Origin of the sequence: Lysobacter sp. cf310 (assembly GCF_900114355.1) — a bacterium.
Lineage (GTDB): Bacteria > Pseudomonadota > Gammaproteobacteria > Xanthomonadales > Xanthomonadaceae > Lysobacter.
Genome location: NZ_FOSS01000003.1, coordinates 183,215 through 297,075 on the forward strand (window position 1 = coordinate 183,215; position 113,861 = coordinate 297,075).

General features: G+C 65.6%; 110 protein-coding genes (1 of these 110 cut by a window edge). 39 read left to right on the forward strand and 71 right to left on the reverse strand.

Going from position 1 to position 113,861, the window contains the following annotated elements:
- The 8 genes from BMZ45_RS12150 to BMZ45_RS12180 all read right to left on the reverse strand — a co-directional run.
- Positions 1-257, reverse strand: a 257-nt coding sequence (locus tag BMZ45_RS12150; RefSeq protein WP_217643197.1) for a hypothetical protein, incomplete at its 3' end; no start/stop codon positions are given.
- Between the two features lie 32 nt (positions 258-289).
- Positions 290-418, reverse strand: a complete 129-nt coding sequence (locus BMZ45_RS22120) for a hypothetical protein (RefSeq protein WP_256374555.1) — start codon at positions 416-418, stop codon at positions 290-292.
- A complete protein-coding gene (locus BMZ45_RS12155) occupies positions 415-1,950 on the reverse strand; it encodes a hypothetical protein (RefSeq protein ID WP_254776622.1) in 1,536 nt (511 codons plus the stop codon). Before BMZ45_RS12155 ends, BMZ45_RS22120 begins: the two co-directional genes overlap by 4 nt.
- A 112-nt stretch (positions 1,951-2,062) precedes the next feature.
- On the reverse strand, positions 2,063-4,294 hold the full coding sequence (tssI, locus tag BMZ45_RS12160) for a type VI secretion system Vgr family protein (RefSeq protein ID WP_091637238.1): 2,232 nt from the start codon (positions 4,292-4,294) through the stop codon (positions 2,063-2,065).
- 212 nt (positions 4,295-4,506) lie between these two features.
- Positions 4,507-5,358: an OmpA family protein gene (locus BMZ45_RS12165; protein ID WP_254776623.1), complete on the reverse strand. Its 852-nt coding sequence runs from the start codon at positions 5,356-5,358 to the stop codon at positions 4,507-4,509.
- A gap of 37 nt (positions 5,359-5,395) precedes the next feature.
- Positions 5,396-6,409, reverse strand: a complete 1,014-nt coding sequence (gene tagF, locus BMZ45_RS12170; protein ID WP_254776624.1) for a type VI secretion system-associated protein TagF — start codon at positions 6,407-6,409, stop codon at positions 5,396-5,398.
- Between the two features lies 1 nt (position 6,410).
- Positions 6,411-10,208, reverse strand: a complete 3,798-nt coding sequence (gene tssM, locus BMZ45_RS12175) for a type VI secretion system membrane subunit TssM (protein WP_091636789.1) — start codon at positions 10,206-10,208, stop codon at positions 6,411-6,413.
- A 126-nt stretch (positions 10,209-10,334) separates the two neighbouring features.
- Positions 10,335-11,351 carry a hypothetical protein gene (locus tag BMZ45_RS12180; RefSeq protein WP_139215478.1) on the reverse strand — a complete coding sequence of 339 codons (1,017 nt, stop codon included), beginning with the start codon at positions 11,349-11,351 and terminating at the stop codon, positions 10,335-10,337.
- 33 nt (positions 11,352-11,384) lie between these two features.
- Between BMZ45_RS12180 and BMZ45_RS12185 the strand changes: the two genes are divergently transcribed.
- Entirely contained in the window at positions 11,385-12,371 is a 987-nt protein-coding gene (locus BMZ45_RS12185; protein WP_254776625.1) for a M15 family metallopeptidase, read from the forward strand.
- A 54-nt stretch (positions 12,372-12,425) separates the two neighbouring features.
- Here BMZ45_RS12185 and tssA read toward each other — a convergent pair whose 3' ends face one another.
- The 4 genes from tssA to tssJ all read right to left on the reverse strand — a co-directional run bounded on the left by tssA (position 12,426) and on the right by tssJ (position 16,512).
- Entirely contained in the window at positions 12,426-13,487 is a 1,062-nt protein-coding gene (tssA, locus tag BMZ45_RS12190; protein WP_091636795.1) for a type VI secretion system protein TssA, read from the reverse strand.
- Positions 13,488-13,589: 102 nt separating this feature from the next.
- A complete protein-coding gene (locus BMZ45_RS12195) occupies positions 13,590-14,375 on the reverse strand; it encodes a DotU family type IV/VI secretion system protein (RefSeq protein ID WP_091636797.1) in 786 nt (261 codons plus the stop codon).
- A 79-nt stretch (positions 14,376-14,454) separates the two neighbouring features.
- Entirely contained in the window at positions 14,455-15,789 is a 1,335-nt protein-coding gene (tssK, locus tag BMZ45_RS12200; protein ID WP_091636799.1) for a type VI secretion system baseplate subunit TssK, read from the reverse strand.
- A gap of 147 nt (positions 15,790-15,936) precedes the next feature.
- Positions 15,937-16,512 (reverse strand): type VI secretion system lipoprotein TssJ, encoded by a 576-nt coding sequence (tssJ, locus tag BMZ45_RS12205; protein ID WP_254776626.1) that lies wholly within the window; start codon positions 16,510-16,512, stop codon positions 15,937-15,939.
- A gap of 233 nt (positions 16,513-16,745) precedes the next feature.
- On the opposite strand from tssJ, the gene BMZ45_RS12210 reads away from it, so the two are divergent.
- From BMZ45_RS12210 to tssH, 8 genes are all read left to right on the forward strand, one after another.
- The gene (locus BMZ45_RS12210) at positions 16,746-17,342 is read left to right on the forward strand and encodes a tetratricopeptide repeat protein (RefSeq protein WP_254776627.1); all 597 of its coding nucleotides are present in this window, start codon (positions 16,746-16,748) and stop codon (positions 17,340-17,342) included.
- A 37-nt stretch (positions 17,343-17,379) separates the two neighbouring features.
- Positions 17,380-17,880, forward strand: coding sequence for a type VI secretion system contractile sheath small subunit (gene tssB, locus BMZ45_RS12215; RefSeq protein ID WP_091636803.1), 501 nt, complete (start codon positions 17,380-17,382; stop codon positions 17,878-17,880).
- Positions 17,881-17,885: 5 nt separating this feature from the next.
- Positions 17,886-19,376 carry a type VI secretion system contractile sheath large subunit gene (gene tssC, locus BMZ45_RS12220; RefSeq protein WP_091636805.1) on the forward strand — a complete coding sequence of 497 codons (1,491 nt, stop codon included), beginning with the start codon at positions 17,886-17,888 and terminating at the stop codon, positions 19,374-19,376.
- A 328-nt stretch (positions 19,377-19,704) separates the two neighbouring features.
- Complete coding sequence (locus tag BMZ45_RS12225; RefSeq protein ID WP_091637242.1) at positions 19,705-20,247, forward strand: Hcp family type VI secretion system effector; 543 nt, start codon at positions 19,705-19,707, stop codon at positions 20,245-20,247.
- A gap of 193 nt (positions 20,248-20,440) precedes the next feature.
- The gene (tssE, locus tag BMZ45_RS12230) at positions 20,441-20,929 is read left to right on the forward strand and encodes a type VI secretion system baseplate subunit TssE (RefSeq protein ID WP_091636807.1); all 489 of its coding nucleotides are present in this window, start codon (positions 20,441-20,443) and stop codon (positions 20,927-20,929) included.
- 103 nt (positions 20,930-21,032) lie between these two features.
- A complete protein-coding gene (tssF, locus tag BMZ45_RS12235) occupies positions 21,033-22,871 on the forward strand; it encodes a type VI secretion system baseplate subunit TssF (protein WP_091636809.1) in 1,839 nt (612 codons plus the stop codon).
- Positions 22,835-23,926 carry a type VI secretion system baseplate subunit TssG gene (gene tssG, locus BMZ45_RS12240; protein WP_091636811.1) on the forward strand — a complete coding sequence of 364 codons (1,092 nt, stop codon included), beginning with the start codon at positions 22,835-22,837 and terminating at the stop codon, positions 23,924-23,926. Before tssF ends, tssG begins: the two co-directional genes overlap by 37 nt.
- A 77-nt stretch (positions 23,927-24,003) precedes the next feature.
- Positions 24,004-26,805 (forward strand): type VI secretion system ATPase TssH, encoded by a 2,802-nt coding sequence (gene tssH, locus BMZ45_RS12245; RefSeq protein ID WP_091636813.1) that lies wholly within the window; start codon positions 24,004-24,006, stop codon positions 26,803-26,805.
- A gap of 171 nt (positions 26,806-26,976) precedes the next feature.
- On the opposite strand, the gene BMZ45_RS12250 is transcribed toward tssH, so the two are convergent.
- A complete protein-coding gene (locus tag BMZ45_RS12250; RefSeq protein ID WP_091636815.1) occupies positions 26,977-27,396 on the reverse strand; it encodes an H-NS histone family protein in 420 nt (139 codons plus the stop codon).
- A gap of 454 nt (positions 27,397-27,850) precedes the next feature.
- Here BMZ45_RS12250 and BMZ45_RS12255 point away from each other — a divergent pair, with 454 nt between their 5' ends.
- From BMZ45_RS12255 to BMZ45_RS12270, 4 genes are all read left to right on the forward strand, one after another.
- Positions 27,851-28,273, forward strand: a complete 423-nt coding sequence (locus BMZ45_RS12255) for a DUF4124 domain-containing protein (RefSeq protein WP_091636817.1) — start codon at positions 27,851-27,853, stop codon at positions 28,271-28,273.
- Positions 28,274-28,435: 162 nt separating this feature from the next.
- Entirely contained in the window at positions 28,436-29,461 is a 1,026-nt protein-coding gene (locus tag BMZ45_RS12260; protein ID WP_217643198.1) for an SIR2 family protein, read from the forward strand.
- Between the two features lies 1 nt (position 29,462).
- Positions 29,463-31,304: an ATP-binding protein gene (locus BMZ45_RS12265; protein WP_091636819.1), complete on the forward strand. Its 1,842-nt coding sequence runs from the start codon at positions 29,463-29,465 to the stop codon at positions 31,302-31,304.
- Positions 31,305-31,943: 639 nt separating this feature from the next.
- Positions 31,944-32,453 (forward strand): hypothetical protein, encoded by a 510-nt coding sequence (locus BMZ45_RS12270; protein ID WP_139215479.1) that lies wholly within the window; start codon positions 31,944-31,946, stop codon positions 32,451-32,453.
- Positions 32,454-32,583: 130 nt separating this feature from the next.
- On the opposite strand, the gene BMZ45_RS12275 is transcribed toward BMZ45_RS12270, so the two are convergent.
- Entirely contained in the window at positions 32,584-34,284 is a 1,701-nt protein-coding gene (locus tag BMZ45_RS12275) for a hypothetical protein (RefSeq protein WP_091636823.1), read from the reverse strand.
- A gap of 20 nt (positions 34,285-34,304) precedes the next feature.
- A complete protein-coding gene (locus BMZ45_RS12280) occupies positions 34,305-35,021 on the reverse strand; it encodes a hypothetical protein (RefSeq protein ID WP_139215480.1) in 717 nt (238 codons plus the stop codon).
- A gap of 426 nt (positions 35,022-35,447) precedes the next feature.
- On the opposite strand from BMZ45_RS12280, the gene BMZ45_RS12285 reads away from it, so the two are divergent.
- The 4 genes from BMZ45_RS12285 (at position 35,448) to BMZ45_RS12300 (ending at position 38,879) form a co-directional block, all read left to right on the forward strand.
- Positions 35,448-35,858, forward strand: a complete 411-nt coding sequence (locus BMZ45_RS12285; protein ID WP_091636827.1) for an SRPBCC family protein — start codon at positions 35,448-35,450, stop codon at positions 35,856-35,858.
- 381 nt (positions 35,859-36,239) lie between these two features.
- Positions 36,240-36,731, forward strand: coding sequence for a class I SAM-dependent methyltransferase (locus tag BMZ45_RS12290; RefSeq protein ID WP_254776628.1), 492 nt, complete (start codon positions 36,240-36,242; stop codon positions 36,729-36,731).
- Between the two features lie 49 nt (positions 36,732-36,780).
- A complete protein-coding gene (locus tag BMZ45_RS12295; RefSeq protein ID WP_091636831.1) occupies positions 36,781-37,455 on the forward strand; it encodes a response regulator in 675 nt (224 codons plus the stop codon).
- Positions 37,456-37,475: 20 nt separating this feature from the next.
- On the forward strand, positions 37,476-38,879 hold the full coding sequence (locus tag BMZ45_RS12300; RefSeq protein ID WP_217643199.1) for a sensor histidine kinase: 1,404 nt from the start codon (positions 37,476-37,478) through the stop codon (positions 38,877-38,879).
- A 74-nt stretch (positions 38,880-38,953) separates the two neighbouring features.
- On the opposite strand, the gene BMZ45_RS12305 is transcribed toward BMZ45_RS12300, so the two are convergent.
- The 7 genes from BMZ45_RS12305 to BMZ45_RS12335 form a co-directional block, all read right to left on the reverse strand.
- Positions 38,954-40,042, reverse strand: a complete 1,089-nt coding sequence (locus BMZ45_RS12305) for a S41 family peptidase (RefSeq protein ID WP_091636835.1) — start codon at positions 40,040-40,042, stop codon at positions 38,954-38,956.
- Positions 40,043-40,181: 139 nt separating this feature from the next.
- A complete protein-coding gene (gene lnt / locus BMZ45_RS12310) occupies positions 40,182-42,647 on the reverse strand; it encodes an apolipoprotein N-acyltransferase (protein ID WP_091636837.1) in 2,466 nt (821 codons plus the stop codon).
- Between the two features lie 22 nt (positions 42,648-42,669).
- Positions 42,670-43,344, reverse strand: coding sequence for a hypothetical protein (locus BMZ45_RS12315; RefSeq protein WP_091636839.1), 675 nt, complete (start codon positions 43,342-43,344; stop codon positions 42,670-42,672).
- A 23-nt stretch (positions 43,345-43,367) separates the two neighbouring features.
- Positions 43,368-44,456, reverse strand: coding sequence for a hypothetical protein (locus tag BMZ45_RS12320; RefSeq protein WP_091636840.1), 1,089 nt, complete (start codon positions 44,454-44,456; stop codon positions 43,368-43,370).
- Between the two features lie 238 nt (positions 44,457-44,694).
- Positions 44,695-45,585 carry a CPBP family intramembrane glutamic endopeptidase gene (locus BMZ45_RS12325; protein WP_091636843.1) on the reverse strand — a complete coding sequence of 297 codons (891 nt, stop codon included), beginning with the start codon at positions 45,583-45,585 and terminating at the stop codon, positions 44,695-44,697.
- Between the two features lie 290 nt (positions 45,586-45,875).
- Positions 45,876-46,682, reverse strand: coding sequence for an arginase family protein (locus BMZ45_RS12330; protein WP_091636845.1), 807 nt, complete (start codon positions 46,680-46,682; stop codon positions 45,876-45,878).
- 69 nt (positions 46,683-46,751) lie between these two features.
- Positions 46,752-47,168 (reverse strand): DUF4124 domain-containing protein, encoded by a 417-nt coding sequence (locus BMZ45_RS12335; protein WP_139215481.1) that lies wholly within the window; start codon positions 47,166-47,168, stop codon positions 46,752-46,754.
- Positions 47,169-47,337: 169 nt separating this feature from the next.
- On the opposite strand from BMZ45_RS12335, the gene BMZ45_RS12340 reads away from it, so the two are divergent.
- A complete protein-coding gene (locus BMZ45_RS12340) occupies positions 47,338-47,838 on the forward strand; it encodes a hypothetical protein (protein WP_091636849.1) in 501 nt (166 codons plus the stop codon).
- A 40-nt stretch (positions 47,839-47,878) separates the two neighbouring features.
- Here the strand turns inward: BMZ45_RS12340 and BMZ45_RS12345 are convergent, their stop codons facing one another.
- Positions 47,879-48,493 carry a hypothetical protein gene (locus BMZ45_RS12345; protein ID WP_091636851.1) on the reverse strand — a complete coding sequence of 205 codons (615 nt, stop codon included), beginning with the start codon at positions 48,491-48,493 and terminating at the stop codon, positions 47,879-47,881.
- Between the two features lie 232 nt (positions 48,494-48,725).
- Between BMZ45_RS12345 and BMZ45_RS12350 the strand changes: the two genes are divergently transcribed.
- Positions 48,726-49,643 carry a DUF2268 domain-containing putative Zn-dependent protease gene (locus BMZ45_RS12350; protein ID WP_091636853.1) on the forward strand — a complete coding sequence of 306 codons (918 nt, stop codon included), beginning with the start codon at positions 48,726-48,728 and terminating at the stop codon, positions 49,641-49,643.
- Between the two features lie 52 nt (positions 49,644-49,695).
- Here the strand turns inward: BMZ45_RS12350 and BMZ45_RS12355 are convergent, their stop codons facing one another.
- Together BMZ45_RS12355 and BMZ45_RS12360 are read right to left on the reverse strand one after the other, a co-directional pair.
- A complete protein-coding gene (locus BMZ45_RS12355; protein WP_091636855.1) occupies positions 49,696-50,364 on the reverse strand; it encodes a DUF4386 family protein in 669 nt (222 codons plus the stop codon).
- Positions 50,365-50,504: 140 nt separating this feature from the next.
- Entirely contained in the window at positions 50,505-50,900 is a 396-nt protein-coding gene (locus BMZ45_RS12360) for a type II toxin-antitoxin system PemK/MazF family toxin (protein WP_091636857.1), read from the reverse strand.
- A 295-nt stretch (positions 50,901-51,195) separates the two neighbouring features.
- Here BMZ45_RS12360 and BMZ45_RS12365 point away from each other — a divergent pair, with 295 nt between their 5' ends.
- Positions 51,196-52,212 (forward strand): transporter, encoded by a 1,017-nt coding sequence (locus BMZ45_RS12365; protein ID WP_091636859.1) that lies wholly within the window; start codon positions 51,196-51,198, stop codon positions 52,210-52,212.
- 13 nt (positions 52,213-52,225) lie between these two features.
- Here the strand turns inward: BMZ45_RS12365 and BMZ45_RS12370 are convergent, their stop codons facing one another.
- The 7 genes from BMZ45_RS12370 to BMZ45_RS12400 all read right to left on the reverse strand — a co-directional run bounded on the left by BMZ45_RS12370 (position 52,226) and on the right by BMZ45_RS12400 (position 56,619).
- Complete coding sequence (locus BMZ45_RS12370) at positions 52,226-52,957, reverse strand: M15 family metallopeptidase (protein ID WP_091636861.1); 732 nt, start codon at positions 52,955-52,957, stop codon at positions 52,226-52,228.
- 66 nt (positions 52,958-53,023) lie between these two features.
- Positions 53,024-53,626 (reverse strand): DUF3011 domain-containing protein, encoded by a 603-nt coding sequence (locus tag BMZ45_RS12375; RefSeq protein WP_139215482.1) that lies wholly within the window; start codon positions 53,624-53,626, stop codon positions 53,024-53,026.
- Between the two features lie 11 nt (positions 53,627-53,637).
- Positions 53,638-54,042 carry an EF-hand domain-containing protein gene (locus BMZ45_RS12380; protein ID WP_091636865.1) on the reverse strand — a complete coding sequence of 135 codons (405 nt, stop codon included), beginning with the start codon at positions 54,040-54,042 and terminating at the stop codon, positions 53,638-53,640.
- Positions 54,043-54,503: 461 nt separating this feature from the next.
- Entirely contained in the window at positions 54,504-54,920 is a 417-nt protein-coding gene (locus BMZ45_RS12385) for a DUF4124 domain-containing protein (RefSeq protein ID WP_091636867.1), read from the reverse strand.
- 348 nt (positions 54,921-55,268) lie between these two features.
- Positions 55,269-55,736 carry a nuclear transport factor 2 family protein gene (locus BMZ45_RS12390; RefSeq protein ID WP_091636869.1) on the reverse strand — a complete coding sequence of 156 codons (468 nt, stop codon included), beginning with the start codon at positions 55,734-55,736 and terminating at the stop codon, positions 55,269-55,271.
- 259 nt (positions 55,737-55,995) lie between these two features.
- Positions 55,996-56,202, reverse strand: a complete 207-nt coding sequence (locus tag BMZ45_RS12395; RefSeq protein ID WP_056174799.1) for a twin transmembrane helix small protein — start codon at positions 56,200-56,202, stop codon at positions 55,996-55,998.
- Between the two features lie 66 nt (positions 56,203-56,268).
- A complete protein-coding gene (locus tag BMZ45_RS12400) occupies positions 56,269-56,619 on the reverse strand; it encodes a hypothetical protein (RefSeq protein ID WP_254776629.1) in 351 nt (116 codons plus the stop codon).
- 127 nt (positions 56,620-56,746) lie between these two features.
- Here BMZ45_RS12400 and BMZ45_RS12405 point away from each other — a divergent pair, with 127 nt between their 5' ends.
- Positions 56,747-58,159: an aminotransferase-like domain-containing protein gene (locus BMZ45_RS12405; RefSeq protein ID WP_091636870.1), complete on the forward strand. Its 1,413-nt coding sequence runs from the start codon at positions 56,747-56,749 to the stop codon at positions 58,157-58,159.
- Between the two features lie 385 nt (positions 58,160-58,544).
- On the opposite strand, the gene BMZ45_RS12410 is transcribed toward BMZ45_RS12405, so the two are convergent.
- From BMZ45_RS12410 to BMZ45_RS12420, 3 genes are all read right to left on the reverse strand, one after another.
- The gene (locus BMZ45_RS12410) at positions 58,545-59,579 is read right to left on the reverse strand and encodes an NADP-dependent oxidoreductase (protein ID WP_091636871.1); all 1,035 of its coding nucleotides are present in this window, start codon (positions 59,577-59,579) and stop codon (positions 58,545-58,547) included.
- 145 nt (positions 59,580-59,724) lie between these two features.
- Entirely contained in the window at positions 59,725-60,330 is a 606-nt protein-coding gene (locus BMZ45_RS12415) for a TetR/AcrR family transcriptional regulator (protein ID WP_091636872.1), read from the reverse strand.
- A gap of 176 nt (positions 60,331-60,506) precedes the next feature.
- Positions 60,507-61,103 (reverse strand): NAD(P)H-dependent oxidoreductase, encoded by a 597-nt coding sequence (locus BMZ45_RS12420; RefSeq protein WP_091636873.1) that lies wholly within the window; start codon positions 61,101-61,103, stop codon positions 60,507-60,509.
- Positions 61,104-61,402: 299 nt separating this feature from the next.
- Between BMZ45_RS12420 and BMZ45_RS12425 the strand changes: the two genes are divergently transcribed.
- Positions 61,403-61,648, forward strand: coding sequence for a hypothetical protein (locus tag BMZ45_RS12425; protein WP_091636874.1), 246 nt, complete (start codon positions 61,403-61,405; stop codon positions 61,646-61,648).
- A 79-nt stretch (positions 61,649-61,727) separates the two neighbouring features.
- Here the strand turns inward: BMZ45_RS12425 and BMZ45_RS12430 are convergent, their stop codons facing one another.
- The 8 genes from BMZ45_RS12430 to BMZ45_RS12465 form a co-directional block, all read right to left on the reverse strand.
- Positions 61,728-62,303: a hypothetical protein gene (locus tag BMZ45_RS12430; protein ID WP_091636875.1), complete on the reverse strand. Its 576-nt coding sequence runs from the start codon at positions 62,301-62,303 to the stop codon at positions 61,728-61,730.
- A 139-nt stretch (positions 62,304-62,442) separates the two neighbouring features.
- Entirely contained in the window at positions 62,443-63,843 is a 1,401-nt protein-coding gene (locus BMZ45_RS12435; RefSeq protein WP_254776630.1) for an acetate kinase, read from the reverse strand.
- Positions 63,844-63,868: 25 nt separating this feature from the next.
- Entirely contained in the window at positions 63,869-64,411 is a 543-nt protein-coding gene (locus BMZ45_RS12440; RefSeq protein WP_091636876.1) for a hypothetical protein, read from the reverse strand.
- A 2-nt stretch (positions 64,412-64,413) separates the two neighbouring features.
- On the reverse strand, positions 64,414-65,124 hold the full coding sequence (locus BMZ45_RS12445; RefSeq protein ID WP_091636877.1) for a C39 family peptidase: 711 nt from the start codon (positions 65,122-65,124) through the stop codon (positions 64,414-64,416).
- Positions 65,125-65,134: 10 nt separating this feature from the next.
- Positions 65,135-65,584, reverse strand: coding sequence for a hypothetical protein (locus tag BMZ45_RS22005; RefSeq protein WP_139215483.1), 450 nt, complete (start codon positions 65,582-65,584; stop codon positions 65,135-65,137).
- A gap of 144 nt (positions 65,585-65,728) precedes the next feature.
- Complete coding sequence (locus tag BMZ45_RS12455) at positions 65,729-66,691, reverse strand: hypothetical protein (protein WP_217643200.1); 963 nt, start codon at positions 66,689-66,691, stop codon at positions 65,729-65,731.
- A 424-nt stretch (positions 66,692-67,115) separates the two neighbouring features.
- Positions 67,116-67,502, reverse strand: a complete 387-nt coding sequence (gene crcB / locus BMZ45_RS12460) for a fluoride efflux transporter CrcB (RefSeq protein ID WP_091636879.1) — start codon at positions 67,500-67,502, stop codon at positions 67,116-67,118.
- A 26-nt stretch (positions 67,503-67,528) separates the two neighbouring features.
- A complete protein-coding gene (locus tag BMZ45_RS12465) occupies positions 67,529-68,887 on the reverse strand; it encodes a replication-associated recombination protein A (protein ID WP_091636880.1) in 1,359 nt (452 codons plus the stop codon).
- A gap of 204 nt (positions 68,888-69,091) precedes the next feature.
- Between BMZ45_RS12465 and BMZ45_RS12470 the strand changes: the two genes are divergently transcribed.
- Positions 69,092-69,619 (forward strand): glycoside hydrolase family 108 protein, encoded by a 528-nt coding sequence (locus tag BMZ45_RS12470; protein ID WP_091636881.1) that lies wholly within the window; start codon positions 69,092-69,094, stop codon positions 69,617-69,619.
- Positions 69,620-69,732: 113 nt separating this feature from the next.
- Positions 69,733-70,215, forward strand: coding sequence for a GNAT family N-acetyltransferase (locus BMZ45_RS12475; RefSeq protein ID WP_091636882.1), 483 nt, complete (start codon positions 69,733-69,735; stop codon positions 70,213-70,215).
- Positions 70,216-70,270: 55 nt separating this feature from the next.
- Here BMZ45_RS12475 and lolA read toward each other — a convergent pair whose 3' ends face one another.
- From lolA to BMZ45_RS12490, 3 genes are all read right to left on the reverse strand, one after another.
- On the reverse strand, positions 70,271-70,918 hold the full coding sequence (lolA, locus tag BMZ45_RS12480) for an outer membrane lipoprotein chaperone LolA (RefSeq protein WP_091636883.1): 648 nt from the start codon (positions 70,916-70,918) through the stop codon (positions 70,271-70,273).
- A gap of 153 nt (positions 70,919-71,071) precedes the next feature.
- Positions 71,072-71,929 carry a hypothetical protein gene (locus BMZ45_RS12485; protein ID WP_139215484.1) on the reverse strand — a complete coding sequence of 286 codons (858 nt, stop codon included), beginning with the start codon at positions 71,927-71,929 and terminating at the stop codon, positions 71,072-71,074.
- A 126-nt stretch (positions 71,930-72,055) separates the two neighbouring features.
- Entirely contained in the window at positions 72,056-74,413 is a 2,358-nt protein-coding gene (locus tag BMZ45_RS12490; protein WP_175489052.1) for a DNA translocase FtsK, read from the reverse strand.
- A gap of 602 nt (positions 74,414-75,015) precedes the next feature.
- Between BMZ45_RS12490 and trxB the strand changes: the two genes are divergently transcribed.
- The 6 genes from trxB to infA all read left to right on the forward strand — a co-directional run bounded on the left by trxB (position 75,016) and on the right by infA (position 79,518).
- Positions 75,016-75,969 carry a thioredoxin-disulfide reductase gene (gene trxB / locus BMZ45_RS12495; RefSeq protein ID WP_056174823.1) on the forward strand — a complete coding sequence of 318 codons (954 nt, stop codon included), beginning with the start codon at positions 75,016-75,018 and terminating at the stop codon, positions 75,967-75,969.
- Positions 75,970-75,971: 2 nt separating this feature from the next.
- Positions 75,972-76,781, forward strand: a complete 810-nt coding sequence (locus BMZ45_RS12500) for a hypothetical protein (RefSeq protein ID WP_139215485.1) — start codon at positions 75,972-75,974, stop codon at positions 76,779-76,781.
- Complete coding sequence (locus BMZ45_RS12505) at positions 76,778-77,233, forward strand: GNAT family N-acetyltransferase (RefSeq protein WP_217643210.1); 456 nt, start codon at positions 76,778-76,780, stop codon at positions 77,231-77,233. The genes BMZ45_RS12500 and BMZ45_RS12505 overlap by 4 nt, the downstream gene beginning before the upstream one ends.
- Entirely contained in the window at positions 77,211-78,377 is a 1,167-nt protein-coding gene (locus tag BMZ45_RS12510) for a GNAT family N-acetyltransferase (protein ID WP_091636887.1), read from the forward strand. Before BMZ45_RS12505 ends, BMZ45_RS12510 begins: the two co-directional genes overlap by 23 nt.
- A 76-nt stretch (positions 78,378-78,453) precedes the next feature.
- Positions 78,454-79,212, forward strand: coding sequence for a leucyl/phenylalanyl-tRNA--protein transferase (gene aat / locus BMZ45_RS12515; RefSeq protein WP_091636888.1), 759 nt, complete (start codon positions 78,454-78,456; stop codon positions 79,210-79,212).
- Positions 79,213-79,299: 87 nt separating this feature from the next.
- A complete protein-coding gene (infA, locus tag BMZ45_RS12520; RefSeq protein WP_031372296.1) occupies positions 79,300-79,518 on the forward strand; it encodes a translation initiation factor IF-1 in 219 nt (72 codons plus the stop codon).
- A 227-nt stretch (positions 79,519-79,745) separates the two neighbouring features.
- Here the strand turns inward: infA and BMZ45_RS21240 are convergent, their stop codons facing one another.
- Positions 79,746-80,258: a hypothetical protein gene (locus BMZ45_RS21240; protein ID WP_139215486.1), complete on the reverse strand. Its 513-nt coding sequence runs from the start codon at positions 80,256-80,258 to the stop codon at positions 79,746-79,748.
- 78 nt (positions 80,259-80,336) lie between these two features.
- Between BMZ45_RS21240 and BMZ45_RS12525 the strand changes: the two genes are divergently transcribed.
- Positions 80,337-80,696 carry a DUF6491 family protein gene (locus BMZ45_RS12525; protein ID WP_091636889.1) on the forward strand — a complete coding sequence of 120 codons (360 nt, stop codon included), beginning with the start codon at positions 80,337-80,339 and terminating at the stop codon, positions 80,694-80,696.
- A 584-nt stretch (positions 80,697-81,280) separates the two neighbouring features.
- On the opposite strand, the gene clpA is transcribed toward BMZ45_RS12525, so the two are convergent.
- Both clpA and clpS read right to left on the reverse strand, forming a co-directional pair.
- Positions 81,281-83,563 carry an ATP-dependent Clp protease ATP-binding subunit ClpA gene (gene clpA, locus BMZ45_RS12530; RefSeq protein WP_091636890.1) on the reverse strand — a complete coding sequence of 761 codons (2,283 nt, stop codon included), beginning with the start codon at positions 83,561-83,563 and terminating at the stop codon, positions 81,281-81,283.
- Positions 83,564-83,651: 88 nt separating this feature from the next.
- Positions 83,652-83,972: an ATP-dependent Clp protease adapter ClpS gene (clpS, locus tag BMZ45_RS12535; RefSeq protein ID WP_056174837.1), complete on the reverse strand. Its 321-nt coding sequence runs from the start codon at positions 83,970-83,972 to the stop codon at positions 83,652-83,654.
- 107 nt (positions 83,973-84,079) lie between these two features.
- Between clpS and BMZ45_RS12540 the strand changes: the two genes are divergently transcribed.
- From BMZ45_RS12540 to hflD, 4 genes are read left to right on the forward strand one after another with little or no spacing between them, the layout of a single operon-like run.
- A complete protein-coding gene (locus BMZ45_RS12540) occupies positions 84,080-84,601 on the forward strand; it encodes a YbjN domain-containing protein (RefSeq protein WP_091636891.1) in 522 nt (173 codons plus the stop codon).
- The gene (locus tag BMZ45_RS12545; protein ID WP_091636892.1) at positions 84,601-85,080 is read left to right on the forward strand and encodes an NUDIX hydrolase; all 480 of its coding nucleotides are present in this window, start codon (positions 84,601-84,603) and stop codon (positions 85,078-85,080) included. Before BMZ45_RS12540 ends, BMZ45_RS12545 begins: the two co-directional genes overlap by 1 nt.
- A gap of 5 nt (positions 85,081-85,085) precedes the next feature.
- Positions 85,086-86,270, forward strand: coding sequence for a tRNA 2-thiouridine(34) synthase MnmA (gene mnmA, locus BMZ45_RS12550; protein WP_091636893.1), 1,185 nt, complete (start codon positions 85,086-85,088; stop codon positions 86,268-86,270).
- Positions 86,267-86,899 (forward strand): high frequency lysogenization protein HflD, encoded by a 633-nt coding sequence (gene hflD, locus BMZ45_RS12555; RefSeq protein WP_091636894.1) that lies wholly within the window; start codon positions 86,267-86,269, stop codon positions 86,897-86,899. Before mnmA ends, hflD begins: the two co-directional genes overlap by 4 nt.
- A gap of 76 nt (positions 86,900-86,975) precedes the next feature.
- Here hflD and BMZ45_RS22125 read toward each other — a convergent pair whose 3' ends face one another.
- From BMZ45_RS22125 to BMZ45_RS12610, 16 genes are all read right to left on the reverse strand, one after another.
- Positions 86,976-87,098, reverse strand: a complete 123-nt coding sequence (locus tag BMZ45_RS22125) for a hypothetical protein (RefSeq protein ID WP_256374556.1) — start codon at positions 87,096-87,098, stop codon at positions 86,976-86,978.
- 451 nt (positions 87,099-87,549) lie between these two features.
- Entirely contained in the window at positions 87,550-88,179 is a 630-nt protein-coding gene (locus BMZ45_RS12560) for an HAD family hydrolase (RefSeq protein WP_091636895.1), read from the reverse strand.
- 519 nt (positions 88,180-88,698) lie between these two features.
- On the reverse strand, positions 88,699-89,025 hold the full coding sequence (locus tag BMZ45_RS12565) for a nucleotide pyrophosphohydrolase (RefSeq protein WP_091636896.1): 327 nt from the start codon (positions 89,023-89,025) through the stop codon (positions 88,699-88,701).
- A gap of 296 nt (positions 89,026-89,321) precedes the next feature.
- A complete protein-coding gene (locus BMZ45_RS12570; protein WP_091637247.1) occupies positions 89,322-89,696 on the reverse strand; it encodes a VOC family protein in 375 nt (124 codons plus the stop codon).
- Positions 89,697-90,057: 361 nt separating this feature from the next.
- Complete coding sequence (locus BMZ45_RS21245; RefSeq protein WP_139215487.1) at positions 90,058-90,483, reverse strand: hypothetical protein; 426 nt, start codon at positions 90,481-90,483, stop codon at positions 90,058-90,060.
- Between the two features lie 58 nt (positions 90,484-90,541).
- Positions 90,542-90,958 carry a hypothetical protein gene (locus BMZ45_RS12575; RefSeq protein WP_091636897.1) on the reverse strand — a complete coding sequence of 139 codons (417 nt, stop codon included), beginning with the start codon at positions 90,956-90,958 and terminating at the stop codon, positions 90,542-90,544.
- Between the two features lie 898 nt (positions 90,959-91,856).
- Positions 91,857-92,306 carry a hypothetical protein gene (locus BMZ45_RS12585; RefSeq protein WP_091636899.1) on the reverse strand — a complete coding sequence of 150 codons (450 nt, stop codon included), beginning with the start codon at positions 92,304-92,306 and terminating at the stop codon, positions 91,857-91,859.
- Positions 92,307-92,378: 72 nt separating this feature from the next.
- The gene (locus BMZ45_RS12590) at positions 92,379-92,681 is read right to left on the reverse strand and encodes a DUF1330 domain-containing protein (RefSeq protein ID WP_175489053.1); all 303 of its coding nucleotides are present in this window, start codon (positions 92,679-92,681) and stop codon (positions 92,379-92,381) included.
- Between the two features lie 236 nt (positions 92,682-92,917).
- Positions 92,918-93,256, reverse strand: coding sequence for a hypothetical protein (locus BMZ45_RS12595; protein WP_139215488.1), 339 nt, complete (start codon positions 93,254-93,256; stop codon positions 92,918-92,920).
- A gap of 104 nt (positions 93,257-93,360) precedes the next feature.
- A complete protein-coding gene (locus BMZ45_RS21250) occupies positions 93,361-93,942 on the reverse strand; it encodes an NMCC_0638 family (lipo)protein (protein WP_139215489.1) in 582 nt (193 codons plus the stop codon).
- Positions 93,943-94,667: 725 nt separating this feature from the next.
- Entirely contained in the window at positions 94,668-95,177 is a 510-nt protein-coding gene (locus tag BMZ45_RS21255) for a 2'-5' RNA ligase family protein (RefSeq protein WP_343124206.1), read from the reverse strand.
- A gap of 52 nt (positions 95,178-95,229) precedes the next feature.
- A complete protein-coding gene (locus tag BMZ45_RS12605; RefSeq protein WP_091636903.1) occupies positions 95,230-95,526 on the reverse strand; it encodes a hypothetical protein in 297 nt (98 codons plus the stop codon).
- A 57-nt stretch (positions 95,527-95,583) separates the two neighbouring features.
- Positions 95,584-95,979: a hypothetical protein gene (locus BMZ45_RS21260; protein ID WP_139215491.1), complete on the reverse strand. Its 396-nt coding sequence runs from the start codon at positions 95,977-95,979 to the stop codon at positions 95,584-95,586.
- A gap of 58 nt (positions 95,980-96,037) precedes the next feature.
- Positions 96,038-96,313, reverse strand: a complete 276-nt coding sequence (locus tag BMZ45_RS21265; RefSeq protein ID WP_139215492.1) for a DUF7919 family protein — start codon at positions 96,311-96,313, stop codon at positions 96,038-96,040.
- Positions 96,314-96,967: 654 nt separating this feature from the next.
- Positions 96,968-97,288, reverse strand: a complete 321-nt coding sequence (locus BMZ45_RS21270) for a hypothetical protein (protein ID WP_139215493.1) — start codon at positions 97,286-97,288, stop codon at positions 96,968-96,970.
- Positions 97,289-97,342: 54 nt separating this feature from the next.
- Positions 97,343-97,714, reverse strand: coding sequence for a hypothetical protein (locus BMZ45_RS12610; protein ID WP_139215494.1), 372 nt, complete (start codon positions 97,712-97,714; stop codon positions 97,343-97,345).
- 103 nt (positions 97,715-97,817) lie between these two features.
- On the opposite strand from BMZ45_RS12610, the gene BMZ45_RS21275 reads away from it, so the two are divergent.
- Positions 97,818-98,015 carry a hypothetical protein gene (locus tag BMZ45_RS21275; protein ID WP_139215495.1) on the forward strand — a complete coding sequence of 66 codons (198 nt, stop codon included), beginning with the start codon at positions 97,818-97,820 and terminating at the stop codon, positions 98,013-98,015.
- A 201-nt stretch (positions 98,016-98,216) separates the two neighbouring features.
- Here the strand turns inward: BMZ45_RS21275 and BMZ45_RS12620 are convergent, their stop codons facing one another.
- The 4 genes from BMZ45_RS12620 to acnB form a co-directional block, all read right to left on the reverse strand.
- On the reverse strand, positions 98,217-98,885 hold the full coding sequence (locus BMZ45_RS12620; RefSeq protein WP_091636906.1) for a toxin-antitoxin system YwqK family antitoxin: 669 nt from the start codon (positions 98,883-98,885) through the stop codon (positions 98,217-98,219).
- Between the two features lie 70 nt (positions 98,886-98,955).
- A complete protein-coding gene (locus tag BMZ45_RS21280; protein WP_139215496.1) occupies positions 98,956-99,537 on the reverse strand; it encodes an NMCC_0638 family (lipo)protein in 582 nt (193 codons plus the stop codon).
- A 1,945-nt stretch (positions 99,538-101,482) separates the two neighbouring features.
- Positions 101,483-101,794, reverse strand: a complete 312-nt coding sequence (locus BMZ45_RS21285; RefSeq protein ID WP_139215497.1) for a hypothetical protein — start codon at positions 101,792-101,794, stop codon at positions 101,483-101,485.
- Between the two features lie 282 nt (positions 101,795-102,076).
- The gene (gene acnB, locus BMZ45_RS12640; RefSeq protein ID WP_056174895.1) at positions 102,077-104,674 is read right to left on the reverse strand and encodes a bifunctional aconitate hydratase 2/2-methylisocitrate dehydratase; all 2,598 of its coding nucleotides are present in this window, start codon (positions 104,672-104,674) and stop codon (positions 102,077-102,079) included.
- Between the two features lie 350 nt (positions 104,675-105,024).
- On the opposite strand from acnB, the gene acnA reads away from it, so the two are divergent.
- Positions 105,025-107,790: an aconitate hydratase AcnA gene (gene acnA, locus BMZ45_RS12645; RefSeq protein WP_091636909.1), complete on the forward strand. Its 2,766-nt coding sequence runs from the start codon at positions 105,025-105,027 to the stop codon at positions 107,788-107,790.
- Positions 107,791-108,407: 617 nt separating this feature from the next.
- On the opposite strand, the gene BMZ45_RS12650 is transcribed toward acnA, so the two are convergent.
- On the reverse strand, positions 108,408-108,878 hold the full coding sequence (locus tag BMZ45_RS12650; protein ID WP_254776631.1) for a nuclear transport factor 2 family protein: 471 nt from the start codon (positions 108,876-108,878) through the stop codon (positions 108,408-108,410).
- A gap of 185 nt (positions 108,879-109,063) precedes the next feature.
- On the opposite strand from BMZ45_RS12650, the gene BMZ45_RS12655 reads away from it, so the two are divergent.
- Together BMZ45_RS12655 and BMZ45_RS12660 are read left to right on the forward strand one after the other, a co-directional pair.
- Positions 109,064-110,737, forward strand: coding sequence for a long-chain fatty acid--CoA ligase (locus tag BMZ45_RS12655; protein ID WP_091636910.1), 1,674 nt, complete (start codon positions 109,064-109,066; stop codon positions 110,735-110,737).
- Positions 110,738-111,024: 287 nt separating this feature from the next.
- On the forward strand, positions 111,025-111,918 hold the full coding sequence (locus BMZ45_RS12660; protein ID WP_082576287.1) for a crotonase/enoyl-CoA hydratase family protein: 894 nt from the start codon (positions 111,025-111,027) through the stop codon (positions 111,916-111,918).
- Between the two features lie 51 nt (positions 111,919-111,969).
- Here BMZ45_RS12660 and BMZ45_RS12665 read toward each other — a convergent pair whose 3' ends face one another.
- On the reverse strand, positions 111,970-113,861 hold the 3' portion of the coding sequence (locus BMZ45_RS12665; protein WP_091636911.1) for a response regulator. The gene runs 274 nt beyond the window's last position; the window shows 1,892 of its 2,166 coding nt (coding positions 275-2,166); the start codon falls outside the window, past its right edge — the gene reads right to left on this strand; its stop codon occupies positions 111,970-111,972.

The window sequence follows — 113,861 nt, forward strand, 5'->3', positions numbered from 1 at the left end:
GTCGGCAGCTTGGGCAGAAAGGCCGGGTGGTAGGCGCCCATCGGGATGTGCAGGTTCAAGCCGCCGGTGCCGGCGGTGGCGCGCTTGATCCCGTTGACGTGGACGGTGCCGCCCAGGAAGGGCAGGTAGTCGAACGGGTCCAGCACGATGCCGATATGCGGCGTCGGCAGCGGCACCGGCAAGGGCACCGGTGGGAACACGTACATGTGGATGTCGATACCCAACTGCGGGTCGAAGTGCTTCGCGGCGGTGGTCATGACGGTCGCTCCTTCAACCTTCTGCGTCGTGCCTACAACGCGCTTTTCAATGCACGCAGAAACGCGCGCGCTTCGTTGCTGCTTTCGGGGCCCAGCCAATACACCAAGGCCATCGCCACCACGATGGCGACGAGCAGGATGGCGATGTTGCGCCGGCTCATGCCGCGCTCTCCGCCGGGACCGGCGGCGTAGCCGGATCGCGCGACGCGCCGGCATCGATGAGGTCGCCGGCATCGGGCAACACACCGAACGGCGGCGGCGAGCTCCATTCGGCCATGTCCTTGTCCAGCGGATGCTTCACATCCGGCAATCCGTTCCAGCCCGGATGGAGGAAATCGCGGCCCACGGCCACGACCTTGCGGAAGAACACGTCGCCGCGAGCGATCAGTGCCTCGCGCTCTTCGCACAGTTTCGCGAAGACCGATTCGAGCTTGGCCTCCAGCAGCAGATCGAGCCGGCTCAGTTCGCTCGACGATGGCGTCGGGCCCAAGCGGTCGGCCCGGGTTTCCATGTCCTTGTGCGTGTCGGCGACGGAGGCCTGATAGCGCGCGGCGGCACGTTCGAGCTTGTCCGCGAGCGAGGCGTCCTGCAGGCGCAGCAGATCCTGCAGCAACAGCGGGAACGTCGTCGTCGCGCGCTCGTCCGGCGACAGCGGTTTGGCCTCGCCGATCGCCTGCAAGCCGTGATCCAGCGCCATCTGACGCTTGCCGTCCTTGCCATGGCAGTACGCCGCCATGCGCAGCCCCTCGATCACGAACAGCACGTTGGGGATGCGCCGGGCCACCTCCGAGCCCAGCCTGTACGCCTGCGCGGCCTGACCGTTCTGCCCCGCGGCCAGCCATGCGCCGGCCTCGCCGAACCAGGTCTGCAGCAGCAGCGTGTCGCCGGCCGGATGCCCGGCGGCCTGCGCGCGCGCAGCGCATTCGCGCGCGAGGCGATAGCGTTTGATCGCCTCGCCGTGCTGCTTCTCCTTCAGATGCGCGCCGGCGGTCGCCATGTGCAGGACGACCTGTTGGTCGTGCCATTGCTGCGTCTCGCACCGTTTCATCGCCTTGTCGGCGCGCTGCGCGGTCTGCGCGGCGCTGCCTTTTTCCAGCGAGGTCATGACATCGGTCAGCGCCAGCCTATGCGCGACCTGGGGACCGCTCCCGCCCGACTGGGCGGCGGTCGCCCGGGCGATGTCGAACATGTCGACGGCCGCGTCGATCACCTGCGAGCGGCCCCTGTGGCGATCCACCAGGGCCTGCCAGCCGGGATGCTCCTGGGTATCGGCCATCGCGATGCGGACCCGCGCTTGCGGTTCGCGCGCCTCGGGCGCGGCAAGGGTGGCGTCCAGCCAGGCCTCGAACGCTTCCAGTGAGGTGACACGCTGCGGTTCCAACACCACGACCACATGCCGCCAATGGGCACGGTAGTGCTCGGCGAAGGAGCTCAGCAGGGCCATGAAGCCCGCGGCGGTGTCCGGGTACTCGCGCGCAGTCGGCGACCAGTCCGGCTCGATGCCCTGGTCCTTCAGCGCGTCGCGGTTTTCCTCGAACCCGGCCGCCAGGGTCTGCTTCAGGCCGCGGCTGTAGCCCCAACTGGTCTCGAACGGCACGTCCAGGCGCAGAAACGCGTCCGGTGTATTCCATTCGCCCGGGTGCTGCTGGGCTTCGAAAAACGCCGACAGCATGCGCTTGGCGTTGTCCGGCACGCGCCATACCGCCAGACGCAGCGCGGGATCCTCGCTGGCGTCCAGCCACAGATCGCGCAGCTGCTCCAGCCGCTTTTCGACGGGACTCTTGCTCATCAAGGGCTACTCGCGCTCAGTTCAGGTCGATCTTGGCGCCGTTCACCGTCACGCCGCCGGCGCTTATCTTCACCACCGAACCGTTGCTGGTGATGGTGATTTCGCCATTGTTGATCTCGATGCCCGAAGCGCCCACGCCCAGCTTCAGCACCGCGCCGGAGCCGATGCTCATTTCGCCGGTGGAGAAGGCCGAATGCGTGCCGGTGACGCCGTGTTCGAGATTGCCGTCCACGGTCACGGAGCGGGCGCCCTTGTTGAAGTCGTCGATGCTGCCATCGACCGAGCGGGCATAGGCGCCGACGACGTTGATGTTGCGGCCGCCCTGGATGTTCTCGGTGTGGCCCGCGGTGACGCTGCGGGTGGACACGCCGGTCACGCTCTCGCTCCAGGCACCGGTGCGGATGCTGGTGTAGGCGCCGGTCAGCGTGGTGGCGAACGGGCCGGTGATCGTCTCGGTGTAGCCCACCGCCGGAATGGTCAGCGTCTGGCCGTTCTCGAAGGTTTCGGTGACCGCGCCGGTGATCGTGGCCGTCTGCGTGCCCTTGACCGTACTGCTGCGATTGCCGGTGACCGCGTTGCTCTCGTTGCCCTTGACGGTCTTGCTGCGATCGGCGCCGACGCTTACCGATTGGTTGTTTGCGACATCGGTGGTCTGGTTGTTCTTGATGTTGTTGGCTTGGTCGTTCAACACCATCGTGCTCATGTTCTTCTGAGCATGCAGGTCCATGCTCTGCGAACCGGCGGTGTCGGTCATGGTGAGCGCGTTGTAGCCTTCGCCCTTGACCGTCTTGGATTTGATGCCGCTGACCTCGCCACCGTGCGGGCGCGGGTTGTCTTCGTTATAGACGCGTCCGACGATCAGCGGCCGGTCCGGATCGCCATCCAGGAAATCCACCACGACCTCCTGGCCGATGCGCGGCGCCGATACGCCGCCCATGCCTTCGCCGGCCCAGGGATTGGACACGCGCACCCAGCACGAGCTCTTGTCGTCGAACCCGCCCTGGCGATCCCAGTGGAACTGCACCTTCACCCGGCCGTACTTGTCCTCGTAGATTTCCTCGCCGGCCGGGCCGACCACGGTCGCGGTCTGCGGACCGGGCATCGGCTTTTGCAGGGTGATGCGCTGCGGACGGAACGGAATCTTGCGCCGCAGGCTGATCACGCGGCTGCGGTAGTTGACGCCCTTGGCGTCGCTGAGATCGTCGGGAAAGTCGTTCTCGGCCTCGTGATCCACGCCGACCACGAAGAAGCTGCGGTCGCCGGCGTCGGACTCGGTATGCTCGAAATGGCCGTCCAGCACGAAGTAGCAGCCCGCGGTCAGGTTGCGGTGGTCGCCGGCGCCCTGGAATACCTTGGTCGGCCAGGCCAGCTCCTGCGCGCGGATTTCCGCCAGGTCGTCGCCGGCGGTGGTCGAGTCGAAGCGCGCCGAGCCGCTGTAGGTGTAGCGCTCGAAGGTCGGCAACAGGCCGCGCGGAACCTCCAGCGGACGCTGCCCGGACAGCGCCTTGCTACCGGCCTTGGGGCTGTTCTTGAAATCGAAGGTCTTGTTCGATTCCACCGCCGCGGTGACGGTACGGCGCGCCTCCCACAGGTCCAGGCAACGCTCGTTGAGCAGGCCCTCGTCGCTGTGGAAGCGCACCGGCGCGCGGCACTCGATCTCGTTGCAGCGCGTGGAGTCGTCCAGCAGCATCATGCGATGCCCGTCCTGGGCATGCGTGAAGTGGTACCAGATGCCGGCGTCCTCGAGCAGCCGCGACACGAAGGCGAAATCGGATTCGTTGTACTGCACGCAATAGGCGAGCTTGCGGTACTTGCCGTCTTCCACCACGAATTTGTAGGCGGCGAAGTCCGCGTAGGCGCCGAAGACCTCCTCGACGATCTCCACGACGGTCTTGTCCTGGAAAATCCGGCAATTGCTGGTGTAGTCGAGGAAGGAGAACCAGGGAGACACCGTGGCCGAGTAATTGGTGAGGCCGTCGTCGGTGCCCAGGCGCGCGAACTCCTTCACGTAGCCGTGGAAGTGGCGATCGCCGTAGTCGGTCTTCAGGCTCAGCAGCAGCGGATGCCCGACCACTTCCTTCAGCTCGATGCGGGCGTCGGTGGAGATCAGCTCCACCTTGAGCTCGTACGGGTTGGAAACGGTCTCGGTCCCCTTCAACCTGCGCACGGCGAAGGGTTCCGGCTCTATCCCGCTCTTGACCCGCAGCAAGCGCGTGTCCTGATTGAGTTCGACCACCTTGCCAAACATTTCGCTGTATCCGTACACAGGTTCGTCCTCGTGGCTCTGGCGGCCCGATCCAGGCCGCCGTGTGTTACCGCATTGACTTCAAATGGGGGACTGCGTTGCCGGCCTAGCAAGTCGGACCGATGGTACCGGCGCGACCCGGTCATCTTCGTGAAGCGGCTTCCGCGCAGGGTCGGTCCAGTGCTCATGCGTGGGCGAGGGGCGGGGCGGCGGTCTCATAGCACGCGAAACTCGATCCGACGGTTGCGTGCGCGGCCCTCGACGGTGGCGTTGTCGGCGATGGGTTGATCCGGGCCCGCGCCCTGCGCGGTGACGGTGCTGGCATTGATACCGCGCGAGACCAGATAGGCCTTTACCGCGCTGGCGCGTGCGTAGCTCAGGGCGACGTTCTTCTCATGCCCGCCGGCGCTGTCGGTGTGGCCGACGACCTGCACCGGGCGATTGCCGACCTGGGACCAGGCGGCGACCAGTTCGTCGAGGATCGCGGCGCCGGCCGAGGTCAGGGTGGCGCTGCCGCTCTCGAACTCGACGATGCGGTTGGCCAGGGTGGCCTGAAGCACGTTGACCTTGGCCGCACGCAGGCGGTTGGTCACCTGGTAGGTGGAATTGAGCGAGGTCGACAGGTCGCTGGCCACCTGCTGCCGCACGGCTTCGTTGCCGACTTGCCCGCTGATGGTGACGGCGTTGCCGGCGATGCGCAGCTCGCCTTGCGAGACCTGCTGCAGGCTGGGACTGAGTACGTTGCCGACGTGCTCGCGCCAGTTGGGCGGGGCGATCAGCGAACCGTCGACTTCGATGCGATCGACCACGGCCGCCGCGCCGTACAGCGCCCGCAGCTTGTTCAGCACGACCTGCTTGGTGGCTTCGTCCGGAACCGCGCCGCTGGCGACGACGGGCTTGCTGGCCGCCGCCGGCGCAGGCGTGGCGACCACCGGCGAGGGCGTTTGCGCGAGCGCGCAGGCGCAGGCGAGCGCCAGGCCGGCGAACATCGCCGACATCGCGCCTGCGCGCACGCGGCGGTGGCCTTCGCCGCCACGCGGGCGCACGGCACCCGGCGACGGGGTCAAGGCAGAAGCCTGCTGCGATGGGAGTGGCATGCGCATATCATTTTCCCAGAAAGGTTTCGCCGAAACTTGTGCGCGCCGTGCGCATCGACAATTCGTCGCGCTCGAGGTAACTGACCAGGCGGGCGAGGGCGGCGTCCTCCTCGATGTAACTCTCGACCCATTCGGCATCGTCGACGCGGATGATGCGGTCGGCGGCGATCTGGGGATCGAGCGCGGCCTGCAAGGTGCGGCCGTCGGCGCCGTGAAACCCGACCACCAGGCGCGGACCCTCGGGCGCATGAGCGCCCTCTCGGCTGGCCTCTTTGATCAGGATGGCCAGTTCGACATCGGCATTGGTCAGGAAGCCGGCGATCAGGTCCAACCAGAACGCCGCCACCAGCGGGCGATACAGCGGGTCGCGCGGCAACGGCAGCGACAGCCCCTTGTCCACTTGCTCCAGGCCGCCCGACAGCAAGGGCTGCAAGAGCAGGCCCAACGCGGGCAGCGTCCACTTCAACGACAAGTGGGGATGCCCGGACTCGCGCAGCAGGGCCTGCAACGAAGCCACGTCCTGCAGATCGAGAAAATCGTGAAACGGCGCATCGTAGACGGCATGGTCGGCGACCATGCCGATGCGGCTTTCCGCCAGTTCGCGCAGCGGCTCGGCGGCATCGGCCGCGGCCAGCGCCTGCCGACTGAGGCGGGCGAGGGTGGACCACAGCCGCGACAGCGCCAGCGGGCTGCGCCCGATGAAGCCCAGCGGCTGGCTCAGCTCCAGCCGTGTGGCGGTGAGAAACGGGAAGCGGCGATCGGTGGCATCGCGGCTGGGCAGGAAGTGCCCGCCGATGCCGAGCCGGTTGCGCGAACCGATGAAGGCGAAGTGCATCGGCTGGGCCTCGTCGTAGAGCTGCTTCCAACCCGGATCCTGAGTCAGCAGTTCCACGCCCTGACCGGCCCAGCGATCGAGCAGCCCCATCAAGGGATGGCTTTCGGAGGTACGCACGAAATCGCCGCGAGTGGGCAACTTGCCGAAGTAGCTCACCGGCAGTGGGGTTTCCGCGACCATCGCCATGTCAGCGCGCCTCCCTGGCCACCGCGGGCGCGGTGGTCGCGCCGGCCGCGGTCGTGCCGGCCGGTATCGCCACGGGCGCGGACGGCGCGGGCACGGCGGTGGCGCCGGCGCCGGCCACCGTGGACGGCAATTGCAGCCCTTTGAATCCCACCGTCGTCGGCGCGGCCGCGCGGGTGGTGCTGATCACGCGCAATTCGAAAGCGACGCTGGCTTCGCTGTTGCCCAGCGTCAGACGGTAATGGTCCTTGCCCAGCGAGACCGGCTGGGCCGCGTCGAACAAACGCTTCATGCCGTTCTGGCCCGGCGAATTGAAGACCTCGACCGTGCGGCCGTCCATCGTGACCGCGCTGACCGTAACGCCCGGCGCGCCCGGCCCCGGCGTTTGGAAGGTCTTCCACGTGGGCGGCGTATTGCGGTAGCGCAGGCTGTCGCCGTCGACGATGACCGTGTACTCGCGACCGCTGGCGGGCAAGGGCATGACCTCGAAGATCGCGGTCGGGCCCGCGGCGGCGGCGCTGCCTTCTCCTGCCACCCAGCTGGCGAGGTTGCTGGTGAACTCCGGCCGCAGGGCGATGCCCATCTGCGCCCACTGCCGGGGCGAGATCGCGTTGCCGCGGCGCACGACCAGCGGACCCAGCGCGTCCTTGCTGAAGTTGGCGATCGCGCCGCTGGCGCCGAACACGGTGTTGATGTCGGCCTGGGCGGCCTCCACCGATGCTCCGGTGTTGAACGGGTACTTGCTGGCCAGAGTGGATTGGAACGGCGTATAGACCTGCTCGGTCCAGGCGCGGTTGATCTCGCCTTCGGCCGGGCGCACCAGCGCGGCGAACGCGGAGATCAAGGGCCGCATCAGCAAGGGACGCAGCGCCTCGCGCTGGGTTTCGCTGAGGCCCGAAACGATTTGCTCGTCCACCAGGGACGCGACCTCCGCCAGCTCGGAGTTCTGGTTCTCCAGCGTGTCCTGCATCAATTTGCGCGCACCCGGGCCGGGATCGCCTTCGGTCTTGATCGCGTTCAGGCGCGTATGCAGTTTGCCCAGCGCCGCGAAATACTCGTCGATCAGCGGCGGATTGTTGTCGCGAGGCGTCATCAGGCGGGCGAGCCCGCGGAACTCGGCGCCGATCGGCCCGGTGGGCACCGGCTCCTGCTTGCCGGTCGCCGGGTTGATCTGCATCGGAATGCCGGTGGTGTTGCGACGCATGATCACGCGGTTGAACCACTCGATCAGGCCCTTCTTGGCCAAGCCCTTGGCCGCCGCTTCGGCGCCGGGGTTGTCCCAGACGGTCTCGCGGTTCACCGCTTCCAGCAGCTTGCGCAAAGGCGAGTGGGCCGGATCGGCCAGCGAGCCGGTGCGGGTCGCGGCCTGGTCGAAGGTGCCGAACTCCGGCACGCTCACGCCGCGCATGAACTTGCGCCACTCCAGCGCGTACTGCGCCTTGTACATCGCCGCCAGTTCCTTGGCGATGTGCTCCGGGCTTCCGGCCAGGCTCAGATCGCTGGTCACCGTCTGCTCCAGCACCCAGTCGGTGCTGGACAGTTGCGAACTCGACGCTTCCTCGACCGCGTCCTCCACATACTGTTCCCAGGCGGTGCGCGAGAATGCGCCGGGTATGGCGTAACTGCCGGCGATGCCGCTGTTCTTCGCATCCTCGCCCAACAGGCTGTCGACCGTGATCGGCGGGAAACGCACTTGCGCGCGTTGCTTGATCTGCGCGAACACGCGCTCCACCGCCGGCGCGCCTTTCATCACCGGCCCCAGGGCGGCGCGGGCCTGTTCGACCAGGTTGAACTTGGGCTCCACCAGCGGCCAGTTCGGCTCGGCGCTCTCGGCGACGTAGAACGACATCAGCTTGGAGGCGACCTGGCTCATGCTCTCTCGCGGCACGTTGCCGCGGTTGGCCTCCAGCCAGCCGCGCCAGTAACGCGTCAGCTGATCGTTCAGATGCGCGGCCTCGATATGGCTGCGGCCGCTATCGCTGATCATCAGGTAGGTCTTGAGCGCGTTGTAGGCGTCGTCGAGATTGGCCGCCGACGGCTCCTGATAGAGACTCTCGCTGGCGATCACCGTGACCGCCTTGTCCTCGCCGACGCCGCCGACCGGGATGGGCTTGAGATCGCCGCGATGGGCGTGCACATCGGCCAGGAACCCCTCCAGCCGGGTCGCCACCGGCTGCAGCATGAGCTGGCGCATGCCGTTGAAGTACTCCTGGCGCAGCTTGGCCTCGATGCGCTCGCCCTGGTACAGGCCCAGGCCCAGCTGCAAGGGATGGTCCTCGCGGTAGGCCTTGAGCTGGGTCAGGCGATCCTGCAGGACCAACAAGGCGTCGATACGCGACTTCAGATCGGTCTTGCCCTTCTGCAGCGCAACCGCCTTGTCGAGGTCGGCCGCCACGTTGCTGACCAATTGCTTGTTGGCCGTATACGACACCGTCCAGCCGGTGAGCGCGATAGCCAGCAGCGCCACCGACGCGAAGAACGCCACGTAACGCAGCTTGACGGAGGTCGGGCTGGCATAGCGTCGCACCAACTGCCGATCGGCGAAGATCACCTTGCGGAACAGCCCGAGCACGAAGTGGCTCTTGTCGCCATGCGGATTCGGCTCGCCCGCGCCGACCCGCGGCCCCAGCGAGAACTGCTGCGCGATGCGCTCGGACGTGGGCTGCACCGCGACGCCGTCCTGCAGCGCGCTGGTGAAGTAGAAGCCGCGAAACACCGGCTTGAACTGGTAGGGGTTGTCTTCGAACAGCGTGGCGATGAAGGTGCGCAGCGCCGGCTTGATGCCGGCGAACTCCAGCGGCATCGTCAGCAACCCGGGCGGCAGTTCGCGGCCGCGGCGCAGGGCCATCTGGGCGACGCTCATTTCCTTCAGGCCTTCGCTGAGCTCGTCGAAGCGCGCATCGAAAGCGGTCAGCGCCTCGGCCTCGCCCTTGGGATCGTAGGGCAGGGTCGCGCCCCACACGCCTTCGCGCTCGCTGGGGTCCAGCCCCTGGAAGAATTCGGCGAAGCCGGAGATCAGGTCCGCTTTGGTGAACACCACGTACACCGGCGCGAACACCTCCAGACGCTCGGTCAGCTCCTGTACGCGCTGGCGCAGGTTCTTGGCGAGTTCGATGGCGAACTCGGGTTTGCTGGCGGACAGCTCGGCGATCGAGGCGGCGATGATGATGCCGTTGATCGGCGCACGCGGCCGATTCTTCTTGAGCAGGCCGAGGAAGGAGAACCATTCCTGGCGGTCTTCGGCGTTGACGGTGTAGCGGCCGGCCGTGTCCAGGACGATGCCTTCGGTGGTGAAGTACCAGTCGCAGTTGCGCGTGCCGCCCAGGCCGTGGATGACATTGCTGCGGTTGTCCTCGAACGGGAACCGCAGGCCGGAATTGAGGATGGCGGTGCTCTTGCCGGCGGCGGGATTGCCGATGATCACGTACCACGGCAGTTCGTAGAGCGCGGCTTCGCCCTTCATCACCCCGAGTTTGGAAGACTTGATGGCCTTGACGGCCTCGTTCATGCGCTCGCGCAGCACTTCGGTCTCGGCGCGGGCGGCGGGCTTGGCGGCGGCCACGGCCTGGTTCGCCTGGGTCGCGACGATGCGTTCCAAGCGCTGCTCGGCGCGATGGGCGCGGAAGCTCTTGACCGTCCACCACAGCAGCCACAGGAACAACAGGACGATGGCGCCGATCGCGAGCCAGCCGCCCCAGGATACGAGCCGTTCGTAGCCGAAAGCGGCAAGCGCCACGCCCAGTACCGCGACCAGGGCGATACGGATGCGGTAGTCCATCAACCAATAGCGGAGCTTGCTCATCATCAGGTTCGTCGTACTTCTGGCTCAGGTTGGATCGGGTGGGTTGGGTTCATTCGCGGGCGACGCGACGGTCGACGAGTACTGGGCCTACGACGCCTGCCTGGACCACGACGCGCGAAGGATCGTTCAATGCTTCATCGCACAGGCCGCGTTCTTTCCGCCGTAGTCGCGGCAGGCTTTGATACGGCAATCGATGCCCGCGGTGGTGTTGGCTTTGGGGCAACGGCGCAGATCGCGCTGCAGCTTTTCGGCGCTGGCCAGGGGCTCGCTTACGCCGATCGGCTCGATGCGCGCAGGCGAGTTTCCGGCGGGGCCGGCGGAAGGCCCGGACGCGCCGGCCGCGTCGACCTGCTCGATCAAGGCATCCAGGACCTCATGATCGGCGCCGGTTTGCGGGCGTATCACTTTCGACTCCGGCCGCGCGGTGGGTACGGCCGGCGCGGTGAGGACAGCGGGAGCGCCGGGCGAGCTGATCGGCGTCGCCTCCGCCGTCACGATGTTGCTCAGCAAAGAATTTCCCAACGCCGTTTCGTCGCCTTCGCTCCTGGCCTTGACGGCCAAGGGCGCGGCGGCCTTGGCGGGAGCGTGCGTGCGCGCGACGGCGATCGCGCTCGAACCTGTCGCGGGTGTCGCGCGCTTGGCCGTGGCCGCGCTGCGCTTGTCCGGCGCGTTCGCGTCGTTGAAGGGGTTGGCGCGTTTGGCCGGTCGCTGCGGGTTCGCGCTTTCGCCGAACGGATTGGGGCCGGGCGTCGCGGGAACCGATTTGCCGCCGAACGGATTGTCGGCATCGACGATGGCCGCGGTATCGGCGACCGCGGCGGCGGGAGCGGACGCCAGCGGATCGACGGCGGCGTCGGCCGAAGGAGACGATTGCGCGGACGGCGCAGGTGTCGACGACGCGATATCCGGACTGGCCGCGTCATCGAAAGCGTTCCAGGCGAACACGCCGCACAGCGCCAACACCGCGACAGCGAGCATCGCCAGCACCGGTCGTCGACGAAGATCGCGCGCGCTCGTCGTATGCGGCCGCCCCTGCTCAACGTCTGCTAGGATGCGGCCCGCAGCGGGCGCCTTGTCTGCTGCGCTCGCATCGCTGTTCGCCAATAGGCTGGGGCGATTCGGCTTGACCTTTTGCCGATCCAAGGCGGACTCCTTTCCTTATGACCTTGCACGGACATGTATGTCCGCTTGCATTCTAACGGCAGCGGTCCGGTCGCAGTCAACGCGAAACGGCAAGTCGCGATGCCTATTCATCAAGCTGAGGAAACTGTGATCGCAATCGCTATGGCGATGTTTCTGATCTTGGCGGCGATGGCTGCGTGGCTGCTGCTGTTTCCATCGGCGCGTGACGATGCGCACGAATGGTTGCGCAGCGTGATTCGCAAGTTGCGCACATCGATCGGTCGCGCCAGCGCGAAGGCGGCCACGCAGGCCGGCGATTCTTCTCGCGCCACTCGCGTGGCGAGCCAACGTACGGTTGGCATGTTGTGGCGCTATCGGTGGTCGCTGCTGGCCGCGGCGATGCTGCTCGGCCTGCCGCCGCTGATCGTTCTGTTGGTCCGTCACGACAGCGTGCACCTGGCGTCCTTCGAGACCGGTTACACCGATCCCGTCGGCAACCCGCAGATCCTCGAGCTGTTGAATGGCGAGCGCCTGGTGCCGCCGCCGGCGCTGCCGCCGGAAGTGTTCGTGATCGCCGAGGCTGAACGGCAACAGCTGGATCGGGTCGCGGCGGAACTGGTGCCGGACAAGATCGTCAGCGCCGATCGCCGTTGGGACGCGATCGATCCGGCTTTCCAGCAACGCGTGCTGGTCATCTACGCCCTGATGAAGCAGCGCGGTTACGACATGGCCCTGGTTGAGGGCTATCGCAGCCCGGCGCGCCAGGCCGAGCTGGCCGCCGCCGGCAAGGCCACCCGCGCCAAGGCGGGGCAGAGCTGCCATCAATACGGATTGGCCGTCGACAGCGCGATCCTGAAGGACGGCAAGCTGCAGTGGAACATGAACGACGATTGGGTGCGCGAAGGCTACTTTCTCTATGGCGAACTCGCCGAGCAGGCCGGTCTGAGCTGGGGCGGCAACTGGCGTTCGATCAAGGATTACGTTCACGTCGAAGCCAAGACCGCATGCCGCGATGCGCGCCGCAGGGCAGGGCACGGCTGAGGGCGCGGCTCTCGCGTCGCAACGCACGGGGATACGCCGGCGCCGCGCCATGATTCAGTCCTCGCCGTTGCCGGCCTCGGCGTCCAAGGTTTCCAGCATGTGCTCCAGCGTGGAGTGGTCCTTGACCACGCGCTTGAGCCAAACGTGCAGCGGCATCTCGCCCCAGCGTGCGGCCTTCTCGGCCAAATAGGCGACCGGACTATGCGGTTCGGTCTGGCGGAAGAATTCGGCCACCCGACGCAGTTGCGCAATGGCCTCTCGGCGGTTGTTGATCGCAGCGTTCACGTCGCCGGACAAGGGGGCCGTATCGGCCACGCGCTGGGCGGGGGCGACCGTCGTCTCCGTGTACGTGGAGACGGTGGAACCACCGGCGTCGCCGTCGAACAACACGCCCGCCTCGCGGGAAAAACGCATCGCCGCTTCCCGCACCAACTGCATCTGCTCGCGCAGGCTGGCGAAGCTCGGGCTTTCCTGACCCAGGCGCGCGTCCACGACCTGCTCCAATGCGGCCAGCGCTTCCTGGCAATCGGGCACGGTCGCGGCCAAGCGCACATAGAACGCATGCGGCGTGTCGCGCCTGGCGGCATCGAAGCGTTCCATCGACAGCCCGGTACCGGCATCGCTCTCGCTGCGACGGTTGCGCGCGGCTTCGAAATCGGCCAGGCCGTAACGGCCCTGCGCCGACTGCACCAGCGGCAATCTGCGCACCCACAGCTCGGCGTTGGTCAGCAACCAGGCGACGTTGCCGACGCGTTGTTCCAGATCGCCGTCCTCCACCTGTGGGTGCACCTCTTCCCAGTACCGCTCCAGCAGGCCGGTCATCACCCTGAGCCCGTCGGCCAGGCCGGCGAAGGACTGGGTCTGCATCTGCGCCTCGGCCAGCCACGACGCCAGCCGCAGATCCTTGCTGCGTTCGCGCAGCAGCTTGGCGCAGCGATGGGCCACGCCGTGCCAGTCGGCGGACTTGAGATCGGTGACCCATTCGCCTTGTTCCAGGGTCGGATCGTCGGCGCGACGCGCTTCGACCACCGCGTCGAAATCGGCGGAGAAGGACAAATCCTCGCCAGCCGGTGAGACATCGGAAATAGGAGCGAGCAGTTCTTCCAGTGAGGTCATGGGCGGCTTCCTGCGTGGTGCAAGCGTCGGTCGATCTGCGCGGGTCGGGCGCGTCGGGCGGACGCCACGCTACGGCCAGCGACGGCGAGATGCCGGCGCGGGTCAGGGCAAGGTAATGGTCAGGTGCGCGGTGCGCGCCGGCATCTGCACGACGTTGTCGTACGCGGCCAGCCGTTGTTCCGTACTGCGCCCCAGCATGGCGTTCATCATCATGAAAGCGAACAATCCCGCCGCCGCCAGCAGCACGGCCGGCGCCCACATCGGCACCACCCGGCGCAGCGCGTGCGCGATCTTGTCCGGCGGCAAGGCGTGCGGCGCGAAGCCCGCGCGCCTGCCCTTCAGGGACGCGATTTCATCGCCGAGACGGGCGGTGAGATAGCCGAGCTTTTCCGTGCCCTCCAGCCGATACTTGCCCTCGAAACCCAGCAGCAGGCAGTAGTGGTACACCTCCAGCGACGGCAGGCGCGCCGCACCCTGCAGGCGCAGCTGCTCCAGGCGATCGAAGAAATGCTCGCCGGCCAGGTGTTCCCCGAACAGGCGCAACTGCAGCGGGTGCAGTTCCCAGGTGTCGCGCAGCGCCGAGGGTTGCGACAGGATGACCTCGTCCACCGCCGCGCAGAACGCGTACTTGGACGCATACACGTCCTCGGCCGGAATGTTCAGCTTGGCCGCGCCGCGCTCGGCGCTCTCGAGGAAGCGTTGCACGGCCTGCACGAAGGTCTCCTCGCTGGCGGGCAACTGCCCGCGCTTGAGCAGCATCAGCAGATAGAAGCCTTCGGACATCAGGTCGAGGAGGCTGCGCGCCGGCGCGGATGCGGGTGCGGCGGCCGCCATCGCCGGAGTCAGCGAGGGCATGGGTTGCGGCGCGGACGATGGGTTGTAGTTCATGACTTCCTTGACTTTTCTGCGTCTGGACCGTGGTTCGTACGCGGGCGAGCGTGTACGACGCGCCCGCGGCAGACGGGCTTCAGGGCGCCAGCACGATCAGTTCCATCTTCAAATCGCGCACACCCGCCGGCACGTAGATCATCGCCGACTGCGCCTTCAACATGCGCTCGTACAGCGGGCCGCGCGGCTCAAGCGCGAAATACTGACTGCCTGGACGCACCGGAATGGCGGCGGGCACCTGCGGGACATGGGCCAGCTTCACGCCCGGCAAGGCCGACAGCACGCACTTCTCGACATCGTCCGGCGCGCCGATCTTGAATCGCACCGGCACCGTCTGCACCAACTCCGGCGCCGGCAGATCCGCGGACACGCAGACATAGAACTGCGACTTGTCGTCGATCTTCTGCGAATCCAGCCGCCCCAGATGGAACGAGGGCTTGACCTCGTTCAGCGCGATCTGGAAGTAGCGCGCCGAGATCACGGTATCGATCAGCTCGCGGATCATGCCGAACAATCGGTCGAAGCCGCCCTGCGGATCGGCATGGTCGTAAGCGGGCAGGTCGGCGAGCGCGTAGCCCTTGGAGAAGGTGAGCAGCGCGCCGGCCAGCCGCAGCAATTCGGCGAACAGCCGCTCCGGATGCAGGCCCGGGTGCCGGAACAGATGCCCCAAGGCGGCGAAACCGGAGTTGGCGGTGTGCAGCAACCAGAACGAGGCGATGTCGCCGGAACGGAACTCGATCACATGCTGCGAGGGTTCGCGATGATGCCCGTACAGGGCGTCCACCTTGGCCTGCAACACATCCAGCAGGCGGCGCAGTTCCAGCTGCAGCACCGGCGAGGCGGCGATGGAGAGGCTGGGCGCGATGAAACCGTCGTCCAGCTCGAAGCCGCCGGTCGAGGTACGCCGCACGCGCGCGATCGGCAAGGTGCTGAACGGATCGCGCGGTTCTTCGCTGGTGAGCAGGCGCACGCTCTTGCGCAGGAACGCCAGCTCGGCTTCGGCGGCGTCGGTATACAAATCGCTGGTCGCGTGGCTGGCCTGCACGAAACGCGACGCCGACGACTCGCCGGCGATCGCGCAGTTGCCGCCGTGGTCCTTCAGCAAGGGCAGGGCCAAGTGAATGGTGGTGTGCTGAACGCCCGCCGGCAGCCCGGTCAGCGCCAACGGTTCGGGGAGTTCGTCGTCCGTGGGGGCGTGATAAATCTCACCGTCGGGGAAGATCGCCGACAGCTGCAGGGCGCGCACGGTGCCGCTGGCCAGGCTTTGTTCGTCGAAACGGGCCGAACGCAGGCCCCAGCCATAGGGATGCAGCGCCGCGGCCACGTTCTGCAATCGCGCCTCGTGGTACGCGTCCTGGCGCTGGAAATGCTGCGGACGCAGGAACAAACCTTCGCCCCAGAAAACTTTCGACATCCTGCTCACGATGACCGCTCTTCCTTGTTCATCCATGTGAATCCATCGACCTTGGCACCTGCTCTTCAGCCAGTCTCGACCCTATCGGATACGGCACCACGATCGTCCATCAAAGCCGGCGGCGCCGTCTATGCGCCGATCGGCTTCTTAGCCGCGCGGACAGCTCGCGCCCGAGAGGCTGTGCGCCTCGCTCGCCAGTTTCGTGGTCAGCGCCTCGCCGCTGGTGGTGGTCATCGCGCAGGCGTGCAGCCCAAGACGGATGCCGCTCTTGGCCGCTTTCTTGGTATCGAAGGTGAACCGCCAGCGCACCGCCGCGGGTGTGCGGAACAGCGCGACGATGCCGACCTGACCGGCGTCGGGAGCGACGCGCTCGATCAATTCATGATCCTGACCAGGCATCACCAGGATCTCGGTCACCTTCACCAGGTCCGCTCCCAGCGCCGATTTCTCGCTGTTTTCATCGAGGAAGGCGGAGTAGGGCGCCTGCTCGAAGGCCGTGGTGCTCTTGAGCTGGTAGACCTTGACCACCAACGCCAATCCTTTCGTGCCATTACCCGCATTCAAGTTTTGCGCCGCGAGCAGTTCCAACGGAACCACCTTCTCTTTCGGCTGGGGTGTCTTCAGTCCGGCGATCTCCATGGCCTTGCCGCAGCCAGACAGCGCCAGCACCAGAACGCTACAAAACATTGCAAGCGCAATGTTCCGGAAAGAATGCAAGTCCATTTGACGACTCTTGGCGGGGGATGACGTATCCGTGACGACTAATCACGTTGACGATGCGGAGAAGACTACTATACCGTTGGCTGGAAAGCGCATGATCTGACTATCCTGCACGCGTGATAGATGTCACGTTAAACGTCAGATGAAACATCGCGTTAAACGCATGTCGATTTGCCGCTAACATTTCGCTAACGCTCAGCGCACAGGATTGAGCGAGTACACAAGGAGGTGAGGCCATGAAGCCGTTTCCGTTGATCCGACGCAACGTCGCCATGATCGTGATGGCCGCGTTGCTGGCGGCTGCCGGCGGCGATGCGTTGGCGGCCAAGAAGCCGCGCACGCGCGACTACGAGCCGCACATGAAGAAGGCCGAAGCCTACGCCCGGGTCGGAAAGGTCGAGGACGCACTGATCGGTTTCGACAATGCCGCCCAGGCCGACCCCACCCGCAAAGAGCCGTGGGTACGCACAGCGCAGTTGCAATTCGATGCCGGCCACTACGGCCGCGCCATCGTGTCCGCGGAGGAAGTGCTGCGACGCGATCCCAACGACAAGATCGCCGACAGCATCCTGACCGTGGGCGGCCTGCGCGTGGCGGCGCAATCGCTGCAGCGTCTGCAAGCCAACGGCGGCCTCAATTCGCCCACCGCGCGCAAGGAAGCCGAGGTGCTGGCGCGGACGATGCGCGCCACGATGGGCTCGGCGGTGTTCGTCAACGCCTACGAAGGCGGCCCAGGCCCGGTCAAGTCCAAACGCCCCAAGCCGCGCCCCAAGGCCGCGGCGCCCAAGCCCGCCGTCAACGCCAATCCGTTCGACGATCCTAACGGCGGCTGACCATTCGCAACACGACAGGGACACGCAGGAGATTGCAATGTCGAAGAAGGAAAGCATCCAGAAGAAGCTGCAGAAGGTGCGGCCTCCGCGCGTCCAGCTGACCTACGACGTGGAGAAGGGCGACGCCATCGAGCAGAAGGAAATCCCCTTCGTGGTGGGCGTGCTCGGCGACTTCAGCGGCAAGCCCGAGCAGGCTTTGCCGAAGATCAAGGACCGCAAGTTCGTCAATGTCGACATGGACAACTTCGACCAGGTGCTCGAGGCCACGTCGCCGCGAGCGGCTTTCCGGGTGCCCAACAAAATCAGCGAGGACGGCGGCGAGTTCGCCGTCGAAATGAAGTTCAAGACGCTCGACGACTTCCGCCCCGAAGCGGTGGTGGAGCAGGTCGAGCCCTTGCGCAAGCTGCTGGAGGCCCGCACCAAGCTGGCCGACTTGCGCAACAAGATGGCCGGCAACGAAAAGCTTGAGGATCTGCTCAGCGATGTGCTGAGCAACACCGAGCAGCTCAAGAAGCTCAGCAAAGAAGGCCAGGAGTAAACTCCATGACTCCCCACGCAACCACCGCCTCGCAGGGCACCGCGGACCTCGCCGAATTCAGCTTGCTCGACCAGATCGTCGAGCAGAGCAAGGTGGCGAAGTCGACCAGCGAGCACCAACGCGCCAAGGACCTGATTTCCGAACTGGCCAAGGAAGTGCTGGAAGGCACGGTCGTGGTGTCGGACAACCTCGGCGCCACCCTGGACGCGCGCATCGCGGAGCTGGACGGCATCATCTCCGAGCAGGTCAGCGCGATCATGCATCACTCGGAGTTCCAGCAGCTCGAGAGCAGCTGGCGCGGCCTGCATTACCTGTGCTCGCAAACGTCTACCGGCACCACCCTGAAGATCAAGATGTTCAACTCGCCGAAGAAGGACATGGTCAAGGACTTCAAGTCCGCGATCGACTTCGACCAGAGCGCGTTGTTCAAGAAGGTCTACGAAGAGGAGTTCGGCACCTTCGGCGGCTCTCCGTTCGGCACCCTGATCGGCGACTACCAGCTGGGCCGTTCGCCCGAGGACATGTACTTCATCGAGCAGATGTCGCACGTGGCCGCGGCGGCGCACGCGCCGTTCATCAGTGCCGCCTCGGAGGAACTGTTCGGCCTGGAAAGCTTCACCGACCTGGGCAAGCCGCGCGACCTGGCCAAGATCTTCGACACGGTCGAGTACGCCAAGTGGAAGTCCTTCCGCGACGGCGAGGACAGCCGCTACGTCGGCCTGACCCTGCCGCGGTTCCTGGGCCGTCTGCCTTACAACCCGAAGGACGGCACCACGGTCGAAGGCTTCAATTTCGTCGAGGACGTCGACGGCGCCGACCACAGCAAGTACCTGTGGTGCAATACGGCCTACGCCTTCGCCACCCGTCTGACCCAGGCGTTCGAGAATCATGGCTGGTGCGCGGCGATCCGCGGCGTCGAGGGCGGCGGCCTGGTCGAGGACCTGCCGACCCACACCTTCCGCACCGACGACGGCGAAGTCGCGCTCAAGTGCCCGACCGAAATCGCCATCACCGACCGCCGCGAAAAGGAGCTGAGCGACCTGGGCTTCATCCCGCTGGTCCACTGCAAGAACACCGACTACGCCGCGTTCTTCGGCGCGCAGTCGGCGCAGAAGGCGCGCAAGTACAACACCGATGCGGCCAACGCCAATTCCGCGCTGTCGGCGCAGTTGCAGTACATCTTCTCGATTTCGCGGATCGCCCATTACCTCAAGGCGATGATGCGCGAGAAGATCGGCAGCTTCGCCTCGGCCGGGAATGTCGAGGAGTTCCTGAACCGCTGGATCGCGCAATACGTGTTGCTCGACGACAACGGCAGTCAGGAGGCCAAGGCCCAGCATCCGCTGCGCGAGGCTTCGATCCAGGTGTCGGAGATCCCCGGTCGTCCGGGCGTCTACCGCGCCGTAGCGTTCTTGCGTCCGCACTTCCAACTCGACGAACTGTCGGTTTCGCTGCGCCTGGTGGCGGAGCTTCCGGCCGGCGCGAGCAAGAGCTGATCGATCGGGACGCCGTCCGTCGCTTGCCCGCTCGATGCGGGCAAGCGGCACCCGACGTGAGGTAGTGCGAATGCAGGAGCATGAGCCCTGAGCAGGCTCCCGCGAGTTTTGGATAGCTCGCGGAACATGGCGCGGCCGTAAGCCGCGCCAAGAGGCGGGATGGCTTTCATCCCGAAAGGTCTGCGAGCACGGAGTGCTCGGCCGGACCTGCCCTCAACTGGGGTCAGTGGCCCCCGAATTGGCTGTATTTGCAATAGCTTCGACATATTGGCGGTTCTTAGAATCATCCACTCATCTCTCATGTCACATGGACGAAAAGGAAGCATTCATGGCTATCAACGAGAAGTACGAAGCACACAAGCAACCCATCAGCGCGTTCCTCAACATCGACAACAAGGCCATCAAGGGCGAGTCGCACGTCGAGAAGTACAAGGACGAAATCGAGCTGTCCTCGGTGCGCTGGAACATCAAGCAACCCAAGTCGGCCACCGTGTCCTCCTCCGGCGGGCAGAGTTCGGCGCGTTCGGTGTTCGAGGGCATCGAGTTCGTCAAGAGCGCCGATCTGGCCTCCACCGGACTGTTCCAGGCGGCTGCCAACGGCACCGTGTGGGCCAAGATCCGCTTGGCGCTGACCCGCCAGGACGGCAAGGAAGGCCAGCACATCGAGTACTGCGTGATCGAGGCGCTCAACGTCGTGGTCAGCGAAGTTGAGGTGCGTAACGGCGCGGACGGCGTGCTGGAAGAGCATGTCCGCCTGAATGTGGGCGCGATCAAGCAGACCTACACCCAGATGCTGCCCAAGGGCGGTGCGGGTGGCAACGCGGTGGCGCAGTACAGCTTCGCCTTGGCGAAGCCGACCTACAGCGTCTGAGAAAGCCGGCGGATGGCGGCTCGTTCCGTCATCCTCCTGCGGCAACGGGCGCGAAGGCCGCGCCCGTTGCATTCCAAGCATCGGTTTGTCGTAAACCGATCACCCGGACGGGGCGAGTCCCGGGATTCCGTCCCGATCGCCCCCCAAGTAGCGCGGGATCGTTCCCGCCGGCTCCACTCCTCATAACAGGATCATGAAAGGACTCGAACCCAGCCTGCTCGAACGCCTGTTCGACGACGAGCCACGCAGTCCGGGAACGAACGGCATGTTCAAGACGCTGTCGCTGGACCAGTACAAGGAGTCCGTGGCCCGCGACCTGGAAAGCCTGCTCAACAGTCGCGCGGCGTTCTCCGAAGAGCTGCTGAAGGCCTTTCCCCAGTGCCAGCAATCGCTGATGACCTACGGACTCGTCGATTTCTCCTCGATGAGCCTGGCCAATGCCTTCGAGCGCGTGGCCATCTGCAGATCCCTGGAGCAAGCCATCGCGCGCCACGAGCCGCGCCTGCACAACGTGCGCGTCGCCCTGGAGCGCAACGGCCGTGGGGCAGGGGGGCTGCATTTCGCCATCCACGGCCTGCTGGACGTGCAACCGGCGCGCGAACCGGTGAGTTTCGACGCGATGCTGCAACCGACCACGCTGCAATATTCGGTGAGCCGCCTGCGCCGGCCGGCGGTCGCATGAGGTCGCCATCGCGCATCGTCCGTCTCGACGGCGACGGCTTGCCAGGCGCGTCGTCCGCGCCGCGTCCTCGGTTTCGATCCGCGCCAGCCCGGGGAATCGGCTGATGGAAGACCTGCTCCCGTACTACGAGCGCGAACTGGCGTTCCTGCGTCGCCACGGCAAGGAATTCGCCGAGCGCTATCCCAAGATCGCCGGCCGCCTGCTGATCTCCGGCGACGGCAGCCAGGATCCGCACGTCGAGCGCCTGGTCGAGTCCTTCGCGCTGCTGACGGCGCGAGTGTCGAAGAAGATCGAGGACGACTATCCCGAATTCACCGACGCCTTGCTGGAAGTGCTGTATCCGCATTACCTGCGGCCGTTCCCGTCCTGTTCGATCGTGCGCTTCGACCTCGACAGCCAGTTGGGCAAGCTGAGCCAGGCCGTCAAGGTGGCGCGCGGCACCCTGTTGAATTCCCAGCCGGTGCGCGGCGTCAGCTGCAAGTTCCGCACCAGCTACGACGTGACGCTGGCGCCGATCCGGGTCAAGGCAGCCCGATTCAACCCCATTGCCGCCGCGCCCATGGCCACGACCCTGCCGCCCGGCAGCGGCGCGCAGATATCGCTCACCTTCGAGCTGCTGGGCACCGATGCCCCCAAGGCGATGCAGGGCATCGACCGGCTGCGCCTATTCACCGATGGCGAGCCCTCATTCGTCGCCACCCTGCGCGACGCACTGGCGTTGAACGTGCGCGCGGCCTATCTGGAACAGGAAGACAGCGGCCGCTGGCACAAACTGGCCGCCGTGCCCCTGCAACAGGCCGGGTTCGCCGACGACGAGGCGCTCATCGATTACCCGGACCGTTCGCATCCGGCCTATCGCTTGCTCACCGAAGTGTTCGCTTATCCGGAGAAGTTCGGCTTCTTCGACCTGGATCTGCGTGCGCTGCGCCAGGCCGGCGCCGGCAATCTGTTCACCGTGCACCTCATCCTCAAGGCCGAGGCCGCCGACTCGCCGGTCTCGCGGGCGCTGGAGGCCTTGGGACCGGACAGCGTGCTGACCGGTTGCACGCCGGTCACCAACCTGTTCGCGCAGCAGGGCGAGCCGATCCGCGTCACCCATCGCACGGCCACCTATCCTGTGGTCGCCGATTCGCGCCGGGCCTTCGCCTATGAGGTGCATTCGATCGACTCGGTGGCGCGCGTGCGGCAGACGCCCCAGGGCGAGCACATCACGGAGTTCCGGCCGTTCTATTCGCTGCATCACGGCGAAACGCCCAGCCAGACCGGGCAGTACTGGCTGGCGCATCGCGACGAGCATGTCGCCCGCAGCAGTCCCGGTTACGAAACCGAGATGTCCTTCGTCGATCTCGATTTCAATCCGACCTTGCCGCAAACCGATGTGGTCAGCCTCAAGCTTACCTGCAGCAACCGCGAGCTGCCGACGCAGCTGCCGCACGGCCCCCAAAGCGCGCCGCTGATCCAGGACGGCGGCGGCATGGCCCGCGCCATCACCTTGCTGCGCAAGCCCAGCCGTCCGCTACGGTTCGAGCGCGGCCGCGCCGCCCACTGGCGCCTGATCTCGCACCTTTCGCTCAATCACCTTTCGCTGACCGGCAGCGGCCTGCCCGCGTTCAAGGAAATGCTGCGCCTGTACGACATGGCGCGCTCGGCGGTGTCCAATCGTCAGATCGACGGCATCGTCGGCATCCGTCACGAACCCGCCACCGCCTGGCTGCCCGGCAAGCACTTCACCAGCGTGGTGCGCGGCCTGCACATCAAGATCACCATCGACGAACACAGCTTCGTCGGCGCCGGCATATCCGCGTTCGCCGCCGTGCTCGACCGATTCTTCGGCCTGTACGTGCATGCGAACAGCTTCACCCAACTCACGCTGCTGTCCGCCCATAGCGGCGAGGTCATCGTCCAATGCCCCCCACGAAGCGGCGAATCGATCCTGGTGTAGCGCAACAGCTGCTCGCGGCGCCGCAACGCTTCGGATTCTTCCAGGCGTTGCGCATCCTGGAGTCGCTGTTCGCCAGGCAGGGCATCAAGCGCGGCGAAATGGTCGCGCGCAAGGTGCGCTTCAAGAACACGCTCGCGCTGGGATTCCCGGCCAGCGAGATCGAAGGCGCGGTGGCCTACGGCAACGACGGCGAAGTGCTCGATCACGAGACGTCCATCGAGAACGCGGTCAGCACGCAGCAACTGGCCGAGGTGCATATCACCCCGGCGTTCAGCGGCCTGCTAGGCGGGCAGGGCGCACTGCCGCTGCATTACACCGAACGGCTCGCCGAGCGCGAGACCGTGCATCGCGATCGCGCCGCGCGTGCGTTCCTGGACCTGTTCACCAATCGCGCGCTCGCGCTGCACTACGACGCCTGGAAGAAGTACCGCGTCCCCCTGCAGCACGAACTGGAACGCGACGAACGCTTCCTGCCCATGGTGCTGTCCTTGGTCGGCCTCGGCCAGCCGGCGCTGCGCGATCGCATGGCCGACGGCGGCGCCGGCGAAGTGTTCGACCAGGCCATCGCTCACTATGCAGGCGCCGTCGGCCAGCACCCCACCTCCGCGGCCGCCCTGCAGCGCATCCTGCGCGACTATTTCCAGGTCCCGCTGCGCATCGAGCAGTTCGTCGGCGCCTGGTATTCGGTACCGGAAACGCAGCGGACCCGATTGGGCGCCAGCAACGCCACCTTGGGTTCCACCGCGCTGGCCGGCGACCGGGTCTGGCAGCGCGATCTGCGTATGCGGGTGTGGATCGGTCCGCTGGATCGCGACCGCTTCGACGATTTTCTGCCCGGCGGCAAGGCGGCGCTAGGCCTGGCCAAGTGGCTCAGCCTGCTGACCGGTGCCTGCTTCGAGTACGAGGTCCGTCTGATCCTGAAGGCCGAACACATCACCGGCGTGCGCATGAGCCCCGAGGCCGGCGCGCGCCTGGGCTGGGACAGCTACGTCTGTTCCAAGGCGGCGCAGGCGCCGCGCTCCGACACCAGCTACGACATTCGTACCTTGCAGTAGCCGTACCCTGCAGTAGCCGCACCCCGCAGTAGCCGCTCCATTCCAGCCCCACCGACTCAACGCACGGAACGCCCAGCATGAGCATCAATCTCAAGACCCTGATCGGGAAGCTCAACGACACCAGTCGCCTCGCCGTCGAACGCGCGGCGAATCTCTGCGTGCAGCGCGGCCACTACGAGGTGGACCTGGAGCACCTGTTTCTGGCCTTGCTGGAACAGCCTCGCAGCGATTTCGCGTTGATCGCCCAGCGCAGCGACATCGGCCTGGACTCGCTGCAACGCGACCTGGACCGGGAGATCGGCCGCTTCAAGAACGGCAACACGCGTACGCCGGTGTTTTCCCCGCACCTGCCCACGCTGTTCGAGCACGCATGGCTGCTGGCCTCGCTGGACGCGCAGACCACGCGCATCCGCAGCGGCCATCTGCTGCTGGCCTTGCTGACCGAACCGGGGCTGTCGCAGTTGGCCTACCGCGGCTCGTCGCAGTTCGTGAAGCTCAAGAAGGACGAACTCAAGCACGACTTCGCCACGCTGACCAAGGGTTCGCAGGAAGCCGGGGAGGCGGTCGGCTTCGCGGACGCCGGCGCAGGGCAGGGCAGTAGCGACGCCGAGACGGCCGACCAGGTCGCGCGTGGCGGCTTGGGCAAGACCCCGGCCCTGGACCAGTTCACCACCAACCTGACCGCGCGTGCGCGCGACGGCAAGATCGACCCCGTGGTGGGGCGCGATCCCGAAATCCGCCAGGTCATCGACATTCTGATGCGGCGGCGCCAGAACAACCCCATCCTCACCGGCGAGGCCGGCGTCGGCAAAACCGCGGTCGTGGAGGGCTTGGCGCTGCGCATCGCCGCCAACGACGTGCCGCGCGTGCTGCAGGGCGTGGAACTGCACACGCTGGACATGGGCTTGCTGCAAGCCGGCGCCAGCGTCAAGGGCGAGTTCGAGAATCGCCTGAAGAACGTCATCGACGAGGTGAAGAAGAGCGCGCACCCCATCATCCTGTTCATCGACGAGGCCCACACTATGATCGGCGCCGGCGGACAGGCCGGCCAGAACGACGCGGCCAACCTGTTGAAGCCCGCGCTGGCGCGCGGCGAATTGCGCACCGTCGCCGCCACCACCTGGAGCGAGTACAAGAAGTACTTCGAGAAGGACGCCGCACTGGCGCGCCGCTTCCAGGTCGTCAAGGTGGAAGAACCCAGCGAGGCCCTGTGCGCGGCGATGCTGCGCGGCATGGTCCCGTTGATGGAGCGGCACTTCGGCATCCGCGTGCTCGATGAAGCCATCACCGAAGCCGTGCGCCTGTCGCATCGCTACATCAGCGGCCGTCAGCTGCCGGACAAGGCGATCAGCGTGCTGGACACCGCCTGCGCGAAAGTCGCGCTGGGACAAAGCGCGACGCCGGCGATCATCGAAGAGACCCGCAAGCACCTGGATCGCATCCAGGCCGAACTGGCCACGCTCAAGCGCGAAACCGCCAGCGGCTGGCAGCACGGCGAGCGCACGGCGGAACTGCTGGCGCAACAGGCGCAGGCGCAAGCGAGCCTGGCCGACAACGAAACGCGGCTGGTCAAGGAGCTCGAACTGGCCGAACGCATCCAGGCCCTGCGCACCGAACTGGAAGCGGCCGCCGGCGACGACACGCCTCACGCGGCGGTCGAGCCTCCGTCGGTAGTGGACGAAGACGACGCCATCGGCGATGGCGATGTCGCCGTGGCCGCGCCCACCAAAAAGAAGGCCGCCAAGGGCAAGAAAGCCGAACCCGCGCGCCAGGCCGCGTCGCCCGAGCCCAGGCACGCGCGTCTGCAAGCGCTCATCGGCGAACTGCGCGCCTTGCAGGGCGAAGCCCCGATGGTGCCGCTGCAAGTGGACGGCCACGTCGTGGCCGACATCGTCAGCGCCTGGACCGGCGTGCCGCTGGGGCGCATGGTCAAGAACGAAGTGGCGACCGTACGCAACCTGTACGCGCTGCTGGGCGAACGCGTCATCGGCCAGGATCACGCCCTCGACGCCGTCGCCCAACGCGTGCGAACCGCCACGGCCAAACTCGAAGACCCGAACAAGCCGCGCGGCGTCTTCATGTTCGTCGGCCCCTCCGGCGTGGGCAAGACCGAAACCGCGCTGGCCTTGGCGGACATCCTCTACGGCGGCGAGCGCAAGCTGATCACCATCAACATGAGCGAGTACCAGGAAGCGCACAGCGTGTCCGGCCTGAAGGGCTCGCCCCCGGGGTACGTGGGCTACGGCGAGGGCGGGGTGCTGACCGAAGCGGTGCGTCGCCAGCCCTATAGCGTGGTGCTGCTGGACGAGGTCGAGAAGGCGCATCCGGATGTACTGGAAATGTTCTTCCAGGTGTTCGACAAGGGCAGGATGGACGACGCCGAAGGGCGAGAGATCGACTTCCGCAACACCCTGATCATCCTGACCTCCAACGTGGGCTCGCCGCAGATCATGCAGGCGTGCTTGAACAAGCCGCAGGAAGAAGTGCCCCAGGCCGACGCCCTGGCCGACGCCTTGCGCCCGATCCTGATGAAGTCGTTCAAGCCGGCCTTCCTCGGCCGTTTGAAGGTGGTGCCTTACTATCCGATCAGCGATGAAGTCCTGGTCCAGATCATCGACCTGAAACTGCAACGCATCCGCGACCGCGTCGCCAGCAACCACAAGGCCACGTTCCAGTGGGACGAATCGCTGGTCGATGCCGTGCTGCAGCGCTGCACCGAGGTCGACTCCGGCGCACGCAATGTCGATCACATCCTCAACGGCACCTTGCTACCGGAAATCGCCGAGAGCGTGCTGTCGCGCATGGTCGACGGCGGCAAGATCGAGGCGATCACGGTCGGGGCGGACGAGGCTGGTGGGTTTGTGTATACGATCCGGTAGCTGTCGTAGATCCCACGAGTCTGAAAATCACTTGCAACGCCAACGTCATGCGCGAAAATCGTGGATCTGATGAAGCACCAAGCGGTTAGGGATGCTTATCGGGGGTAGGGAAGAGCAGTTCCCAACCCAAGCAGCTATTCGTAATCTTCTTCACGCATCAAGGATGTTGCGTCATCCCTGCTTGAAGAGGGTTCGTTGGCCTATCGAGCTATCCTTGCGTGCGGTTGGTCTTGCCAGGCCGGGAATCAGGAAGTCAGCGACGCTCCGACCATACTTCGTCTTCTGGACTAGCCACAGCGGCATCCGCCCACGGCCCGACCAGGTGTTGCGCTTGTTCTCGGGGTCGCGGTACTTGGCAGCAACCTTGCTCGCCTTTCGCCGCAATGCACGCTTCTTACCAACAATCTCAGCCGCTGGCTGATCCCCAAAGAGTTCCTCGATCGTATAACCGTACTCAGCGGCGAGTGCGATGATCTTTCGACGCACCAAGGCAATGGGGCGACGACTGGATATCAACTGCCTGCGTTGCTCCGCGGCGATCAGTAGGGACTTCAGCTCCGACAGGCTGAGCTTATCGACATCAATGTTCATGGCGGTTAGCGTCTAGGCATACCTATCCACCTGTCAAGCAACATAGCGATGTCCTGTGGTGAGAACGCGCTTCCGGCAGGAAGTTGCAGCCAGTCGGGGTGGAGGTGGGGTGAGGGTGGGCACGCGCTACGAGCGGCCGGTCGGAGAATGCCGTGCGATCGCGCGCTACGGCGCGGTGTACAACCCATACAAGGAAAGGGGTAGGGCACGGGACGACCGGGGTGCAGGGGCGCTCCTGCTGCTATGGGCGCGCAGGCGCCCGCTCCATTATCGAGCGCGGCCACGGTGGCGGGTAGTTAGGTCAGCGGCTACGGTGATATCGGTGTGCCATTGAAGCCTGGCCCCGCCGCCTGAAAGCGTTTTACCGCACATAATGAAGGCCCGCGGCATTGGTGGGTTTTCTTTTTTATGTGCCCGAGTCTGTTAGGATTTTCCTGTCAACCGGGGGTGGCTTATGCGAATTGGACTCGCACTACTTCTTTTTGCTGTTATTGGACTGGCCTCTGCAGAGGCTGTATACAAATGCGTAGGTAAAGGTGGGGCGGTCAACTACCAAAGCCATCCATGCCCAGCCACGCATCAGGTAGCTAAGTCTTGGGATGCGACTCCCGAACCCCCGCCTAGCGACGCCGAACTTTGGCGGCGTTATCATCAGCGGAAAAAAGCTGATGCAGATTCCAGATACTTCTCACAGCTAGCCGGAACCGCGCGTCGGGGAGGCTCGGCTAGTGTTGTTTACAAGAATACGCCCCATCAGCGCAGCGCGTGCGAAGTGGCTCGCGAAACCCGTGAGTCATTTCTCCTCAACTCGAACACCGATGTAAGCCACGACGTACGCAGGCGTCTCAATGACGCTGTATTCGACGCCTGCGAGTGATCTCTTGAAATGGGGGTTGGCATGACAACTACTCCTGACGATCTGCTCGAACAAATAGACCGTCATTTCGAACACGGGAATCAGGCTTGGCTTCTTGGCGCTGGAATCAGCGTTGATGCCGGCCTTCCGTTAATGTGGCCTCTCACTGCGCGAGTGTGTGATATGGCCAAGGACAAGCCTCACGAAGCGCTTATGAAAGCGCTGCTCGGAGAGCTTCCGGAGACTGCGCACATCGAGCATGTTCTAAGCCAGCTCGGGGACTACGCCGCTATCGCCAAGCGAATGAAAGACAGCAAAGTCAATGTCTCAGGATCATCGTACACCCTCGATGACTTGCAAGCCGCTCATGCTGGAATCGCTCAAGACGTAGCTTCAACCATCCGGTGGGGGTACATCCCCGGCAATGACAAAGAAGGGGTTGCAGCGACCATAGGCGCCCCTGACAACCCATTGGCAACTGTTGATGGCCACGCTGACTTCGTCCGTGTTCTCTTTGAAAAGCGTCAAGCTGGACTCTGGGAGCGACGGAAGCCTGTTTACTTTTTCACTACTAACTACGACACACTTCTTGAGGATGCCCTGGCGCTCGGAAGGTACTCATCCTGGGATGGATTTTCTGGTGGTGCGATAGCCTTTAGAGATCATGTGTATGGAAAAGCAGCTCGAGTAGAAGGAATGCGAGCTGTAGTAGTAAAGCTGCATGGATCTATTGATTGGGTTCTCGGAAAAGATGGCGAAGTATGGCGCGTGAGGGAGACTGACAAGTACCCACCTCGCTACGGGCGCGTTCTCATACACCCCCAATCCACAAAATATGTATCGACTCAAAAGGATCCTTTCGCCGCTCAGTTCGACCTATTTCGAAGAATACTCAACAGCAGCGACGAGCTCGTATTTGCAATTGTCGGCTATAGCTTTGGCGATGACCATGTCAATGAAGAAATCGAAAGAGCTTTATCCAGCAAAGACAATAAGACGACGTTAATTGCATTCTGCCGAGAGAACAATTCTTTGCCGCCAGCCCTGGACGGCTGGCGAAATTCCTCATGGGGTGATCGCGTCTTTGTACTTACGGAGAAATCCATCTACTGGGGCAGTCAAGGCCCGTTCCATCAAAGGAAAGAAGGCGAGCACAACTGGTGGTCCTTTAAGGGAATGACTGGATTCATCGAGAATAGGGGTGAGTGATATGGCTAATTTCGACGTTGTTAAAGAGCTGCGTGTCGGCCATATCGTAGAGGTCTCAGGAACATCGATTCGTGTTGAGCTTGATGGTGACGTAACCGAGCTATCAAGGACTCACGCTGGCCGCGTCTATCCTATCGGCCAGATGGGAAGCATTGTCAAAGTCCACTTTGGACGCAACATCGTGTTCGGCTTTGTCACGCTGCTTCGAATGCGATCAGAAGAGCTGATTGAGCAAGGCAAGATCATTCCGCCCGAAGCCGATCAGCGCATAATGGAAATCGAGCTTTTTTCCGAGGGAGTATGGCGAGTTGGCGAAGAGCTCTTGGAGTTCAAGCGCGGAGTCACCACGTATCCTCTTCCACGGCAGAGCGTCTATCTGCTAACCAGGGGCGAGGCTGACTCACTCTTTACGGCCGCAGAAGGTCTGCGGAGAGATGGAGACTACGATGCGCTTGTGCCCTTTGGTACCTATGTTGGCGCAGACTCTGCATTGTGCAGAACGAATATCGACAAGATGTTTAGCATGCACTGCGCGATTCTTGGCTCGACAGGCTCGGGGAAGTCAGGCGCTGTCGCTGCTCTACTTCACAGTATTCTTGACCACAAGCCGCGCGAGAACGCGGAGTGTCATCCAAGGATCATAATTATCGATCCACACGCTGAGTACGGCGCCGCATTCAAAGAGCGAGCCGTGGTCTATCGCGCGTACGATCCAGTTGGCCACGAGGCTGCGAACGGACAAACGATAAACCTCCCTTACTGGCTAATGTCTGCTGATGAATTTCGTCTTCTTGTGATTGGAAAGACCGAGTTCGAAGCAACCACTCAGCACAACGTGATCTACAAGGCGCTCACTCACGCAAGAATGGTTGCTGCTGGCCTCGTAGACCCAGCACCTCGTGCGTACGGTGGAGATGCACCCGCTGACGGACAGGAAGCGGACGTTCCTAGACCCAAAGCCGGTGTTCAACAGGAGGCGCTTGATTCGTTCGACATGGACAAGCCGCGCCCGTTCTCTCTCGATGAGCTGCTCAGTCACATTTTGTACCTTCAAGCTGCGAGGCTCGACGGTGCAAAGCTGAAGGCAGTTACAGCAACGGATTTCACAAAGAACTTTAAGTCTGTTCTAGACAAGATTGGCGTGCTGCGTCGCGACCCTCGTATTCGCTTCATGATGAAGGAGTGGGAGGAGGGCAGTCCTGACCTGGCGACTATTCTTGGACAGTTCGTTGGAGAAGCAGAGCCTAAGAATAGTGATCTGCGGATTCTCGATATCTCGGGCTTGCCAAACGAAGTCGCCGGCCCTTTGACAGCGGCGTTGGCGCGCCTTCTTTTTCGTTACAAGGTGTACCAAACTGCGGAAGAAAGGCTGCGCGATCCTGTTCTGCTAGTTTGCGAGGAGGCGCATCGGTATGTTCCTGATCGCGGTGAAGCCGAATATGCTGCAGCTCAAGGAGCAATCCGCCGGATCGCTCGTGAGGGAAGGAAGTATGGAATAGGACTGATGCTGGTCAGTCAGCGGCCGGCGGATGTCGAAAGTACAGTCATCGCCCAATGCGGAACTTGGCTGGTTCTTCGTCTCACGAATCAAGCTGATCAACAGCATGTGTCGCGTTTTCTTCCGGATGGTCTATCCGGCATGACGCGTTCGCTGCCAAACTTAGGACAACAAGAAGCGATTTTTGTTGGCGAGGGTGCTGCATTGCCCTCTCGCGTTCGGATTCGCGACTTGCAGAATTCTCAGCTTCCACAGTCGCATAACGCTCGCTTCGCTGAAGGGTGGGCCGGTCCACGACTAACGATTGAAGAGCTCGGAGCGATTACGCGGCGAATGACTGCTTAGCTACTAGCTACCCATTGAGGCTCACACCGGCCAGTTTCAGCAGAGGCGACCAGCACGTCGCACGAAGTAGAGCGATGCTCACGCGCCCTTTGAGTGCTTCTTAACACCTTCGATGAATGAGACGTCCATGGCTGCAAAGCTGGGTGGAGAATCGCTTGGCAGTCGCCAGGGGGCGATGTGCTTCCCATCCTGGGAAACAAGATGGCGGCCTCTCAGCCGCCATCCGGTCCATTCACCAAGCAGGTCTTGATCAGACATTGACCGCTCCGCGCTGTGGGGTCTTTGCTCAGATCGCTTGAGCCAGGCGGAAGGAGGGGGCGCCAAGTCTGGCGGACCTGGCGTCGCAGCCACGCTCGTATATTTAACATAATATGCATTATGCGAAGTATTGCGCAAGGTTCACGCGTGGCTTCGCGCGGCGTTTAGGAAGGCTCTGGCGCGATGGACCGCCGCATGGAGGCTTCAAGATGCGCCCGCCCTGTTGGCCTGAAGGCAAACCCTGTCCGAACACGTGCGCCGGTAATCTTCACCGGCGCTCGGATCGCCAGCCGACGACCGACGCACGAGCCCATCATCCTAGCGACGACGCCATTTCAGCCATAAGATCGCTAAGAAGGAACGCTACTGCTCAGGGGGCGCATGAACATCAAGGGTGGGAGTGATCCGTACCGTTTCGTCACCTTCGTTGGAGTGCGGAACGATTCTCATATGGAATATGGGAAACGAGACAGCGTGGCTTTTAGCCGCGATTTGCGTCGCCTTGCCTATGAACTCGGCGCAATGGGCATCGTAGAGGAAGCGCCACCCGACTTTGTCGCCTTCGTGAAGCCCGCCAAGACGTCGCCTGAGCTTGTCGCACAGGAACTAGCCCTAAGGTATCTCCAGGTGGAGCTGACTGAGGCGGAACGAAATGAACTAGGCATCGTTATTGGCTTCCAGCAGGGCCAGACCGAAGAGTGGGTCACCGAACAGAAGACCAAGAGCTTGCACGTTCGCGAGGCTGGATGGCTGGAGCGCCTCCTCGAAGCGGATGTTTTTCCTGCTATTTTGATCTGCGATGCAAGCCACATTGAGACGTTTTCCGACAAGCTCGTGGCAAGCGGTGTCGAGGTCACGGTCTCCCACACGGACTGGTCTCCGAGCCCATAGGAGAAACAGCAACGGGTTCCTGGGGCTTCAAAGCCAAACAGGCCCTAGCTCGGGACCACCGCCGTACCGATCCCGCACTCAGATCCTGGCCAGGGTCTGCGGCACTGCGTGGCGTCATCGATGGCGACCATCAGGTGTGCCACACCTCGATCCTCAGCGACAGCTTCCGCGCGGTCGGCTCCGCTGGTCCGACGGTCGCTTTTAACAGGCCGTTGAGTTCCCGATTCAAGAACTGCGTGACCGCGGCTGGCACCTCGGGCGCGACGGCCGCCGAGGTGCTGGGTAGATAGGCGTAGTCCAGTGCCAGATCGTAGCTCGACAATATTTTCCATATCGGATCGGGCAACCAGGACCCATTCGGATGCTGCAAATCCGGAGGGACGTACTGGCCCATTGGCTGCGGCCGCTGCAAGCGCAGGCGCAGGCTGATCGGGTCGCCGAGGTTGAGGATGCGGATGGCGAGGATGTTGTCCCGCCGGGTGTTCGCGGCGAGCGCGCTGTTGGGGCCGACGGCTTGTTCCAGGCTGATGGGTGCACTGCCCTCCCCTAATTCGCCGTCCAGCCGCAGCACGGATTGGGTGACGTGCGTGGAATGGGCACGCCTGCGCATCCGGGCCTCGGCTTGGACCAGGTAGCTGCCCAGCGTGTCCAGCGAAATCCAGATGCCGTCGTCGAAGGACTCCTGTACGTCCGCGCCCGGCGCGCTTTGCGTTTGCGTGCTCGCCGGTTCCAGGATGTAGCGATTGCGAAGGTCTAGTCTCTCGGCGTCGAATCCTTCGATGGTCATGCCCAGGATTTCCGACTGTCCGAACTCGATCGCGTGCAGCGCGACACGCAGCTGGCCGAAGATCTCCGAGTACAGCATCAGCGAGTCGCGCAAGCGGCGATTGAGGCCCAGGCCGGAGTTGGCCTCGAACTGCACCACCTTGCGGCGCCACTTCTCGTCGCGTATCGCATTGCGATTCTTCGCCAAGTCGTGGTCGTAGACGGCGATCTTCTTGGCGGCCGAGATCTGGGCGATCTGGCTGTCGATCGCGGACTTCTCGTTCTGCAGACGCAGGGTTTCGTTGCGCTGGTTGGCGGTCTCGAACTTGACGCTGCGCTTGGCATCGGACGACATCGCCGCCCAGACGATGTCGAAGACGGAGCCGGAGAACAGGGCGCTGTAGGGCGCATTCGACACCTTGACCAATTCCGGCGCGCCATTGCCGGGCGTCGAGGTGGAATGGATCAGCGGCCAATAGGACTGAATCAGCGCCCGGTCGACGCGATGCTCGGACGTGTGCCCGGGCGCGTCCGCGCCATGGCTGGTCACGGCCTCGGTCCAGTTCGCGATCACCGTCGCGAAGGCGGTTTGCTCCTTGCGCTTGGCGGCCAGCAAGCCTTCTTGCAGCTGCACTTCGTCGGCAAGGCGGGCCAGCTCGGCGTCCCGCAGCTTCTTGGTCTCCTCGAACTCGTAGGATTCCTGCGCGTAGTTGAACAGGTCGAGCTGCAGCGCCTCGATGCGCCGGCGCAGCTCCAGGCAATCCGACAGCAGCGAGCGGGCGACGCCGATGTTCTCGAGCACGAGAAACGGATTCAGGCCCGGCTCAAGCAAGCTATCCAGCACGGTGATCCGGATCTTGCCGCCTTGCTGCACGATCCCCGACAAGGGAATGTCCTTGGCCTTGTCCCGGATCAGCAACCGCAGCTGAAGGTCCTTGTCGCGCTTCAGGAAGTCCAGCAGTTCGTCGGAATCGGTCGGAATAGGATCCGGGTCGAACCGCAATCGCTGGATCAGCTCGTCGGGCGATTGCACCTTGGAAAACAGCGAATCCGAAGACGACGACATACGCGCACCCCCTGTGCGTTTCAACGTTGACTGCCGCCGTTCGCTCCGGGTATCGGCAGCTCCAGCGCACGAATGATCGCGCGACCGATCTCGTCGGCCATGACGTCGAACCCGCGGCCACGCGAAACGCCGACATCCGCCTTGTAGGTGACGTTGCCTGCCTTGAGCTTCGCGCCGGCGTCGAAACAAGGGCCGGAATCCGGGCAAACCGTATAGGCGTAGACCTGCGCGCCACCCAAGGACGCCCTGCCGAGCTTGGGTCCCAGCCCCAACTCCAGGCCGATGGTCTGCGATCCGTCCATGCCGACGCCGAAGTTCAAGGACGTACCGGCCAAGGGCAGCGGTATCGGCGTCTCGAAGGAGCTGCCCTCCTTCAGGGACTTGGCGTCCAGGAGCATGCTCGGGGATGGAACGTAGTCGATGCTAAGGCTGGGGCCGACCTCGAAGGCCCCCTTCACCGTCAACTCGAAAAACGGCAGCCCCTGATACTCCAGCAGCGTTATCCCCAGGGTCGAGGATTTGCCCTCCGCGTTCCCCAGGGAGTGCAAGCTGATGGCATCGGAGGGGATTCGGATCTGCGAGTCCGGCGATTCGCTGGCGTCGCCTTGCGCGGGATCTTCGGAGTCCCCGCGAGCATCTCGTCCTCTGCGATCCGGATCGGCATCGTCGCGCTCGGCCCGCTGCGGCGGTGGCGAGACATCCATCTCCGGTTGGGCGACCTGACCACGAGGGTACATGGGCATCCTTGCCTTGCCGTACGGTGCGGACTCGGATCATCGCAGCACCGCCACCGGACAAAGTCAAGCGCGCGCCAGGCGCGAGTCGACCGGGTGCCGAAGGCCGGGGGCGTCGCGACGCCGCCCGCGATGCCGCCGCATCGTTCGAATCGGATTCGGACCGGATGCGCCTGCCCTGCCCTGGCCGAACGCAGGCTCAAAGCAACAAGTCCTCGTAGAAGGCGCCACAGCCGACGATGTAGCCGATCTCTCGGTCGTGAGCCGAGCCCTGCCCCGCCGCGGCACGCGTGGATGGGTCCGCACGACCTCCCGGTTCGGCGACATCGTCGAGGCGATCTGAAAAAATATTCGCGAGCGTGTCGATTCGGCGGCCCTGCGTTCGACGCAGCTAATGAACGCCCATTCCGGGCCACACTGGAGCACAGCATGAAGATCACCATCGAAACCGTGGTACGCGCCGACCTGGACCAGGTCTGGAGGGCCTGGAACACCCCGGAGGACATCAAGCAGTGGAACGCTGCCAGCGACGATTGGCACACCACCCACAGCACGGTCGATCTGCGCGAGGGCGGCAAGTTCCTGTCGCGCATGGAGGCCAAGGACGGCAGCTTCGGCTTCGACTTCGAGGGCACCTACACCCGCGTGGTCCCGCAGCAGGCGATCGAGTACCGGATGAGCGACGGCCGCGAAGTCCAGTCCGAGTTCATCGATCAGGCCGACGGCGTCCTGGTCAAGTCCACCTTCGACGCCGAGTCGGAAAACTCGCCGGAAATGCAACGCGCGGGCTGGCAGGCGATCCTCGACAACTTCGCCCGCCATGTCGAAGCGAAGGCCTGACATCCGACGCGAATCGCGGCGCCGTACCGGCGGCGCCGCGGTCTGCTCCGGGCCGCAGGCGCCAGGCCGTTGGACTGCAGGCGTCAGGCGGCACGCCGTGTCGGCCGAGTCGCAGCGATAGGCGCCCAGTCGAGAACGGAAAGTTCGTGCCCGCAATGTTGGCGCAACCTTCCTCCCTAAGATCGGGTTCTCGCCTATCGATCGGGAGTTCGAATGAGTCCAGCATCGCTGCCCCAAACCCCGTCCAAATCCGTGCCGCTGGCGTCTTCCGCAACCGCTTACTCCAGGCTGCGCGACCTCTGGGCGTTTCTGCATACCTGGCTACGCTCGCCTGCGCGTGTCGGCGCGATAGCTCCGTCCAGCGCCGCACTGGCCCGCCTGATGACCAGCGAGGTATGCGCAGCCCCCGGACGGGTGTTGGAGTTGGGCCCCGGCACCGGCGTGTTCACTCGCGCGTTGCTCGAGCGCGGGGTTGCCGAGGAGAACTTGATCTTGGTGGAGGCGGCGCCGGAATTCGCCGCGCTACTGGAACGGCGCTTTCCGGCCGCGCAAGTCCTGCGCGCCGACGCCCGCCAGCTTCCGCGTCGGCTCGCGCGGGTCGACAGCGGGGTCTCCGCCGTGGTCAGCGGCCTGCCGTTACGCAACTTGTCGCGTCGGCACCGGCTCGCCGTACTGCTGGGCGCATTCGGTCATCTCTCTGCCGACGGCGCGTTCTACCAGTTCACCTATGGCGCACGCTTCCCGCTGCCGCGCTCCTGGACGGACCGCCATGGATTCAAGGTGCAAAGGCTGGGTCGTGTCTACGGCAACCTGCCCCCGGCGACGGTGTATCGCGTGACACGGCGGGCGGCCTCGCGCTGGATCGGTGCATGAGTGCGCGATGGCGGTGGCAGAATGCAGCCAACACGACAGGACCGGATCCATGCGCATCCTGCTGATCGAAGACGAGCTTGAGTTCGCGGCGGCCCTGGCGCTGGCCCTGAAACGCTACGACATGGTCGCCGACCACGTCCCTACCTTGGGCGAAGGTCAGGCGGCCGCCATGGGCGATGTCCACGATGCGATCGTGCTCGACAGGAGCCTGCCCGACGGCGATGGCGTCGCGTTGATACCGCGCTTGCGCGCGATGGGACTGCGCACGCCGGTCATCGTGCTGACCGCACGCGGAGATCTGACGGATCGCGTGGTCGGCCTGGACGCCGGCGCCGACGACTACCTGGTCAAACCCTTCGCGATCGAGGAATTGCTCGCGCGGCTACGTGCCGTGTTGCGCCGACCGGCGCGGATGGCATCCGACACGATACGCGTCGGCCTTCTTGCATTCGACCTGGTCGAACGACTGGCGGCGGTCGAAGGAAGACCGTTGGAACTTCCGCGCCGCGAGCTGCTGCTGCTCGAAGCCCTGCTGAGGCGTCGCGGCCGCACCGTGGTGCGTAGCGTGATCGAGGAGGCCGTCTACGGATTTGACGACGATATACAGTCGAACACGCTCGATTCCCACGTTTCTCGCTTACGCCGCAAGTTGGCCGAGGCCGGTGCCGGCGTGGAGATCCACGGCATCCGCGGAATCGGCTACCTGTTGCGGGAAGCCGAATGACCCGAGGGCGCCCGCATTCCTTGAAGCGGCGTCTGCTGTGGAGACTGCTGGCACTGCAGGGCGCCCTCCTCGCCGTCTTCGGACTGCTGATCGTATTGGCGCTGTACGGCTCCAATGTCGCTAAGGACGCCGACAACGCGGTTGAAATTCTCCAGCAGGCGTTGACGCTGGACGACCGCGGTCGAATGACCTTGCGCGAAACGCCGGACCTGGCGGAGTTACGCAGGGAAATTCCGACCCTGTGGTACGTCATCCGCGACCGACAGGGCCGCGAACTTCGTCACGGCCCGATACCGCCCGAGTTCGCCTCCATCGGTGGCGCGCTGGACCGAGTCAGCCAGGCCCGATTGGGCTACCTGATAGACGACGACAAGGCGACCGGCGCCCGCCTCAAACGCATCGAAACCGCGTACGGCAGTATCCAGATACTGACGACGGAAGAAGGCCGGGTAATGGCGCCCGGACGGGCGAGCTGGTTGATTGTTTCGGTATCGGCCACCGTTCTGCTGCCGTTGCTGGTCCTGATGACCTTGGTCACCCTGATCGCGACCCCCAAGGTCGTGCGTTGGTCCTTGAAGAGCCTGGAGCCCGTCGTCGAAACTGCGCGCAAGCTCGATGTCGAAAGGCGCGGAGCGCGCTTGCCCGAAGCCGACGTTCCCGAGGAAGTGCTCCCCTTGGTGTCGGCCGTCAACGACGCCCTGGGCCGTTACGACGAGGGCCATGAGCGACGTCGGCGCTTTCTGGTGGACGCCGCGCATGAACTGCGTACTCCCGTCGCGATTCTCAGCGCCCGCCTCGAATCGATGCCGCCCTCTCCGGAGCGCGCGCGGCTCCTGCAGGACGTCGCGCGCTTGTCCGTGCTGGCGGAGCATCTGCTGAATCTGCAGCGTCTGGACCGGACCAACCCGAACTTCCAGCCGATCGACCTGGTCGAGCTTGGACGTCAAACCGCCGCGAACCTGGCGCCGCTGGCGATTTCCGCGGGCTACGAGCTGGGGTTCGAGACGGTTGTCGAGACGGCCGGCGTCGCGGGCGATGCCTTGGCCTTGGAGCGTGTCCTGGTGAATCTGGTTCAGAACGCGATCGAGCATGGCGGCAATCGCGGCGCGATCACGATCTTCGTTGCCTGCGATGGCGGCCACGGCATCGTCGAAGTGTCCGACCAAGGGCCCGGCATACGCCCCGAATATCGCGAGAAAGTGTTCGACCGCTACTATCGCGTCCGCGAGAACAGACGTGGCAGCGGGCTCGGCTTGAATCTGGTCCGCGACATCGTACGACTGCATCGGGGGTCCATCGACATCGTGGACGCGCCGCAAGAAGGCGCCTGCTTCAGATTGGCCCTACCCTTGTCGCGCCCGCAGCATCGGGACAAGAACACGGACGCCGTCGGCGCCCCGAACACGACGGATGACGGGCGTTGACGAACCGTCGAGCCCGCCGCGCGGATTCCAGGTTTGTGTAGTCGTAAAGCGCAGAGAGACAGCGCCCCGCCCGATCAAGCCCCGGCTAAGGCCAAGGCTTTGGCCAAGGCTTGATCGGCCGGAACCTCGATATCGGGAACGATGCCGGTGCCTTCCCAGTCCTTGCCGGTATCGGGATCGTAGGTGCGTCCGACCGGAATGAACGCAGCCAGGCCCGCGCCGATGGGCTCGATGCCGCCGAAGTGATTGGCGCCGGCGGTGCGTTCGCCGATCAAGACGCCCCGGTGGGTGCGCTGCAACGCCAGCGCGAAGTGCTCGCCCGCCGAGCGGGTGCGCTTGGAGGTCAGGTAGAACACTTTGGCCTGGTTTAGACGGCGTTCGGCCGGATCGGGAATGGCCAGGTGCTGGCGTACCAGCAGATGGGCGGGACCCGCTACGGTGCGCAGCGTCGGCCCCGCGAACGGCGACGGGCCGCGCGCCGCGCCGTCGTTCTTCGCCACCGACATTTCCACCAGCACGGTTTCTTGCGCGAACAAATACGGAAACAACGCGTCCATTTCCGCCAGGCCGCCGCCGCGCGCCAAGCCGCGCGTGTCGATGATGATCGCCTTGGCGTTCGCGTGGTCTTGCACGAAGGCCCGGATCGCCGCCACCGACGCGGGTTCGCCGGCGAACTGGTTGAAGCGCAGGTAGGCCACGCCGTCCGCGATCCACTTGGTCTCGGCGACGCTGGGTAGATCGATCGGAGCCAGCGCGGAGGCCTGCCGTGGGGCGCCGCTCGCGGCAGGGCCGACCACCCGGCGTGGGCCGGCGGCAGCAGGTCCGGCCCGATCGCCGACCTTCGGCGCCAGATCGACGCGCAGATGGCCGTCGGCTGCGACCGCTTGCAGGTCCTGGGTCAGGCGACGCGCCAAGACTTTGGCGTCGTCGATGCCCGCGTATTCGCCGGCGCTCAGCTTGCTGCGCAGCATGTCCGCGTAGCGTCGGCCCGCCGCGGGATCGACGAAGCGCGTCGCCAGTTTGTCCGCCAGGGTTTCGATCGCCGGCGCATATTGGGCCGCCGTGTCCGCGCCGAAGGCCGGCGACACGATCGCAAGCAATGCCCACAGTCCGGCGGCCAGACGTTTCCGGCGCATGCCGAACGCGGTGTCGTGTTTGCGCATGGTCGATCCTCGCGGGCTAACCCAGGTCCCAGTACGGATGCCGGTCGCGGCCGATTCGTCGCAAACGGCCGGCGCCCTGCCCTCGCCTGCCCCTGCTGCGTCTCCGAACGCTAAGGCTCGACCGTGCGCGGGCGGCCCTTCACCCCGCCCAGATCAGACGAAACGCCAGCCAAGCGGGAACGCCGAGGTAGAACGCCAGGCGGCCCAGCCACTCCAGCCCGTCGCGCAGCGCGGCCACATGCGCGGACCGCAGCGCCATCGCCAGCGCCACCGTCGTTTCGATCGCGATCCGCAGCACGGCGGCGAACAGCATCAGGCCGATCGACCACGACGCCCACCAGATCAGCAAGCCGCTCAGATAGGCCGCCAGCCCGTAGCTGTAGTACTCGCCGAAGCTGCCGCCGAAGGCGATGACCTGGTGCAGACGGAACGCCACCAGCGCCAGCAGCAAGGGGAACAGCGCGAACTTCAGCAGCGCGTGGTCGAGCCGCGGCCGGCGCGCGTCGGCCCGCGTCTGCGCCAGATCGGCCAAGCCGTTGGCGAGGCGACCTTCCAGCCCCACCGCCGTGCCGCTCGCGGCCAGCATGCGCCGCAAGGCCTGCGGTCGCGTCAGGGCCAGGCCGCGCGTCCAGTACGGTCCCGCCGCCAGGCGCAGGTCGACGCCACTGCGCGGCAGCGGCAGGCGCCAGGGCCGCAGGGCGGCGATCGACGCCACCGGCATCTCGATCCGTTGCCGGCGTTGGTCCAGCACCAGCAAGGAACCCTCGACGCGCGCCTGCGCGAGGAACGCGCGCTCGATCGCCCAGGCGGCCAGCGCCGGCGCCACTACGGCCGCGGCGAATACTTTCAGCTGCGACAAGGACTGAATCTGCAGGCCGATGCGCGACAGCATGTCGTAGGCCAGCCACAGCAAGCCGGTGCCGGCGCACAGGCGCAGGGCGCCGGCGAGCGCGCGCCACAACGGCGTGAGCGCGACGACCGCTATCGTCGATTCGTCCTTGGCCACGGCGCCGGCCCGACGGCGCGAGGCGCGCCAGGCGCTCACGGCCAGCAACGCGAGCAGGAAGGCCGCGCCCGCACGCCCCACCCAATCGCCCCAGCGCACCATCAAGGTCGGCGCCGGGTCGCGCGCGCTGACGAACGCGGTGAGCACGGCCTGATCGCCCATCGACGTGCTCGCCAGCACCTCGCCGGTATCGTCGATGATGGCGCTGAGCCCGTTGGTGGTGACGCGCACTTGCGGCAGGCGCGTCTCGATGCTGCGGAAGGCCGCGACCGCCAGGTGCAAGCGCGCGCCGACTGGATAGGCGGTGAACCAGGAATCGTTGGACATGCCGATGATGGCTTGCGCGCCCAGGCGCGCGCCGTCGATGGCCAGGTCGGTATGCACGTCGTCCAGGCAGATCAGCGGCACCACGTTGACCTCGCGCCCGTCGGCGCTGCGCAAGGGCAGCACGCGCGCGCCTTCCCCCGGGCGCCAACCGCCGGTCCAGGGCAGCACGCCGCGCAGCCAGGGGCCGTCCAGCCATTGCGGCACGTACTCGGTCAACGGAAACGGATACGTCTTGCGATAGGCGCCGAGCAGGCCCTTGCCGGGCTCGAGGAAAGCCGCCGCGTTGTACTCGCCCCGCTCATCGCGATCGTAGGTGCCGAACACCAGCGGCACGCCGGCGGCATCGACGAAACCCTGGATCTCGCGGTCCAGGGCCGCGCCGTCCTCGCTGCGCGGGCTGCCGAAGCTGGTGGGGTACACGGTCTCCGACCACAGCAGCACGTCCGCCTGGTGGTCGCGAATCGCCGACCAGGACAAGGCGTAGTGGGTATCGAGCACATGACGGACCACGGCGTAGGCGCCCATTTCTTCGCGCAGCCGTTCGTAGTCGGTGATGCTGGCCTGGACCATGGCCACGCGCAGCGTCGCCGCGTCGTCGGCCGGAGCTACCTGCAAGGCCGCGCGTCGCCACAAGCCGTAACCGGCCATGCAGGACACGATCAGCGCGGCCAACACCAGCGGCCGCAATACGATGCGCAGGCCGCGTGCGCGCTGCTGGTAGGCGTAGGCGATCGCCTCGTTCACCAGCAGCAGCAACAAGGTGATGCCGGCGGCGCCACCGAGGTCGGCGACCTGGCGCAGGACCGACGACGGAAACAGGCCGTGTCCCAAGGTGTCGCCCAACAGCTTGGGCACCCACCATTCGCAGGCCACCCAGGCCGAGGCCGCGGCCGCGGCGCGCAGCAATGGCCCGTAACGGCGCCCGGCCCAGCGGCGGACCAGCACGTAGACGATGAACTGCGGCTGCAACAACGGCGCCAAGACCAGCAACGCCACCGTCGCCGTCGGCGCGCCCACGCCGGTGTAGGCGCCGATCGCCGCACCGAACCAGTGGAACGCCGCGGCCACGAAGGCCACGCTCGTCAACGCGCCGATCGCGAGCGCGCGCAGCCAGCTGCGATCGGTGTCGAGCACCAGCAACCACGGCACCAAGGCGACGAAACCCAATCCCCAGGCGATACCGCCGCGAGCGTAAAGGCCGAGCAACAAGGCGGTGGCGAGGATGCCGGCGAGGCTGCGCCAGCGGGACGGAGACAACCGTTCCTTGGTCAAGTCGAAGAACTCCGTGTTGCGTCTAGCGCGGAGGAATGCGGATCTGCCGCAAGGGCATGCCCGGTGGCGCGAGCGCGGGCGGCACCACGCGATCGGCCGGCATCGGTATCGGCCGGCCCTGCGGGTCGTAGAGGGTGAAATCGGGCGCGAACATCAGGATGGGTTCGATCGCGACGCCTTCGTCGGTGACCTGGTGATGGCGCACATACCCCTCGGGCAGCACATAGCCCTCCGGCACGGCCAGACCCAGCAGCGGCGGACTGGTGCCGGGCGGATTGAACGCGCCCAGACCGGTGCGCACGCCAGCCTGTTGCAAGGCCTCGATCACCTGCGCTCCGGTGGGTTCCGGATCGCCGGGTTGGAAGTACGCGGCCAGATCATCGGGGTCCTGGCTGGACATGGCCTCAGGCTCCTGCAGCGATGCGGCCTGCAATTTGGGACGCGGGTACCGCGGTCGGCCCTCGCTCGGGCCGACCGCCATGCCGCTTTCCACATCGCCCCGCGCGGCCGGCGCGTTCGAGCGGGGCTCGGATTCGGGTTGGAGCATCCACCAGGCCGAGGCCGCGACCAGCGCGACGACGACGCAGACTGCCCACGGCAGCAGTCTGCCGCGGGCGGCAGGCGTCTTCGCGATCACACGCATGCCCTCGCCGTCCGCTCGGGACGGCGGGGCTTGCGGCGGGCGGCGTTCGGCCATGAGGCGATGCTCCTACCGGAACCTCAGGGCGTGGCCGGCTGATACACCGACAGCGCCCAGCCCATGCGCTCGTGCCCGTACTGGTTCCAGATCGGGCTACGGCCGTTGCTGAAGCTGGTGTAGCGCGGCGCGCCGCTGCCCGTGCTGCCGCCCCAGAGACCGGCCGACACCGTACCGCCGGTATAGGTCGGATGGGTGTCGTCGGACTGGATGTAGTCGAACGAGCTGGAGGACGAGACGAACTTGGTGTTGGCGTCGCGCAAGGTCGCCCGCAGGGTCACCGCGGTGCGGTTGATGTAGCTGGCCTCGCTTTCGCCCGACACGTAGCGCAGCGCGTCGGCATCGATCTGGCCGTCGCCGTTGCTGTCGTAGTCCGCGCCCATGTACTGGGCGAAGCTGTCCGCGCACTGGAAGCCCTTCTGACGCGCGTACTCGCACATCCAGTAGTTCATCTTGGCGATCGCGGGCAGGAAGCGATCGCGCAGGTTCACCGTCTGGCCGGTGCTGGCGTCGCGGCAGGAGCTCTGCACGTTGTCGGCGTTGTAGCCTGGGTAGTACAGGTTGGAGATCACCTTCAGACGCGTGTTGGCGTGCGCGTTGGTGTTGATGTAGTCCATCGCCGCCGACACGTAGGTCTTGCAGGAATTGACCGCCGCGTCGAGGCCGCTGTAATCGCAGGTTCCGGTCTGCGACTTGAAGGCCGAGCGCGCCTGCAGGCCGTCGTTGCCGCACATCTCGAAGCTCACCACGCGGGTGGTCGCGGCCTGCATGTAGGAACGCTCGGCCACGATCTTGTTCTCGTAGACGTCGCGCGCCACGGCGCCGGACTTGGCGCGGCGGATGCTTTCGATATCGGCGTTCCAACGCGCCGACAGGTACTCGGCGTCCACCGTCGGCGCCGAGTAGCGCGCCGCATTGCTGATCGAGCCGTTGTAGCCGGCGAAGATCGAATCGCCGTATGCGACGACGCGGTATTTGCTGCTGGTCCCGGCCCGGTCGATGGTCCACGACACGTTCTGGTTGAGCGTGCTGGCCGCGGCCGGGGCCGCGAGCGCAAGCAGCGCCACAGCCGAGAGCCACCGCCCCGCCCTAGTGCGGAACAGAGTCTTCATCCTTAATTCCCCTTCGAGATGATGTGCGCCACGGACACCGGCTGGTGTCCGATGAGAAAACGCGGAACTCGATCACGATGAGGACGCCCGCAGCTTCGGGGCATCCCTCCCCCTACCATCGCCCCCAGACGCTAGCGTACGGTCCGGGGTGGCGCAATGTGCGCTGCAACAGCCACGACGGGCTGCATCACGTTTTCGCATACGACCCGGCGCGCCGGGCCACGCCATGCGCTTCAGGTCATGGCGACGGCAGGTGCGGCTGCAGGCGCGCGTCGGCGACCGCCTCTGCGGGCGCCGAGCCTTTCCATTTCCACAGCACCAGGATCAGGGCCGCGTCCACGACCACCGCGAAGATGCTGGCTTCCGGGCCGAAGCTGCCACCGGTCACCCACTGCGGCCGGTCCAGCAACTGCGGATGGAACCAGCCCGCGTGCGCGAAGCCGCTGACGTCGAAGCCCAGCAGATAGCCCTGCGCCCAGTTCCAACCCAGGTGGATACCGACCGGCATGGCCAGGCTGCGCGTGCGCAGGTAGGCCAGGCCCAACAGGATCGCCCCCAGGAACAGCTCGATCGTCGCCCAGACCAGGGTGCTGCCCTGCATGTCCGGATTGCCCCAATGGCTGCTCGCGAACGCCAAGCCCAAGACCAGTTGCGCCCCCCATACGCCGACGCCGGCGATCAGTCGTTGAAAGACGAAACCTCGGAACAAGGTCTCCTCGAACAAGGCCACGAACAGGAAGATGTAGGCGCCGTAGGCCAACAGACCGAGGCTGCGCGCCGGGTCCAGTTGCAGCCGCACGCCGCCGACCGCCCAGATCATCGCGACCGCGAGCACGGCCGTCGCCAGGCCCAGGAAAGAACCCACGCCCAGTTCCCGGGCCCAGCGCCCGTTCAAGACGAAACCGATGCTGGACAAGGGCTCCCTGCGCAGGCGCACACAGATCCAGGTGACCAGCAACAGGAAGGCGAAGCGCAGCGGTTCCAGGGACTCCTGCGACACACCCCAGCCCTGCAGCGTCCGGCTCACCGGGGTGTAGACGAAGCGGCTGCCGAACATCAGCGCGGCGAAGATCAGGATCCACCAGCCATTGCGCACGCGTCCGTTCGAGTCGAGAAATAGGCGTTTCAAGGGAGCCTCGGGGCGATGTGGGGTGATGCCAGGCACGCGCTCGCGATGATCGGGATCGTGTCGGCGAATATATCTTCATATGAAGATACTCGATGTAAACACTATTCCACGAGGCCCGCAACTGACCCTGGTCATGACCGGGAACGAGGCCACGCATGCGTCGGCGGGCCGCCGGGCGACGTGCCCACGCGGCAGCCGTTCCGAGCCAGCGGGCGTGCATCCGGCGACGGGCGTGGCCAGGCGGGGCTGCGCCGCGATCGAGAGACCGCTTCGGTGCGCGGTCTACACCTTTAACGGCGCAGGGCCGCCTCGCACAGGCGCGCGATCACGCGGGCGCCCTCCTGCGCGTCCTGCTCGTTGGCCGGCGAAAACTCGGTCAGGGTCAGGCCGACCAGATCGCCGGCATCGGCGATGCGGCGCACCAGGGCGACTGCGTCGTCGATGCGCAGGTCGCCATCGGTATAGGCCAGATAGGGGAACTCGGCCGGTTCGAGCACGTCGAGATCGAAGTGGATGTGCACCGGGCCGTTGGGGAGCCGCGCCGGATCCAGGGTCTGCAGGTCCAATTCGCGCCGCAGGGCCCAGTCGCCGTCGTCGCCGACGTGGATGCCGAAGTAGCGAAAGCGGGCGGGATCGATCGGCGCGCTCAACAGCGCCCGCATCGGCGCGGGCGCGCGACCGAGGATGGCCGCGACGGGCATGCCGTGAAAGCTGCCGCTGGGCGAGGTTTCGGGCGTGTTCGCATCGAGATGGGCGTCGATCCAGATCACGCTCAGACCCGGATGGACGCGATGCAGATAGTCGATCACCGCGATGTCGACCGCGCAGTCGCCGCCGGCGGTCAATACGCGCCTGGCGCCCGAGCGCGCCAGCAGTTCCTGGGCGTCGCGGAACTGCTCGAGGATCGCGTTCCAACGGCGTACGCCGTGGCCATCGCCCTCGGCTGTGCTCACCGGCACCTGCTGCGCCAAGGGCGCGAACCGTGCGCAGACCGCGGCGGCCGCGACAGCGCCGCGCGCCAGATGCTGATGGCGTCCGGAACCTTGCCACTGCGGGTAGGCCAGGGCCAGGTCGAAGGCATTGGAATTGGGCTGCACAGGTTTCACTCCCACCAGGATCGATTGCGCGCCACGGCCGGATCGCAGCGCAGCCGCTTGCGGAGCCGACTACTTGCAGGCGTCGTACACACTGTCGTTCAAGGCCCTGCGCGCGTCGTAGCCTACGTCGTCGTTGTGCTGACGCAGAATGGCCTCGCGTCGGGCCTTGGCCGCCGCGCAGGCGTCGGTTGCGGCCGGCGACGGTGCGTAGGCGGCGCTGGCCCGCGAACCGTCGGTGCCGGCCAGGCGCGATAAGTACCGCGAATCCGCCTCGCCTTGTTTACGCCGATAGTGGCGCCGCCACAACTCGTCGTTGCTGGGCGGCGGCGCCGGGGTCGCGTCCCAGGACTTCACCGCCTTCTGCGCAGGCGCGCAGGGCTCGCTTTGATAACTGACCGCCCCGCCCTTGCCCACGCACTTGTGCACGCTTTGGCCCTGGGCCGTGCCGGCGAACGCCAGCAACAGGCATGCGAGTCCGATTCGCATACATCACCCCCTGGTGGATGCCTGCAGGCTAGCAGACCCCGGCCCGCGCCCCAGGCAGGCACCACCGCGGCCCAGGGCCTGAATGTTCCGCCATCGGCCGTGGCGGCCCATGCCCGACCGCCCCGGAGCGACGCGATACTAGGGGCCGACGACCCATCCGGAGTTCCGCATGCGCAATGTGTTGCTGGCCGCCCTGTTGCTGCCGTGGTGCGCGTCCGCCGCCGAGGCCACGCCGGAGCAAGCCGTGTCGGCCTTGTGGCGCGCCTCGTCCAATGACGCGGGAGGCAGCGCGGACCTGGCCACGCTGGAACGGTTGTTCCATGCGGACGCGGTGGTGTTCGGCGGCCGCTACAAGGACGACGGCCCGGTGGTCCGGCGTTGGTCCGCGGCGGACTTCCTGAAGACTTTTCAAGGCATCCGCGCGCAGGGCTTTCACGAATGCGAGGTCTCGCGCACCCTGCACACCTACGACCGGTTCGCGGTCGCTTACAGCGTGGTCGAATCCCGCGCCGATCCGAACGCGCCGCGCGCCGACTTCGTCGGCGTCAACAGCGTCCAGCTCTACAAGGTGGGCACGCAGTGGCAGGTGCTGTCCTTGTACTACCACGTCGAGAAGCCGGGGCTGCCGATTCCGATCGGAACCGGGCGCTCGGGACGGTGCATCGACTAGAGCCCTGGCCAACGAGGTGGCCCACGGCCCGGTGCGGTCCTCAATCCGGCAACAGGCGCCAGTCCGAGTCTTGCAGATGGAAGCGCATCGGCTTGGAGCCCTTGCCGGAGCCCGGGCTATGCAACTGCGCATCGCACTCGACCGCGCCGCTGTCGCGGTCCAGGTCGCAGGACTCCAGTGCGGTGACCTCGAGCGCGAGCGCTAACTCGCGGTACTCGGCGGCGCGCCGCGCATCCGCTGCGCGAGAGCCCAGCTCGTCCAGGTGCGCGCGCACCAGCGCCTGCGCCTGCGCCAGAGTCGGTTGCGGCGCCTCGATGTCGGACTGCTTGATCAGCCGCCAGCCCGAACCGTCCAGGCTGAAGGCGAAGACCTGATAGCTGTCGCGCATCGGCGCTTCGATCTTGACGATGCAGGCGGTCTGCGCCGCGTCCCGCGACTGACAGGCTTGCACGGCCGAGAATCTCAGCGATTCCAGCAAAGCCTGGCCTAGCGGCGACGCCGGCGCGCCGTTTTCGGCCCGTTCCGCGTCCAGCGACGCGCGCAGAGCCGCATTCGCCTGATCCAGGGTCGGCGCGGCATCCAGGGCCAAGGCCTGACCCGAGGCGAGCGAGACAGCGAGCAAAGCGCAGCGGCCTGCGAGCGCGGTGAGCGACATTCGGGGGCGATTCCGTGAGGCGGACCTGGGCCGCGGGCTTCGTAGTCTAAGGGCAAGGCGCAATAACCCCAGGACCAGACGGTTACATCGCCCGCGTAACCGATGCGACTGTCAAGCCTCTTGAGTTCACCGCCGTCCGACCTAGTCGCGCCGTGATCGCCGCAAGGTCGCGGCGCTACCATGCAGGCGCACTAGCCGCGGTTCCGATCCGCTAACGACGAATGGAAGGCCCATGCGCGCCACACTCCTGCTCCTGACGACTACCTCCCTGCTGTTGCTCACCGCCGCCGCACCGGTCCGGCACGGCCCTGAAATACGCGTCGGCGACGTCGAGCGGTTCTACGAGATCTACGACAAAGCCGGCGGCAAACCGAGCGCGGAAGTGCTGCAGCGCGACTATCTGGACCAAGGCAGTCCCGGCCTGCTCGAGTTCGCACGCATGCGCAGGATCACCGGCGAACGCATCGCGACCATGATCGCCGAGCGCCCCGCCCTGTACACCGAGGCCAAGCGCTGCGTGGATGTGCTGCCTTCGGTGGAGGCCCGGCTGGGCACGGCGCTGGCCAAGCTCAGCGAGTACTACCCGCCCACGCGCTTCCCGCCGGTGACCCTGGCGATCGGTCGCGGCAAACCGGTCGGCACCGCGAACGCCAGCGGCGTGATGATCGGGCTGGAGTCCCTATGCGCGGTGGACTTCCTCAACCCCAACCTGGAAGACCGCTTCGTCTATGTGATCGCGCACGAGTATGCGCACGCGCTGCAGCCGGCGGCGCAGGTCGAGGATGCCAACACCACGGTGCTCAAGGCCGCGCTGATCGAAGGCGGCGCCGAGTTCGTGGGCGAGCTGATCTCCGGCTCGGTCGGCTACAGCCATCTGCGCGGCGCGACGCGCGGCAAGGAGCTGGCGCTGGAAACCGCGTTTGTGGCCGACCAGGACCAGAAGGCCGAGGGCTCGGCCTGGCTCTACAACGGCGTGGGCACCCCCGAGCGTCCGGGCGACCTGGGCTACTGGGTCGGCTACCGCATCGCCAAGGCTTACTACCGCCAAGCCAAGGACAAGCGCGCCGCGGTACGCGAGATCATCGAGCTCGACGACGCCAAGGCCTTCCTGGCCAAGAGCGGCTGGACGCCGGGCATGCAGCTGGATTGACGCATCGGCCCGAGGTCGGCGCGCGGGCAGCGCGCCGATCGCCAACGGCGAATCAGGCATTGGCGTCCTCGGCGAAGCCCTTGACCAGCAGCCAGCACAGCAGCGTGAAATAGGCCAAGGCCAGCGGCAGCAACAAGGGATAGACCACCGGCAGCCCGAACAAGGGGCGGCTGACGCTGTACATCTGGATCGCCGCGGCGGCGATGCCGACCGCCGCGAGCGCGCGCGGCACCAGCCGGGCGCGAAACAGGAACGCGAACAGGACCAACACGCTCGTGCCGCCGACCAGCACGTCCATGAAGTGGATGCTGTTGCGCAGACCGGTCAAGAGCTTCCTGGCCGGCAGGAACAGCTCGCTCGCCTGCGGGCCGGCCGCGGTGTAGGCCTCGCTCAAGCTGCGGAACGCGACCAGGGTGGAACATTCGATCAACGAGATCGCCAGCGCGGCCACTACCAGCCCGAAGTAGTAGCGAGTGATCGCCGGATGCCGGTGACGGAAGTGGGTGGACACCAGGGTGGCCGCCCACAGCGTCAGCAGGCTGGTGCTCAGCCCGATCAGGGCGATCAGGCCGATCCGGTACGGATGCTGGGCCGCGTTCACCAGCAGACCCTCGCCGGCGAACAGATCGGTCTGCAGTTTGAAGTTCGAATACAGGCCGATGGCGAAACTGAGCAGCATGCTCGCGCCGATCCAGCGTCCTACGTTGGTGATGTTGTTCATCGCGTCCCCTCGTTCCCCGCCATGCCGGCGCTGCCCACTGTCGGCGCAGGTCGCGGCGGCGTACAAGCGCGACAGCGACGGGCGACGGCGAGGACGGGACGGGCGACGCCGGGACGCGATGGACGGCGCGTATCGCTGGCTCAGCGTCGGAAGAACGAAGCCTGCAGGAAGCGCATGCCGGCCAGGATCTGGGCGACGCGCTCGTCCGACAGACTGCCGATGCGCTCGCCCAGACGCGTCTTGTAGACGGTCGACACCTGCGAGACCACCACCACGCTGCGCTTGCTCAAGCCACCCTCGTCCGGCTCCAGCAGCACGTTGCCCGGCTCGCTGGCACGGTTCAAGTTGGAGCTCAGGGCGCAGACCACCACCGTACCGATGCGCGAGTGATTGAAGACATCGTCCTGCACGACCACGTGCGGATGCGGCACGCCGGGGATCGAGCCTTTCGAAGGATCCGACGGCAGCCAGAACAGCTCGCCGCGGTTGATGACGCGGGCGTCGAACCCGTTCGGGGCCTCTGGCTCTCGATCCATGTGCTGCGCTACCGGTGATGAGGCTGCGATGAGGAGGTGCTGGCCCCCGATGCGGGAGCATCGCGAGAGAGAATACTAGGCCGGCCACCGGAGCGCGGCGGCAAGGCTTCCGGCGCCGGCCTTGGCCGGCGTCTCGGTCGTCGGCCCCAATCTGTCGCACGCCTGGATCGGATCGGCCTCGCAGGCTGGGCGTCCATCGTCTCTACCCGGCCGGCATTCCGAAGTGGCGGCAATCCCGAAGCATTGCCGGCCACCAACTTCCGCTAGGCTTTCGGCAAATCCGGGAACACGCACGATGCGATCGATCGACGCAACTTACGGCTCCAACGAGGACGGGCTGATCTGGGGCTACCGGTTCGCGCCGGGTCAGGCCGCGCAGGCCATCGGCACCGATGCGGTGGCGGCGTTCCTGACCGCGCAGAGCCAGGCGCCCACCGGCGAGTTCCTGTGGCTGCATTTCTCGCTCTCCAACCAGGGCGCGGAACGCTATCTGCGGCGCGTGCTGGACCTGCCCGAGGCTTTCTTCGAATCGCTGGGCAGCCAGGTCGGTTCGACCCGTCTGGAACAGGACGACGACGCGCTGATCGCGGTGATCCACGATGTCCTGTTCGAATCCAGCTTCGACGCCTCCGAGGTCGGCACCACCAGCCTGTGCATCAATCCGCGCCTGATCGTGAGCGCGCGCCTGCGCCCCCTGCGCTCGGTCGACCGCTTGCGCGCGGCCGTGCGCGCGGGCCAGCCGTTCCGCTCGCCGGTGGAACTGCTCGCGCATCTGTTGCGCGACCAGGCCAATGTGCTCAGCGACATCCTGCGCAAGTCGACCGTGCGCGTGGACGGCATCGAGGACCGCCTGCTGGCCAATCGCATCGCCAGCGACCGCACCGAGCTGGGTTCGCTGCGGCGTTCGCTGGTACGCCTGCAGCGCCTGATGGCGCCGGAGCCGACCGCGCTGTTCCGGCTGCTGAACCGTCCGCCCGCCTGGGTCGGCCGCGACGACGTGCAGGACCTGCAACAGGCGGCCGAGGAGTTCTCCACCGCCATCGGCGACTCGGCCGCGCTGGTCGAACGCGTGAAGTTGATCCAGGAAGAACTGGCGGCGCTGGTCAACGAGCAGACCGGCCGCAGCCTGTTCGTGCTGACCGTGGTCACGGTGCTGGCCTTGCCGGTCAATCTGGTCGCGGGCCTGTTCGGCATGAACGTGGGCGGCGTTCCGCTGTCGGCGCACGGCCATGGCTTCGCGATCGTGGTCACCGCCCTGGTGGTGCTGACCGCGGTGCTGGCCTATCTGGCGTTCGGCCGCAAGCGGGATTGAGGGCAGCCCGCACTCAGCGGATCGGGAAGTCGTAGGCGGTGTCGGGCGTGGGCTCGGGCTTGTAGGTGTAGTGCCACCATTCCAGCGGATAGTTGACGAAACCCTCGCGCGCCATCGCGGCCAGCAGGCGCTGGCGGTGCTCGCGTTGGGCGGTGCTGGCCCCGGGCCACTCGGTATGGGCGGAGACATCGAAGTAGTCGAACGGCGTGCCCATGTCCAAGGGCGTGCAGCTGTCCGCGTCGTCCGCCGAGGCGCAACGCATCAGGGTGAGGTCCAGCGTGGCGCCGCGGCTGTGGCCGGAGGTCGGCGAGATGTAGTCGCCGAGCAGGGCGCGCTTGTCCAACCGGGGGTAATACGCGGCCTTGGTGGACTGGTCTCGCAGGTCGCCCGCCCAGGCCACGAAGTCGCCGACCGCACGCGCCGGACGATAGCAGTCGAAGACTTTCAGTCGCAGGCCTTCGCCGCGCAGGCTGCGCTCCACGCGCTGCAAGGCTTGCGCGACCGAGCGCAACAGGTAGCAACGCGCCGCGCCATAGCCTTGGACCGGGCGGCCGACGAAATTGTCGGCGGAGGCATAGCGGATGTCCTGGGCCAGATCCGGCACCAGTGCGCGCACATCGACCATGCCGGCCGCATCCGCATCGGCTGCGGGCGAGAGTCGCGGTGCGACCGCGGCCTCAGGCGTCGACGTCGATACGCAGCCGGACAGGGCCAGCGTCAGCAGGAGCAAGGTGGCGATGCGCATGGGCGAGTAGATAAAGGATCCGGCCCGCGACCGCGGCAGCGGTCGTGGGCGCGGGCCCGCTTAGCCTCAGTACACCGCGAAATCGGCGCGGCAGCCGTTTTCGACCCAGATCGTGTTGCGCTCCACGCCCCAGTTCTGGCCGTACTGGCAATAGGTCTTGCTGAGCTGGCGCTGCACCTCGACGTGGCCGCGACCGTAGAACGGGCAGCGCACGTAGTTGTTGTCGTTGGACTCGCAGCGCACGGTGTTGCTGGGCTGGTAGTAGTTGCCGCCGTTGTAGCGGTCGTCGTCGTAGTAGCGGTCGCGATCGCGGTCCTTCTTGTTCTTGTTGGCCAGGATCGCGGCGCCGATCAGGCCCACCACCACCGCGCCGGCGACGGCATTGGAATTGTCGTGGCCCGAGGACTGGTAGTCGCCGACGTTGAACTCGGCGCGGCAGCCGTTGGTCACCCAGACCCGGTTACGGTCGTAACCCCAGGTGTCGTTCTGCCAGCAGCCCGAGGAGCTGAGCTGGCGCGACAGGGTGACGCCACCGCGGGTGTCGACCGGGCAACTCTTGTACTGGCCGTTGCTGGACTCGCAACGCACGGTTTGCCCCGCGTAGGCGCTCTGCCCCAGGGAGGGAACGACCAGGGCGAGGACGAGGACGCTGCTGACGAATCGTTTCATGGTCGTCTCCTTCACTTCGCGGCCCGGCGGGCCTGGGCCAGGGCTTCGAGTTCGGCGCCGGCCAGGTGGCCGTCGCGATCGGTATCGAAGCTGTCGAAGACCGGTCGCAGCGCGTCGCCGTAGGCGTCCATGGTGATCTCGTGCTGCGGGTTCTCGGCGCGGGCGGTGGGCACCAGATGCGCGGGAATCTCGGCGCCGCGCAGCACGCCATCGCGGTCGGCATCGGCCTGGGCGAAGCGGCGGATCATGGCGTTGCGGTATTCCTCGAACGAGAGCTTGCCATCGCCGTCGCGGTCCATGCGCTTGAGCAGGCCCTCCGGGGTGACGGCCACGGGCTCGCCCTTCTGCGCCAGCGCCAACGGACTCAGACACAGCAGCGCGACGGCTACAGCGGCCAACGATATGCATCGTTTCATGCGGTTCTCCTGAGGATGGGAAACGGACGAAGCGCCGCCGGCCGAGAGGGGCCGCACGGTGGACGACGGAATGACGATGACGGGGTGGATTTCCTTCTCCTCGTGAACGAACGGCGTCCTGGCGGTTCGGTGGCCATGCCCTTAGCGTTTAGCGGGAATCGCAGCATCGGGCGGATGCGCGCAGGGCGCCGCCGGGGCGGCCAGCAGCCTGCGTTCCATCGCCTGCAGGACTGGCTCGGTCCGAGCCAGCACGCCGACGGCGTCCCCTGCCCTGGCGAGGCGGGTACGACGGCGTTGCGATGCTGGCGTACGGAACATGGCCCACCCCATGCCGCTGCGACCCTCGAACTAATAGTGCATCAATCGTTAGCAAAACATGTATTCGCGGCTGGCAACGGCCGGCGGCCGCCTCACAGCCCGCTGGAGGCGTGCGCGCGGTCACGCCCGGGTGACGCCGGCGCCTATTTGCAGGCCTCGAAGACCGCGTCGTTGAGCGCGCTGACCAGCGCGTAGTCGCGGTCCATGCCGACGGCGGCGAGTTTGCGTTCGCGGCGTTCGCGCGCGATGTCGCAGTCGCGGCCGTCGCCGAGCCGGATCGCATAGGCGCGCGCGCCGCCGGGACGGTCGGTGCCGGCCAGGCGCGAGAGATAGCGCGAGTCGGCCTGGCCGCGCTGCTCGGCCTGCTGGCGACGGCCCAGCTCGGCCGCATCGGGCGGCGGCTGCGGCGTGGCCTCCCAGACGCGGGCGGTGGCGGCCGCCGCGCAGGCTTCGGATTGGTAGCTGACGGCGCCGGAGCGGGCGACGCATTTGTAGAGGCTGGCGGCGTCGGCCACGGGCGGCAGCAGGAATAGCAACGAGTAGACGGCGTGCAGGGGCATGGCGATCGTCCTTGACCGGGGCGGCGAGCGGCCGCGTTGGGGGAGCGGTCAGATTGATCGTGAGCGCAGGCTATCGTCAGCGGCGGACTGCGCGAATCGGCGTCGGGCTGAGGCGGATCGGGGCGTAGGAAAGGTCCTATCCGGATCCGCAGGGGACTGCCCCGCCCCGCGCGAACACGGCATAAGCGTCGGAGCGGTCATTCCGCCGCAGCGGTCAGCGTGTCGGACCTTGCAGGGCGGGTACGCCGAGCAAAGCGCGAGTCCCCCTCGATCCCGCTCTGCAAAGGGGGAGGCGCAGCGGTTGCATGCTAGTCGGGCCTTGCGCGGCGCGCGCGCCCCTGCCCCAGCTCAGGGTTTCGCCGCGGGCGCCGCCGGCAATCGCGAGGCGTGGCTGGCCACCATCACCCAGCCCTGCGGGCCGCGCACATAGGTGTCGGTGAACTGGAAGTCGGCCGCGAACGGTTTGCCTTCGGAGACGCCCTTGACGCTGGTGATGCCCAGCGCGATCGCGGTGTCGTTGCCGTAGTAACGCAGGCGGGTGCCGTGATTGCGGAACACCTCGTAGGTGGTCACGCCCTTGGCCAGTTCGGCGACCTCGTCGTCGCGCGTGGTGATCTTGCCGTTGGAGGCCGTCAGGGTGAAGTCCGGGTCCAGGTGCTGGCCGATCCAGGCGGCGTCCTCGGCTTCATAGGCCGCGCAGATGTCGCGCTCGAGCTGCAGGATGGCGCGCTCGTCGGCGCTACGGTCGGCGGCGATGGCGGCGGGCGCGCACAGGCCCAGGGCGATGGACAACGGCAGCAGCGAGTACAGGCGCATTGCGGGTTCCTTGCGGGATCGATGGCGAGGGACGCGGACGGCGTCCGTCGCGCAGCATGCCCGCGCGCGCCCGCGCTGGCTGCGCCCATCTTGCGAATTCGCGCGGTTCCGAAGGCCGGCCGCTGCGATGCCATGCCGGCCGCGAGCTGCGCGATCGGGCGGTCAACGGGATGAGGGAAACGGCCGACGCCATTGGGCTCGGTCGCGCCGGTGGCGATGTCGGTCGCGAGCGGCGCGATCGCGCCGTCGGCAAGGAGGGTCAGCGGCCGATGCCGTGCGGCTCGATGACGCCCGTGGCGATACCCGCCGCGACCAGCGCGATCAGGGCCACCGACAAGACGATGCGACGGGTGAGCGCGTTGACGGTGCGCCGGCTCTGCCCGTGATCGACCAGCATGTAGTACAGGCCGGCGCCCAGATTCCAGACGATCAGGCTCAGGAAGGCGACGATGAACAGCGTTTTCATGCGGGTTCCATGCCGGCGCGGCCGGCGACGTAACGGGCCCGCGGAACGCCGCGGGCGGCGGCGGGTTCAGGCGTCCGCGGAGGCGACGGCCTTGCGCCAGCGCGGCAACAGGCGCAGGCGCAGCAACAAGGCGGCGGTCATGATCAGCAGGAACAGGCCGTAGGCGACCGAGGTCGCGAGCACCTGCTTCCAGATCGCGCCGGCATTGGGATCGGCGTTGTGCATCGACCAGTGCATGCCCCACCCCGCCAGCAATGTGGCCAGCAGCAGCGCGCCGCCGTCGAACCAGGTGCGCGCGGCCAGACGCGGCTGTTTGGGGTAGGCCCAGTACAGCCAGGCCAGGATCGAGAACCAGGGCACGAACAGGATCAGCGCGAGGTTGAGTTCGACCTGCGGATTCATGGCGGCGGCGAGCATCGACGGCGACTCTGTGGGGTTGCCGCCATACTGCGCCGACCATATCAGTTTCGCCAGAATCAGAAATGAGATAAAAAACCATATCAGATGAGCCAGAGCGGCCGTCCCGCCGCGCTCCGGAGCCGCCGTGAAGCGTTACCAAGCCCTAGCCGACGACATCGCGGCCTCGATCCGCGACGGCCTGCTGCGCCCGGGCCAGCGCCTGCCCTCGGTGCGCCAGGCCAGCGCGGCGCGCGGGATCAGCCCGGCGACGGTGTTCCAGGCCTACTACCTGCTGGAGGCGCGTGGACTGGTGCGTTCGCGCGCGCGTTCGGGCTACTACGTGACCCGCCCGTCCGCGCCGCTGCCGCCGGAGCCGGATGCGGCTTCGCAGCCCGACGGTGAGTCGCGCGCGGTCGACGTGTCCGAGCTGGTGTTCGAAGTGCTGGGATCGGCGATGGCGCACGCCGTGGTGCCGCTGGGCTCCGCCTTCCCCAGCCCGCTGCTGTACCCGCTGCAGAAGCTGGGGCGGGCCATGGCGTCGGCGGCGGTGCATCTGGATCCGTGGAGCACGGTCGACGATCTGACCCCGGGCAATGCGGCGCTGCGGCGCCAGATCGCACTGCGCTACCGGATCGACGGCCTGCAGATCGGCGCCGACGAGATCGTGGTCACCAACGGCGCGCTGGAAGCACTGAACCTGTGCGTGGCCGCGGTGACTCGGCCAGGCGACGCGGTGCTGGTGGAATCGCCCTGCTTCTATGCCGCGCTGCAATCGCTGGAGCGCCACGGCCTGCACGCGATCGAAGTGCCCACGCATCCGCGCGACGGCATCGACCTGGACGCGCTGGCGGCGGCGATCGAACGTCATCGTCCGCGTGCCTGCTGGTTGATGACCAACTTCCAGAACCCCTTGGGCAGCGCCATGCCCGACGAGAAGAAGCGCGCCCTGGTCGAGCTGCTGACCCGTCATGGCGTGCCGTTGATCGAGGACGACGTCTACGGCGAGCTCTACTTCGGCGAGCGTCGGCCGACCCCGGCCAAGGCCTACGATCGCGAGGGGCTGGTGATGCATTGCGGCTCGTTCTCCAAGAGCCTGGCGCCGGGCTACCGGATCGGCTGGGTCGCGCCCGGGCGTTATGCGCGCGAGATCGCGCGGCGCAAGCTCACCGCGACCTTGAGCACCTGCGTTCCGGCGCAATTGGCGATCGCGCACTATCTGGAGAAGGGCGGCTACGACCGTCACCTGCGGCGCCTGCGCGCGACGCTGTCGACGCAGCAGGCGCAGTACCTGGCCGCGGTGGCGCGGCATTTCCCGGAGGGCACGCGCGTGACCCGCCCGGCCGGCGGCTATTTCCTGTGGATCGAACTGCCCGAGGGCGGCGATGCGCTGCGCGTCTATCAGCAAGCGTCCGCGCTGGACATCAGCATCGCGCCGGGGCCGATGTTCTCGGTGCGGCGCGGTTTCGGCCACTGCCTGCGGCTGAATTGCGGGCACCCGCTGGACGCGCGCGTGGATGCGGCGCTGGCGACCTTGGGGCGGTTGGCGGGCGGCGGCTAGCGCCGATTGTGGCGAGCCAGTCGGGCCGTGCGGGTGCGCTGCGCGCGATTAGCAAATTTCCTTTTTCGCTAGCGAGGAGGCAGAGCCGTTCGTGGCGAGCATGCCGGGCCGTGCGCATCGGGTTCGCCGCGCGTGGAAAGCAAATCCCCTCACGCCGCGTTTGCAGAAGGGAGGCGGAGCGATTTTCGTCTCGCGTGCATCCCGTGGAATGCGCGCATGCGGCGGCGCACGGCGCTGCCGCATGCGCCGCGAGCAAATCAGTCGCTGACCGCATCGCTCGCCGAAGCCAGCTGTCGATGCCCGCGAGACATCGGCGATACGCGGCGGAACGGCTGTCGCGGTTCCGTCGCGTTCGTCGACGGCTTCGTGCTTCTCGGCCGCAGGATCAGGCCTCGGCGACTTGCACCACCAGCTTGCCGAAGTTGCGGCCTTCGAGCAGGCCGGCGAAGGCCGCCGGCGCCTGCTCCAGTCCTTCGATCCGATCCTCGCGCAGCTTGACCCGGCCTTCGGCGAACCATTGGTCCATGTCGCGGCGGAAGGCCTGATAGCGGTCGGCGTAGTGGTCCAGGATCACGAAGCCCTGCATGCGGATGCGCTTTTGCACCAGCATCGTGGTCAGCTGCGGCAGACGGTTCGGGCCCGGCGGCAGCGACTCTTCGTTGTAGTGCGCGATCACGCCGCACACCGGCACGCGCGCGCCGATGTTGAGCAGCGGCAACACGGCGTCGAACACCTCGCCGCCGACGTTCTCGAAATAGACGTCGATGCCGTCCGGGCAAGCCGCGGACAAGCGTTGGGCGAGATCGGGCTCGCGGCGGTCCAGGCAGGCATCGAAGCCGAGTTCTTCCACCGCGTAACGGCATTTGTCCGCGCCGCCGGCGATGCCGACCACGCGCGCGCCTTTGAGTTTGGCGATCTGCCCGACCATCGCGCCGACCGCGCCGGTCGCGGCGGCCACGACCACGGTCTCGCCGGGCTTGGGCTGGCCGATATCGAGCAAGCCGACATAGGCGGTGAAGGCCGGCATGCCCAGGCCGCCCAGCGCCAGCGACGGCTGCGGCATGTCGCCCAGGGCGACCAGGTCGCTGCCGTCCGACAGCGCGTAGTCCTGCCAGCCGGCGTTGCCCAGCACCAGGTCGCCGGCGCGGAATTGCGGGTGCCGCGACGCGACCACGCGATTGACGGTGCCGCCGACCATCGGTTGGCCCAGCGCCACCGAGGGCGCGTAGGTCGGCCCGATCTCGTTCATGAGTTGACGCATGTAGGGATCCAGCGAGAGGTACAAGGTGCGCAACAGCAACTGGCCGTCCGCGGGTGTCGGCACATCGGTCCGATCCAGGCGGAAATCCTGTGGCGTCGGAACGCCGCGCGGACGCGCGGCCAGGACGATGCGGCGATTGACGGTGGCGCTGGAGGACATGGGCTACTCCGTGGTGTGGGGTGAGTGGGTGGCGTGCGGGGATGGGCTCGGGCTGCGGCCCAGGCACCGCCGGCAGCGGGCTCGACTAGACCGGTCGTCTAGAAGTCGGGTGCAAAAAAACGGAAACGCATGCGCAGCTCCCGTCTCAGGAATACAGACTCAGGCCCAGCAACTGGCGCGTGCCGATCAGGGCCGTGTCCAGGGGCGCGCGGTCGCGGGTGATCTTGGCCAACAGGCTGGCACCCAGCCAGTTCTGATAGAGCGCGGCCGCGGCGGCCTGCGCATCCGCGGGCGCCGACGCCAGCGAGCCGTCCGCCCTGCCCGCTTCGATGCAGGCGGCCAGGCGCGCGATGATGCGGCGCGTGCCCTGGGCGAGCGCGGCGCGCATGCGCTCGGACAGATCGCAGACCTCGGCGCCCAGCTTGACCACCAGGCAGCGGCTCTGCGCCTGCTCGCCGGTCTGCGAGTCCAGCCAGTCGTAGAAGTAAGCCAGCAGCCGCTGTGCGGCCGGACCCGGAGCGCTCAACAGGGCCTCGGTACGCGCCAGATACTCGTTGAAATAGTTCTCCAGCAGGGCCTCACCGAAGGCCTCCTTGGAACCGAAGTAGTGATAGAACGAGCCCTTGGGCACGCGTGCGGCGGCCAGCACCTCGGTCAGTCCCACCGCGGTGAAGCCCTTGCTCAGCAGCAAGGGATGGGCGACGTCGAGGATGTGCTGGCGGACGTCGGCGACGGCGGCAGAGGCGTTCATGGGCGGACTCTAAACCCGATTAGACCGGTCGTCTAGTGCCCGAGAGCATCGATCCTACGGCGATGGGCGCCGAGGGCATACGGATCGCCCGCTCCACCCCGAGCTAGCGCAAGCGCGCGCATTCATGCCCCGCCTGCCGCCCATTCCACGCCACTTTGCGCCCGGCCGTGCGGCGCTCAGCGCAGGCCGCGCAGCCGGGCCAGGATGCGGCGCTCGAAACGCTCCAGCCGGCCGCGCTCCACCCGCTCGGCCCGATACAGCGACAACAGATGCAAACGGCAGCGCGGCGCGCAGGTGCCGAGCAAGGCGCGCGCGAGCACGCGCCGCACCGGCCTGCGCAGCAGCAACCAATCCACCCACCAGGGCGAGCCCAGCGTGGTGATCGCGATCGTGCGCCGCAGCCCGTGCAAAGCCGGCTTGATCGCGCTCAGATCCGAGGCATGGTGATACGCGTGCCCCGGCGCCCAAACCCGGTCGAACCAGCCTTTGAGCATCGCCGGAAAACCGAACCACCAGGTCGGAAACACCAGTACCAAGGCCTCCGCCGCGCTCAAGCGCGCCAGTTGCGCACGCACCGCGCTGTCGTCGTAGGCGCCGACGTCGTAATAGGAACCGCGTTCGCGCGCGCTCAGCGCCGGCTGAAAACCCTCCGCGTACAGCGACTCGGTTTCGACCTCATGGCCGTCGGCGATCAAGGCGTCGATCACCAGCCGCGACAAGGAGGCGCACAAACTGTCGTGCAACGGATGCGCGACGACGACCAGACATTTCACGGCTGCATTCCTTGCGTTGCGCGATTCGTACAGTGTCCAGGCTAACCAAGAGCAGGCGATCTGCCGATCCGTCTATGGTCGTAGATTGCACACACGTAATGCGTACAAAGCACGTACTTTAAGTGCGGTCATTCTGAGCACAGATGTGAAAAGTGCGTCGAGAAGCTGAACGCTTTGTCAAAACCCTTCACACCGGCAACGCGACGTTGCGCACGGTTAACCCGGCCGATCCTAGATTCGCCCGGCACAAGAAGGGGGGATTGCGGGTGTTCAAAGTGTCGTTGAGGGAGCACGCACTGATGAGCGTGCTGGTGGGACTGCAGCGCGGCGTGCAGCCGGAAACCAGTCATCTGAAACATTGCCTGGTCGAAGAAGGCCTGGCCCTGAATCGCGAGGGCCGCCTGTGCCTGTCCGATGCCGGCAGCACCCTGCTGCAGGGTCTGCAGCACATGCTGTGGGCGGAGGTCGAAGCCCTGCAGCAAGTGCTGGCCAACCGCAGCGCGGCGATGGCGCAGGGCCAGCCGCGGGTGCTGTCGCCGGACTGAGCGGTGCGGATCCGCAGGCGCGGACTTGGCAGCGAAGCCGGAATGCGCCGACGGCCGCGGGCCGCCGGCGCACGCTCGATCACGCCGTGGCGCGCTCCTTGCGACCCAGCCACCAGGCCATCGCGGCGCCGGCCAGCAGCCAGCCGATCAGCTGTTCGGCCAATGCGGCGAGCGTGAAGTCGATCGGGAACAGATACCAGTTCCAGTACGGCACGCTCAGCGCGAACCAGGCGAACACCGCCATCGCGCCGGCGATCAGCACGCGGCGCCCGAAACTGCGCGCGGCCAGCGCCATCACCCAGGCGGCCAGCAGTGCGCCGAACAGGCAGCTCACGAACTGCTTGGCCAGGTTGGGCCCCATGCTCGACAGCGCCGGATTGCCGCCGGGCTGATAGATCACGAAGGCGTAGGCCTTGCCCTGGTTCTCGGCGATGAAGCTTTTCATCGCGGCTTCGTCGCCCCACTTCTCCGGCGCCATGCTCGGGTACATGTACACGCCCTCGCCCGCCGCGGACTGGCTGAGCGCGCTCAGCACCGCGTCCTGTTGCGCCGGCAGCTTCATGCCGGCCTCGCCTATCGGCAGCGCCATGTGCGCGACCGCGCCCCAGATGAACATCACGATCGCGCCGATCAGGCCGGTAATCGCTATCCGCATAACCGTTCTCCCCGCAACGTAAGTGGGTTCCCCCGAACCCGCGAGGGCGAGCTTGCGCTCAGTCGCAGCGACTCACAACTCCCCGCCGTCGTGTTGCGGCGCAACGTCAGAGCCGGCGGCCGCGCCGCCGGTCATGCGTTCAGAACGAGATCGGCACGCGTGCGGTCAGGCTCACGTCGGGGGTATCGCGGGTCACGCCGACGCCCAGTGCCACGTTCAAGGACACCTTGTCGTTGAAGCGATAGGAGCCGCCCAGCAGCAGCGTGCCCAGCACCACCCGCACCGAGCCGGGCGCGTCCTTGCCGTTCTGGCGGGTACGGTCGACGATGCTCTGGTCGTAGCCCAGGCTGATCGCGGCCTTCTCGTTCAAGGCCAGGCCCAGGCCGACGTTGAAGCCGAGGATGTCGCCGGCCTCGATCGCGCCCAGCGACTCGCGCTGGCCGCCCAAGACCGTACGCGACACGTTCTTGCGCTTGAAATTGTGCAGGTAGCTGAAGCTGCCGAAGAACACGATCGGGTCGGAGGGATACAACCAGGTGATGCCGGGCTGGATCGCTTCGAAGCCGGTGCCCGTCGGCAATTCCAGCGGCAGGCCGGTGCCGGTGGTATTGGCCACGCATCTGGTCACGCAATCGGTGACCATTTCGAACAGGTCCTTGCCGGTGCGGCTCTTGTAGCGCAGCCATCCGATATAGAAAGGCTTATCCGGCCCACCGCGATTGAGCTGGTAGCGCGCGGTGACTTCGACGTCGCCCAAACCGCTGCCGTGCGCATTGAACACATTGTCGACCGCGGTGCCGGTGAAGATCTCGCGGCTGACGGTGTCGCCGTTGACGTACACGTACGGCAGCTTAGCTTCCAGCTCGAAGCGATCGCTCAGGCCGTAGCGGCCGGTCAGGGTCGCGGTGGCGGTGGTGGTCTTGACCTGACGCACGTCGATCAGGCCGATCAGCAGGGCCGGGATGATGGTGTAGCCGACCAGGGCAACGCGGTCGTTCGAGGAATAGCCGAACTGCAGCGAGGGTTCGAGGATGAACTGACCGTGCGGGGTGAGCACGCCGGGCTGGTCGAAGATCTGCGCGACTTCGGGCGGGCGCGAATCCGATGCCGGCGCCTGCCCCACCGGCTGCTCCAGCGGCGGCTGGGCCAGCGGCGCCTGCGCCATCGCCAGCTGCGACAGCGCGGTCGACCCGTCCGGCGGCTGCGCGGGCAAGGGCTGCGACAGCGGCACCTGCGCGCCCTGCGCCAGCGCCGGCAAGGCCAGATTGGCCGGCGGCGTCGCGCCGCGCGCACGCGCGGACTCCAGGCGCTCCTCGTTCAGCACTTGCCGCAGCAAGGCGATATTGCGCTCCTGCTCGCGCAGCGCGACGTCCATCTCCTCGATGCGATCGTTCTGCGCCGCGACCTGTTGCCGCAGCATCTCCAGGGTGACGTCGCCGTCGGCCGGCGCACCGTTCTGCGCGCGCGCCACGCCCATCAGCGCCAGCGACAAGGCCGGCACCAGCGCGAGACGGAGGGGGTGAGCGTTGGGCGTGGTCATGGCCGATCCTTCTTTTGCTGAGGCGTCACGGCGCGCCGGTGGCGCCGATCAGGGCGTTGTGCAGCGCGGCCTGGCCGTTGAGGTCCTGGAACACCCCCAAGGTGTTGACGCCGACGTTGAGCGTGGTCAGCGAACGGATGTCCTGGCCGTCCAGCGTGTTCTGTATCGCCACGCCGTTGAAGCCGGCCGGATCGAAGCGGTTGCCGGGGCCGATCTGGACCACGATCGCGTCGCCGATCGCGCCCAGTGCCTGCGCCTGCTCGACGCTCATGCGCGCGACATCTGGGATGTTCACGCGCGTGGTCGCGACCAGTTCGCCGTTGACGTAGACCGCGCGCTCGATCCCGAACGACAGCAACAAGCCCGACGGCACCTCGTAGCCGCCGCGCATGGCGTCCAGACGCTGCGGCGGCAAGGCGATCCATTCCGATCCCAGCGCATCGGCGGCCTCGCCGCCGTGCACGCGCGCCGGCCAGGCGAGCGCGAGCAAGGCCAGCAAGGCGCCCGCCAACAGCACGCGTGCGGGCAGATGCGGGATCGTGCGATCGAAGGAAGGGGCAGCGTTCATGACTAGATGTCTCCCGGTCCGCGCCGCGGCATCACGGTGTTCTGCAGGCCGTCGCGCGATATGCCCAGCTCCAGCGGCGCCGGCGGCGCGGTGCGCCAGTCGCGAGGCAGGTTGAACAAGGCGACCTCGCGTCGGTTGTGGACCACGAACAGGACGCGGTTGTCCCAGAGCTTTTCGAAGCTGACGCGCGACATCGCGCGCGTGCCGCGCGCGGGGTCGCCGATCAGCACCCGTCCGTTGCGCAGCCCCTTGACCACCACGAAGTGGCGATAGCCGCGGTCGTTGAGCAGCACGATCGCCGGCAGCCCTTCCTCGAACAGTTTGTCCAGGGGCAATTCGAAGCCGTCGGCCTGATAGCCCAAGCCCTGCAGATAGCGGCGGATATCCAGCAGCGAAAAGCCTTGGCGCCGGATCTTGGCCTGGTCGCCGTCCTGGTACATGCGCAGGAAGACTTCGCCCTCGCTGACCGGATGGCCGTACTGGAAGGTCAGCAGGGTCGCCGCGGCCGCCGAGCCGCAACTGAAGTCGTACTGCTGCGGCACGGTGGTGCGGAAACGCGCTTCCTTGAGACTGGTCAGGCGGACCCCGTAGCTGCCGCCGTAAGGCGTACGCAGTTCCACCTGCGCCGCCATGGCGGCAGGCACGCCGGTCAGCGCGCACAACAGCGCGCACGCCGCCGCGCGCAGACTGTTGCGGGAGGCGGAGGGGCTCATCGCCCTCGCCTCACGGGCTGGGATCGGTGAACTGCACGTTCACGATCATCGCGTTCTGGATCAGCACGTTGGAGCCGGTGTTCTGGATCACCGTGTTGATGCCGGTGGCGTTGCCGAACGCGCCGCCGCCGACCGCATTGGCGCCGCTGACGACCTTCTCGGCGACGTTGTCGGTGACGCGGCCGTCGACCAGGATGCGGTTGTCGACGATGTTCTCGCCGCCGCGCAGGCCGGACAGCCGGTCCACGTCCACGGTCGCGCCGATACCGTCGATGCCGAGCGGTACCGCGTCGCGATCGGCGACGGAGGCGTGGACGAGCTCCACGGGCGCACTGCGCGCCGTGACGGGTCGCAGATCGACGTCGATCGCCAGATCGGACGCCGCTGCGAAGGGAGTCAGCACCAGCCACGTCATCGCGGCCAGAGCGGTGTTGCGCATTGCGGGGCAGTACGGGCGCATGGTCAATCTCCTTCGCCATGCGTTCCGCCAGGTGCGGGTCCGGGCCGCCGTCGTCGTAGTGGCGACGACCCGGACTCGCGTGATGCGCCGGGCTACGGGGGGAGGACGGTGCGTGGACGTCCGCGGCGCATCGTGGAGGAGCGCTTAGGGACCCACGGTGAGGTTGGCTTGCACGGTGATGCCTTGCTGAATCAGCGATGCGAAACCGCTGTTCTGGGCCGCCACCATGATCCCGGCTGCCGACTGGCCGACGTTGGTCATGTTGTTGGACATGTTGAACGCGCCGGCGTCGTTGGTGAGCGTGCCGCCCGCGGCACCGGCACCGCCCGCGCCGCCCGTCGCCGAGCCGCCCGTGCCGCTGCCACCGCTGGCGCTGCCGCCGGCGCCACCGTTGGAGGCGATCGAACCGGCGTTGCCCGCGGTCGAACTGCTGGAACCGCTGGTCGAGGTCGCCGCACCCGAACTGCCGGCGCCGCCGGTGCCGTCGCCGTTGCCCGCGGTGGCCGTGCCGCCGGTACCGCCGGTGGCGCTGCCTTCGCCCCGGTCGCGCGCGTTGCCGCCGTTGGCGTTGGCATTGCCGCCGTCGCCACCGCCGTCGCCGCCGGCCGATGCACTCAGCGATCCGGCAGCGCCGCTGTCGCTGCCGGCATCGCCACCACGGCCGTTGTTGCCGTCGGCCCAGCCGCCTTCGCCGCCGGTGGCGTCGCCGCCGGATCCGTCGGCGCCCGAGGCACTGCCGGCGCTGCCGCCATCGCCGCCATTGGCGTTGCCCCAGTTCTGGGCGACGTTGCCGATGTCGCGCACGCGGATATCGGTAACGTAGCCATCGAGCGTGGTCGTGGCGATGGCGTGGTTGGTGTTGAACGAGTTCGACAAGGTCGCCGTGGCGGTGCCGCCATTGTTGGCCGCAGCGGTGCCGTAGCCGCTGGCGCGCGCACGCCCGTTGTTGTCGCGGTTGTCGCCGGCACTGTTGTCGGAGTTGTCGGTCGCGCTCAGGCTGTCGTCGCCGTCGCCGCTTTCGTTGTTGGTCTGCTGGGCCCAGGTCTGGCCCGCGAAACCGAGACCGAGTAGCACCGCGGTTGCCATCAAGCTGTTACGAATGCGCATAGTTGTTCTCCTTTCACGCCGACGGACGCCAGGGGGAGGCATCGGCTCACGACGCATCCCACTACACGCAACAGCGGTGCCAGGATCGATTCAGGCGGCCAGATCGCCCGCTGGGCGGGCCTCTTGGAAAGGCGCATTGCGTGCACGGAAATTGCACAGCGATCTTGCGCAGGCAGGCGAGCGCGAAAGGTTGCGCGACTGCAACGTCGCCGCAGGTCCGCGGTCCCCACTCAGGCCCGCCGAGACGGCCCAGGTGTCTGATAGGCAAGGGTTTGGTGGCGCGCGCGGTGATTCAGCTTGAGGTTTCAGAATCGAAACATCGCAATTTCATGACCTGAACACTGGACATTTATTTGTTATTGTTCATATATTTACAGAAATTATATAAAGCACTTTCAAAGTAACGTTCGTATCAGGCGACGGCCTAAGCCGTCCCCGCCCAAGCACGCACGCTGGCCATCCCCAACGCCGTCATCGCCAGCGAGCCCAACAGGTGCAGCGCGGCCGTCGCCAGGGCCCAGCCGTATTGCTGGCGCAGCAACTGCTGGGTGACCTCGGCCGAGAAAGTCGAGAACGTGGTCAGCCCGCCCAGCAATCCGGTGATCGCGAACAAACGCCACTCCGGCGCGATCGAGGCATGCGCGTCGAACCAGGCCACCGCCAGCCCTACCCCATAGCCGCCGATCAGATTGGCTGCGAGCGTGCCCAGCGGCAGGCTCGCCGACAGCGGATTGAGCCAGACCGACAGACCCCAGCGCGCCCAGGCGCCGAGCGCGGCGCCCAGACCGATGGCGAGGAAGGCGTAAGGCATCGCGTGGCTCTCCGTGTGGCGCGGGCTCAGTCGTCGCCGCGCGCCTTGGCGCGCGCCGAGCGCAGGCGGTCGAGTTTGTCCTTGAGCTTGATCTCCAGCCCGCGTTCGACCGGCTGGTAATAGACGCGTTCGCCCATCTCGTCGGGAAATCCGGTCTGATCCAGCGCGATCCCGCCTTCGGCGTCGTGATCGTACTGATAGCCCTGGGCGTAGCCGAGCTGCTTCATCAGCTTGGTCGGCGCGTTGCGCAGATGCAGGGGCACGGCCTGGGTGCCGTACTGCGCGACGTCGCTGCGGGCCGCGTTGTAGGCCGCGTAAGCCGCATTGGATTTAGCGGTGCTGGCCAGATAGATCGCCAGCTGCGCGAACGCCAGTTCGCCCTCGGGGCTGCCGAGGCGGTCGTAGGTGTCCCAGGCTTCCAGCGCCATCTGCAGGGCGCGCGGATCGGCCAGGCCGACATCCTCGACCGCCATCCGGGTCAGGCGGCGCGCCAGGTAGGCCGGATCGCAGCCGCCGTCTAGCATGCGCGCCAGCCAGTACAGCGCGGCGTCGGGGTTGGAGCTGCGCACGGATTTGTGCAGCGCCGAGATCTGGTCGTAGAACTGCTCGCCGCCCTTGTCGAAGCGGCGGGTGCGGTCGGCCAGCACCTGAGCCAGGCTGGCCTCGGTGATGCGGCCGCCCTCGTCGGCCGCCAGCTCGGCGGCGATCTCCAGCAGGGTCAGGCCGCGACGCACGTCGCCGTCGGCGGCGCCGGCGATCTGCAGCAGCAACTCGTCGTCGACCTCGATGCCCTGCGCGCCCAGGCCGCGTTCCTCGTCGGCGAGCGCGTGCCGCAGCGCCAGCGCGATGTCGTCGGCCGACACCGCCTCCATCACATGCACGCGGCAGCGCGAGAGCAGCGCCGAGTTGAGTTCGAACGAAGGATTCTCGGTGGTCGCGCCGACGAACAGGATGGTGCCGCGCTCGATATGCGGCAGGAACGCATCCTGCTGGGCCTTGTTGAAGCGGTGGACCTCGTCGACGAACAGCACCGTGCGCCGCCCCTCGGCGAAACGGTGCGCGGCTTCGGCCAGCACCTGGCGCACCTCGGGCAGGCCGGACAGCACCGCCGAGATCGCGCGGAATTCGGCGTCGGAGTAACGCGCCAGCAGCAGCGCCAGGGTGGTCTTGCCGCAGCCGGGCGGGCCCCACAGGATCATCGAGTGCACATGCCCGGATTCGACCGCGCGCCGTAGCGCGGTGCCGGGCGCGACCAGTCGGCGCTGGCCGACCATGTCGTCCAGGCTGCGCGGGCGCATGCGTTCGGCCAGCGGGCGCAGGCCCTCGCGGTCGACGCTGAGCAGGTCGGGTTCGTCCTCGGAACGGCGGGAAGTTCGGCGGGCCACGTGGGGGTCGGTCGCTTACGGCGGTGTCGACCGACACGATAGCAAGTTCGTGCCCACGCAGCGCCGCGACCGACGCCAAGGCCTTGATCCGCAAGGCCTTGACCGGCATCGCTCACAGACGCGGCCTGCGCGCGTTGGCATTACCGGGCCGGCAACCGCGCCGCCCGGCGCGTCCTCGCGCCCACTCGGACCGGACTGCGTTCAATGGCCAATTTCGATCTGTACTTCCCGCAACTGCTGATCTTCGAAGGCGGCTACGTCGACGACCCGCACGACCCCGGCGGCGCGACCAACAAGGGCATCACCCTGCGTACCTTTCAAAGCCACGCCCAGCCGCTGTTGCAGGTCGCCCCTACCCTGGCGAATCTGCAGGCCCTGACCGACCAGCAGGCCGGCACGCTCTATCGCGCCCTGTACTGGGACGCGTTGCAGTGCGACCAGATTCCGCTGCAGTGCCTGGCCGAGGATCTGTTCGACTTCTACGTCAATGCCGGCGTGCATGCGATCTTCCTGATCCAGCGCCTGCTCGGCGCGCCGGTGGCGGTGGACGGCGTGTTCGGCCACGACACCCTGGCCGCGCTGCAAGCCGCGGATCAGCGCAGCTTGTACGCGCGCTACCGCCAGGGCCGCATCGACTACTACCGGCTGCTGGCGACGCAGCACCCGGTGCTGGCACGCTTCCTCGCGGGCTGGCTGCGCCGCGCGCAGTGGTTCCCGGTCAACGCGCCCTGAGCGTTGCGGTGAGCCGGTCCGGACCGATCCTGTTCGCGCGCAGCCGCGCAGCCGAAGCGGCCGCGCGCGACAATACGCACGACGCGGCCCCGGCATCGCGGACGGATCATCGGATGAGCACTGCTACCCTGCGCGCCTGGCGGCCGGACGACCGCGAGGCCGTGCTGGCCCTGCTGGAGGAAACCTTCCAGCACACCTGGCAACCACAGCTCCATGCGGCCGCGATCGAAGCCTACCGTCGCGACCGGGTCGCCGAACGTTACGTCGATGCGCAAGGCGCGCATTTCCTGATCGCCGAATGCGAGGGCCGCGTCGCCGGCTTCGTGCATCACGAGGCGGGATTCGTGCAGGCCCTGCACGTGACGCGACGTCAGCGCCGGCGCGGCATCGCTCGCCGCCTGATGGCCGCCGCCGAAGCCGCGATGCGTGCGCAGGGCCTCGCACTGGCGAGCCTGGAGACCGACACCTTCAACGCCGAGAGCCAGGCGCTGTATCGGGCCCTGGGCTACCGCGAGGTCGCACGCTATCCCGATCTGGAATGGAACAGCGGGCTCACCACGATTCGCTATGAGAAGGCGCTGGCGCAGTCCTCGTAACGACGCGGCCAGCATGCCTGCGGCGGCGCGAACGCCACCCTGAATCTCGCCGGGCTCAGCGCTCGCCGATCACGTCGGTGCCGGCCGGCGGCACGAACTTGAACTTGCCGGCGGCGAAGCCGGGGTTGCGCTTCCAGCCGCTGAACACGACCTCGGTGCGCTGGCCCAGGCTGTCGACCACCTGCATGCGGGCCAGGCCGTTGCCGTCGAAGCCGAGCTTGGCGGTGCGGAAATTGGCCTCGGCGTTGCCCTTGGGCGCCAGCGACAGCCAGTTCAAGCCATCGGCCTTGCCGGCATCCTTGACCACGAACTGGGCGTCGAGCTTGGCCGGATCGATCAGCGCCGACAGCGGGCTGTTCTGCTCTTCGGCGCCCTGCGGACGCACGGTGACCTGCTGCAGATCCGGGTCGTGCACCCAGACCTTCTTGCCGTCGGCCACGATCAGCTGCGGATACGGCTTGACGTACTCCCAGCGGAACAGGCGCGGCGCGGACAGCGCGAGGTTCCCGCTGGAGGCGTCCTTGCGCTTGCCGTTGGCATCGAACACCTGCTGGGTGAACTGCCCTTCCAGGCCCTTGAGACCGCGGGTGAAATTGTTGAGATCGTCGCGCGCGGCAGCGACGGCGCTGCCGGCGAACAGCGCGGCGGCGATCAGAACCAGGCGCGCGGCATGGCGGGCGGTGGGAAGGGCGGACAGGCTCATGCGATCGATCGCTCCGGTAAAGGACGTGCTGCGGCGAGTCTGCCGCGAGCAAACTGAATAGGTGCTGCGCAATGCGCCAGTATCGCGCGAAAGCGCAGGCGACGTTCAGGCGCGCGACGGCGGCGTGAGCGCCGTGGCGCGGGCGGCGGCCGATCAGAAGCCGCGCAGCGCGCTGCGCTTGATCTCCGATTCGATCTGGCGATTGGGCGCCCGCTCGACGCCGGGCGCGGCTTGCAGGCCGACGCTGGGGAGTTCGTTCTCCAGGTGTTCGCAGCGTCCGGATTCGTCGCAGGAATAGACCTGCGGCGCCGCCGCGACCACGCTGGCGTCGCTGTCGCTGCCGACGGTCACGTAGGCGCCGCTGGCGCGCGGCGCACGCGCCACGGCGGCTACCGCTAACGCTGGCGCTGCGTTCGGAGCCGCGTTCCGCGAAGGTGCTTGACCGGCGACGGTCGCGGCATCGACCGACCCGTCCGCGCCCAAGGGCGCGATCTCGAGTTCGGCGCTATCGGCGGCGGCCGGCCAGGTGATCGCGGGTGCGCCGCGCGTTGGTGCCGCGGCGGTCGCCATCGTGGCCGCGGGCGAGGCAGCGCTCGCGGCCGCCATGACGGGCGCTCGCGCGGTCGGGGCGAGCTCGGCGGTAGCCCGCGCGGTCGGGGCGGCAACCGCGCCGGCGGCGGCGGTTTGCGGGGCGGCCGGCATCGGAGGCTGGGCCGCCAAGGCAGGCGGCGGTATCGGCGCCGGCGCGACCACCGCCACCGCTTCGACGCGCGGCACGGGCTTGGCGGCCGCGCTGGTTTCGGCGCTGGGAACCACGCCGCGCGCAGCTACGCGCGCCTGTGGGGCCTGCGCTTGCGGCGCCGGCGGCAGGCGCTTGGCCGGATCCTGATCCAACAACGAAGGCGTCCCGCGCCAACGCACCCATTCCTGGGCCGGCGCCGATGGCGAAACGCAGACGATCACCCAGAACGCCGCGATCGCGACGCCCGTCCTGCTCGAATTCCAGGCCATGGCGGCCATCCCCCGAGTCCGAACCGCGTATCCCCCCCTGCGGTCCAGCTTAGGGCGTCGTTGTGACAGCCGCCAGTCCGGCGCCCGCCGCCCGTCGGCGCCCCGCCCGGTTCCGGCGGCGGCGCCCTACTTCGGTGGCGGCGGCGCCAGCACGCTGCGGTCGCCGTTGTGCTCGGGGGCGGTGACGATGCCGGCCGCCTCCATCGCCTCGATCAGGCGCGCGGCGCGGTTGTAGCCGATCTTGAGCCGGCGCTGCACGCCCGAGATCGAGGCACGGCGGGTTTCGGTGACGATGCGCACGGCCTCGTCGTAGAGCGGATCGGACTCGTCGCCGCCGCCACCGCTCTCCGGCAGGCCGGTCGCGCCGACCACGATGCCGTCGCCCAGGGTCTGGACCTCGTCCAGCACGCCTTCGATGTAGTCCGGGCCGCCGCCGACCTGCTTGAGGTGCTCGACCACGCGGTGCACTTCCTCATCGGAGACGAAGGCGCCGTGCACGCGCTCGGGCATGGCCGTGCCCGGCGGCAGATAGAGCATGTCGCCGTGGCCCAGCAGGGTCTCGGCGCCGGACTGGTCCAGGATGGTGCGCGAGTCGATCTTGCTGGACACCTGAAAGGCGATGCGGGTCGGGATATTGGCCTTGATCAGGCCGGTGATCACGTCCACCGACGGGCGCTGGGTGGCCAGGATCAGGTGGATGCCGGCCGCGCGCGCCTTCTGCGCCAGACGCGCGATCAACTCTTCGACCTTCTTGCCGACGATCATCATCATGTCGGCGAATTCGTCGATGAAGATCACGATGAAGGGCAGCGTCTCCAAGGGACGCGGCGCCTCGCCGAGCTCGGCATTGGGTTTGAACAGCGGGTCCATCATCGGCTGGCCCGCTTCCTCGGCGTCGCGGACCTTCTTGTTGAAGCCGGCCAGGTTGCGCACGCCGACCATCGACATCAGCTTGTAGCGGCGCTCCATCTCGGCCACGCACCAGCGCAGGCCGTTGGCGGCCTCCTTCATGTCGGTCACCACCGGCGCCAGCAGGTGCGGAATGCCCTGGTAGACCGACAACTCCAGCATCTTGGGGTCGATCATCAGCATCCGCAGTTCCTTCGCGGAGGCCTTGTACAACAGGCTCAGCACCATCGCGTTGACCGCGACCGACTTGCCCGAGCCGGTGGTGCCGGCGACCAGCAGATGCGGCATGCGCGCCAGGTCGGCCACGGTCGGGCGGCCGGCGATGTCCTTGCCCAGCGCCAGGGTCAGCGGGCTGCCGGACTTGTCGTATTCCTTGGAGCGCAGCAGCTCGGACAGGAAGATCATCTCGCGGGTGGTGTTCGGCGTTTCCAGGCCGATCACCGACTTGCCGGGGATCACGTCGACCACACGCACCGACTTCACCGACAGACCGCGCGCGATGTCCTTGTCCAGCGAGCTGATCTGGCTGACCTTGATGCCGGCCGCGGGCTGCACTTCGAAACGGGTGATGACCGGGCCGGGATAGGCGCCGACCACCTGGGCGTCGATGCGGAAGTCCTTGAGCTTGAACTCGATCTGCCGCGACAGGGTTTCCAGGGTCTCTTCGCTGTAGCCCTTGGGCTGCGGCTTGGGATCGTCGAGCAAGGCCAGCGGCGGAATGCCGGTGCCGTCGCCGACGTGGAACAGCGGAATCTGCTGCTCGCGTTTGGCGCGCTCGCTCTTCTCCACCACCGGCGCCGGCGGCGGCTCGATGCGGACCTTCTCGCGCTTGGCGCGCAGTTCGGTGTCGACCTTGCGCGCTTCCTCGCGCTCTTCGCGGAAGGCGCGGGTCTGCTGCCATTCGGTGGCCTGCTGGCTGCCGCGCCGGAACAGCTTGCTCAGCACCGGCCCCAGCGCCATCGCCCAGCCGCCGATCCTGTCCATCACCGCCAGCCAGGAAATCCCGGTGGCCAGGGTCAGCGAGACCAGCAGCAATGCGAGCAGGAATAGGTTGCCGCCGACCGGGCCGAAGCCGGAGTACAGCGAGCGCCCGACCAACTGGCCGAGGATGCCGCCGCTGCCGGCCGAGAAATCGGCGGCCGGGCCGAAGCGCAACTGCAGCAGGCCGGTGGCCGAGACCAGGAAGCCGACGATGCCGACCAGGCGCAGCGCCGGACCGAGGTCGGCGTCGCCATCGCCATCGCTGTCCATGCCGAACAGGGCGATCCAGGCGATCGCGCCCAGCATCAACGGCAGCAGGAAGGCGACGTAGCCGCACAGGTACAACAGCACGTCGGCGGTCCAGGCGCCGACGCGGCCGCCCAGGTTGTGCAGCGGCGCGGTGATCGAGCCCGAATGCGACCAGCCCGGGTCCTGCGGCGAAAACGACAGCAGACTGGCCAGCAGATACAGCAGCAGCGGCGCGATCAGGATCAGCGCGATATCGCGCACCAGCCGCTGCCGGCGCGGCGAAGGCGGCGCTTTTTCCTTGGCCGGAGCGGCCTTCTTGCGGCTTGCGGAGGGAGCTTGCGCCACCGTGATGTTCTGCCTGAGCTAGATTCCGTTAGTTATTGAATATACGGCGGAACAAACTGAATTAACAGCCAATTCACAGCAAAATCCCCGCCGTGGCGGGGATCCGCGGGCGCCCCGGGGCGCCTCGCCGCGGTCCCGGCAGGCCGGCGACCGGAGGGGTCCGCGTCGCCGCGGGCCCGGATGCCACGTTACAGCTTCAGGCCCCGTCGCGCAGGATGCTCGCCCCGGCCTGCCGCCGGCCTGGCGTACGGACTGGAGCAGATCGCCGCGCGGATTCCGCCGGGGCATCGGTCGCGCAAGCTTAGGGCATGCCCTCCTGCGCTGGATCGATGCCGCCGCCGCGCGCACCGGCGAAGACCGAAGCGCCCCCTGGTTCAGCGACGGGCCGGCCACCACCGTGGCGACCGCGCGCACCACCGACGATCCGCGGCGAACCGGAGCGCGTCGCGGGCCATGCAACATTGCGTCCGCGGCGCGCGCCTTGTGTTGCCGGGACGCCGCCGCCAAGCTATGTGGCCACCGCATCTTCGGCACGTCGGCATCGGCTCGCGTGACGGAGACACATCGCGCCCATGCGCGTCCTCACAGCCCGCGATCCCTAAATGACCCCTTCGAAGCACTCCCGCGTCGTCATCCTCGGTTCCGGCCCCGCCGGCTGGACCGCCGCCGTCTACGCCGCCCGCGCCAACCTCAAGCCGCTGGTCATCACCGGCCTGCAGCAGGGCGGTCAGCTGATGACCACGACCGAGGTCGACAACTGGCCGGGCGACGCCCACGGCCTGATGGGACCGGACCTGATGACGCGCATGCAGGCGCATGCCGAACGCTTCGATACCGAGGTGGTGTTCGACCATATCCACAGCGCCGACCTGTCCAAGCGCCCGTTCCGCCTCACCGGCGACAGCGGCGAGTACACCGCCGATGCCCTGATCATCGCCACCGGCGCCACCGCCAAGTACCTGGGCCTGCCCTCGGAAGAGGAATACAAGGGCCGCGGCGTGTCCGCCTGCGCCACCTGCGACGGCTTCTTCTACAAGGACCAGGACGTGGCGGTGATCGGCGGCGGCAACACCGCGGTCGAGGAAGCGCTGTACCTGTCCAACATCGCGCGCAAGGTCTACCTGGTCCACCGCCGCGACACCCTGCGCGCCGAGAAGATCATGCAGGACAAGCTGCACGCCAAGATCCAGGCCGGCAAGATCGAGCCGGTGTGGCACCACGTGGTCGAGGAAGTGCTGGGCAACGACGCCGGCGTGACCGGCCTGCGGGTGAAGTCGGTGCAGGACGACTCGGTGCGCGAGCTGGCCATCCACGGCTTCTTCGTCGCCATCGGCCACACCCCGAACACCACCCTGTTCGAAGGCCAGCTGGACATGAAGAACGGCTACCTGACCATCAAGACCGGCCTGGACGGCAACGCCACCCAGACCTCGGTCGAGGGCGTGTTCGCCGCCGGCGACGTCGCCGATCAGGTCTACCGCCAGGCCATCACCTCCGCCGGCTTCGGCTGCATGGCCGCCCTGGACGCCGAGAAGTTCCTCGACAAGGACGCTTGAGGGTGCGCGGCGCGCTTGCGGCGGCATCGCTGATGTGGGCGCTGGCGATCGCGCCCGCGGCGGCCGCGCGCGAGCCGGGCATGTTCTGCCTGGACCGAACCGAGCTGGCCGCCGAACGCAAGAACGCCAGCGGCCCGGCGCAGAAATACCTCTTCAGCGAGACCGGCAGCATGGGCTCGATGATCGCCGGCTACGAGCGCACGCTCGCGGCCGCCGAGCGCGGCGACAAGGACGCGCAGCGCAAGATCGGCGGCTTCTGGGCCGCCTGCGTGCTCGCCGGCGACGGCATGGGCGCGCAGAAGCTGACCACCGCCGCGGCCTACCTGGACGCCGCCGCCAAGCGCGGCGACAACCAGGCCATGCGCTACATGGCGCTGTTTTACGCGCTGGGCAGCGGTGTGCCGGCCGACTACGCCGAGGCCTATCGCCAGCTGGCGGCGTCGGGTTATCCCCAGGACGCCGTCGCTCAGACCGCCGCCCAGCTGCAGCTCACCCAGGCCTCGCCGGCCGAACAACAGGCGATCGTGGTGTTCGGCGAAGCGCTGCGTTCCTTGCTGCAGGCGCGCCTGCCCTCCATCGCGGACGAGATCGTGCGCGACGAGGCCAAGGGCCGCCCGCTGTCGGTGCGCACCATCGTCACCACCTGTCCCAATCAGGCGCGGATCCAGCAAGCCAGCGACGGCATCGATCGCGACGCCTTGCAGGCGCAATTGCAGGCCCTGATGCAGCTCCTGCCCTCGGCCGGCCTGCCCTGCAAGAGCGACGACGGCCAGCCCGCCGGTATGGCCATTCCGTTCACGATCAAGCGCTGATGACCGCACCCGCCTCTCCGCTGCAGATCCGCGACGACCGCGACGGCCCCTGCTCGGAGCAGGACTTCGCGCGCATCCACGAGTTCATCGGCCAGTCCTACTGGGCCGCCGGCATTCCCGCCGACACCCTGCGCCGCGCGCTCGATCATTCGCTGTGCTATCGCGGCTATGTCGACGGCGAACTGGTCGCGTTCGCGCGCGCGGTCACCGACCAAGCCACCTTCGCCTACCTGGCCGACGTGTTCGTGCTGCCCGCGCATCGCGGTCGCGGCCACGCCCGCGCGCTGGTGGGCGCGCTGATGGACGACGCGCGCGTGCAGGGCCTGCGCCGTTGGCACCTGGTCACCCGCGACATGCAGCGCCTGTACGCCGGCCTGGGCTTCGAGGCGCTGAGCCAGCCCGAGCGCCACATGCAGCGCCACGACCCCGATGTCTACCGACGCGGCGGCTGAGCCGGTCCGCGCGCGCCTGCTGGAGGGCCTGTCCGAGCTGGCGCCCGCGCAGTGGGACGCACTCCACGACGGCCGCAATCCCTTTGTCGCGCATGCCTTCCTGTCCGGTCTGGAGCGGCACGGCTGCTTGCGCGAAGAATGGGGCTGGCGGCCCCAGCACCTCACGCTGTGGCGCGGCGAGCAACTGATCGCGGCGGCGCCCGCCTATCTCAAGGAAAACTCGCACGGCGAGTTCGTGTTCGACCACGCCTGGGCCCACGCCTACGCGCAACACGGGCTGGACTACTACCCGAAGTGGCTGTGCGCGGTGCCCTACTCGCCGGTGACCGGCCCGCGCCTGCTCGCGCACGACCCTGCTGATCGTCGCCTGCTGGTCGAGGCCATGAGCGCGCTGGCCGAACGTCTGGGGCTGTCTTCGGCGCATGTGAATTTCCACGGCGAGGACGAGGACGCGTGCTTCGACCCGGACTGGCTCGCGCGCAGCGACGTCCAGTACCACTGGCGCAATCCCGCCGGCGCCGACGGCCCGGCCTGGCGCGATTTCGACGGCTTCCTCGCCGCGTTCGACCACAAGCATCGCAAGAACATCCGCCAGGAACGCGCCAAGGTCGCGCGCGCCGGGGTGAGCTTCCGCACCGTCGCAGGCGCCGACGCCAGCGACGCCGACCTGGCGCTGATGCACGGCTTCTATCTGCGCACCTTCGCCGACTACGGCAATCATCCGGCCCTGACCCTGGACTTCCTGCGCCATCTCGCACGCGAGCTGCCACGCGCGCTGGTGATCTTCCTGGCCGAACTGGACGGCCGCGCGATCGCCGGCGCGCTGTGCCTGCGCGGCGGCGACACCTTGTACGGGCGTTATTGGGGCGCCGAGACCGCCCTGCCCGGCCTGCATTTCGAAACCTGCTACTACCAGGGCATCGACTACTGCCTGCGCGAAGGCCTGAGCCGCTTCGAACCCGGCGCCCAGGGCGAGCACAAACTCGCGCGCGGCTTCCTGCCCACCTTCGTGCGCAGCCGCCACTGGATCGCCCACGAGGGCTTTCGCGCCGCGCTGGCGCCCTGGTGCCGCGACGAGCGCGCATCGATCCGCGACTACGCGCGCACCCTGGCCGCGCACAGCCCGTTCAAGCCAACGGATTGATCGGCCTCGTCGGTTCGTACCGGCGCGTACGCGGGCGTGGCTGCGCGCGGGCGCGAACTCGGCGATCATCGTGGCGATGAGTCCCCGCCCCACGCTGCTGTCCGCCGATCCCGAGTCGCCGTTCCCGCCCGCCGAGCGCGCACTGCGCCGACCGGACGGCCTGCTCGCGGTGGGCGGCGATCTGTCGCCGACGCGGCTGCTCAACGCCTATCGGCACGGCATCTTCCCCTGGTACTCCGAAGGCCAACCGCTGCTGTGGTGGTGCCCAGACCCGCGCACGGTGTTCCGCAGCGACGGCGTACGCCTGTCCTCCAAGTTCCGCCGCCAACTGCGCCGCAGCGCCTGGCGCCTGCGCGCGGACACCGCCTTCGCCGAGGTCGTCGACGCCTGCGCGCGCATACCGCGGCCGGGCCAGGACGGTACCTGGATCACCGACGAGATGCGCGCGGCCTATCTGCAACTGCACCGGCTGGGCCACGCGCATTCGGTCGAGGTCTACGATGGTGAGCGCCTGGCCGGCGGTATCTACGGCGTCGCGATCGGGCGCATGTTCTACGGCGAATCCATGGTCTCGCTGCAGTCGGGCGGCTCCAAGGTGGCCCTGGCGGGGCTGGCCCGGCGCCTGCACGCTTGGGGCTGGCCGCTGCTGGACGCCCAGGTCGAGAACGAGCACTTGCTGAGCCTGGGTGCCGAACTCTGGCCGCGCGCGCGTTTCCTGGCGGCGGTCGCCGAACTCAGCGCCGCCGACGCGACGCCAGGCCCCTGGACCGCGGCCTTCGGCGATCGCCCGGCCCGCGAGCTGGCCGACGCGGCCGGGCAGCCGGACGCCGATTAACGGTATTTTTGCGTCGATGCGCCCGGCATGGCACAATGCCGGGCTTCGCGGGCGCGAAACGCCCGTTCTTCCTCATCCAGGAAACACATGGCAAAAGACGACGTGATCGAATTCGAGGGCACGGTGGCGGAAACCCTTCCGAACACCATGTTCCGCGTGCGCCTCGAAAACGGGCACGAGATCATCGCCCACATTTCGGGTCGGATGCGCAAGAACTACATCCGCATCCTTACCGGCGACAAGGTCAAGGTCGAAATGACGCCCTATGACCTGACCAAGGGACGCATCACCTACCGCATGAAGTAATTGCGGTAACCGATTGAAAAAAGCGGCCGATGGCCGCTTTTTTCGTTCTGCCCCGCCCCCAGGCGGCGGATCGCCGCCGGCCCGCCTCGCGATGTGGCCCGACCGCGCCGCCCTCGCCCCAGGGGAACACCTCCGGACTCGAATCCTGAGCCGGCGCCTGCCAGCCAGGCGGCGATGCCCAGGGCCAGGACTCCACCGACAGGCCGGGACCAGCGGCCACAGGGGCGTCATCGCGTCGAGCGCCCCGCCTGCCAGCCGCGGGCCAACAGGCCCGTCGTACTCGCCGCCAAGCTCGCGACGAACCCGGGCACGCGCCGAAACGGCGCGAACGGCACGGCCACGTGCGCGGCGTTTCCGATGCAATGCGCACGACGCGCCGCTGCCAACGCGACGCCCCGTCTCGATGCGCGCTTGAGCCGAGCGCCGTCATGCATCGGCTGCAACCCAATCGCGCGTCCGTGCATCCATACCCGCATGCCGCATGCCGCATTCGAGCGATACGCGGCGAGTAGCGATCGTCCCTCAGGACGATCGTCGCGGTCGCTTGCGCCCTGCGCATCCAGCGCGGCGATACGCCGCGGGCCGGATGGTTCGTCGCCGCCCGCGGCGATTCGCACCAGCCGCGGCCCGAATCGTCGTAAACGCCTTGCGCCGCAAAGGACGGCACGCAGCATAGGCACCGTCATACGCGTTTCGTCAGGAGTCGGACATAGGCCGATGTTCACGGTGCCGGAGGTCACGGCGACTTCCTCCAGATTCGGCACGAACCGCACCTCACTACTTTAGTCACGCCCCGTTCCCAAACCAGGAGAGATGCCATGCGCCACACCCACCGAATCACCCTGTTGCTCGCGCTCGGCCTGTGCGCCGCCAGCGCGCAAGCCTTCGCCGGCGAAGCCCTTCAGGAATGCGTGGAGCTCAGCGGCTCGCAGCAGGTGTCGCGCTTCGGCACCCAGTACGTGCTGGTCGCCGACGGCGACGCCCATTACCGCCTCAGCGTCTCCAGTTCCTGCGACGGCTTGCAGATGGCGACCCGCTTCGACATCTCCGCCGACGGCCAAGCCGGCCGCATCTGCCCCAGCGGCACCCGCGTCAAGCTCAACAAGGACGACTGCAAGGTCAGCTCGGTCGAACGCATCGACGAAACCGCGTACGCACGCTACAACAAGCGCCGCTGAGCGCCGCGGAACGAAGCGCGAGTCGTGTTGCGCCGTAGGGCGCGGTGAGCGAACGCGAATCGCGCCAGACCGATCCCCGGCGACGGCGCGGTTGTCATCTCACCCTACGAGCCGCGGGGCCTGGGCAATGCGCAACGCCGTAGGGTGTGGTGAGCGAACGCGAACCGCACCATCGCGCCAAGCCTATCCCTCGCGACGGTGCGGTTACCACCGCACCCTACGAGCCCGCGGGGCTTGGGTAATGCGCGACGCCGTAGGGTGTGGTGAGCGAACGCGAACCGCACCATCGCGCCAAGCCTATCCCCCGCGACGGTGCGGTTACCACCGCACCCTACGAGCCCCTCACACACGTCGGCGGGCATCCGTCTTTGCCCCTCCTTCGAAAAAGGAGGGTTGGGGAGGATTCGCTCCTCCTCGCTACGCGACAATCCGCCCGCGGGACGACCGGCTCGCGGCGCAGGAGGCTGGAGTAGCGCCGCGATCCGCCGCCATAACGCAATGAAAGACCAGAACGAAAACAGGCGGCCCATTGGCCGCCTGTTTCGTATCGACTGACGCCGCACGAACAGCGCGGCGCCCTCGCATCACACCGTAACCGGCAACAGCTTCTCCGGCTCGGCCTGGGCCTCGACCACCAGTTCGTCGTCCTTGACGTCGATGCTGACGCGGCCGCCGCCGACCAACTTGCCGAACAGCAGCTCGTCCGCGAGCGGGCGCTTGATCTTGTCCTGGATCACGCGCGCCATCGGGCGAGCGCCCATCAGCGGATCGAAGCCGTGCTGGGCCAGCCAGTCGCGCGCGGTCGGGGTCGCGCTGAGGGTGACGTTCTTCTCGTGCAGCTGCGCCTCCAGCTCGATCAGGAACTTGTCGACCACGCGCAGGATGTGGTCGAAGCCCAGTGCCTGGAACTGCACCACCGCGTCGAGGCGGTTGCGGAATTCCGGGGTGAAGCTGCGACGGATCACCTCCATGGCGTCGGTCGAGTGGTCCTGCTGGGTGAAACCGATCGTGCGCCGCGCCGCCTGCGCCGCGCCGGCGTTGGTGGTCATCACCAGGATCACGTTCTTGAAATTGGCCTCGCGACCGTTGGTGTCGGTCAGGGTGCCGCGGTCCATGACTTGCAACAGGATGTTGAAGATGTCCGGATGCGCCTTCTCGACCTCGTCCAGCAGCAGCACGCAGTGCGGGGTCTTGACGATCTTCTCGGTCAGCAGGCCGCCCTGGTCGAAGCCGACGTAGCCCGGAGGCGCACCGATCAGGCGGCTGACCGAATGCGGTTCCATGTACTCGGACATGTCGAAGCGCACCAGCTCGATGCCCAACTGCAGCGCGAGCTGCTTGGTGACCTCGGTCTTGCCCACGCCGGTCGGGCCGGCGAACAGGAAGTTGCCGATCGGCTTGTCCGGATTGCCCAGCCCCGAACGCGCGAGCTTGATCGCCGCGGTCAGGGTGTCGATGGCCGGATCCTGGCCGAAAATCACCATCTTGAGGTTGCGCTCGAGGTTGCGCAGCACGTCCTTGTCGCTGGCCGAAACCTGCTTGGTCGGGATCCGCGCCATCTTGGCCACGATGGTCTCGATCTCTTCGATGTCGATCAGGCTCTTGCGCACGTTCTCGGGCAGCAGGCGCTGACGCGCACCGGCCTCGTCGATCACGTCGATGGCTTTGTCCGGCAGCAGGCGGTCGCCGATGTGCTTGACCGACAGATCCACCGCCGCCTGCAGCGCCTCATCGGCGTAGGTCACGCCGTGATGCGCCTCGTACTTGGGCTTGAGGCCCTGCAGGATCTCGAAGGTCTCGCCCACGGTCGGCTCGACGATGTCGATCTTCTGGAAGCGCCGCGCCAGCGCGCGGTCCTTCTCGAAGATGCCGCGGTATTCCTGGAACGTGGTCGAGCCGATGCAGCGCAGCTCGCCCGAGGACAGCGCCGGCTTGATCAGGTTGCTGGCGTCCATGGTGCCGCCGCTGGCGGACCCGGCGCCGATGATGGTGTGGATCTCGTCGATGAACAGCACCGCGTCGGGCAGCTTCTTGAGCTGCGCCAGCACCGCCTTGAGGCGCTTCTCGAAGTCGCCGCGGTACTTGGTGCCGGCCACCAGCGCGCCCAGGTCCAGGGCGTAGATGGTCGCGTTCTCCAGCACCATCGGCACGTCGCCGTCGACGATGCGCTTGGCCAGGCCTTCGGCGATCGCGGTCTTGCCCACGCCGGCCTCGCCGACGTAGAGCGGGTTGTTCTTGCGCCGGCGGCACAGCACCTGGATGGTGCGCTCGACCTCGTCGGCGCGCCCGACCAGGGGGTCGATGCGGCCGTCGCGGGCGAGCTGGTTGAGGTTGACCGCAAACTCGGCCAGAGCGTCGGACTTGCCCTCGCCCTCGCCGCCCTCGGCCGGCTTGGCTTCGCCGTCCTCGTGCTGGCCGCCCGCGTCCTCGGCGCCGTGCTTGGCGATGCCGTGCGACAGGTAATTGACCACGTCCAGGCGGGCCACGTCCTGCTGGTTGAGGAAGTAGACCGCGTGCGAGTCCTTCTCGCCGAAGATCGCCACCAGCACGTTGGCGCCGGTGACCTCCTTCTTGCCCGAGGACTGGACGTGGTAGACCGCGCGTTGCAGCACGCGCTGGAAGCCCAGGGTGGGCTGGGTGTCGCGATCGACGTCCTCGGGCAGCACCGAGACCGAGGTCGCGATGGCCTGTTCGAGGTCGCTGCGCAGTCGCGCGAAGTCGGCGCCGCAGGCCTTGAGCACGCCCTCGGCGGAGGGGTTGTCCAATAGCGCCAGCAGCAGGTGTTCGACCGTCATGTACTCGTGGCGCGCCTCGCGGGCGCGCTTATAGCACTGGCCGATGCTGTATTCGAGATCCTTGCTGAACATGGGAGGGGGCCTCCAGTACGTATGCACCCTTGATTGGGGCCGGCCGGCGGTTTTTCCATCCCCGTCGTCGCGGAGCTACAGCAGAGTTCTAAGCCTTTTCCATCGTGCACAGCAAGGGGTGCTGGTGCAGCCTTGAAAATTCGTTCACTTGCGCCACCTTGGATTCGGCGACTTCGCGCGTGAAAACGCCGCAGACGCCGCGTCCGCGGGTGTGCACGTGGAGCATGATCTGGGTCGCTTTCTCGGCGTTCATCGGGAAAAAGCGCATCAGCACCTCCACCACGAAGTCCATCGGTGTGTAGTCGTCGTTCAGCAACAGCACGGAATACAGCGGCGGCCGGGCGACTTCCGGCTTCCCCGTCTCCACCATGACGCCGTGGCTGTGTTCGTGATCGGTTTGTTTGGGCATACGGAAATTATACGGCCGGCAGGCCGCGAGCCGTGGACGCCCGCGTGCGTGGCAAGCAAAATGGCGGCGTCTTACCCAATCCCAACCTCCAAGTGAAAGGAATCCCGATGCGCCTCACCGCCCTGGCCCTCCCCGCCGCGCTGGCCGCCGCCCTGCTGCTGCCCGCCGCCGCCCAGGCCGCCAGCAACAAGGCCCAGGCCGACGAGGCCAAGCACTCGACCGCCGCCGACCCGCGCATCGCCAAGCAGCTGGACGGCTTGGGGTACAAGTACGAAGTGGACGAGGATGGCGACTACAAGTTGACCTTCGAGATGGACGACGACCGCAGCCAGCTGGGCTTCGTGATCTCGCGCACCGAGAGCTACGGCAAGCACAAGGTCCGCGAAGTCTGGGCCCCGGCCTACCGCTCCGAGGGCGACGCCTTCCCGGCCGAGCTGGCCAACAAGCTGCTCGAGGACAGCCAGTCCAGCAAGATGGGCGGCTGGGTCAAGCAGGGCAACATGGCCGTGTTCGTGGTCAAGCTGCGCGCCGATGCGCCGGCCGAGGAGCTCGACGACGCCCTCGACTACGCCCTGCGCGCGGCCGACCTGATGGAATCCGAGCTGACCCCGGGCAAGGACGAGTTCTGATGAGCTACCGCGAGGGCCGCTTCTGGCAGCCGGACGTCACCGTGGCCACGGTGGTGGTCGACGGCGGGCGGCTGCTCGTGGTCGAGGAGACGGTCGGCGGGCGCCTGGTGATCAACCAGCCCGCCGGCCATCTCGAGCCCGACGAGAGCCTGGTCGACGCCGCCCTGCGCGAGACCCGCGAGGAAACCGGCTGGGACGTGCGCCTGACCGGCTTCGTCGGTGCCTACCAGTGGAAAGCACCGTTGCAGCCCGATGGCAGCGGCGGCCGCCATTACCTGCGCTTCGCCTTCGCCGCGGTACCGGTGGTGCACGACCCGAACCGGCGCCTGGACGAAGGCATCGTGCGCGCCGTCTGGCTGACCCCGGACGAGCTGCAGGCCGAGTCCGCGCGCCACCGCAGCCCGCTGGTCTGGCGCACCGCCAGCGACTTCCTGGCCGGGCGCCGCCACCCGCTGGACCTGATGCAGCACCTGGATTGAACGCAGTGGCTTCGGTACGCACCGTGGTGGGTATGTCCGGCGGCGTCGACTCGTCGGTGGCCGCGCTGCGCCTGCGCGATGCCGGCGAGCCGATCGCGGGCTTGTTCATGCAGAACTGGGCCGAGGACGATGCGCAGGACAGCGCGAGTGCCGCTGAAGGCAGGAAGCCGAAAGCGGCCGGCAAGAGCGACTGCCGGGCCGAGGACGACCGCCGCGACGCGGTCGCGGTCTGCGGCCGGCTCGGCCTCCCCATCCACTTCCGCGATTTCTCCAGCCAGTACTGGGACGGCGTGTTCGCCCACTTCCTGGCCGAATACGCGGCCGGCCGCACGCCCAACCCGGACGTGCTGTGCAACCGCGAAATCAAGTTCAAGCACTTCCTGGACGCCGCCCATGAGCTGGGCGCCGAATTCATCGCCACCGGTCACTACGCGCGGGTCGAGCGCGTCGGCGGCCGCCAGCGCCTGCTGCGCGCAGCCGACCGCGGCAAGGACCAGAGCTATTTCCTGCACCAGCTCGGCCAGGCCCAGCTGGCCTCCACCCAGTTCCCGCTGGGCGACCTGATCAAGCGCGACGTGCGCCAGATGGCCCTGGACGCCGGTCTGCCGACCGCGGCCAAGAAGGACTCGACCGGCATCTGCTTCATCGGCGAGCGCGACTTCCGCGAGTTCCTGTCGCGCTACCTGCCCGCGCGCGAAGGCGAGATCCGCGCCGTCGACGGCGATCGCGCGGACGGCCGCGCGATCGGCCGCCACGCCGGCGTGTTCTATTTCACCCTCGGCCAGCGCGAAGGCCTCAATATCGGCGGCGTGCGCGGCTACGAGGCGGCGCCCTGGTACGTGGTCGGCAAGGACGTCGCACGCAACGTGCTGTACGTGGACCAGGGCAGCGACAGCCGCTGGCTGCGTTCGCAGGCGCTGTGGTCGGAAACCGCGCACTGGATCGACGGCGCGCCGCCCGCGCGGCGCTTCGCCTGCAGCGCGCAAACCCGCTACCGCCAGCCCGACGAGGCCTGCGAGGTCGAAGTGCTGGACGACGGCCGCCTGCAGGTGCGCTTCGCGCGCCCGCAACGCGCGGTCACCCCCGGTCAATCGCTGGTGCTGTACGACGGCGAGGTCTGCCTGGGCGGCGCCGTGATCGCCGCCACCGACGCGCCGCTGGAACAACATTTGAAGGTCAATGCCGCATGAGCTCCACCGCCTCCCCCGCTGCCTCGGCGATTTCCGAACGCGTGCTCGCCCTGGCCGGCCTGGTCCAGGCCCTGGCCCAGGTCCGCCGCATCGCCGACACCGGCCAGGCCAACGCCGCCGTGCTGGGCACCGCGCTGGATTCGGTGTTTCGCATCGACGCCGGCTCGCCCGCCCAGGTCTACGGTGGCACCGAGGCCCTGCGCCCCGGCCTGGTGCTGCTGCGCGATTACTTCGTCAACGACACCAAGGACGAGCAACTGCCGCGCCTGGCGATGGCGGTGATGCAGCTGGAGCGCCGTTTCGTGCGCGACTCGGCCATGGCCGAACGCGTGCAGGCCGGCATCCGCGCCCAGTCCGGCGCCGCCGAACGCCTGGGCAGCGCCCATCCGGACGTGCTGGCCGCGCTGGGCGGGCTGTACGCCGAAACCCTGAGCCACCTGCGCCCGCGCGTGCTGGTGCAGGGCAATCCGCATTACCTGGGCCAGGCCAACGTGGTCGCGGAAGTGCGCGCGGTGCTGCTGGCGGCGGTGCGCTCGGCCGTGCTGTGGCGCCAGCTGGGCGGCAGCTTGTGGGACTTCCTGCTGCGCCGGCGCGACATGATCGCGGCGCTCAACGCCTATCTCGACTGAATCGGAACCGCGGCCAGCCTGGCGGCGGTTATTCGCAATCCGGGGACAACCGCCACCGGCAAGCGCGTGTCTGGCCTTAGAGGCCGGAGGCGCCGCCTTGGGCCCAGGCCCAGGCCACCGCGGCGATCAGGGTCAGGCCCAGGGCCCAACGCAAGGCGCGATCGAGCCGGTCGGCTCGGACGGATTTGACGGTCTTCATGGCATTCCCCCTGTGCGTGCAAATCACACACCAGCACGCGTTTTGCATCTGCGAATGCCGTCACGTCGCCGTGCGGCGCAGCGCCGCGGAATGCGACCTGCTTCGCGTCTTCGCATCGCGGTCCTGCGGCGATGTGTCCTGCTTATGAAGAATACGCCGCGCACTTGAAACGCCGGCCAAATCCGGCGGGCTACCGGTTCGCGAAGATGGCGATGCATTCATCGCGATGCATTCATCGCGATACATGCAAGGCAACCCAGCCGGCCGCAAAACTAGCCAGCCGTAGGACGTGGTGAGCACAGCGAACCGCATCGCCACGCCCCCGACTGCGGCCCAGCCCGGCTCGCTCCGGCCACGGAAACAGCCATGTGAGCGCAGGAATGGGCCAGCCCGACGCGGGAACGGACTTGCGACGCGATGCGCTTCGCTGCCGCTCACCGCAGCCCACCGGTCACGGGACGTGCAGCGCCTCCACCACCCCGCCGAGGTCCGAGATCGTGTCGGCCGCCTCATCGCCCGGCCTCGCCCCCTCGCGCCGCAGCAGCAGGCTACGCATGCCGAACCGGCGCGGGCCGTGCAGATCGGCTTCGGGCGTATCGCCCACCATCAGCACCTGCGCGGGCTCACAGCCGAGCTCGCGGCAGACGTGGGCATAGATCGCCGGTTCGGGCTTGATCGCGCCGACCTCGAAGCTCCAGGCGTAGGCGTCCAAGGGCGGCAGCAGGGCCAGCACCGGCGCCGCATAGGGCGCGGCCAGGTTGGAGCACAGGCCGAGCGTGAGGCCCCGCCCGGCCAGAGCCTGCAGCACGCCCAGGGTGTCGGGGAACAGGCGCACCGATGCCAGTTCGGCCTGCAGGTCGCCCTCCAGCGCGGCCAGCTCCGATGCGGACAGATCGGCCCCGAGCAACCCCGCGGCGCCAGCCAGGTCGAGCCGCCGGCTCATGATCGTCGCGGCGTCGCCGGCCTGTCGCGCCCGCCCCGCCGCCTCCATCCGCGCCAGCAACGCCCGGAACGGCGCACGCCGTTCGCCTATGCGCACCAGGGTGCCGTACACGTCGAACACCACCGCCCGTATCGTCATCGCAAATGCGCCTGGAACCGGAACGCCAGCCTAGCGCGTCGCGCGCCGAGGGCCGAGCGCAATGGCCACGACAGTGCCCGATCACGACGCGATCCATCTATGGACAACCGCGGTCCAGCATCGCCTAGGTCAGTCATGTCCCCTGCAACTCACGAAGCGAACAGGGCGAAGGGCGCGGGCCACCAATAGCCGGCGCCTCCCAATGGAACAGGTGTCCAAAACAGGAGAACCACCGCCGTCCTGATCGATACCTTGAGCCAGTGTTTGGACATGCGCCTGGTCAACAGCCAAGTGACAGCAAAGACGATGGCAAAGACAACAGCGAGAGCCGCATAGAGGAATACCGCCAACTCAGTGGGGTCCGAAGCATGCGCGAGGGTTGGACTTACGATCAGCGCAAAGCAAGCAAACGAGCGATTTGGGAGCGAATTAAAGCCTGTCGACCATCTCCGATGGCTGGCAACAGGCCTAACACCCGAATCGGGCCGAGCCGCGATGCCGCATCGGTCGAACCGATTGCTACGCATCCAGCTCGCTGGATATAGATGCAGCCAACTCGCCGGTGTTCTTGACAAACTCCGCCTCCAAGTCAATGCCGCACTTATTCGCAAGCACAATAATGGACCATAAACAGTCCGACAATTCATGCCCGAGTTTTGCTTTGCAATCGTCGATATGTCTGATGCCCGCGTTCGCCTGGATCAGCTTTGCCAGATCGCCCACGTCGCCTACGAAGCCGAGCGCAAGCTCTTCTGTGCTCCAGATACGCCCATACCTCTTGATCTCGAGCTGCTCGTAAAGCTCGTTTAGCTGTAGCGCTAATGTCTCGATGTCGCTGAACTTCATGTCGCTCGCATGGCACCTGTTGAGCCGAGCCGAGGAGTACCCTCGCCTCGGATGAATAACCGGGCTCCGACCTGGGCAGGCCGGCCCTCATTTGCGCAACAACTCCGGTGATTCCACGGGATCGAAGCGGGTCTTCCTGTCTTTGTCCATAGACGAAGCGAGTTCGGCCTGAATGACTGCCGGGCCGCATCTTAGACGTCCAAAAGCATGATACGAGACTCGCCAGCCAGGATGACCCGTAGATCCGCATTGAGTTTTTCGACCGCCACGGTTGTGTCGATTTTTCTAATGAATAGTTAGAGTTCAGCCGGAATGACGTGTCCAATGCGCCAAAGCACACCTGTCGGATCGATGAGTGTGAAGTCTCTGATCCCCCAGGGCCTATCATCTGGCGGACTGAGGCGAATCGCGAACTTTGCGACAACATCCGACGCCTCGACGTTCCGATACCAATCGTCTGCACTTGAGACAAGCATGTGCATTACGAAATTGTTCGCATGCTCCGGATTGTAGAACTGCGAAAGCAGGAATGAAGTCTTGCCAAAACGAAGATAAGCGAGCTCATCCGACTCCATCGTCGCTTCGAAGCCGAGCGCCTCGTAGAAAGCTATCGACTCTGCAAGCTCACGGGCCGGAACAAACGCTTTGATCTCAATCGTCTCCAGATTCATGCGCCCTCCCCTATAAAGCCAAACGCCGACATTGAGCCGACCCACAAAGCCGGCTTCGAATCGCATGATTGTTCAGGCACGACGGGCGATGCAAGCCACTCCTTGAGCTTCACCCTATTCCCCAGAACGCATCTTTGAATGCCGGCCAGAGTTGCCTGAGGGTCTTGTTGTCGCCGCCACGCAGCGCAACCCGAATGAGTTGCACGAAAGTAGCCACTCCAAGGGCCAAGAAGACAACAAGACCGAGACCGTCGCGAAACGCGTACGCAGCTCCAAGCCAGAAGATCGCCAGGCCTACCAGAGCCAGAGCCTGCTTCCTTTCACCGTTTCCTATATCCATTCCATAGCGCTAGCGCCTGAATTAAGCCGCCCCGCGAAGCGACACGCCAGGCCCCACTCTATTGAAAACGAATCCGAAAACATAGCCAGCAGCAACACAGGTTGGCAGCAAAACAAGGAGCTCCAGCTGGGGCATCCAATTGGGAAACGCACCGTAGTTGTCCCACACTCTGTACAAGCGCCACGACAGGATGGGACAGACCACGGCAACCGATATCACCGTCGCAGCGCGGGGCGAAAGCGCGTATCTGAGGCTGACAAGCCATGTTACGAATAGTGGCAAAGCAGCGCCATCGAGCGCACCAGACAGTGCGAGGTGCGACAGACCAAATAAAGTGGGCACTTGAAGATGGTGGGGAAACACGGCAACCGAGCAGCAGAGGGACGCCACCATGGCGGCAGTCCAGCCAGCAGAAAAACCGACACTCGCCTTGAGCAGATTTTTCATATGGGCCGAAACTCCGAGTTAAGCCGTGTCGCGAAGCAGGTTCGGCTTGAATGAATTGTCAGGCATCGTCGTCGACCCAGGCAAGCGAGGATATGCGCCACCCATCGCTTAGATCTACAAGCTGGAAGCACTTGGTGCCTGACCCCGAGTAGTCGCTATCGTTGAGTATCCCGAGCTTGCTGTAGCGTGACGTACGAGTCGCTATGCCGCCAAAAATCGACGTGCTTGAGTCGGTCTCGTATTCATGAAAGTCTCGCAGCGCGCCCCCTGCAAGTAGATCAATACGCGGCAACGCAAACTCGAGTGGAGTGTAGATAGCCGTCGCGGCTTTAGAATGGCGAACAATAACCGCCTTATCACTGAAGCAGTCGACGACACGCTTCAGCTCCGGCAGAACGCCACCGCGATTGTCGAAGGCCGAAAAGAAGGCACCGATGAGTGCATCAATCCTATCTCGCTCGTGCTGATCGCTCATGCGAATCCTAACGCCTGAGTTGAGTTGAGCCGAGCCGCGAAGCGGGTTCGGCTTTAATGAATTGTTAGCGCCCATAGAATGCCAGCAACTCTTAGCGCAATGACGATAGCTGTAGGCTGCGCTGTAACGCCGACAGGTTGTACTGCCAATTCCGGGCTCCAGTCTGCGGGGAGAAGCGCAGAGGAATGCTCGTAGCAGAAGCAGGATTGGCACCACTCTCAAAGATCACGACCACCGCCATGCCAACGGCACAATGCCTGCTGACCACAGACGGGGCAAGGAGAGTGGACGCGGATCTTTGCAGGCCTTTCAGAAAAGGCGTGATGCCATTGCGAAACAAACTTTAATGGGACACCTTTCCAAACGTTTGCCGGGATGTCGGGCATGAGCGCTAACGCCTGAATTAAGCCGAGCCGCGAGGCGGGTTCGGCTTGAATGAATTGTTAGGGCGCACTTGCGCTACCCGCCCGTGATTTCTTTAGCTGAACTATCAACCACACGACAGAGACCAGAAACGTAACCTGGAATAGAATGGAAAAGATTGCCGTCGCGGTTAAGGAACCGCTCTCGTTGTCCGTGTGCCGCGCGATATCAAACCACGAGGCATAGAGCAGCACGGACGAAAGAAGCTGGAGGACGAACTGCGCTACGGATTTTCGACGGAGGCCGAATGTAGCGAATAGCAAGGAAAGGATTCCCAGCCAGCCCATTACCTTCCCGGCGATCAACCAAGAGTCAACACCGCCAACGAAGAGGACTGCGACCAGCGGAAGTGCGCCATGCCCGGCCACTATCAGGCAAATCGAATAAGAGACTATTAGAGCAATCGCGATTGGCATGCTGTGCGCCCTAGCGCCTGAATTAAGCCAAGCCGCAAAGCGGCTTCCGCCTGAAATTGTCAGGTCTCCTGCCCGGAGTCTCGCTGCCCGTACCAAGGCGCTTGCAGTGTGGGAATGTATGGTAGCTGGTCGGCCCAGAGCGACTCTCTTGATTCCTCCACGGCCTCTGGGCTGAGGAACATCCCGCCCAGATCATTGCCGCTTGAGTAGGCATAAAAGCGGATGCCCGAGGTGGCAAGCTGATCATTGACGATTTTGAAGAGTACGTAGGCTGCCGTGGCCCAGCTATTTGAATCCTCGGGGGTATCGGGTGAATAGATGACGAACTCTTGGCCCAAGGCCCGAATAGCGTAGCGAGGAATCTCATCATCAATAAATTCCTCGATGGGAGCTGGCGTTGGAACATAGTGCGCAAGCTCTGGCATAAGCAGGCGATAAGCCTCACCGATGCCACCCTCGGCCAGGTCCTCGGCATCTAGATAAATCATACTGTCGAAATCGATGGGCATGAGAAGTGTCTGATCAAGGCCTGATGTCTGAGTCAAGCCGACCCGCGAAGCGGCTTTGGCTTGAATGAACTACTAGGCAGCATAGCCGTGATAGCTTTCGATGCAAAACATATGAGTGTCCGATCCCACTTGCCGAATGCGCACCAGCTTTTGGTACTCCGGGTCAGCGTAGAAGGCTTTGCCATGTTGCAGACTCGGGAACTCAATGACCACCGTGCGGTTGATTTGTGGTTGCCCCTCAAGAATCTCTGAAGCGCCGCCTCGAACAATGTACTTGCCACCGAAACGAGCAACGATTGCCGGAGCTCCAGCGACATACGCCTTGAAGCAATCCGGATCTTTGACGGTGATGTTGGCTATGAGGCATGCGGTCACGAACCGTCTAATGCCGCCTAACACCTGAGTTAAGCCGCGCGGCTAAACGGCTTCGGCTTGAATGGATTGCTGGAGCCAGGCATCACGCTGAATCCTCGCCGCTCGGGTTGATTGACCAAAGAGTACGCGGTTGCATGATCTTCTCCTGGACCTGACGCCTAAGCTAAGCGGCCGCGCGGATCGCAGCGCATGATTGCATCGAAAATCCATCCCGCACGGCTTGATTGAGCGTCTAGTCAGAAGACCGGCTCAGAACGTGGGCCGCGCTTCGCTTTTTGCGCGGCCTGCCGCGAATTGTAGAGCATACGAATTAGCGTGTAGATGAAGCCCGCAGGAAAGATGAAGATGCAGGCGAGAACATAGAGCACGCCATTGCTGCCTGTGAGCGCAGAAAGCTTGCCTACAAACACCAAGAATGCGATGTAAGTTGTGGCAGCAGCCCAGAATGTCCAGTTGAGCTCGTCGTCCGGTGTGCCATTCATCAATTTATAGACGGTGTAACCGACCAGACCTACAAAAATAGAAAATGACACCACCATCCCGACCGTGTTTGTCTTCAAAGCGGAACCGGACATGCTGCCTCCTAAGGAAAGAACTCGTTAGATCCTGTCATTGGACCTTGCCACCAGAGTTTAGCCGAGCCGCGAAGCGGCTTCGCCAAAAGATTTCCAGATAGCGATCAATCTGCCTTGCCTGTCTTTAGAATTCTCTCGACATCTTCTCGGACAAGGAAGTACATGCTAAATCTAATCGCGAACTGGTCCTTAGCGCCAGAACTATCCGTCGTTATGAGCATGACTGGAGTAGATTTTTTGGGGTCGGCACCGAAGTAGAGACCCTTTGTGCGACGCGGACCGCTCTCCTCTTGTGGGGGGAGCGGAATTGGAACTAAAGGCTTGAAATAGAAACTTGAGGCCTTGTCGAAATTGCTCCATGCGACATCCCGATCGGCTTCCCTCGCATAAACTCTGCAGGTACGGTCGTCTGCAATTGAAACGACGTACATAGATGTTTCGCTAGCTCTAACAAGCCACGCCTTGCCTGGCGTATGCTCAAGAAAGCTTGGTGCCACTTGCTCAGACAGCATCCTCCGCCCCTCCCTTGGCATTCTCTGATCAAGCTCTTGTCCCGTTGAGATAAAGTGAGGAATGCAGTAGTTCAGGAAGATTTCCGTCGGCTCGTCGTAGGTCGGCGGAGTCGCTCCGGCAGTGAGCGAGCACATGGCAAGAACGGCTATTGTTGCTCTTACAAAAATTTGCATGCATCCCTCGTGCGCGGTCTGACGCCTGAATTTTGCCGAGCCGCAAAGCGGCTTCGGCCCGAAATGGGATGTTAGCGCCCGCCCTAGCTGGGGAGAACGGCAGCGACGAATCGGTGCCAACGGCGATCGATGACATGATGCCGTACATGACTGAGCAGCAACTCCGTCTGGCGAAGGGCAACTCCGTCCCCCGCTGGCCCAAGCCAGAAGCCATCGTTCATGTGATGGATCTCGTATCGTCCGGCTTGGAACAGGAACTCACAGGCGGGCGGCGCTGAGAAGAAGCTCGCTTTCCTGGATTGGCTCGGAAATAAGAGACCAGGCATCTTTTGCAACTCTCGGCACAGAGCCCAGAGATTGGTAAAAGAGTCAGGCACTTCAAATGCTCGGAGAGCTCCAGTGCTGTCTCTGAGTTCGAGAATATCCGGCATGGACACCAACACCCCAAATTAGTCGCGCCGCGAAGCGATGTCGGCTTGAATTAATTGTTAAGCCTTCCAGTCGCTTAGGACTGGTAAAGAAGATCTCTGGCAAGCCCTTCTTGCGTAGATTGTATATCTGAGGTCTTTGGCATGAATGGCTATCACACGAACGTGGTGCCAGCGATGTACTGGATTCATGAGGCCTAACGCCTGAGTTAAGCCGGACCGATTTGCGGCCGCGGCGATGGCTCAATCTTAATGCGATTTCCGCGGCCGCGAAGCGGGCTCGGCTTGAACGAATTGTTAGATGGCAGGCCCGTACGCACCTTTCACATGCCATGGATCACTGCCGTACTGCTCAATGAGCGATATGGTGTTGAACGGGACCACCAGGTCAGCCAACTCACGTGAGATGTCTGCCAGATCGGGAATAGCGCCGCTTGCGTTGCGGGGATGCAGCAATGTGAGGTGCGCACCGTATGCACGGGCCGACTTTCCCAGGAGGAGCTGCCGTAGCGCATGAAACGCCTCGGCGCCCAGGGATGGACGGAGGAGCACGCATCCATCTGGCAATTCCTGTGGCGCTCCAAATTTCATGGTGATGGAGAAAGGCTCCAAGCGCTCAAGTCGTCGGACGAGTTGCTGCAACTCAGGTAGTTCCTCGTGACGGCAAAGCGTTACGTGCGCAGGAATCAGAGCGTGTTGTATCGGGTCAAGCCTTTGTCGGATTGGCTCGACAAACGATCGCTGAGGCTCGGGGAGAAAGAGGCTGAGCTGTCGCCTTGTCGGCCGCGATAGTGTTTGCTCTGCCATATAACGCCTGAATTAAGCCGAGCCGCTAAGCGGCTTCGGCTTGAATGAATTGTTAGGCCTCACTGGCGCTCCCTTGGGCCTGCTCTAGATATTTCGTGACTAGCTTCTTCAAAGCACTGGCATGGCTGGAGTAATCGATCACGCCGTTGTTGGATATCTCATACCACTCACCCTTCAAAGTCTTACCGAATTCAATGATCCCCGTGCGCCAAGGCTCTGGAACCTTCAGCAGGAACTCTGGGTCACCAGACGCGACAAGGCCAAGAGCAAACTCCCGTTCCATTACGACGTCTGGTAGCCCGACAATACGATGGTCACCCAACAATTGGCGAATGTCGTCGTCGGTCATGAGGCCTAACGCCTGAATTAAGCCGAGCCGCGAAGCGGCTTCGGCTTGAATGAATTGTTAGGCGCGCTGCCGACGGCCCAACAGAACGAAGTCACTGCTAATAGCCCACGCCCGCTCACCTGAGTCTAGGGAGATGGTAAAGCCACGCAGCCCTAGGCGTGAAGCCATAGCGGCTGCCTCAGTGGGGGATCCAGGAAGTCTGCCCGGCCAAAGTCCCGACTGATCTGCGACCAGCATTTGATCCCAGTCGCCAGTAAGTTCATCGAGTGGTGAAACAGAGACCGAAGTGATGATGCCAAAGTGCGATTTGTTGAAGCGATAGGCGGCGACATCGGTGAAGGAAACCTTGAACTCGGGGGTGCCATCGGCGGGCTGGAGAATGAGCGAGAAGCGCCGATGCTTCGACGTGTACTCGGTCCCGGTGATCAGGCAGCCTGCGGAGTCGTTGAACATGCGCGCCTAACGCCTGAATTAAGCCGACCCGCGAAGCGGGTTCGGCTTGAATGAATTGTTAGGCCGCTCCGGTGATCAAGGGGCGGCCGCCGTTGGAAAGAATGGCCTTTTTGTACTCCATGCTGCGCATGCTGGGGCAATGCATAACAGCCTCCTGGAATCGGGAGGGCGGCAAATACCAATGCGCCGCAATGTAGTGAACGATTCCCACCGGCGCCACAAAGATTCTTCCCTCGAAAGGAATGAAAATATTGGCAGAAAATTTCGGTGCATCGAACTGACACAGCTCGCAAGAATGGAGGCCAGCGGTAACGAATGGCTGCCAGGGGTTCACGCAAAGCTCTTTGAGCTTTTGGACGAACTCATCTGGCGCCGCTCCCGTGGGGAACTCGGAGCTCCGTCCAAGCCAGCCGACCGCCAGTAGTGTCTCGCATTCGAAGCAAGGATCTAGGTCTCTAAGTGATGTCATCTCGCGGCCTAACGCCTGGATTAAGCCGACCCGCGAAGCGGGTTCGGCTTGAATGAATTGTTAGGGCGAAACCCGGCCCCATGGGCAGAGAGTACCCAATTAGCATACCGCTGCACATGGGGGAGCCGGCTGTTTGCGACTTCTTGGGCGGCTGTCAGTAGTGCGTCCCGATCAAGATGTAACGCGAGCCTGAGCTGATCGGCAAACTGTTCAAAAAAGTAGCCGCGTTGCAGGCGGGCAAGAACGCAGTCGACTAATGCTTTGGATTGGTTAGGCTGAAGCTGGCAGTGCTTTAGCCTGCGCGAGAACTTGGCCCTGGCGCGGTTGTGCCAGTTGCCCCGACTCTCTTGCACTAGAAATGCGACTGCGCGATCAATCGCTGCCGCGTCGCAACCTCTGAGCCCCTTGGAAACTGCAAGCAGCTCAGATTTCGATGGACCGGGTGGCGGAAATACTTCCATTGCGCCCTAACGCCTGAATTAAGCCGACCCGCGAAGCGGGTTCGGCTTGAATGAATTGTTAGGCACCAGCGCGATCTCCACCAGTGCTGGCGAGATAGACCTTGCTGCCGAGAGGAATCTGGGTCTTGGACACCGAGGACGGCAAGCCAATGGGCACAGAAGGATTCTCCGGAAGCGGCCTACGGCCATAGTTGATCATTTCGACGCCAGCTATTTGCGTATCGATGCGGTCGCCGTTGGGCGTGACAATGAAAATTGGAGCACCTATCCGAATCGATGGAAGGCCAGTCTTGTTAGGAATTCCGGGAACAAGGACCAGTCCCGGACGCCCCGAAAGCTTAGAGGTCTCTTCGACTGTGAAGAGCAGGATCTCTGACATGGTGCCTAACGCCATGAGTTAAGCCGCGCCGAAGGCGTCGGCGTGAATGACTAGTTAGGCCACGCCCGGATCGACGGAGCTGTGGCTACGGAGAAAGTCCATGGCCTTGCAGCCAGACTCAATCAAGTCCTCGGCTGGGCCGCCCCAGCCAGTTTGAACGACGGTCCAACACCCAGAAAACCCAAGTTGAACGCAGAAGTTGCGGAAGCTCTTCTGGGCCTCAGTCTCGTCGTCATAGATGAGATTCGCCTGAAAGTCAGCCCAAAAGGCTTGTTCAAGTTCTTGCTGAGAGTGATCTGAGCCAGTGCGATCATGCTCATGCGTTGTCCAAACCCAGGCCTTTGCCATGCCCGCCTCATTTACCTGCAACGCTGCAGCAACGAGTGCGCTGGTCGGAAGGAAAATGAAATACAAAGGGAGTCTCACGGCGATTCCTCGCGGGGCCGAACGCCTGAATTAAGCCGACCCGCGAAGCGGGTTCGGCTTGAATGAATTGTTAGGTTGCGCCCTTTGAAGCGTAACCAAGGACATGAACTCCAAGATAGTGCATGACATCATCTGCTGCATCCTCTGCGTGGCCACGGACATACTCATGGTCATCGAGGAGCGCAGCTGCAATAACCGGCACAACGGCCGCCAGATTGAGCCGACCGCAAGTACGAGCCAAGTGGCCGAAACCGAGAACTGCATTGCCCCGAACATTGAAGTGCGGATGTTGGGAGAGTGATAGGCAAATGGCCTCCGACCAATCGCAGTCGGGTGGATCCATGGTTATGACGATTGGCACGTATAAAAGCTCGTCAGGAATGCCACGAGCTATCACAGCCTCAACGTCTTGCTCTGTCCATCCGTCTTGAAAAGGGCCCATTGTGCAACCTAACGCCTGAATTAAGCCGAGCCGCGAAGCGGGTTCGGCTTGAATGAATTGTTAGGTGACAGCCCTAACAACGACCCACCCCACGACCACAAGCACCAGCAACGGAACCGGAAGCATAGTGACCCCAAGCTCAAGTTTGCGAAGGAGCGGCCGGGGAGCGGGGAGTGCCATGTAGGAAGCCTGCCCAAGATGCCCTGCGGTGCCGCTAAGAACCAAAGAAACAAAAAGGCTGAAGAGCATTAGGAGCAGCCACATCATCGCACCATCACGGAAGTCAGGCCCCGGGCTGAGGGCGCAGTACACGTAGAAGGGAAGAGCGATTGCAATGATTGCTGCTGCAAGTGCTGAAAGCCTTCTCATGGCATCTAACTCCTGAATTAAGCCGAGCCGCGAAGCGGCTTCGGCTTGAATGAATTGTTTGGCCGCGCCCGATGGTTCAGGAGAGCCATCCGCTGACCAGTAACGCCAAATGCCAGTCTCAGCGCCATTTGCATAGGACCCCTCCGCGGCAAGCTGCCCATTGGTGTGGTAGTCCCGCCATTGCCCATGCTCTTGGCCGTGCTCGTAGTTGCCCTCGGACGCTAGCGAGCCGTCCTTGTGATACGCACAGAACAAACCGTGCCGCACCCAAGCGGAGCCATCCGCAGATAGGTAGCGAGAGTAACGGAATCGAACCGCGCCCGACGGGTAGGGAATCTCGGCTATTTGGAGATCTGTCATAGCGGCCTAACGCCTGAATTAAGCCGCGCCGCGAAGCGGCGTCGGCTTGAACGAATTGTTAGACAGCAGGCTAGTCAGGCTTGCTGATCTCATTGCGGAAGGATAGAGCAAGCTCTTTAGGCAGCCAAAGAACACTAAGTTTGGCCGAAAATCTGTCGCCGCTTTTGTTGCTATCAGTCGTTAGTGTGACTATGGGAATTGGGTCTCGCTGAGTCAGGTACAGCACAGATTGGTAGGTCTGTTCGCCGCTCTGCTTTTTGGGGTCTACAAGCTTCTCTACACGCGTAAAAATCCGAGAGGTAAATTTGTCAAATTGTTTCCACTCTTGTTCTGTATCCGCAGTACGAGAATAGAGCGTGCAAAGGCTGTTGCTAGCGAGTGCAACGGCGTATTGACTGTGTTGAGTGCGAAACACCCATACATCGCCTTTGTTGTCATCGAGAAACCTTCTGGCTTGCTCATCTGGGAGATGGAGGTATTCCGGATTATTGTTAAATTTTTGAGGTATTTTTTGGCCTGAGGTGTAATGGAGTAAGCAAGTGTTTGCGAACAGAGTCTGCGCTTCAGTGCCTTCCGGCGAGCTGGGCTTCTGGTCAGAAGCTGCGACCGCGTGAGCGGCGACAAGTAGTGCTCCTAGAGCTACGGATTTCATGACTGCCTCCACTGCTGTCTAACGCCTGAAGCCGAGCCGCGAAGCAGGTTCGGCTTGAATGAATTGTTAGGCCGCATGCTGGGGCTCGGCACGCCGATATGCAACATGCGCCAAAGGTGACAACCCTGGTGAGGCCGGGGCGGAAACATGCTGCTCATCCACGTCCCAAAGGCTCGGAAAGTCCGCAATTACCTCAGTAGCGGCGCATGAGCAACTCTCTCTAGCGGCATCAGATGGAGTGCCGTCGTACTCAAAGCGGAGCCGGATGATCTGCCCGACACCGTCGGCCTCAATCGAGGCTTGGCGCAACTGAGGGTGGACTTCCCCGAGAAGGGCGCGCTGGAGTGAGAGCAGCAGAGCTTGAGGTTCAGCGAGATCGCTCATGCGGCCTAACGCCTGAGTTAAGCCGACCCGCGAAGTGGATTCGGCTTGAATGATTGTTAGACCTTGGACTGAGTAACTCGGTACGCATCGCTAGTGGCTTGGTCAATGTAGTTGCCGCCAGACATGCTGCCGTGGTCGCGAACCAGGACAAGACCGTTGTAGTAGCAGGTGCCATAGCTTGCCGTGAACTCAGCCTCGCCGGTTGAGTGCGAGATCCAAGGATAGGCGTACTTGCCGCCAGCAGTCAGCTGGGCAACATGAACTTTGTGTTTGCGTTTCTGCGGCATACAAGGCCTAACGCCGACCCGCAAAGCGGCTTCGGCTTGAATGAACTGCTAAGCGCCAGCGTGCTCAACCGTGCCGCCCGAACAAGAGATTATGAATTCAGCAGCCCTCTGGCAGAGAGGCTGCTGCGGGGAGCGTACCGCCAGAACCAGAGGATCTAAGGAAACTGGATCGATATCTAGATGCTCAGCATCCAGGTTTTCCCCGGACGGGCCACGTAACGACAATGACAGTTCTGTCCAGTTACGGTCGCCGGGATCCTGGCTATCGCCATCCGAGTCGAAGTCGCAGTCGTCGCCCCACAAGTGCTCTGCGACCCGATAGAACTCAGGTCGCGGTCCAATGGCTCTGATTAGAACAACGTGATGGCTGGACATGGCGCCTAACGCCTGAATTAAGCCGAGCCGCGAAGCGGGTTCGGCTTGAATGAATTGTTAGACCGCAGGCCAGTTGATAGTGAGAGGTGTAGCGACCTTATCTGGATTGACATCAGCGCACTCTGTGGAACTGCCAAAAAATAGAAAACGATTGCCCCCAGTCAATTCAAAAAGGCTTTGACCTGTTTCGGCGTACTGAGCTGGCGGCTGGATAAGCGCAACTTGGTCAGAGCTGAGATTGACTGAACGCATCAGCTTGGCAGCATCCTCAGCTGAGACCAACTGAGGATCGCTCGGAGTGCCATAAGACCAACCGCAGTAACCGTTGTGGACAAAGTATTGCGACATGCTTCACCTGCGGCCCAGCGCCTGAATTAAGCCAAGTCGCGAAGCGGGTTCGGCTTGAATGAATAGTTAAGCCTCACTTGCCGTGGCTAACACGTAAGATTTGGCCGTCCGACCTGGAAATGACGGCTATCGCAGTGCCGCCTACCCAGCCTTTGGGCAGTGAGCCTGTCACAGTCCATTTCCCATCAGCAAGTGTTGCCCGATAGGGTCGCTCCGACTCGATCTGCTTCTCGCCGTAGATTGGCACCCAGACAGCCACCGCAATGGAAATTGCGGTTCTAGCGTCTGGAACCAATCCTTGCGGCGGACGAACGTTGTGCTGTTGAGCGGGCAGTGGCAGAACTAGAAACACAAGCCCAAAGGCAATCAGAGTTCGAGCGAATGGCATAAACACCTCGTGAGGCGCCCGAGTTGAGCCGAACGGCTAAGCGGGTCAGCTTGAATGAATTGTTAGAGCCTGTGCTCCAAGAGCTGATTCGCTGCGCCCGCCGCTATGGCCGCTGCAGCATGAACGCGAAGTAGCTCAGGCTCGAATGAATTGTCAGGCGGCGCTACGACGTGCCAGCCAACCATGATGCGAACCACCAACAGAGCGCAAGGACGACCAAGCCTATACCTAGAGCCATCAGCACACGCTTGATGGAAAACGGACGACGCAAGACGGCGGCGCCCGGCTTGGGCGGGAACAACCAGCCGGAGAGCCACTCAGCAAGTATTGAAACAATTACATAGAGCGGCGGCCCAATAACAACAAACAAAACCCAACCGAGTAAGGAGTTCGGAACAAGTGGCCAGAACTGCAGCGCCAGTAAAGCCGCGATAGCGAGCCAAAACGCTGCGACAACCAATAATCCACGCCGCATGATTCCTCCAAGTCGCCGTTGCCCCTGCTGCTCGGCCTAGCGCCTGAATTCGGCCGCACCGCGAAGCGGCGTCGGCTTTAGTGAATTGGCATGCAGCAACTTGCGACGCTAGAAGATGTCGCGACCGTAAGCAATCGGAATCATTCCGCCAAGGCCCGATTTGTTCAGCGCGGACTGATAATTTCCATAGTCGCTCCACATAATTACGTCTAAACAGACACAAAAAACCCGGCCGAAGCCGGGTTTTCCGCGAGCGCCTAGCGCCCGAAACTTACGATCCGATCAAGCCGCGACAGTATCCGCCACGGTCTTGTAATCCTCGATCTGATCGAAGTTCATGTAGCGGTAGATCTGGTCGCCGCTGGCCTTGAGCACGCCGACGTCCGCCATGTACTCCTCGCGGGTCGGGATGCGGCCCAGGCGCGAGCAGATCGCGGCCAGTTCGGCCGAGCCCAGGTAGACGTTGGTGTTGCGGCCCAGACGGTTGGGGAAGTTACGGGTGCTGGTCGAGAACACCGTCGCGCCCTCGCGGGCCTGGGCCTGGTTGCCCATGCACAGCGAGCAGCCCGGCATTTCCATGCGCGCGCCGGCGGTGCCGAAGGTGCCGTAGTGGCCTTCCTTGGTCAGCTCGGAGGCGTCCATCTTGGTCGGCGGCGCGACCCACAGACGGGTCGGGATGTCGCGCTTGCCTTCCAGCAGCTTGGCGGCGGCGCGGAAGTGGCCGATGTTGGTCATGCACGAGCCGATGAAGACCTCGTCGATGGCCGCGCCGGCGACGTCGGACAGGGTCTTCACGTCGTCCGGGTCGTTCGGGCAGGCCACGATGGGTTCGACGATCTGGTTGAGGTCGATGTCGATCACCGCGGCGTACTCGGCGTCGGCGTCGCCTTCCAGCAGTTGCGGGTTGGCCAGCCAGCCTTCCATCGCCTTGATCCGGCGCTGCAGCGAGCGCGGGTCGGCATAGCCTTCGGCGATCATCCACTTGAGCAGGGTGATGTTGCTGGTCAGGTACTCGATGATCGGTTCGGCATCCAGCTTCACCGTGCAACCGGCAGCGGAGCGCTCGGCCGAGGCGTCGGACAGTTCGAAGGCCTGTTCGACCTTGAGCTGCGGCAGGCCTTCGATCTCGAGGATGCGGCCGGAGAAGATGTTCTTCTTGCCCTGCTTGGCCACGGTCAGCAGGCCCTGCTGGATCGCGGCCAGCGGGATCGCGTTGACCAGGTCGCGCAGGGTCACGCCGGGCTGCATCTCGCCCTTGAAGCGCACCAGCACCGACTCGGGCATATCCAGCGGCATCACGCCGGTGGCCGCGGCGAACGCGACCAGGCCGGAGCCGGCCGGGAACGAGATGCCGACCGGGAACCGGGTGTGGGAGTCGCCGCCGGTGCCGACGGTGTCGGGCATCAGCATGCGGTTGAGCCAGGAGTGGATCACGCCGTCGCCCGGGCGCAGGGCGATGCCGCCGCGGTTGCTGATGAAGGCCGGCAGGTCGTGGTGGGTCTTGACGTCGACCGGCTTGGGGTACGCGGCGGTGTGGCAGAACGACTGCATCACCAGATCGGCCGAGAAGCCCAGGCAGGCCAGGTCCTTGAGCTCGTCGCGGGTCATCGGGCCGGTGGTGTCCTGCGAGCCCACCGAGGTCATCTTGGGTTCGCAGTAGGTGCCCGGACGGATGCCCGGCTGCACGCCGTCGACTTCCGGCAGGCCGCAGGCGCGACCGACCATCTTCTGCGCCAGCGAATAGCCCTTGCCGGTGTCGGCCGGGTTCTGCGGCAGGCGGAACAGGGTCGAGGTGGGCAGGCCCAGGGCCTCGCGCGCCTTGGCGGTGAGGCCGCGGCCGACGATCAGCGGGATGCGGCCGCCGGCGCGGACTTCGTCCAGCAGCACGTCGGACTTGAGCGCGAACTCGGCGATCACCACGCCGTCCTTGATCGCCTTGCCGTCGTAGGGGCGCAGCTCGACCACGTCGCCCATGTTCATCTGCGACACGTCGAGTTCGATCGGCAGCGCGCCGGCGTCTTCCATGGTGTTGTAGAAGATCGGCGCGATCTTCGAACCCAGGCACACGCCGCCGAAGCGCTTGTTCGGGATGTAGGGGATGTCTTCGCCGGTGAACCACAGCACCGAGTTGGTCGCCGACTTGCGGCTGGAGCCGGTGCCGACCACGTCGCCGACGTAGGCGACCAGGTGGCCCTGATCCTTGAGCGACTCGATGAAGGCGATCGGGCCGCGCTTGCCGTCTTCCTCGGGCTCGATGCCGTCGCGCTTGTTCTTCAGCATCGCCAGCGCGTGCAGCGGGATGTCCGGGCGCGTGGTCGCGTCGGGCGCCGGCGAGAGGTCGTCGGTATTGGTTTCGCCGGTCACCTTGAACACGGTGATGGTCAGGCTTTCCGGCACTTCCGGCTTGCTGGTGAACCATTCGGCGTCGGCCCAGCTCTGCAGTACGGCGCGGGCATTGGCGTTGCCCTGCTCGGCCTTTTCCTGGACGTCGTGGAAGGCGTCGAACATCAGCAGGGTGTGCTTGAGCGCGTTCGCGGCCACGCCGCCGACCTGGGCGTCGTCGAGCAGCTCGATCAGCGGATGGATGTTGTAGCCGCCCAGCATGGTGCCCAGCAGCTCGGTGGCGCGCTCGCGGCTGATCAGCGGGTTGGTTTCGGTGCCGAACGCGACCGCGGCCAGATAGGAGGCCTTGACCTTGGCGGCGTCGTCGACGCCGGCGGGGACGCGGTGGGTGATCAGGTCGAGCAGGAACTCGCCCTCGCCCGCCGGCGGGTTCTTCAGCAGTTCGATGACCTCGGCGGTCTGCTGAGCGGTCAGCGGCAGCGGCGGAATGCCCAGCGCGGCGCGCTCGGCAACGTGTTGGCGGTAGCTGGAGAGCATGGAGAGTCCCGTAGATGGAGCTGGTGTGCACCGCGCCGGCGCCGCATCGGCCACCGGAATGGGATGCGTCGCGGGCTGGCGGGGTTCGGAGCTTGCCCTTTCGGAGCGGGTCTGAAGCGGGCGGCCCCTCGACCGCGTATTTTGCCTGGAAAGGCGTTTCGCGGCAACGCGCCCGGGGCCTGACAGCCATATCCGGCAAGGCTTTGCGTGGTTTTTACGGAACGCTGTGGCGCGCTTGCGACCATTGTCTGCACGCTACCTGAATCCGATAAGGTGATAATCGCGACGAACGCACGCCACCTTGCCCGCACACGCGGGCACGCCAGCCGCACATCAGGAGCATCACCCCCATGCCCGACTCCTATTCGACCCGCCGCCAGCTTTCCGTCAACGGCCGCGACTACACCTATTTCAGCCTGCCGGCCCTGGGTGAGCGCTACGACATCGCCCGCCTGCCCTACTCCATGAAGATCCTGCTGGAGAACCTGCTGCGCCACGAGGACGGCGGCATGACCGTGGGCCCGGAGCACATCGAGGCGGTCGCGCAATGGGACGCGACCCGCGAGCCGGATACCGAGATCGCCTTCATGCCCGCGCGCGTGGTCCTGCAGGACTTCACCGGCGTGCCCTGCGTGGTCGATCTGGCCGCGATGCGCGACGCGGTCGGGCGCCTGGGCGGCAAGCCCTCGCAGATCAACCCGCTGATCCCGTCCGAACTGGTCATCGACCACTCGGTCCAGGTCGACGTCTACGGCAGCCCGGAAGCGCTGGACCTCAACGGCAAGATCGAATTCCAGCGCAATCAGGAGCGCTACAGCTTCCTGCGCTGGGGCCAGAAATCCTTCGAGAACTTCAAGGTGGTGCCGCCCAACACCGGCATCGTCCACCAGGTCAACCTGGAGAACCTGGCCCGCGTGGTCATGGGCCGCGAGGTCAACGGCGAGCTGCAGGCCTTCCCGGACACGGTGTTCGGTACCGACAGCCACACCACCATGATCAACGGCATCGGTGTGCTGGGCTGGGGCGTGGGCGGCATCGAGGCCGAGGCGGCGATGCTGGGCCAGCCTTCGTCGATGCTGATTCCGCAGGTGGTCGGCTTCAAGTTGAGCGGCAAGCTGCCCGAGGGCGCCACCGCCACCGACTTGGTGCTGACCGTGACCCAGATGCTGCGCAAGCACGGGGTGGTCGGCAAGTTCGTCGAGTTCTACGGCGATGGCCTGCAGCACCTGCCGCTGGCCGACCGCGCCACCATCGCCAACATGGCGCCCGAGTACGGCGCGACCTGCGGCATCTTCCCGATCGACGCCGAGGCCCTGACCTACCTGCGCCTGTCCGGCCGCTCGGAGGAACAGATCGCCCTGGTCGAGGCCTATGCCAAGGTCCAGGGCCTGTGGCACGAGCCCGGCCAGGCCCACGCGACCTATTCGGCCACGCTGGAACTGGACCTGGGCGACGTCAAACCCTCGTTGGCCGGCCCCAAGCGCCCGCAGGACCGGGTGTTGCTGGAAAACGTGCACAGCAACTTCCAGGACAACCTCGGCCCGCTGGTCGCCAACCGCAAGCCCAAGGTCGGTTGTGCGATCGACGAGCTCAAGGCCGAGGGCGGCGCGCAGCCGCAGGCCGAGCACCTGGCGGCCAAGCCCGTATCCAGGATCCGGATCAAGGACCAGGATGCCGAGCTCTGCGATGGCTCGGTGGTGATCGCCGCGATCACTTCCTGCACCAACACTTCCAACCCGGCGGTGATGCTGGGCGCCGGCCTGCTCGCGCGCAACGCCGCGCGCCTGGGCCTGAAGTCCAAGCCCTGGGTGAAGACCTCGTTGGGGCCGGGCTCGCTGGTGGTCACCGATTACCTGAAGAAGGCCGGCGTGCTGGACGATCTGGAGAAGCTGGGCTTCTACGTGGTCGGATATGGCTGCACCACCTGCATCGGCAACTCCGGCCCGCTGCCGGACGAAGTCTCCAAGGGCATCGCCGAGAACGAGCTGGTGGTGGCCTCGGTGCTGTCGGGCAACCGCAACTTCGAAGGCCGCGTGCATCCGGAAGTGAAGGCCAACTACCTGGCCTCGCCGCCGCTGGTGGTGGCCTACGCGATCGCCGGCACGGTGAACATCGACCTCACCCAGGAACCGATCGGCAAGGGCAGCGACGGCCAGGACGTCTACCTGCGCGACATCTGGCCCAGCAACAAGGAAATCGGCGACACCATCGCCGCCACCGTCGGCCCGGAGCTGTTCGCGCAGAACTACGCCGACGTGTTCAAGGGCGACTCGCGCTGGAACCAGATCGCCTCGCCCGACGGCGAGTCCTTCCAGTGGGACGAGGCTTCCACCTACATCAAGAACCCGCCCTACTTCGACGGCATGACTATGCAGGTCGGCCATATCGCCGACGTGACCGGCGCGCGCGTGATGGGCCTGTTCGGCGACTCGATCACCACCGACCACATCTCGCCGGCCGGCAACATCAAGAAGGATTCGCCCGCCGGCCGCTTCCTGCAGGAACGCGGCGTGCAGCCGGTCGACTTCAACAGCTACGGCTCGCGCCGCGGCAACGACGACGTGATGGTGCGCGGCACCTTCGCCAACATCCGCATCAAGAACCTGATGTTCGGCGGCGAGGAAGGCGGCAACACCCTGTACTTCGGCAAGGACGGCGGCGCCGGCGAGAAGCTGGCGATCTACGACGCGGCCATGAAGTACAAGGCCGACGGCGTGCCGCTGGTGGTGTTCGCCGGCAAGGAATACGGCACCGGCTCCTCGCGCGACTGGGCCGCCAAGGGCACCAACCTGCTGGGCGTCAAGGCGGTGATCGCCGAGAGCTTCGAGCGCATCCACCGCTCCAACCTGGTCGGCATGGGCGTGCTGCCGCTGCAGTTCAAGGACGGCGAGAACGCCCAGACCCACGGCCTGGACGGCTCGGAAGTGATCGACGTGACCGGCCTGCAGGACGGCGCCGCCAAGACCGCCACCCTGACCGCGACCAAGGCCGACGGCAGTCGCGTCCAGTTCGAGGTCAAGGTGCTGCTGCTGACGCCTAAGGAAGTCGAGTACTTCCGGCACGGCGGCATCCTGCATTACGTGCTGCGGCAGTTGGCGGCGCGCAAGGCGGCGTAAGCGGTCTTAAGCCCTGCCCGGCTCGTAGCCCCTCTCCCGCCTGCGGGAGAGGGGTTGGGGTGAGGGCTGCCGCAGGCGCGAAACTCCAACCTCATCCGTTGCCCTCATCCGCCCTTCGGGCACCTTCTCCCGCAGGCGGGAGAAGGGAAACGAACCTCGTATATCCACGCGCATTAGCCCCTCTCCCGCTCGCGGGGTGAACTGCGGCGTTTGCGAGCCATGGCTCGCGCTGCACCGAACGCCCGGCCGCTGTGCCGTCGGGCCGGGGTGCGGGTTGGGGTGAGGGCTGCCGCAGGCGCGAAACTCCAACCTCATCCGTTGCCCTCATCCGCCCTTCGGGCCCCTTCTCCCGCAGGCGGGAGAAGGGAAACGAACCTCGTATATCCACGCGCATTAGCCCCTCTCCCGCTCGCGGGGTGAAGGGCGGCGTTTGCGAGCCATGGCTCGCACTGCACCGAACGCCCGGCCGCTGTGCCGTCGGGCCGGGGGGCGGGTTGGGGTGAGGGGCGCCGCAGGCGCGAAACTCCAACCTCATTCGTTGCCCTCATCCGCCCTTCGGGCACCTTCTCCCGCAGGCGGGAGAAGGGAAAGCGGTCATCCGCCCTCCTCTCTCGACCCTACAGCTTCGGCTTCCACTCCGCGCTGCTAATCCGCCATTCGCCGTCGCTTTCGCGCCAACCGGTCTGTACCTCGTAGACCTGCGCCGCCTCCGGCAGCACCTGGCCGGCGCCGCCGCTGAGCGCCGCGCTGAAGCGCACCGTGGCGCGGTCGCCCTGGATCTCGATCTGCGCCGGCCCCAGCACCACGCCGACGTCGCGGTAGCGGCGGAAACTCAGCATCGCCAGCGCGCGGGCGCCGTTGCGGTCCATGCCGTCCGGGCCGACGAAATCCTCGGCCAGGCTTGCGTGCAGGGCCTCCAGGTCGCGCTGTTCCAGCGCGGTCTGCAGCTCGCCCAGGGTTTCGCGCAAACGCTGCTCGGGCGGCGTGCGCGCGCAGGCGGCCAGCAAGGCCAGCAGCGCCAGTGCGCACAGACCATGGGCGATACGACGCCAAGGCGGCGTCCCGAAACTCGTCGCAGAGGGGCTCATAGACCTGACCGTCCGTTCGTTTTTTCGGTCGCCATCCTGACACGTCGCGACGGTGTTTCGCTCCCCCTGCCTGGCTCTCCTTGCCAGCCAATAGAGCCTATGCTCCAATCCAGAGAGGACCGTACGGCGGCGCATTCGCTGCGCTGCCAATGAACGGAAACACCGGCGATAGAGAGGGGATCGCGATGAGTTTTGAACGTCCGTGGCTTGCCCAGTACCCGGCGGAAGTGCCGCCGCAAATCGACGTGGACGAGTTCCCGTCCATCGTATCGGTGCTGGAAACCGCGATTGAGAAGTATCGCGACCGCCCGGCCTTCTCCAACCTCGGCAAGGTCCTGACCTACGGCGAGATCGACCGCCTCAGCGCCCAGTTCGCGGCCTACCTGCTCGGCGAGCTCAAGCTGAAGAAGGGCGATCGCGTCGCGATCATGATGCCCAACTGCCTGCAGTATCCGATCGCGACCTTCGGCGTGCTGCGCGCCGGCCTGACCGTGGTCAACACCAACCCGATGTACACGCCGCGCGAGCTCAAGCACCAGCTCGACGACTCCGGCGCCAGCGTCATCTTCGTGCTCGACAACTTCGGCGACACCGTGCAGAACGTGATCGCCGGCAGCTCGATCAAGGTCATCACCACCGGCCTGGGCGACATGCTCGGCTTCCCCAAGGGCGCGATCGTCAACTTCATGCTCAAGCACGTGAAGAAGATGATCCCGGACTACAACATCCCGGGCGCCACCCGCTTCCGCGACGCGCTCACCCTGGGCCAGATGCATAAGCTGCCCGAGATCGAGATCACGCCCGACGATATCGCCTTCCTGCAGTACACCGGCGGCACCACCGGCGTGGCCAAGGGCGCGATGCTCACCCACCGCAACCTGGTCGCCAACATGCAGCAGGCCGCGGCCTGGGTCGGCACCAACGTCAAGCTGGGCGAGGAAATCATCATCACCGCGCTGCCGCTGTACCACATCTTCGCGTTGACGGCGAACGGTCTGGTCTTCATGAAGTTCGGCGGCCTCAACCACATGATCACCAACCCGCGCGACATGCCCGGGTTCGTGAAAGAGCTGAAGAAAACCCCGTTCACCGCCATCACCGGCGTCAATACCCTGTTCAACGGCCTGCTCAACACGCCCGGTTTCGACGAGGTCGACTTCTCGCGGCTGCACCTGACCCTGGGCGGCGGCATGGCGGTGCAGCGCGCCGTGGCCGAGCGCTGGAAGCAGGTCACCGGCGTGACCCTGCTGGAAGCCTACGGCCTCACCGAAACCTCGCCCGCGGCCTGCATCAATCCGATGAATCTGGCCGACTACAACGGCGCGATCGGCCTGCCGATCTCCTCCACCGACGCCTGCGTCAAGGACGAGAACGGCAACATGCTGCCGATGGGCGAAGTCGGCGAGCTGTGCATCAAGGGCCCGCAGGTGATGAAGGGCTACTGGAAGCGTCCGGAGGAAACCGCCAACGTCATCGACAACGAAGGCTGGCTGCACACCGGCGACATGGCGCGCATGGACGAACAAGGCTACTTCTATATCGTCGATCGCAAGAAGGACATGATCCTGGTGTCGGGCTTCAACGTGTACCCGAACGAGGTCGAGGACGTGATCGCGATGATGCCCGGCGTGCTGGAAGTCGCCGCGGTCGGCGTGCCCGACGAGAAGTCCGGCGAGGCGGTCAAGGTGGTGATCGTCAAGAAGGACCAGGCGCTGACCGCCGAGCAGGTCAAGGCGCACGCGCGCGAGAACCTGACCGGCTACAAGCATCCCAAGTACGTCGAGTTCCGCACCGAGCTGCCCAAGACCAACGTCGGCAAGATCCTGCGCCGCGAGCTGCGAGACGCGCCGGCGGCCTGAACGCCGCCGATCCGGCAGCTAACGGCACCGTCCGTCCGATAAGCCGCTTAAACGCGCCCGCAAGGCCCCGAGCCTTGCGGGCGCTTCGTTTTGGGCGCTTAGAATCGCCCCTGCCGGGTACCGGTTTGCCGAGCGGGTCACGCCCGCTGAGGCATGCTGAATCGGCCACACGCCCGTTCTGGCCGCGGGGTCGGCCAATTTCTGGAGCTTCGAGTCTGAACGGCAGGTGTAGCATGAATTTGCCGGGCTAAGGCCCGCCATTCCCTACTACGACTAGGAGCCTCGCCATGTCTGCTGTCCCCGCACGTTTGCACCTCGAAGATTCCTCGCTGTTCCGCCGCGTCACCGATGCCGCCGGCACCGCCGATTGGTGCTACATGCACGCCAATCCGTCCCAGGTCTACCACCCCTGCTTCTCCGAGCGCCTGCTGTGGGATATGAAGCGCACTCAGGAATGCATCCGTCGCGAGCTTGCCGCGTCCGACGATGCGCGCGCCGGTATCCATCATCTCGTGCTGGCCTCCGACGACGCCCAGGCCTTCAACCTCGGCGGCGATCTGGCCCTGTTCTCGCAGCTGATCCGCAACGGCAACCGCGGCCGCCTGCTCGAGTACGCCAAGCTCTGCATCGAGGTCGCGTTCAATCTCTACCAGCTCTACGAAGATCGCGTGCACAGCATCGCCGTGATCCAGGGCGACGCGCTCGGCGGCGGTTTCGAAGCCGCGCTGTGCTGCCACACCATCATCGCCGAGGAAGGCACCGGCATGGGCTTCCCGGAAGTGCTGTTCGACCTGTTCCCGGGCATGGGCGCCTATACCTTCCTCACCCGTCGCGTCACTCCGGTCCAGGCCGAGCGCATGATGCTGGACGCGCGCGTCTACCCGGTCGAGGAACTGCAGCGCATGGGCGTGGTCGACCTGGTCGTGCCGCGCGGCGAAGGCCTGCGGGCGGCCGCCGACATGGTCAAGCGCAACCAGCGCATCGGCAACGCGCTGCGCGCGATGAACACGGTCCGCCAGGCCTGCAATCCGGTCACCCTGGACGAACTGCTGTCGGTCACCACCGAATGGGTCGATGCGGCGATGCGCCTGAACGACCGCGGGCTGAAGACCATGGAACGCCTGGTGCGCGCTCAGCAGCGCCGCGCGGAATCGAACGCTCCGGCGCTTGCATTCGCATGAGGACTTCGCAGGGGGAGCCTGCCACGCGTCTTGCGTGGCAGGACGAAGGGCTCAGGAGACGTCCGGAACGTCCTTGCCGCGCCCGTTGCGGCTGAGGCGGGCGACTTCATGACGGCTGGCGTCGGTCACCGCCGTTAGCTGCGCGGCCAGGTCCGAGACCAGTTTGGACTGCTCGCGCGCCAGGACTTCGTCGCTCGCGCGCATGATCTGCGAGCAGCGCTCGGCGATCGAGTGCGCGCCCAGGTTCTCGGCCACGCCCTTGTAGGCGTGCGCGACCTCGCGGAACTCCTCCCAGTTGCGCGCCGCACCGACCTTGGCCAGCTCCTGCTGGCAGCCGCCGGCGTCCTTCAGGCACTGCTCGACGAAATCGCGCAGGAACTGCTCGCCCAGGCCCATTTCCGCTAGTTCCGCCAACACCGCCGGATTGGTCAGCGGACGGCTCACATCGCTGATCGCGCGCACCGCCGGCAGCTTCTGCGAATCGACCACGTCGGCGATGGTCTCGAGCAGGCGCCCGACCACGATCGGCTTGGTCAGGAACGCCATCGCGCCGGCCTCGTTGGCCGCTTCCGAGGCCTGCAACGTGGCGTCGGCGCTGAGAATGATGGTCGGGGTATTGCGGCCGGTGCCGGCCTGCATGAAACGCAACTGGCGGATCACGTCCAGGCCGCTGAGGCCGGGCATGTGCATGTCCAGCACGGCCAGTTCGAACTGCGCGACCTCGAGCTGGTCCAGGGCCTGCTCGCCGTCGTTGACCGCGGTCACGCGGTGGCCGGCGCGCTCGAGGATGCGCGTGAGCACGGTGCGGTTGGCCTGCTGATCGTCGGCGATCAGCACGCGCAGATTGCGCACCCGGGTCTTGTGGCGGATGAAGGGATCCTCGAACGAGATCACCTTGCCGCCGTCGCTGCTGGCGGTGTCGTGCTGCTGGGTCGGCTGGGTTTCCTCCAGCAGCATCGGCAGCTCGATCCAGAAATGGCTGCCGCCGCCGGGGTTCTCTTCCAGGCCGATCTCGCCGCCCAGCAACTGGGTCAGGGTGCGCGCGATGGTGGTGCCCAGGCCGGTGCCGCCGAAACGCCGGGTCGGCCCGGTGTCGACCTGCTCGAAGGCCTGGAAGATGCGCTCGGCGTCCTGGCTGGGCACGCCGATGCCGGTGTCGCGCACCGAGAAGCGCAGCCACACGCGGCGCTCGGAATCCGCGCTGTCGGCGCGGTCGCCGGCCAGGCGCGCGACCAGCGACACCCCGCCCTTCTCGGTGAACTTGACCGCGTTGTGCATCAGGTTCAACAGCACCTGGGTCAGCAGCGCGCTGTCGCCGTTGAGGCGCACCGGCACGTCGTCCTCGATGTCGACCTTGAAGGTCAGGCCCTTGGCCGAGGCCAGCGGCTGCAGCATCTTCTGCAGGCGCTTGAGCACTTCCTGCAGGTTGAAATCGACGTCGCGGCGCTGCAGCTTGCCGGCCTCGATCGCCGAGATGTCGAGCACGTCGTTGACCAGCAACAGCAGCGACTGCGCCGAGGTGTGGATGACCTCGGCGTACTCGCGCTGCTCCGGCGCCAGACGGGTGCCGTGCATGAGCTCGGCCATGCCGATGATGCCGTTCAAGGGCGTGCGCAGCTCGTGGCTCATGTTGGCCAGGAAACGGCTCTTGGCCTCGTTGGCGCGGCGCGCGTCCTCGGTGGCCTTCTGCAGACTACGCAGCAGCGAGGACAGGTAGGCGGGGATCGCGACCAGGCCCATCCACAGGCCCGCGGACAGATAGGGCTGCACGCGCCAATAGGGATTGCCCAGGATCACCGCCATGAACGAGACCGCGGCCAGGCCGGCGGCGGTGTACAGGTAGGTGGTGCCGTAACGCAGACCGTTGCCGATGGTCACCCACAGCACGATCACGTACAGCGGCGCCAGCGAGGGCGCGTCCAGCGACATCAGCATCGCCAGGG

Coding starts and splice junctions, on each gene's coding strand:
- BMZ45_RS22120 (WP_256374555.1), bottom strand. CDS start 418: ATGAGCCGGCGCAACATCGCCATCCTGCTCGTCGCCATCGTGGTGGCG.
- tssI (WP_091637238.1), bottom strand. CDS start 4,294: ATGTTTGGCAAGGTGGTCGAACTCAATCAGGACACGCGCTTGCTGCGG.
- tagF (WP_254776624.1), bottom strand. CDS start 6,409: ATGGCGATGGTCGCGGAAACCCCACTGCCGGTGAGCTACTTCGGCAAG.
- tssM (WP_091636789.1), bottom strand. CDS start 10,208: ATGAGCAAGCTCCGCTATTGGTTGATGGACTACCGCATCCGTATCGCC.
- BMZ45_RS12185 (WP_254776625.1), top strand. CDS start 11,385: ATGTATGTCCGCTTGCATTCTAACGGCAGCGGTCCGGTCGCAGTCAAC.
- tssA (WP_091636795.1), bottom strand. CDS start 13,487: ATGACCTCACTGGAAGAACTGCTCGCTCCTATTTCCGATGTCTCACCG.
- BMZ45_RS12195 (WP_091636797.1), bottom strand. CDS start 14,375: ATGAACTACAACCCATCGTCCGCGCCGCAACCCATGCCCTCGCTGACT.
- tssK (WP_091636799.1), bottom strand. CDS start 15,789: ATGTCGAAAGTTTTCTGGGGCGAAGGTTTGTTCCTGCGTCCGCAGCAT.
- tssJ (WP_254776626.1), bottom strand. CDS start 16,512: ATGGACTTGCATTCTTTCCGGAACATTGCGCTTGCAATGTTTTGTAGC.
- BMZ45_RS12210 (WP_254776627.1), top strand. CDS start 16,746: ATGAAGCCGTTTCCGTTGATCCGACGCAACGTCGCCATGATCGTGATG.
- tssB (WP_091636803.1), top strand. CDS start 17,380: ATGTCGAAGAAGGAAAGCATCCAGAAGAAGCTGCAGAAGGTGCGGCCT.
- tssC (WP_091636805.1), top strand. CDS start 17,886: ATGACTCCCCACGCAACCACCGCCTCGCAGGGCACCGCGGACCTCGCC.
- BMZ45_RS12225 (WP_091637242.1), top strand. CDS start 19,705: ATGGCTATCAACGAGAAGTACGAAGCACACAAGCAACCCATCAGCGCG.
- tssE (WP_091636807.1), top strand. CDS start 20,441: ATGAAAGGACTCGAACCCAGCCTGCTCGAACGCCTGTTCGACGACGAG.
- tssF (WP_091636809.1), top strand. CDS start 21,033: ATGGAAGACCTGCTCCCGTACTACGAGCGCGAACTGGCGTTCCTGCGT.
- tssG (WP_091636811.1), top strand. CDS start 22,835: ATGCCCCCCACGAAGCGGCGAATCGATCCTGGTGTAGCGCAACAGCTG.
- tssH (WP_091636813.1), top strand. CDS start 24,004: ATGAGCATCAATCTCAAGACCCTGATCGGGAAGCTCAACGACACCAGT.
- BMZ45_RS12250 (WP_091636815.1), bottom strand. CDS start 27,396: ATGAACATTGATGTCGATAAGCTCAGCCTGTCGGAGCTGAAGTCCCTA.
- BMZ45_RS12255 (WP_091636817.1), top strand. CDS start 27,851: ATGCGAATTGGACTCGCACTACTTCTTTTTGCTGTTATTGGACTGGCC.
- BMZ45_RS12260 (WP_217643198.1), top strand. CDS start 28,436: ATGGCCAAGGACAAGCCTCACGAAGCGCTTATGAAAGCGCTGCTCGGA.
- BMZ45_RS12265 (WP_091636819.1), top strand. CDS start 29,463: ATGGCTAATTTCGACGTTGTTAAAGAGCTGCGTGTCGGCCATATCGTA.
- BMZ45_RS12270 (WP_139215479.1), top strand. CDS start 31,944: ATGAACATCAAGGGTGGGAGTGATCCGTACCGTTTCGTCACCTTCGTT.
- BMZ45_RS12275 (WP_091636823.1), bottom strand. CDS start 34,284: ATGTCGTCGTCTTCGGATTCGCTGTTTTCCAAGGTGCAATCGCCCGAC.
- BMZ45_RS12280 (WP_139215480.1), bottom strand. CDS start 35,021: ATGTACCCTCGTGGTCAGGTCGCCCAACCGGAGATGGATGTCTCGCCA.
- BMZ45_RS12285 (WP_091636827.1), top strand. CDS start 35,448: ATGAAGATCACCATCGAAACCGTGGTACGCGCCGACCTGGACCAGGTC.
- BMZ45_RS12290 (WP_254776628.1), top strand. CDS start 36,240: ATGACCAGCGAGGTATGCGCAGCCCCCGGACGGGTGTTGGAGTTGGGC.
- BMZ45_RS12295 (WP_091636831.1), top strand. CDS start 36,781: ATGCGCATCCTGCTGATCGAAGACGAGCTTGAGTTCGCGGCGGCCCTG.
- BMZ45_RS12305 (WP_091636835.1), bottom strand. CDS start 40,042: ATGCGCAAACACGACACCGCGTTCGGCATGCGCCGGAAACGTCTGGCC.
- BMZ45_RS12315 (WP_091636839.1), bottom strand. CDS start 43,344: ATGGCCGAACGCCGCCCGCCGCAAGCCCCGCCGTCCCGAGCGGACGGC.
- BMZ45_RS12320 (WP_091636840.1), bottom strand. CDS start 44,456: ATGAAGACTCTGTTCCGCACTAGGGCGGGGCGGTGGCTCTCGGCTGTG.
- BMZ45_RS12335 (WP_139215481.1), bottom strand. CDS start 47,168: ATGCGAATCGGACTCGCATGCCTGTTGCTGGCGTTCGCCGGCACGGCC.
- BMZ45_RS12340 (WP_091636849.1), top strand. CDS start 47,338: ATGCGCAATGTGTTGCTGGCCGCCCTGTTGCTGCCGTGGTGCGCGTCC.
- BMZ45_RS12345 (WP_091636851.1), bottom strand. CDS start 48,493: ATGTCGCTCACCGCGCTCGCAGGCCGCTGCGCTTTGCTCGCTGTCTCG.
- BMZ45_RS12350 (WP_091636853.1), top strand. CDS start 48,726: ATGCGCGCCACACTCCTGCTCCTGACGACTACCTCCCTGCTGTTGCTC.
- BMZ45_RS12355 (WP_091636855.1), bottom strand. CDS start 50,364: ATGAACAACATCACCAACGTAGGACGCTGGATCGGCGCGAGCATGCTG.
- BMZ45_RS12360 (WP_091636857.1), bottom strand. CDS start 50,900: ATGGATCGAGAGCCAGAGGCCCCGAACGGGTTCGACGCCCGCGTCATC.
- BMZ45_RS12365 (WP_091636859.1), top strand. CDS start 51,196: ATGCGATCGATCGACGCAACTTACGGCTCCAACGAGGACGGGCTGATC.
- BMZ45_RS12370 (WP_091636861.1), bottom strand. CDS start 52,957: ATGCGCATCGCCACCTTGCTCCTGCTGACGCTGGCCCTGTCCGGCTGC.
- BMZ45_RS12375 (WP_139215482.1), bottom strand. CDS start 53,626: ATGAAACGATTCGTCAGCAGCGTCCTCGTCCTCGCCCTGGTCGTTCCC.
- BMZ45_RS12380 (WP_091636865.1), bottom strand. CDS start 54,042: ATGAAACGATGCATATCGTTGGCCGCTGTAGCCGTCGCGCTGCTGTGT.
- BMZ45_RS12385 (WP_091636867.1), bottom strand. CDS start 54,920: ATGCCCCTGCACGCCGTCTACTCGTTGCTATTCCTGCTGCCGCCCGTG.
- BMZ45_RS12390 (WP_091636869.1), bottom strand. CDS start 55,736: ATGCGCCTGTACTCGCTGCTGCCGTTGTCCATCGCCCTGGGCCTGTGC.
- BMZ45_RS12395 (WP_056174799.1), bottom strand. CDS start 56,202: ATGAAAACGCTGTTCATCGTCGCCTTCCTGAGCCTGATCGTCTGGAAT.
- BMZ45_RS12400 (WP_254776629.1), bottom strand. CDS start 56,619: ATGCTCGCCGCCGCCATGAATCCGCAGGTCGAACTCAACCTCGCGCTG.
- BMZ45_RS12410 (WP_091636871.1), bottom strand. CDS start 59,579: ATGTCCTCCAGCGCCACCGTCAATCGCCGCATCGTCCTGGCCGCGCGT.
- BMZ45_RS12415 (WP_091636872.1), bottom strand. CDS start 60,330: ATGAACGCCTCTGCCGCCGTCGCCGACGTCCGCCAGCACATCCTCGAC.
- BMZ45_RS12425 (WP_091636874.1), top strand. CDS start 61,403: ATGAGCGTGCTGGTGGGACTGCAGCGCGGCGTGCAGCCGGAAACCAGT.
- BMZ45_RS12430 (WP_091636875.1), bottom strand. CDS start 62,303: ATGCGGATAGCGATTACCGGCCTGATCGGCGCGATCGTGATGTTCATC.
- BMZ45_RS12435 (WP_254776630.1), bottom strand. CDS start 63,843: ATGACCACGCCCAACGCTCACCCCCTCCGTCTCGCGCTGGTGCCGGCC.
- BMZ45_RS12440 (WP_091636876.1), bottom strand. CDS start 64,411: ATGAACGCTGCCCCTTCCTTCGATCGCACGATCCCGCATCTGCCCGCA.
- BMZ45_RS12445 (WP_091636877.1), bottom strand. CDS start 65,124: ATGAGCCCCTCCGCCTCCCGCAACAGTCTGCGCGCGGCGGCGTGCGCG.
- BMZ45_RS22005 (WP_139215483.1), bottom strand. CDS start 65,584: ATGCGCCCGTACTGCCCCGCAATGCGCAACACCGCTCTGGCCGCGATG.
- BMZ45_RS12455 (WP_217643200.1), bottom strand. CDS start 66,691: ATGCGCATTCGTAACAGCTTGATGGCAACCGCGGTGCTACTCGGTCTC.
- crcB (WP_091636879.1), bottom strand. CDS start 67,502: ATGCCTTACGCCTTCCTCGCCATCGGTCTGGGCGCCGCGCTCGGCGCC.
- BMZ45_RS12470 (WP_091636881.1), top strand. CDS start 69,092: ATGGCCAATTTCGATCTGTACTTCCCGCAACTGCTGATCTTCGAAGGC.
- BMZ45_RS12475 (WP_091636882.1), top strand. CDS start 69,733: ATGAGCACTGCTACCCTGCGCGCCTGGCGGCCGGACGACCGCGAGGCC.
- lolA (WP_091636883.1), bottom strand. CDS start 70,918: ATGAGCCTGTCCGCCCTTCCCACCGCCCGCCATGCCGCGCGCCTGGTT.
- BMZ45_RS12485 (WP_139215484.1), bottom strand. CDS start 71,929: ATGGCCTGGAATTCGAGCAGGACGGGCGTCGCGATCGCGGCGTTCTGG.
- trxB (WP_056174823.1), top strand. CDS start 75,016: ATGACCCCTTCGAAGCACTCCCGCGTCGTCATCCTCGGTTCCGGCCCC.
- BMZ45_RS12510 (WP_091636887.1), top strand. CDS start 77,211: ATGTCTACCGACGCGGCGGCTGAGCCGGTCCGCGCGCGCCTGCTGGAG.
- aat (WP_091636888.1), top strand. CDS start 78,454: ATGAGTCCCCGCCCCACGCTGCTGTCCGCCGATCCCGAGTCGCCGTTC.
- infA (WP_031372296.1), top strand. CDS start 79,300: ATGGCAAAAGACGACGTGATCGAATTCGAGGGCACGGTGGCGGAAACC.
- BMZ45_RS12525 (WP_091636889.1), top strand. CDS start 80,337: ATGCGCCACACCCACCGAATCACCCTGTTGCTCGCGCTCGGCCTGTGC.
- clpA (WP_091636890.1), bottom strand. CDS start 83,563: ATGTTCAGCAAGGATCTCGAATACAGCATCGGCCAGTGCTATAAGCGC.
- clpS (WP_056174837.1), bottom strand. CDS start 83,972: ATGCCCAAACAAACCGATCACGAACACAGCCACGGCGTCATGGTGGAG.
- BMZ45_RS12540 (WP_091636891.1), top strand. CDS start 84,080: ATGCGCCTCACCGCCCTGGCCCTCCCCGCCGCGCTGGCCGCCGCCCTG.
- BMZ45_RS12545 (WP_091636892.1), top strand. CDS start 84,601: ATGAGCTACCGCGAGGGCCGCTTCTGGCAGCCGGACGTCACCGTGGCC.
- hflD (WP_091636894.1), top strand. CDS start 86,267: ATGAGCTCCACCGCCTCCCCCGCTGCCTCGGCGATTTCCGAACGCGTG.
- BMZ45_RS22125 (WP_256374556.1), bottom strand. CDS start 87,098: ATGAAGACCGTCAAATCCGTCCGAGCCGACCGGCTCGATCGCGCCTTG.
- BMZ45_RS12560 (WP_091636895.1), bottom strand. CDS start 88,179: ATGACGATACGGGCGGTGGTGTTCGACGTGTACGGCACCCTGGTGCGC.
- BMZ45_RS12565 (WP_091636896.1), bottom strand. CDS start 89,025: ATGAAGTTCAGCGACATCGAGACATTAGCGCTACAGCTAAACGAGCTT.
- BMZ45_RS12570 (WP_091637247.1), bottom strand. CDS start 89,696: ATGAATCTGGAGACGATTGAGATCAAAGCGTTTGTTCCGGCCCGTGAG.
- BMZ45_RS21245 (WP_139215487.1), bottom strand. CDS start 90,483: ATGAAAAATCTGCTCAAGGCGAGTGTCGGTTTTTCTGCTGGCTGGACT.
- BMZ45_RS12575 (WP_091636897.1), bottom strand. CDS start 90,958: ATGAGCGATCAGCACGAGCGAGATAGGATTGATGCACTCATCGGTGCC.
- BMZ45_RS12585 (WP_091636899.1), bottom strand. CDS start 92,306: ATGCCCATCGATTTCGACAGTATGATTTATCTAGATGCCGAGGACCTG.
- BMZ45_RS12595 (WP_139215488.1), bottom strand. CDS start 93,256: ATGTCCGGTTCCGCTTTGAAGACAAACACGGTCGGGATGGTGGTGTCA.
- BMZ45_RS21250 (WP_139215489.1), bottom strand. CDS start 93,942: ATGCAAATTTTTGTAAGAGCAACAATAGCCGTTCTTGCCATGTGCTCG.
- BMZ45_RS21255 (WP_343124206.1), bottom strand. CDS start 95,177: ATGGCAGAGCAAACACTATCGCGGCCGACAAGGCGACAGCTCAGCCTC.
- BMZ45_RS12605 (WP_091636903.1), bottom strand. CDS start 95,526: ATGACCGACGACGACATTCGCCAATTGTTGGGTGACCATCGTATTGTC.
- BMZ45_RS21260 (WP_139215491.1), bottom strand. CDS start 95,979: ATGTTCAACGACTCCGCAGGCTGCCTGATCACCGGGACCGAGTACACG.
- BMZ45_RS21270 (WP_139215493.1), bottom strand. CDS start 97,288: ATGTCAGAGATCCTGCTCTTCACAGTCGAAGAGACCTCTAAGCTTTCG.
- BMZ45_RS21275 (WP_139215495.1), top strand. CDS start 97,818: ATGAACTCCAAGATAGTGCATGACATCATCTGCTGCATCCTCTGCGTG.
- BMZ45_RS12620 (WP_091636906.1), bottom strand. CDS start 98,885: ATGACAGATCTCCAAATAGCCGAGATTCCCTACCCGTCGGGCGCGGTT.
- BMZ45_RS21280 (WP_139215496.1), bottom strand. CDS start 99,537: ATGAAATCCGTAGCTCTAGGAGCACTACTTGTCGCCGCTCACGCGGTC.
- BMZ45_RS21285 (WP_139215497.1), bottom strand. CDS start 101,794: ATGCGGCGTGGATTATTGGTTGTCGCAGCGTTTTGGCTCGCTATCGCG.
- acnB (WP_056174895.1), bottom strand. CDS start 104,674: ATGCTCTCCAGCTACCGCCAACACGTTGCCGAGCGCGCCGCGCTGGGC.
- acnA (WP_091636909.1), top strand. CDS start 105,025: ATGCCCGACTCCTATTCGACCCGCCGCCAGCTTTCCGTCAACGGCCGC.
- BMZ45_RS12650 (WP_254776631.1), bottom strand. CDS start 108,878: ATGAGCCCCTCTGCGACGAGTTTCGGGACGCCGCCTTGGCGTCGTATC.
- BMZ45_RS12655 (WP_091636910.1), top strand. CDS start 109,064: ATGAGTTTTGAACGTCCGTGGCTTGCCCAGTACCCGGCGGAAGTGCCG.
- BMZ45_RS12660 (WP_082576287.1), top strand. CDS start 111,025: ATGTCTGCTGTCCCCGCACGTTTGCACCTCGAAGATTCCTCGCTGTTC.